This window comes from Paraburkholderia sp. (assembly GCF_028283785.1).
Classification (GTDB): Bacteria; Pseudomonadota; Gammaproteobacteria; order Burkholderiales; family Burkholderiaceae; genus Paraburkholderia.
Window position 1 is genome coordinate 1 of record NZ_JAPWKB010000005.1, and the last position, 115,343, is coordinate 115,343.

General features: G+C 62.1%; 96 protein-coding genes and 4 pseudogenes (1 of these 100 running past the window's edge). 32 read left to right on the forward strand and 68 right to left on the reverse strand.

Going from position 1 to position 115,343, the window contains the following annotated elements:
- The 4 genes and pseudogenes from PW947_RS04100 to PW947_RS04115 all read right to left on the reverse strand — a co-directional run.
- A partial coding sequence (locus PW947_RS04100; protein ID WP_299630568.1) for an FAD-dependent oxidoreductase occupies positions 1–166 on the reverse strand: 166 nt, incomplete at its 3' end.
- A complete protein-coding gene (locus PW947_RS04105) occupies positions 163–462 on the reverse strand; it encodes a 2Fe-2S iron-sulfur cluster-binding protein (protein ID WP_299629802.1) in 300 nt (99 codons plus the stop codon). The genes PW947_RS04105 and PW947_RS04100, both read right to left, overlap by 4 nt.
- 30 nt (positions 463–492) lie before the next feature.
- Positions 493–1,604: pseudogene (locus tag PW947_RS04110) on the reverse strand (FAD-binding oxidoreductase).
- 16 nt (positions 1,605–1,620) lie between these two features.
- Positions 1,621–2,580, reverse strand: coding sequence for a 4-hydroxyproline epimerase (locus PW947_RS04115; protein ID WP_299629803.1), 960 nt, complete (start codon positions 2,578–2,580; stop codon positions 1,621–1,623).
- Positions 2,581–2,778: 198 nt separating this feature from the next.
- Here PW947_RS04115 and PW947_RS04120 point away from each other — a divergent pair, with 198 nt between their 5' ends.
- Positions 2,779–3,684, forward strand: coding sequence for a dihydrodipicolinate synthase family protein (locus PW947_RS04120; RefSeq protein WP_299629804.1), 906 nt, complete (start codon positions 2,779–2,781; stop codon positions 3,682–3,684).
- A 123-nt stretch (positions 3,685–3,807) separates the two neighbouring features.
- On the opposite strand, the gene PW947_RS04125 is transcribed toward PW947_RS04120, so the two are convergent.
- Positions 3,808–4,536, reverse strand: a complete 729-nt coding sequence (locus tag PW947_RS04125) for a response regulator transcription factor (protein WP_299629805.1) — start codon at positions 4,534–4,536, stop codon at positions 3,808–3,810.
- Between the two features lie 435 nt (positions 4,537–4,971).
- Between PW947_RS04125 and PW947_RS04130 the strand changes: the two genes are divergently transcribed.
- Both PW947_RS04130 and PW947_RS04135 read left to right on the forward strand, forming a co-directional pair.
- Positions 4,972–6,270, forward strand: coding sequence for an MFS transporter (locus tag PW947_RS04130; RefSeq protein WP_299629806.1), 1,299 nt, complete (start codon positions 4,972–4,974; stop codon positions 6,268–6,270).
- A 159-nt stretch (positions 6,271–6,429) separates the two neighbouring features.
- Positions 6,430–7,944, forward strand: coding sequence for an MFS transporter (locus PW947_RS04135; RefSeq protein WP_299629807.1), 1,515 nt, complete (start codon positions 6,430–6,432; stop codon positions 7,942–7,944).
- 89 nt (positions 7,945–8,033) lie between these two features.
- On the opposite strand, the gene PW947_RS04140 is transcribed toward PW947_RS04135, so the two are convergent.
- From PW947_RS04140 to PW947_RS04160, 5 genes and pseudogenes are all read right to left on the reverse strand, one after another.
- Complete coding sequence (locus tag PW947_RS04140; RefSeq protein WP_299629808.1) at positions 8,034–8,306, reverse strand: hypothetical protein; 273 nt, start codon at positions 8,304–8,306, stop codon at positions 8,034–8,036.
- A gap of 126 nt (positions 8,307–8,432) precedes the next feature.
- A complete protein-coding gene (locus PW947_RS04145; RefSeq protein WP_299629809.1) occupies positions 8,433–8,864 on the reverse strand; it encodes a DoxX family protein in 432 nt (143 codons plus the stop codon).
- A 118-nt stretch (positions 8,865–8,982) separates the two neighbouring features.
- On the reverse strand, positions 8,983–9,261 hold the full coding sequence (locus PW947_RS04150; protein WP_299629810.1) for a hypothetical protein: 279 nt from the start codon (positions 9,259–9,261) through the stop codon (positions 8,983–8,985).
- A 61-nt stretch (positions 9,262–9,322) separates the two neighbouring features.
- Positions 9,323–9,541: pseudogene (locus PW947_RS04155) on the reverse strand (nuclear transport factor 2 family protein); the annotation flags it as partial.
- Between the two features lie 205 nt (positions 9,542–9,746).
- Positions 9,747–9,986: a hypothetical protein gene (locus PW947_RS04160; RefSeq protein ID WP_299629811.1), complete on the reverse strand. Its 240-nt coding sequence runs from the start codon at positions 9,984–9,986 to the stop codon at positions 9,747–9,749.
- Positions 9,987–10,230: 244 nt separating this feature from the next.
- Between PW947_RS04160 and PW947_RS04165 the strand changes: the two genes are divergently transcribed.
- The 3 genes from PW947_RS04165 (at position 10,231) to flhC (ending at position 12,772) form a co-directional block, all read left to right on the forward strand.
- Positions 10,231–11,085, forward strand: coding sequence for a helix-turn-helix transcriptional regulator (locus tag PW947_RS04165; protein ID WP_299629812.1), 855 nt, complete (start codon positions 10,231–10,233; stop codon positions 11,083–11,085).
- A gap of 770 nt (positions 11,086–11,855) precedes the next feature.
- Positions 11,856–12,176: a flagellar transcriptional regulator FlhD gene (gene flhD / locus PW947_RS04170; protein WP_299629229.1), complete on the forward strand. Its 321-nt coding sequence runs from the start codon at positions 11,856–11,858 to the stop codon at positions 12,174–12,176.
- Positions 12,177–12,193: 17 nt separating this feature from the next.
- Positions 12,194–12,772 (forward strand): flagellar transcriptional regulator FlhC, encoded by a 579-nt coding sequence (flhC, locus tag PW947_RS04175; RefSeq protein ID WP_299629813.1) that lies wholly within the window; start codon positions 12,194–12,196, stop codon positions 12,770–12,772.
- Between the two features lie 150 nt (positions 12,773–12,922).
- Here flhC and PW947_RS04180 read toward each other — a convergent pair whose 3' ends face one another.
- From PW947_RS04180 to PW947_RS04205, 6 genes and pseudogenes are all read right to left on the reverse strand, one after another.
- On the reverse strand, positions 12,923–14,251 hold the full coding sequence (locus tag PW947_RS04180) for an Nramp family divalent metal transporter (RefSeq protein WP_299629814.1): 1,329 nt from the start codon (positions 14,249–14,251) through the stop codon (positions 12,923–12,925).
- 54 nt (positions 14,252–14,305) lie between these two features.
- Positions 14,306–15,533, reverse strand: a pseudogene (locus PW947_RS04185) (acyl-CoA dehydrogenase family protein).
- A 267-nt stretch (positions 15,534–15,800) separates the two neighbouring features.
- Positions 15,801–17,303 (reverse strand): efflux transporter outer membrane subunit, encoded by a 1,503-nt coding sequence (locus tag PW947_RS04190; RefSeq protein ID WP_299629815.1) that lies wholly within the window; start codon positions 17,301–17,303, stop codon positions 15,801–15,803.
- Positions 17,304–17,312: 9 nt separating this feature from the next.
- Positions 17,313–20,498 (reverse strand): efflux RND transporter permease subunit, encoded by a 3,186-nt coding sequence (locus tag PW947_RS04195; RefSeq protein WP_299629816.1) that lies wholly within the window; start codon positions 20,496–20,498, stop codon positions 17,313–17,315.
- Between the two features lie 67 nt (positions 20,499–20,565).
- Positions 20,566–21,843: an efflux RND transporter periplasmic adaptor subunit gene (locus PW947_RS04200; RefSeq protein WP_299629817.1), complete on the reverse strand. Its 1,278-nt coding sequence runs from the start codon at positions 21,841–21,843 to the stop codon at positions 20,566–20,568.
- A gap of 176 nt (positions 21,844–22,019) precedes the next feature.
- A complete protein-coding gene (locus tag PW947_RS04205) occupies positions 22,020–22,958 on the reverse strand; it encodes an alpha/beta hydrolase (protein ID WP_299629818.1) in 939 nt (312 codons plus the stop codon).
- A gap of 209 nt (positions 22,959–23,167) precedes the next feature.
- Between PW947_RS04205 and PW947_RS04210 the strand changes: the two genes are divergently transcribed.
- Together PW947_RS04210 and PW947_RS04215 are read left to right on the forward strand one after the other, a co-directional pair.
- A complete protein-coding gene (locus PW947_RS04210) occupies positions 23,168–24,172 on the forward strand; it encodes a LysR family transcriptional regulator (protein ID WP_299629819.1) in 1,005 nt (334 codons plus the stop codon).
- A gap of 201 nt (positions 24,173–24,373) precedes the next feature.
- On the forward strand, positions 24,374–24,673 hold the full coding sequence (locus PW947_RS04215) for a DUF4148 domain-containing protein (protein ID WP_299629820.1): 300 nt from the start codon (positions 24,374–24,376) through the stop codon (positions 24,671–24,673).
- A 261-nt stretch (positions 24,674–24,934) separates the two neighbouring features.
- Here PW947_RS04215 and PW947_RS04220 read toward each other — a convergent pair whose 3' ends face one another.
- From PW947_RS04220 to PW947_RS04240, 5 genes are all read right to left on the reverse strand, one after another.
- A complete protein-coding gene (locus PW947_RS04220) occupies positions 24,935–25,849 on the reverse strand; it encodes a cation transporter (RefSeq protein ID WP_299629821.1) in 915 nt (304 codons plus the stop codon).
- Positions 25,850–25,905: 56 nt separating this feature from the next.
- Complete coding sequence (gene selD, locus PW947_RS04225) at positions 25,906–27,015, reverse strand: selenide, water dikinase SelD (protein WP_299629822.1); 1,110 nt, start codon at positions 27,013–27,015, stop codon at positions 25,906–25,908.
- A 172-nt stretch (positions 27,016–27,187) separates the two neighbouring features.
- Positions 27,188–32,038 carry an NAD-glutamate dehydrogenase gene (locus tag PW947_RS04230; protein WP_299629823.1) on the reverse strand — a complete coding sequence of 1,617 codons (4,851 nt, stop codon included), beginning with the start codon at positions 32,036–32,038 and terminating at the stop codon, positions 27,188–27,190.
- Between the two features lie 81 nt (positions 32,039–32,119).
- The gene (locus PW947_RS04235; protein WP_299629824.1) at positions 32,120–32,884 is read right to left on the reverse strand and encodes an alpha/beta hydrolase; all 765 of its coding nucleotides are present in this window, start codon (positions 32,882–32,884) and stop codon (positions 32,120–32,122) included.
- Complete coding sequence (locus tag PW947_RS04240) at positions 32,881–33,909, reverse strand: M14 family zinc carboxypeptidase (RefSeq protein ID WP_299629825.1); 1,029 nt, start codon at positions 33,907–33,909, stop codon at positions 32,881–32,883. The genes PW947_RS04235 and PW947_RS04240 overlap by 4 nt, the downstream gene beginning before the upstream one ends.
- A gap of 332 nt (positions 33,910–34,241) precedes the next feature.
- Between PW947_RS04240 and PW947_RS04245 the strand changes: the two genes are divergently transcribed.
- Positions 34,242–35,078, forward strand: coding sequence for a DMT family transporter (locus PW947_RS04245; RefSeq protein ID WP_299629826.1), 837 nt, complete (start codon positions 34,242–34,244; stop codon positions 35,076–35,078).
- Here the strand turns inward: PW947_RS04245 and PW947_RS04250 are convergent.
- On the reverse strand, positions 35,075–36,613 hold the full coding sequence (locus PW947_RS04250; RefSeq protein ID WP_299629827.1) for a PLP-dependent aminotransferase family protein: 1,539 nt from the start codon (positions 36,611–36,613) through the stop codon (positions 35,075–35,077). The two genes, PW947_RS04245 and PW947_RS04250, sit on opposite strands and share 4 nt — an antisense overlap.
- A 127-nt stretch (positions 36,614–36,740) precedes the next feature.
- Here PW947_RS04250 and PW947_RS04255 point away from each other — a divergent pair, with 127 nt between their 5' ends.
- The 4 genes from PW947_RS04255 (at position 36,741) to PW947_RS04270 (ending at position 40,271) form a co-directional block, all read left to right on the forward strand.
- On the forward strand, positions 36,741–38,027 hold the full coding sequence (locus tag PW947_RS04255; RefSeq protein ID WP_299629828.1) for a 4-aminobutyrate--2-oxoglutarate transaminase: 1,287 nt from the start codon (positions 36,741–36,743) through the stop codon (positions 38,025–38,027).
- Between the two features lie 48 nt (positions 38,028–38,075).
- Positions 38,076–39,530 carry an NAD-dependent succinate-semialdehyde dehydrogenase gene (locus tag PW947_RS04260; RefSeq protein WP_299629829.1) on the forward strand — a complete coding sequence of 485 codons (1,455 nt, stop codon included), beginning with the start codon at positions 38,076–38,078 and terminating at the stop codon, positions 39,528–39,530.
- A gap of 89 nt (positions 39,531–39,619) precedes the next feature.
- Positions 39,620–39,982, forward strand: coding sequence for a toxin (locus tag PW947_RS04265; protein WP_299629830.1), 363 nt, complete (start codon positions 39,620–39,622; stop codon positions 39,980–39,982).
- Positions 39,960–40,271: a helix-turn-helix domain-containing protein gene (locus PW947_RS04270; protein ID WP_299629831.1), complete on the forward strand. Its 312-nt coding sequence runs from the start codon at positions 39,960–39,962 to the stop codon at positions 40,269–40,271. The genes PW947_RS04265 and PW947_RS04270 overlap by 23 nt, the downstream gene beginning before the upstream one ends.
- Before the next feature lie 352 nt (positions 40,272–40,623).
- On the opposite strand, the pseudogene pcaF reads toward PW947_RS04270, so the two are convergent.
- From pcaF to otnI, 3 genes and pseudogenes are all read right to left on the reverse strand, one after another.
- Positions 40,624–41,827 (reverse strand): annotated as a pseudogene (gene pcaF, locus PW947_RS04275) (3-oxoadipyl-CoA thiolase).
- Between the two features lie 241 nt (positions 41,828–42,068).
- Entirely contained in the window at positions 42,069–43,040 is a 972-nt protein-coding gene (gene denD, locus PW947_RS04280; RefSeq protein ID WP_299629832.1) for a D-erythronate dehydrogenase, read from the reverse strand.
- A gap of 53 nt (positions 43,041–43,093) precedes the next feature.
- On the reverse strand, positions 43,094–43,879 hold the full coding sequence (gene otnI / locus PW947_RS04285; RefSeq protein WP_299629833.1) for a 2-oxo-tetronate isomerase: 786 nt from the start codon (positions 43,877–43,879) through the stop codon (positions 43,094–43,096).
- 310 nt (positions 43,880–44,189) lie between these two features.
- Here otnI and PW947_RS04290 point away from each other — a divergent pair, with 310 nt between their 5' ends.
- From PW947_RS04290 to PW947_RS04300, 3 genes are all read left to right on the forward strand, one after another.
- A complete protein-coding gene (locus PW947_RS04290) occupies positions 44,190–45,023 on the forward strand; it encodes an IclR family transcriptional regulator (protein ID WP_299629834.1) in 834 nt (277 codons plus the stop codon).
- A gap of 254 nt (positions 45,024–45,277) precedes the next feature.
- Positions 45,278–46,060, forward strand: a complete 783-nt coding sequence (locus tag PW947_RS04295) for an ABC transporter substrate-binding protein (protein WP_299629835.1) — start codon at positions 45,278–45,280, stop codon at positions 46,058–46,060.
- 237 nt (positions 46,061–46,297) lie between these two features.
- The gene (locus tag PW947_RS04300; RefSeq protein ID WP_299629836.1) at positions 46,298–47,413 is read left to right on the forward strand and encodes a succinylglutamate desuccinylase/aspartoacylase family protein; all 1,116 of its coding nucleotides are present in this window, start codon (positions 46,298–46,300) and stop codon (positions 47,411–47,413) included.
- Between the two features lie 75 nt (positions 47,414–47,488).
- On the opposite strand, the gene PW947_RS04305 is transcribed toward PW947_RS04300, so the two are convergent.
- A complete protein-coding gene (locus tag PW947_RS04305) occupies positions 47,489–48,301 on the reverse strand; it encodes a MetQ/NlpA family lipoprotein (RefSeq protein ID WP_299629837.1) in 813 nt (270 codons plus the stop codon).
- A gap of 290 nt (positions 48,302–48,591) precedes the next feature.
- Here PW947_RS04305 and PW947_RS04310 point away from each other — a divergent pair, with 290 nt between their 5' ends.
- Entirely contained in the window at positions 48,592–49,791 is a 1,200-nt protein-coding gene (locus PW947_RS04310; protein WP_299629838.1) for a porin, read from the forward strand.
- A gap of 65 nt (positions 49,792–49,856) precedes the next feature.
- On the opposite strand, the gene PW947_RS04315 is transcribed toward PW947_RS04310, so the two are convergent.
- Both PW947_RS04315 and PW947_RS04320 read right to left on the reverse strand, forming a co-directional pair.
- Positions 49,857–50,762, reverse strand: coding sequence for a LysR family transcriptional regulator (locus PW947_RS04315; protein ID WP_299629839.1), 906 nt, complete (start codon positions 50,760–50,762; stop codon positions 49,857–49,859).
- 61 nt (positions 50,763–50,823) lie between these two features.
- The gene (locus PW947_RS04320) at positions 50,824–51,777 is read right to left on the reverse strand and encodes a 2-hydroxyacid dehydrogenase (RefSeq protein WP_299629840.1); all 954 of its coding nucleotides are present in this window, start codon (positions 51,775–51,777) and stop codon (positions 50,824–50,826) included.
- 599 nt (positions 51,778–52,376) lie between these two features.
- Between PW947_RS04320 and PW947_RS04325 the strand changes: the two genes are divergently transcribed.
- The 3 genes from PW947_RS04325 (at position 52,377) to PW947_RS04335 (ending at position 55,872) form a co-directional block, all read left to right on the forward strand.
- A complete protein-coding gene (locus PW947_RS04325) occupies positions 52,377–53,786 on the forward strand; it encodes an MFS transporter (protein ID WP_299629841.1) in 1,410 nt (469 codons plus the stop codon).
- Between the two features lie 203 nt (positions 53,787–53,989).
- On the forward strand, positions 53,990–54,424 hold the full coding sequence (locus PW947_RS04330; protein ID WP_299629842.1) for a DUF6232 family protein: 435 nt from the start codon (positions 53,990–53,992) through the stop codon (positions 54,422–54,424).
- A gap of 332 nt (positions 54,425–54,756) precedes the next feature.
- The gene (locus PW947_RS04335) at positions 54,757–55,872 is read left to right on the forward strand and encodes a hypothetical protein (RefSeq protein WP_299629843.1); all 1,116 of its coding nucleotides are present in this window, start codon (positions 54,757–54,759) and stop codon (positions 55,870–55,872) included.
- 120 nt (positions 55,873–55,992) lie between these two features.
- Here PW947_RS04335 and PW947_RS04340 read toward each other — a convergent pair whose 3' ends face one another.
- Positions 55,993–58,446: a glycogen/starch/alpha-glucan phosphorylase gene (locus PW947_RS04340; protein WP_299629844.1), complete on the reverse strand. Its 2,454-nt coding sequence runs from the start codon at positions 58,444–58,446 to the stop codon at positions 55,993–55,995.
- Between the two features lie 633 nt (positions 58,447–59,079).
- On the opposite strand from PW947_RS04340, the gene PW947_RS04345 reads away from it, so the two are divergent.
- A complete protein-coding gene (locus tag PW947_RS04345) occupies positions 59,080–60,447 on the forward strand; it encodes an MFS transporter (protein WP_299629845.1) in 1,368 nt (455 codons plus the stop codon).
- 99 nt (positions 60,448–60,546) lie between these two features.
- On the opposite strand, the gene ltaE is transcribed toward PW947_RS04345, so the two are convergent.
- The 3 genes from ltaE to PW947_RS04360 all read right to left on the reverse strand — a co-directional run bounded on the left by ltaE (position 60,547) and on the right by PW947_RS04360 (position 62,837).
- Positions 60,547–61,554: a low-specificity L-threonine aldolase gene (gene ltaE, locus PW947_RS04350; RefSeq protein WP_299629846.1), complete on the reverse strand. Its 1,008-nt coding sequence runs from the start codon at positions 61,552–61,554 to the stop codon at positions 60,547–60,549.
- A gap of 138 nt (positions 61,555–61,692) precedes the next feature.
- Positions 61,693–62,397 carry a peptidoglycan DD-metalloendopeptidase family protein gene (locus PW947_RS04355; protein WP_299629847.1) on the reverse strand — a complete coding sequence of 235 codons (705 nt, stop codon included), beginning with the start codon at positions 62,395–62,397 and terminating at the stop codon, positions 61,693–61,695.
- Positions 62,398–62,525: 128 nt separating this feature from the next.
- A complete protein-coding gene (locus tag PW947_RS04360) occupies positions 62,526–62,837 on the reverse strand; it encodes a cupin domain-containing protein (RefSeq protein ID WP_299630569.1) in 312 nt (103 codons plus the stop codon).
- Between the two features lie 402 nt (positions 62,838–63,239).
- Between PW947_RS04360 and PW947_RS04365 the strand changes: the two genes are divergently transcribed.
- Positions 63,240–63,560: a hypothetical protein gene (locus PW947_RS04365; RefSeq protein ID WP_299629848.1), complete on the forward strand. Its 321-nt coding sequence runs from the start codon at positions 63,240–63,242 to the stop codon at positions 63,558–63,560.
- A 137-nt stretch (positions 63,561–63,697) separates the two neighbouring features.
- Positions 63,698–64,522 carry a DUF2968 domain-containing protein gene (locus PW947_RS04370; protein WP_299629849.1) on the forward strand — a complete coding sequence of 275 codons (825 nt, stop codon included), beginning with the start codon at positions 63,698–63,700 and terminating at the stop codon, positions 64,520–64,522.
- Between the two features lie 174 nt (positions 64,523–64,696).
- Here the strand turns inward: PW947_RS04370 and PW947_RS04375 are convergent, their stop codons facing one another.
- The 6 genes from PW947_RS04375 to PW947_RS04400 form a co-directional block, all read right to left on the reverse strand.
- Positions 64,697–65,014 (reverse strand): DUF4148 domain-containing protein, encoded by a 318-nt coding sequence (locus PW947_RS04375; protein ID WP_299629850.1) that lies wholly within the window; start codon positions 65,012–65,014, stop codon positions 64,697–64,699.
- 322 nt (positions 65,015–65,336) lie between these two features.
- Positions 65,337–66,746, reverse strand: coding sequence for an NADP-dependent phosphogluconate dehydrogenase (gndA, locus tag PW947_RS04380; protein ID WP_299629851.1), 1,410 nt, complete (start codon positions 66,744–66,746; stop codon positions 65,337–65,339).
- Between the two features lie 211 nt (positions 66,747–66,957).
- The gene (locus PW947_RS04385; RefSeq protein ID WP_299629852.1) at positions 66,958–67,590 is read right to left on the reverse strand and encodes a DUF938 domain-containing protein; all 633 of its coding nucleotides are present in this window, start codon (positions 67,588–67,590) and stop codon (positions 66,958–66,960) included.
- 142 nt (positions 67,591–67,732) lie between these two features.
- Positions 67,733–68,590, reverse strand: coding sequence for an NAD-dependent protein deacetylase (locus PW947_RS04390; protein ID WP_299629853.1), 858 nt, complete (start codon positions 68,588–68,590; stop codon positions 67,733–67,735).
- Between the two features lie 12 nt (positions 68,591–68,602).
- Positions 68,603–68,812, reverse strand: coding sequence for an oxidoreductase-like domain-containing protein (locus PW947_RS04395; protein WP_299629854.1), 210 nt, complete (start codon positions 68,810–68,812; stop codon positions 68,603–68,605).
- A gap of 5 nt (positions 68,813–68,817) precedes the next feature.
- The gene (locus tag PW947_RS04400) at positions 68,818–69,576 is read right to left on the reverse strand and encodes an SDR family oxidoreductase (protein ID WP_299629855.1); all 759 of its coding nucleotides are present in this window, start codon (positions 69,574–69,576) and stop codon (positions 68,818–68,820) included.
- Positions 69,577–69,744: 168 nt separating this feature from the next.
- On the opposite strand from PW947_RS04400, the gene PW947_RS04405 reads away from it, so the two are divergent.
- A complete protein-coding gene (locus PW947_RS04405; protein ID WP_299629856.1) occupies positions 69,745–70,602 on the forward strand; it encodes a polysaccharide deacetylase family protein in 858 nt (285 codons plus the stop codon).
- 62 nt (positions 70,603–70,664) lie between these two features.
- On the opposite strand, the gene PW947_RS04410 is transcribed toward PW947_RS04405, so the two are convergent.
- On the reverse strand, positions 70,665–72,074 hold the full coding sequence (locus tag PW947_RS04410; protein WP_299629857.1) for a DUF2252 domain-containing protein: 1,410 nt from the start codon (positions 72,072–72,074) through the stop codon (positions 70,665–70,667).
- 233 nt (positions 72,075–72,307) lie between these two features.
- Positions 72,308–73,678, reverse strand: coding sequence for a M23 family metallopeptidase (locus PW947_RS04415; RefSeq protein WP_299629858.1), 1,371 nt, complete (start codon positions 73,676–73,678; stop codon positions 72,308–72,310).
- A 532-nt stretch (positions 73,679–74,210) separates the two neighbouring features.
- On the opposite strand from PW947_RS04415, the gene PW947_RS04420 reads away from it, so the two are divergent.
- Positions 74,211–74,756, forward strand: coding sequence for a hypothetical protein (locus tag PW947_RS04420; protein WP_299629859.1), 546 nt, complete (start codon positions 74,211–74,213; stop codon positions 74,754–74,756).
- Positions 74,757–74,804: 48 nt separating this feature from the next.
- Here the strand turns inward: PW947_RS04420 and PW947_RS04425 are convergent, their stop codons facing one another.
- The 14 genes from PW947_RS04425 to oxlT form a co-directional block, all read right to left on the reverse strand.
- Complete coding sequence (locus tag PW947_RS04425; RefSeq protein ID WP_299629860.1) at positions 74,805–75,077, reverse strand: DapH/DapD/GlmU-related protein; 273 nt, start codon at positions 75,075–75,077, stop codon at positions 74,805–74,807.
- Positions 75,078–75,285: 208 nt separating this feature from the next.
- Positions 75,286–76,485, reverse strand: a complete 1,200-nt coding sequence (locus tag PW947_RS04430; RefSeq protein WP_299629861.1) for an oligosaccharide repeat unit polymerase — start codon at positions 76,483–76,485, stop codon at positions 75,286–75,288.
- 22 nt (positions 76,486–76,507) lie between these two features.
- Complete coding sequence (locus tag PW947_RS04435) at positions 76,508–77,068, reverse strand: WecB/TagA/CpsF family glycosyltransferase (protein WP_299629862.1); 561 nt, start codon at positions 77,066–77,068, stop codon at positions 76,508–76,510.
- A 212-nt stretch (positions 77,069–77,280) separates the two neighbouring features.
- Positions 77,281–78,063 carry a heparin lyase I family protein gene (locus tag PW947_RS04440; protein WP_299629863.1) on the reverse strand — a complete coding sequence of 261 codons (783 nt, stop codon included), beginning with the start codon at positions 78,061–78,063 and terminating at the stop codon, positions 77,281–77,283.
- Between the two features lie 25 nt (positions 78,064–78,088).
- Complete coding sequence (locus tag PW947_RS04445) at positions 78,089–79,246, reverse strand: glycosyltransferase family 4 protein (protein WP_299629864.1); 1,158 nt, start codon at positions 79,244–79,246, stop codon at positions 78,089–78,091.
- 66 nt (positions 79,247–79,312) lie between these two features.
- Positions 79,313–80,596 carry a flippase gene (locus tag PW947_RS04450; protein ID WP_299629865.1) on the reverse strand — a complete coding sequence of 428 codons (1,284 nt, stop codon included), beginning with the start codon at positions 80,594–80,596 and terminating at the stop codon, positions 79,313–79,315.
- Positions 80,589–81,833 (reverse strand): UDP-N-acetyl-D-mannosamine dehydrogenase, encoded by a 1,245-nt coding sequence (gene wecC, locus PW947_RS04455; protein WP_299629866.1) that lies wholly within the window; start codon positions 81,831–81,833, stop codon positions 80,589–80,591. The genes PW947_RS04450 and wecC overlap by 8 nt, the downstream gene beginning before the upstream one ends.
- A gap of 47 nt (positions 81,834–81,880) precedes the next feature.
- Entirely contained in the window at positions 81,881–83,005 is a 1,125-nt protein-coding gene (gene wecB, locus PW947_RS04460; RefSeq protein ID WP_299629867.1) for a UDP-N-acetylglucosamine 2-epimerase (non-hydrolyzing), read from the reverse strand.
- A 14-nt stretch (positions 83,006–83,019) separates the two neighbouring features.
- A complete protein-coding gene (locus PW947_RS04465) occupies positions 83,020–85,221 on the reverse strand; it encodes a polysaccharide biosynthesis tyrosine autokinase (RefSeq protein ID WP_299629868.1) in 2,202 nt (733 codons plus the stop codon).
- A 2-nt stretch (positions 85,222–85,223) separates the two neighbouring features.
- A complete protein-coding gene (locus PW947_RS04470) occupies positions 85,224–85,664 on the reverse strand; it encodes a low molecular weight phosphotyrosine protein phosphatase (protein WP_299629869.1) in 441 nt (146 codons plus the stop codon).
- Complete coding sequence (locus tag PW947_RS04475; protein WP_299629870.1) at positions 85,661–86,710, reverse strand: polysaccharide biosynthesis/export family protein; 1,050 nt, start codon at positions 86,708–86,710, stop codon at positions 85,661–85,663. Before PW947_RS04475 ends, PW947_RS04470 begins: the two co-directional genes overlap by 4 nt.
- 223 nt (positions 86,711–86,933) lie before the next feature.
- Complete coding sequence (locus PW947_RS04480; RefSeq protein ID WP_299629871.1) at positions 86,934–88,346, reverse strand: undecaprenyl-phosphate glucose phosphotransferase; 1,413 nt, start codon at positions 88,344–88,346, stop codon at positions 86,934–86,936.
- A 465-nt stretch (positions 88,347–88,811) separates the two neighbouring features.
- On the reverse strand, positions 88,812–89,780 hold the full coding sequence (locus PW947_RS04485) for a LysR family transcriptional regulator (protein ID WP_299629872.1): 969 nt from the start codon (positions 89,778–89,780) through the stop codon (positions 88,812–88,814).
- Between the two features lie 87 nt (positions 89,781–89,867).
- Positions 89,868–91,175, reverse strand: coding sequence for an oxalate/formate MFS antiporter (gene oxlT, locus PW947_RS04490; RefSeq protein ID WP_299629873.1), 1,308 nt, complete (start codon positions 91,173–91,175; stop codon positions 89,868–89,870).
- Between the two features lie 316 nt (positions 91,176–91,491).
- On the opposite strand from oxlT, the gene PW947_RS04495 reads away from it, so the two are divergent.
- Together PW947_RS04495 and PW947_RS04500 are read left to right on the forward strand one after the other, a co-directional pair.
- Positions 91,492–92,439: a LysR family transcriptional regulator gene (locus PW947_RS04495; RefSeq protein WP_299630571.1), complete on the forward strand. Its 948-nt coding sequence runs from the start codon at positions 91,492–91,494 to the stop codon at positions 92,437–92,439.
- Between the two features lie 96 nt (positions 92,440–92,535).
- A complete protein-coding gene (locus PW947_RS04500; RefSeq protein ID WP_299629874.1) occupies positions 92,536–92,826 on the forward strand; it encodes a hypothetical protein in 291 nt (96 codons plus the stop codon).
- 75 nt (positions 92,827–92,901) lie between these two features.
- Here the strand turns inward: PW947_RS04500 and PW947_RS04505 are convergent, their stop codons facing one another.
- The 5 genes from PW947_RS04505 to PW947_RS04525 form a co-directional block, all read right to left on the reverse strand.
- On the reverse strand, positions 92,902–93,789 hold the full coding sequence (locus tag PW947_RS04505) for an NAD(P)(+) transhydrogenase (Re/Si-specific) subunit beta (protein ID WP_299629875.1): 888 nt from the start codon (positions 93,787–93,789) through the stop codon (positions 92,902–92,904).
- A 35-nt stretch (positions 93,790–93,824) separates the two neighbouring features.
- Entirely contained in the window at positions 93,825–94,643 is an 819-nt protein-coding gene (locus PW947_RS04510; protein WP_299629876.1) for a fumarylacetoacetate hydrolase family protein, read from the reverse strand.
- Between the two features lie 26 nt (positions 94,644–94,669).
- Positions 94,670–95,917, reverse strand: a complete 1,248-nt coding sequence (gene frc, locus PW947_RS04515) for a formyl-CoA transferase (protein WP_299629877.1) — start codon at positions 95,915–95,917, stop codon at positions 94,670–94,672.
- 347 nt (positions 95,918–96,264) lie between these two features.
- Positions 96,265–96,984 carry a GntR family transcriptional regulator gene (locus PW947_RS04520; RefSeq protein ID WP_299629878.1) on the reverse strand — a complete coding sequence of 240 codons (720 nt, stop codon included), beginning with the start codon at positions 96,982–96,984 and terminating at the stop codon, positions 96,265–96,267.
- A complete protein-coding gene (locus PW947_RS04525; RefSeq protein ID WP_299629879.1) occupies positions 96,962–97,183 on the reverse strand; it encodes a hypothetical protein in 222 nt (73 codons plus the stop codon). Before PW947_RS04525 ends, PW947_RS04520 begins: the two co-directional genes overlap by 23 nt.
- 421 nt (positions 97,184–97,604) lie before the next feature.
- Between PW947_RS04525 and PW947_RS04530 the strand changes: the two genes are divergently transcribed.
- Both PW947_RS04530 and PW947_RS04535 read left to right on the forward strand, forming a co-directional pair.
- The gene (locus PW947_RS04530; protein WP_299629880.1) at positions 97,605–99,008 is read left to right on the forward strand and encodes an OFA family MFS transporter; all 1,404 of its coding nucleotides are present in this window, start codon (positions 97,605–97,607) and stop codon (positions 99,006–99,008) included.
- Positions 99,009–99,018: 10 nt separating this feature from the next.
- On the forward strand, positions 99,019–99,147 hold the full coding sequence (locus PW947_RS04535) for an oxalate:formate antiporter (RefSeq protein WP_299629881.1): 129 nt from the start codon (positions 99,019–99,021) through the stop codon (positions 99,145–99,147).
- Positions 99,148–99,254: 107 nt separating this feature from the next.
- On the opposite strand, the gene PW947_RS04540 is transcribed toward PW947_RS04535, so the two are convergent.
- Positions 99,255–101,717 (reverse strand): YadA-like family protein, encoded by a 2,463-nt coding sequence (locus PW947_RS04540; protein WP_299629882.1) that lies wholly within the window; start codon positions 101,715–101,717, stop codon positions 99,255–99,257.
- Between the two features lie 630 nt (positions 101,718–102,347).
- Between PW947_RS04540 and PW947_RS04545 the strand changes: the two genes are divergently transcribed.
- Complete coding sequence (locus tag PW947_RS04545) at positions 102,348–103,016, forward strand: DUF2278 family protein (protein WP_299629883.1); 669 nt, start codon at positions 102,348–102,350, stop codon at positions 103,014–103,016.
- Between the two features lie 114 nt (positions 103,017–103,130).
- Here the strand turns inward: PW947_RS04545 and PW947_RS04550 are convergent, their stop codons facing one another.
- The 5 genes from PW947_RS04550 to PW947_RS04570 form a co-directional block, all read right to left on the reverse strand.
- On the reverse strand, positions 103,131–104,816 hold the full coding sequence (locus PW947_RS04550) for a metallophosphoesterase family protein (RefSeq protein WP_299629884.1): 1,686 nt from the start codon (positions 104,814–104,816) through the stop codon (positions 103,131–103,133).
- Between the two features lie 196 nt (positions 104,817–105,012).
- Positions 105,013–106,242, reverse strand: a complete 1,230-nt coding sequence (locus PW947_RS04555) for a sensor histidine kinase (RefSeq protein ID WP_299629885.1) — start codon at positions 106,240–106,242, stop codon at positions 105,013–105,015.
- Positions 106,243–106,440: 198 nt separating this feature from the next.
- Positions 106,441–107,202 (reverse strand): ABC transporter permease, encoded by a 762-nt coding sequence (locus tag PW947_RS04560; RefSeq protein WP_299629886.1) that lies wholly within the window; start codon positions 107,200–107,202, stop codon positions 106,441–106,443.
- Positions 107,203–107,205: 3 nt separating this feature from the next.
- Positions 107,206–108,183, reverse strand: a complete 978-nt coding sequence (locus PW947_RS04565; protein WP_299629887.1) for an ABC transporter ATP-binding protein — start codon at positions 108,181–108,183, stop codon at positions 107,206–107,208.
- A gap of 213 nt (positions 108,184–108,396) precedes the next feature.
- Positions 108,397–109,482 (reverse strand): asparaginase, encoded by a 1,086-nt coding sequence (locus PW947_RS04570; protein ID WP_299629888.1) that lies wholly within the window; start codon positions 109,480–109,482, stop codon positions 108,397–108,399.
- 190 nt (positions 109,483–109,672) lie between these two features.
- Here PW947_RS04570 and PW947_RS04575 point away from each other — a divergent pair, with 190 nt between their 5' ends.
- Positions 109,673–112,195, forward strand: a complete 2,523-nt coding sequence (locus PW947_RS04575) for an ATP-binding protein (protein WP_299629889.1) — start codon at positions 109,673–109,675, stop codon at positions 112,193–112,195.
- Positions 112,196–112,207: 12 nt separating this feature from the next.
- Positions 112,208–112,645 carry a response regulator gene (locus PW947_RS04580; RefSeq protein ID WP_299629890.1) on the forward strand — a complete coding sequence of 146 codons (438 nt, stop codon included), beginning with the start codon at positions 112,208–112,210 and terminating at the stop codon, positions 112,643–112,645.
- A gap of 77 nt (positions 112,646–112,722) precedes the next feature.
- Here PW947_RS04580 and PW947_RS04585 read toward each other — a convergent pair whose 3' ends face one another.
- From PW947_RS04585 to PW947_RS04595, 3 genes are all read right to left on the reverse strand, one after another.
- The gene (locus tag PW947_RS04585) at positions 112,723–114,369 is read right to left on the reverse strand and encodes a PAS domain-containing sensor histidine kinase (RefSeq protein ID WP_299629891.1); all 1,647 of its coding nucleotides are present in this window, start codon (positions 114,367–114,369) and stop codon (positions 112,723–112,725) included.
- 43 nt (positions 114,370–114,412) lie between these two features.
- Positions 114,413–115,075, reverse strand: a complete 663-nt coding sequence (locus PW947_RS04590) for a biliverdin-producing heme oxygenase (protein ID WP_299629892.1) — start codon at positions 115,073–115,075, stop codon at positions 114,413–114,415.
- A gap of 152 nt (positions 115,076–115,227) precedes the next feature.
- Positions 115,228–115,343 carry the 3' end of a response regulator gene (locus tag PW947_RS04595; protein WP_299629893.1) on the reverse strand. The gene runs 235 nt beyond the window's last position, so 116 of the gene's 351 nt are visible here — the last part of the coding sequence; the start codon falls outside the window, past its right edge — the gene reads right to left on this strand; the stop codon is at positions 115,228–115,230.

Here is a 115,343-nt window from a genome sequence, read left to right on the forward strand (position 1 = left end):
ACGCGTTCGACGGTGGATGCGCGGGACCGTGCCGCCAGATCTGGCCGCCTGCGCGCGGATTGTCGTCGAGAATCGCGACGCGAGCGCCGTGTCGCGCGGCCGCCCACGCCGCGTGCAAACCCGCCGGACCTGCGCCGATCACGACGACGTCGTAGCGATAGATCATCGCGGCCCCGTGGTTTCTACCGACTGGCCGTCGCGACAGAGTGTCTGACAGGCCAGCACATGCCGACGTCCGTCGATCGTCACGCGACACTCCTGACACACGCCCATCCCGCACAACGCGGCGCGTGGCATCCCGCTGACGGACGTGCGGGTCGCGCGCAATTTACTTGCGTCCGCCTGCGCACTCGCGGCCAGCGCGCCCGCGACGGTCGTGCCCGGCGTCACGGCCACACGCGTGCCGTCGATGGTCAGGTGAAGGAGATGGGGATTCACATTGTCGGCGGAAGGTCGTTGCATGATCGTTGAATGGGAAGACGGCGCACGCGCTCACCGGAAGCGCTGCGGCAAATACGGCGCGATATCGAGTAACGGCGTCTCGCCGACAATCTGCGCCGCCAGCAATTTCGCGGTCGCGAGCGAAGTCGTCACGCCGAGTCCTTCGTGTCCGGCGGCAATCCACACTGGATGCGTCGCGTCGTCCGCGGGACCGATCAACGGCATGCCGTCAGGCGACGCCGCGCGAAATCCGGTCCATGCGCGAATCGCGTTCAACGACGGCAACGCGGGCAGATAACGCGCCGCGCGCTGCAACATCTGCGCGAGCACCGGCATATCGACGGCCGGATCAGTGGTATCGAATTGCCGCGACGAGCCGATCAGCAATTGCCCGGTCGGACGCGGCTGCGCATTGAACGCGACCGAGGTGCCCGTCGCGTGGTGCGCGCTCTTGATATAGCCCAACTCCAGCAACTGATGACGGATCAGCCCCGGATAACGATCGGTGATCAACAGGTGGCCTTTCTTCGGCCGCAGCGGCAGCCAGGGCACCAGCGTCTGCGCGTCCAGTCCGTTCGCGACGATCACGTGTGCCGCATCGACCCGCGTGCCGTTCGACAGCCGCACGCCGTGCGCATCGATCGCGACCACGCGCGCGCCGTGTTGCACGTGGATTCGCGCAGCATGCGGCGAGTGGCGCAACAGCCATTCGGCGGCCGCGGGCGCGTAGACGATGCTGTCGTGTTCGACGCGCAAGCCGCCCGCCATCGACGGCGCGAGCATCGGTTCGCATTCCCGCAACGCGGACGCATCGAGCCATTCCGACGCGATATCCTGCGCGGCGAAACCTTGCTGCATCGCGCGGGCGGCCGCACATTCTTCGTCGTCGGTGGCGATCCAGAGCGTGCCGCAACGCACGAACGCGTCGCGCGCGCGAAGTTGCGGCGCGAGTTCGAGCCACAACGCGCGCGAGTAGCGGCTCAACGCAAGCTCGGCCGGCGAGTCGTTCATCACGACGATATGACCCATGCCCGCGGCGGTCGCGCCGCCGCCGATGCCGCCTGCGCGTCGAGCACCGCGACCCGCATTCCGCGCGCCGCCAGTTCCGCCGCGCACGCTGCACCGACGATGCCCGCGCCGACGATCAACGCGTCGCTATTCATGCGCTCATACCGTGGCTCATACCGTGCGGATGCCCCACGCGAACGGATCGCTGTCGTCGAAGCACAAGCGCGCTTCGGCCATGATGTGCGCGCGGCCCGTGATGGTCGGAATCACGCTGTCGACGGACTGCGCCGCGCCTTCGCCGCGACGGTAACTCGCTTCGAACACGCTGCCGATGATGCTTTCCTGTCGCCAGATCGCGCCTTCCGCGAGTTTGCCGTCGGCGGCGAGGCACGCGACCTTCGCGCTGGTACCGGTGCCACACGGCGAGCGGTCGTACGCGCTGCCGGGACATAGCACGAAGTTGCGCGAGTCGATGCCGTCGCGCGGGCTGGGCGCGAACAGTTCGATGTGATCGATCAGCGCGCCGTCCGCGCCGGTGATGTGCTGCGAGATCAACGCGTCGCGGATCGCGTCGGCAAACGCGGTCAGATCGGCGATATGCGACGGTTCGAGCGCACGGCCGTGTTCCGCGACGAGGAAAAACCAGTTGCCGCCATAGCCGATATCGCCGGTCAGCGCGCCGTATCCGGGCACGTCCACGGTCACGTCTTTACGGTAGCGACAGGCGGGCACGTTTTGCACCGACACGCTGCCGTCGTCGTTCAGCGTGGCTTCGACGATGCCGACCGGCGTGTCGATCCGATGACGTCCCACGCCGATCCGCCCCAGGTGCGCGAGCGACACGATCAGTCCGATCGTGCCGTGACCGCACATGCCGAGGTAGCCGACGTTATTGAAGAAGATCACGCCGGCCGCGCAGTCCGGCTGATCCGGCTCGCACAACAGCGCACCGACCACGACGTCCGAGCCGCGCGGTTCGGTGACGATGCCCGCGCGCCACGCGTCGAAGTGGTCGCGGAACGCGTCGCGCCGTTGCGCGAGCGTGCCGCCGCCGAGATCCGGGCCGCCGGAGATCACGAGGCGGGTCGGTTCACCGCCGGTGTGCGAGTCGATCACAGTGAGGGTTTTCATGCCCTCATGGTAGAAACGGCGCGCCCGCGAGTCTTGACGGCGTTCAGCGCCGATTACGACGATTTCAGCATAGTGCGGGGTGATTCGCGCGACCGCGCATTGTGCCGAAATCGTCGCGGTTGATGTTCGATTCGCGCAAGACGGATGATTTTCCGCTACGTAGACTGTGCTCGATCATCACTATCAGGAGAGCCAAGCGTGGCACATATCTGGGAAGGCGTATTGCCGGCGGTCACGACCAAGTTCAATGCGGATTTCAGCATAGACCGGGCGTCCACGAAACAGAATATCGACGCGCAAATCGACGCGGGCGTGGACGGCATCATCGTCTGCGGCTCGCTCGGCGAAGCATCGACGTTGTCGCTCGACGAAAAACTCGACGTGCTCGATATCGCCGTCGACGCGTCGAACGGCCGCGTGCCGGTGTTGCTGACGATCGCGGAAAACAGCACGCTCGACGCCTGCCGTCAGGTCGAAGCCGCGGCGAAACGCGGCGCGGCTGGCTACATGGTGTTGCCGGGTTTGCGTTATCTGTCGGACCGTCGCGAAACGCTGCATCACTTCCGCATGGTGGCCGGTGCCAGCCCGTTGCCGCTGATGATCTACAACAATCCGCTCGCGTATGGCGTGGACATGACGCCGGACATGTTCGCGGAAATCGCCGACGAACCGAAGATCGTCGCGATCAAGGAATCGTGCGGCGACGTGCGGCGCGTCACCGACCTGATCAACGCGGTCGGCGACCGCTTCGCGATCCTGTGCGGTGTGGACAATCTGGCGATGGAAGCGATCCTGATGGGCGCGCACGGCTGGGTGGCGGGTCTGGTCTGCGCGTTCCCGAAGGAAACCGTGGCGATCTACCGGCTGCTGAAAGCGGGACGGCTCGAAGAAGCGCGCGCGATCTACCGCTGGTTCGCGCCGTTGCTCGCGCTCGACGTGTCGCCGAAGCTGGTGCAGAACATCAAGCTGGCCGAAGCGATGGTCGGGCTCGGCACCGAACCGGTTCGGCCGCCGCGCCTTCCGCTGGCCGGCGACGAACGCAAATCGGTCGAAGCGCTGATCCGCCGCGCACTGGAAACGCGTCCGGTATTGCCATCGGTTTGAGGGCGTGACCGCGACATCGCGATGTCGCGGCCGGAAAAACAGAAAGGGCCTTGAGCGGAAGCATCCGGCTCAAAGCCCTTTTTTCGATTCACCGCCTACGCGGGCGGTACGTCGACGACAGCGTTACGCGACCGCCGCCAGTAACCGGCGCGCGTCGGTCTCGCGCTTGCTCAGTTCGAGCAGCCGATAGCCGCTCTTGTACACCGGCTGCAAACGGAAGCCGTTGTCGGCATCGATGTCGAGCAGCAGACGCAGACGCGACACGTGACTGTCGATGGTGCGCGTGAACTCGCGGAACTCGCGGCCCCAAACCATCGCGAAGATATGATCGCGCGACAACACCCGCCCGATATTGGAAAAGAACAGCGACGCCAGCCGGTACTGCGTACCCGAAAGTTGGACCGGTTCGCCGCGCAGCATCACGAGCTGACGCTGCGAATCGAAATGGTACGGACCGACGTCGAAACTGCCCATGCCGTGCCGGTCCGGATACGCGCGGCGCAACAACGCCGACACACGTTCGCGGAATTCAACCGGGCGCACAGGCAGGTTCACGTAGTCGTCGGCGCCGCCCGTGAACGCGCGCACCGCGCTTTCTTCCGAACTGTCTTCGGACGCGAACAACACCGGCATCTGGTCGCCGGCCACCGCGCGGATCGACTTCAGCACGTCGTAACCGGACAGGCGCATGCCGTACCAGTCGAGCACGAGCATGTCCACCGTCGAGCGGGCGAGCGCCTTCGACATGGTGAGGCCGTCGTCGTATGTGAGGCAGCTATGACCGGCTTGCGACAGGATCAACTCGATCAACTGACGCTGGACCGGGTCCCGCTGAAGAATGGCAATACGCATGGAGAAATACTCTCAAACAGATGGTTCGGACCGAATTCTGTGAGGCGCCCCGGTTGCGGCACATAGGAACAGTCCTAATTTGCCTCACTTGCATTCAGTCCTATTGACCATCTCTCTCATTCCTGCGCCGATGCTCTTTTTTCCTACGTCGCACATCGATAAATCCGCATGGTTTTGCGGCAATCGCCCGCGCCTCCTACAGCCAGATCTTCGCCCCGAATTTGCCAACTTACTCAATCGAATTAAGCACTTCCGGGGAAGTCGGCTTTCGATCCTGTAAAATGGCGGGTTGGTCCCAGTCGTCATCACGCGCGCCTTATCCCGGCGGGCGTGCTCGTGTTCCGTGCTCTACCCGGCGCTTCCCACACTTCTCGCAGACGACCGCCGCATTCCGCGCCCTCGCGCGCGGCTTAATCATCAAACTGAACAGCACCAATGCAAGCTACAAATCTGGGTGGAGCAACGGCTGTCACCCCGCGTCCATTGGGACGCAGCGACTACAAAACCCTCGGCCTGGCCGCGCTCGGCGGCGCGCTGGAGTTCTACGACTTCATCATCTTCGTGTTTTTTGCGCCGGTGATCGGCCAGCTGTTCTTCCCGGCCGCGATTCCCGACTGGCTGCGCCAGTTGCAGACTTTCGGCATCTTCGCGGCAGGCTACCTGGCGCGCCCGCTCGGCGGCATCATCATGGCGCACTTCGGCGACCTGCTCGGCCGCAAGCGCATGTTCACGCTGAGCGTGCTGCTGATGTCCGTCCCGACGCTGATGATGGGCCTGCTGCCCACCTACGCGACCATCGGCATGCTCGCGCCGGTGCTGTTGCTGCTGTTCCGCGTGCTGCAAGGCGCGGCGGTCGGCGGTGAAGTGCCGGGCGCGTGGGTATTCGTGTCGGAACACGTACCGCAGCGTCACGTCGGTTATGCATGCGGCACGCTGACGGCGGGTCTGACGGCCGGCATTCTGCTCGGCTCGCTGATCGCGTCGGCGGTGAATCATCATTTCCCGGCTTCGGACATCGCTGCTTACGCGTGGCGCATCCCGTTCCTGCTCGGCGGCGTATTCGGGCTGTTTTCGGTGTATCTGCGCCGCTGGCTGCATGAAACGCCGGTGTTCGCCGAACTGAAGCAGCGCAAGTCGCTGGCCGCGGAAATTCCGCTGAAGGCCGTGCTGCGCGATCACGGCGGCGCCGTCGTGGTGTCGATGCTGCTGACGTGGATGCTGTCGGCGGCAATCGTCGTGGTGATCCTGATGACGCCCACGCTGCTGCAGAAGCAGTTCCACATTGCACCGGCTACCGCGCTGCTGGCGAACTGCGTCGCGACGCTGTGCCTGACCATCGGTTGCGTGATTTCGGGCGCGGTCGCGGGCCGGATCGGCGCGAAGCCGACCATCATCGTCGGCGCGCTGGCGCTGGCCGTGTCGTACTACGCGATGTTCACCGAACTCGCCGCCGATCCCTCGACGCTGGTGCCGATGTACGCGCTGGCCGGTTTCTTCGTCGGCGTGATCGGCGCGGTGCCGTTCGTGATGGTCAACGCGTTCCCGGCGGTCGTGCGTTTCTCGGGCATCTCGTTCTCGTACAACGTCGCCTACGCGATATTCGGCGGCCTCACGCCGATCGTCGTGTCGCTGATGATGAAGTCGCAACCGGCCGCGCCTTCGCTGTACGTGGCCGCGCTGTGCGTAGTCGGCGCGGTGACGGCGCTGTTCATCAAGAACAAGCCGACGCGCTGATGCGCTGATCGTCCGCGCCATCGCCTTTGAACGGCGGCCTGTCCTGACGGACACGCCGCCGTTTTTCATGGTGACGCCGCATCCCATTGCCGCGCGTAACATCGACACTTCACGGATGCCCGAACCATCGGACGCGCACAACGCCGTACGCTGTCTTCCATGAAAACCGTCGACACCTCTCCTTCGGCCGCTTCGACCGTCGCCTTCACGCCCGCGCTCGCGCGGATCGTCGCGACGGTCAGCGTCGGCTTCGTCGTCACGCAACTCGACGTGACCATCGTCAATATCGCGCTCGCCCGGATCGGCGCGGATCTGCACGCGAACGTCGCGGGTCTGCAATGGATCGTCGACGCGTACACGCTCGCGTTCGCCGTGCTGATGCTGTCGGCGGGCGTGCTCGGCGACCGCTTCGGCGCGCGGCGGATGTTTATCGCAGGCATCGGGCTGTTCGCGCTCGCGTCGCTCGGCTGCGGCCTTGCGAACGACGCCGCCACGCTCGTGACCGGACGCGCGGTGCAAGGCGTCGGCGCGGCCGCGATGCTGCCCAATTCGCTCGCGCTGCTCAATCGCGCGAGCGGACACGATCCGAAGCTGCGTGCGCGCGCGGTCGGGTTGTGGACAGCGGCGGGCGCGGTATCGATCGCGGCGGGTCCGGTGATCGGCGGCGTACTGATCGCGGCCTTCGGCTGGCGCAGCATCTTCTGGGTCAACCTGCCGATCTGCATCGCCGGTCTGATCGCGACCTTCGCGTGGGTACCGGCGTCGGCGTCGTCAGCGTCTTCGCCGGCAACGGCGGCAACGGCGACGAAAGCGCCCGCCTCCGCACCCGCCGCCCGGCAACGCGGCCTCGACCTGCCCGGCCAATTGCTTGCCATCGTCGCGTTGACCGCGTTCACCGGCGCGGTGATCGAAGGCCGTCCGCGCGGGATCGGCGATCCGCTGGTCGCGGGCGGCCTGATCGTCGCGGCGCTGGCCGCGATGGCGTTCATTGCGGTCGAATCGCGCGTCGCAACGCCGATGCTGCCGCTGTCGCTGTTCGGCAAGCGCACCTTCAGCGCCGCCGTGCTGTTCGGCATCTGCGTGAACCTGAGTTACTACGGCATGGTGTTCGTGCTGAGTCTTTATCTGCAACACGTTCGCGGCTACACGCCGTTGCAGGCCGGTCTCGCGTTTCTGCCGTTGACGGGCGGCTTCCTCGTGTCGAACGTCGCGAGTGGCTGGGTGGTCGGGCGCTTCGGCGCGCGTGTGCCGATGATCGTCGGCGCGGTTATCGGCGGGATCGGTTATACGGCGCTCGCGTTCGTGGACCGCGCGACGCCGTTGCCCGCGTTGCTGTTGCCGTTCCTGCTGATTCCGTCGGGCATGGGCCTCGCCGTCCCCGCGATGACGACCGCGATTCTTGCGTCCGTCGAGCCGCAACGTGCGGGCACGGCGTCAGCGGTGCTGAACACCGCGCGCCAGGCCGGTGGCGCGGTCGGCGTGGCCGTGTTCGGCGCGCTCGTCAGCCGCCCGGAAAGCGCGCAAGTCGTCGCCGGTCTACATATCGCGGCAATGGTCTCGGCGACACTGCTCGCGACGGGCGTGGTGCTCGGCGCGCTGGTGCATCCCGACGCGCATCGCCGCGAATCCCGGCCTGCGCCCGACGCGGATAAAACAACGCCCACGATGCGTTGAGCATCGCGGGCGCGTGGGCTTCGTGAGCGTCGTTAAAGATCGCGAATGGCGCGCGTTCGCCACAGTCCCGCGACGCGCCGCGAAACCGCCTACAACGACGTTTCCTGGATCGCGCCGGTATCCAGCGCGCGTTCGATCAGACCTTCGCTCTGCGCTTTACGGATCGCGTCCGACAGCAGCTTGTCCGGCTCTTCGATCTCGGCCTTGATCGTGCTGATCAGTCCCGATGCATCGAGGATCACGAGCGTCTCGGCGGAATCGGCGCGGCTGATGATCACGCGATGCGGCGTCGGCCCCTCGCCGATGCTCGCGCAAAACTCCATCGCGTTGCCGCCGATGGTCTGCTTGAAACTCTCAATCATCGTTCGCTCCCTTCGATAGTGTCCCGTTCGCCGTTGTGCCAACGGCGCATGGCGACGGATTGCGGGTCATGAAAGGCACCAGCAAGCTGCGGGCCCGGCCCGGACGACCGTCCCGCGTTTCGCCGCTCAAAGACCGAGGCCGCTTCGCGGCGCCCGTGCGCCGTCGATACTGATACGGCCCGCGCCCGTCACGAACAGCAGCAGAAAACCGCCGGCAATACCAACGTTTTTCCAGAAATGGATGACCATATCGCGCTGCAGGCTCGCATCGGTGACATTCCAGAAATCGTGGCCGAGCACGGCGGTCGCGATCGTGTACACGGCCATCAACAAAGCCAGCGGGCGGATCTGGAAGCCGAGAATCAGGAACAGTCCGCCCAGCGTTTCGATGGCGGCGGCCACCGGTGCCGCGACCTGCACGAACGGCACGCCCTTCGACTGAAGATAGCCGACGAAACCCGCGTAGCCCAGCAGTTTCATCACGCCGCCCCACAGGAACAGCACGGCAAGCGCGATACGTGCAATGAGAATAACGCCGGAATCGACGGGACGCGTCATGGATAAGCTCCTGTATTACGAATAAGCAGCAGACCGGGCTGCGTGGCTGCAGTTCCCGGTTGCCGATCGACAGGATAGATTTATTACCGATCCGGTTGCTATTCTTTTACCAACCGTTTCAGATGCGACGCGCGCACCGCGACGCACGCCGCTTGCCGGCACACAGCCAGCGAAGCCACCCGGCGAACCCCAGCAGCACGAGTCCGGCACCGCCGAGCACCGGCTCGCGGAGCGTCAGCAGCGCGACGAACGTGAACCCGCGCGCGCCCGACAGCAATGCGAAGCCCGCGATCATCGCCGTGAGCGTGGCGAGGCGCGCGCCGGCTGCATCGCGCGGTCGTTTCAGCGCCGTTCTGAACGCGTGCGTCAGCGACTGTACCGGTTCGAAGCTGTCCATGTTGTGCTCCTCGAATGCGTCGTGGCAAGCGCGGTCACGCAGCGTGGGCTGCGTCGTCGACGAAGCCGGTCACCGTGCGGCGAAAGACGTGATGCGGGAAACGTTCGTGGACCACGCGGATCATCGCGTCGATGCCGTCGTGGCCATCGCCCGCCAGCAGCGGATCGAAATAAACGGCGTTCGCCGTCGACGTTGCCGCGATCAGCGCGCGACGACGCGCCGCGTCGGTTTCATTCCACGCGTCGAAGTAGCGGTCGATCGGTTCGGTATGCGTATTCATCGTTGACTCCTTGCACGGGGTGCACGGGCGCGACGCATTGCAAACACGGCGTTTGCTGCGGGCCTGGAGTCAAGATTCGAAGATTCGGCGATGCACGTCGATTACGTGCGAGGTAAAACCCCGCGCGCGGATCGACGGATCGGTGTGAATCGATACGACTGGCGACGCGATGCGCGAAAGCGCAGCACGCGTGATGCTTTAAGCGTTACGCGTGACCTTGCGCGTGCCACGCGTCGATGTCGGTGCGTGCTCGATGTTCGAGCGCACTCAACGCCATCAACGGGTCGATCTTCGCGCGCGGAATCAGCAATTCGACGGCCTCGGGCGCGCCTTTTTCGATGTCGCCATCCGTACGCTCGATCGCGGCACGGCACAGCCACTGAACGCCAAGATCGTCCGCGACGACATCGGCGGTAACACGAAAATTACGATGATCGAAAGTCATACAACCCTCCAGAAACATTACATATCAAGGTCCCCGAAAGGTTTAAGCGGGGACTTCAAAAAGCGTATCACGGGTGTCCGTTCGCCTGCTTCGAGCCGGGCATTTTCTGTAACGCGCGGTATCAAACCGCTTAGTGATCCGTGCGGTGTTGGCGGTTGTCAGAACGGCGCTCGGCGCGTGGCGGCGGGCGGATATTGACCTGTGAGGTAATGGTTTTGCCCACGCGGTTGGCTATCATCGTTTCATGAGCACACTGTCATCTCCGATCCGTCCCGGCGCGCCGCAGATGCCACCGGCCAGCCGCAGCGTCGGCGATCTGCTGCGCGAGTGGCGTCAGCGAAGGCGGATGAGCCAACTCCTGCTCGCTGCCGAAGCCGATATTTCGACGCGTCATCTGAGCTTCGTCGAATCGGGCCGCGCGCTGCCGAGCCGGGAAATGGTGATGCATCTCGCCGAACGTCTCGACGTGCCGCTGCGGGAACGCAACACGTTGCTGGTCGCGGCCGGTTACGCACCGCTTTTTCGCGAGCGCCCGCTGACCGATCCGCAACTCGCCGCCGCGCGCGATGCGGTGAACCTCGTGTTGAAAGGGCACGAACCGTATCCGGCACTCGCGATCGACCGTCACTGGAATATTGTCGCGACGAATGGCGCGTTGGGCGTGCTGACCGCGGGCGTCAGCGGCGCGCTGCTCGAAGCGCCGGTCAACGCGTTGCGGCTGAGTCTGCATCCGGACGGCGTCGCGCCGTCGATCGTCAACTGGCACGCGTGGCGCGCGCATGTGCTCAACCGGCTGCAACGTCAGATCGACGTCAGCGGCGACCCGGTGCTCGCCGCCTTGCGCGACGAACTGGCCGGCTATCCCGCGCCGCCAGGCGCCGCCACCGCCGACGACACCGTCGCGCAGATCGCCGAGCAGGTTGCCGTTCCGCTGCGGGTGCGAACGTCGTCGGGCGTGCTGTCGTTCTTCAGTACGACGACGGTATTCGGCACGCCGGTCGACGTCACGCTGTCGGAACTGGCGATTGAAGCGTTCTTCCCCGCCGACGCCGCGACCGCCGCCGCACTGCGACAGGCCGCCGATGCGCTTCGTCTGTAACACCAACGGGCATTACAAACGCGGGTTTTAATTAGCGGTTCTAGCGACTGGCGTTTTTTACAAAACTCACGGGCCGTTGTGGATGATTGCTGCCTGCAACCGTGACCGACGGTGAACCGATGCCCGTCGGCGCGCCCATCGGTTCGCCTATCGCGATTTTCGGGTTTTGTAATATTCGCCGGCTCGCCCACTTCCCGCCGTCCGTGAGGACCTCAATTCGTTACAAATGCACGGTACTTTTTGCCGGATTTGTCACAATTATCTTTCCATTTGTAACTCGACTTCGTTACAAACATGCCGATCCGTTAGCGCCCCTGTTTTCATTTCATATAAGTACTAATTACCTCATCTGTTTTGCTCACCGGTTTTAAATTGAAGGACGGTCGTCCTAATTGAATATTGTCGGAAGATTTACTAATATCTCCATATCAATTCTTAAAACCCTTTGCAGACAATGCTTTACGGTAATTAACAGAATTCTTCATACAACGGATACAGGGTTTTCTCGAAGTCAAATCAGAGAAGGAAAACATTACCGATTTCGACTGTTGCTTTTTGATAAATTTTTTTGAGAAAGGCATTGCATTCCGATTCTGGTGTTCATACAATTCGCTCCAAGGTGTTACGAGATGTAACGCACTGTAGCAAGTAGTAAGTCACTGCCTTGACCCGGTCGTGACCTGTCGCCGAAGAAGTGAAGCGTCGGCGAGGCATAACAGATAAACGGCACAAAGCCGACATGTAATTCGGGGCTTCGGAATTCTTTAGAAATGGACCGTAGCAGCGAGACGCTGGATTCAATCCGCGAAATCAATCTGTCGTACATCATGCTCGCGCAGCGCATGCTGCGTGAGGACAAGCCGGTCGGGATGTTCCGTCTGGGTTTGTCGCTGGAACTGGCTGACCTGCTGGCGGGGCTGTCGCTCGCGCAGATCGTCAAGCTCGCAGCCTCCGATCAGCTGTTGTGCTTCTTCCGCTTTAACGATCACGCGATGCTGTCCGCGTTGACCCAAAGCGCCAAGAATGCAGATGTGGCGCCGACCCACGCCGCCATCCTGCTTGCCGGCCAGCCGGCCGAGCAGTTCGCCTGACGCGCCCGGAGATGACCATGCTCAAACGCAGCCTCACCGAAGACGCGCAGGAAGTGTTTCGCGCAATCGCACTGATCGAACTCGGCGCACGCATGCAGGTGCTCGAAAGCGAGCTGACGCTGTCGCGCGACCGGATGATCCGGCTGTATCGCGAAGTGAAGGGCAATTCGCCGCCCAAGGGCATGCTGCCGTTTTCGGCGGACTGGTACATGACGTGGCTCGCGAACATCCACGCATCGCTGTTCTACAACACGTACCTGTTTCTGAAGAACGAAGCGAAGTGCTCGCATCTGGACGCGCTGACCAAGGGCTACCGGCTGTATCTGGAGCACTGCCGTCACAGCGACACCGAACCGGTGCTCGACCTGACGCGTGCATGGACGCTGGTGCGTTTCTTCGACGCCAACATCCTTCAGATGACGAAATGCTGCCGCTGCACGGGCAAGTTCGTCGCGCACAAGCATGATCTGCAGCACAACGTGGTGTGTGGCGCGTGCCAGCCGCCGTCGCGTGCGGGCAAGACCAAGAAGGCTGCGGCCGCTGCGAAGCAGCAGGAACTGAACGCCGCCGCAGAAGCGATGCCGAAAGCCGCTTAACCCACGCATCACAGTCGTACGCGCAACGCATCGCGCCGGCCCGTCCGGGTCCACGCGAAAAAAAAGCGGAAGGTCGGTCACCTCCCGCTTCGCATCCCAGGTTTCACATCACACGTTTCACTTCCGAAGTCCGCAGCCTGACCCGTCCTGTCAGGCTGCTCCCCCAAACGTCTGCACCACCAGCCACAGGTTCGCCACGCTGATCAGCACGAACAGCGTCCACGCGAGCATCCGCGTCGGCACGCGGTTGACGAATTGCCCCATCAGCTTGCGGTCGTTGGTCATACGGATCAGCGGATACAGCGCGAACGGCAATTGCAGGCTCAACACCACCTGACTCGCCACGAGCAGTTTTCCGACCGCGCCGTTGCCGAGCATCTGCACGCCAATCAACGCGGGAATCAACGCCAGCGCACGCGTGATAAAGCGCCGCTGCCAGCACGGAATCTTCAGTTTCAGGAAGCCTTCCATGATCACCTGCCCCGCCACCGTTCCGGTGAAAGTCGAGCTTTGCCCCGACGCCAGAAGCGTGACCGCGAACAGTACCGCGGCAAAACCGGTGCCGACGATCGGCGCGAGCAACTGATACGCGTGTTCGATGTCGGTGACTTCGTGATGACCGGTTGCATGGAACGCAGCGGCCGCAAGCATCAGGATGGCCGCGTTGATCAGCAGCGCGAGCACCAGCGACACGATCGTATCGATCCGCGAATAACCGATTGCCTGCGCGATGCTCGCCGGATCGCGCTTGACCGCGCGCGTCTGCACGATCGACGAATGCAGATACAGGTTATGCGGCATCACGGTCGCGCCGAGAATGCCGATCGCGAGGTACATCGGTTCGCGCGAACTCAAGGTTTCCCACGACGGAATCAGCCCTTGCACGACCGACGGCCAGTGCGGCTTCACCATCGCCAGTTCGATGATGTACCCAACGCCGATGGTCGCGATCAACGCGAGAATGATCGCTTCGAGATCGCGGAAATTCTTGCCCTTCAGGCCGAGCACGATCAGCGTATCGAACGCGGTCAGGATCACGCCGACCGTCAGCGAACACTTGAAGAGCAAATGAAACGCGAGCGCGCCGCCCAGCACTTCGGCGAGATCGCAGGCAATGATCGACAGTTCGGCGAGCAGCCACTGCCCTTTCGCGACCAGCGGCGAGTAGCGCTGCCGCGACAACTGCGCGAGATCCTGATTCGTGACGATGCCAAGCCGCATGCTCAGGCATTGCAGCGCCATCGCCGCGAGACTCGACAGCACGACGACGAACAGCAGACTATAGCCGTAGCGCGAGCCGGCTTCGATATCGGTCGCCCAGTTGCCCGGGTCCATATAACCGATCGAAATCAGCAGTCCCGGACCCGCGAATTGCAGGATTTTTTTCCAGAACGAAACGCCTTGCGGCACGGCGACCGAGCCCTGTACTTCGGACGGGCAGAACGGCGCTGTGGCAGTGGTGGGTAATTTGAACGGCAAGCGTGAAGCCCCTGAGATCGATGAACATGCGGCGACCGCGCGCCGCAAACGGCCTCAAGTGTACAAAGAAAACTCCGGCAGTGTCCCGTTCAGCGCGTAGCGCCCGACGTCGCGAATCCGGTAGTCGAGCGGGTCGTGCAGCGTATGCACGCGCGCATTGCGCCAGAAGCGGTCGAGCGCGAGCGGTGCGTGCGTGGCACGCGCGCCGCACGCATCGAACAGTTTCTCGCCGATATCGAGCGCCGCGCGATGCGGCAAGAATCTTCGCCTCCGACACCGCCAGCGCGACATGCGCGCGTTCGTCGCCGGTCACGGCCGCGCCGCGCCGCCATGCGTCGTCGAGCATCCGCGCGGCGCGGTCGGCGAGCGCTTCGGCGGCGATCGTCTGCACCCGCATCTCGCCGAAACGCGCGAGCAGATACGGGTCGTCGGTGGCTTTTTCGACGCCGGAACTGATCCACGGCCGACCATACTTCGTCACGTATTCGCGTGCTTCGGCCAGCGCACCCTGCGCAATTCCGACGAACAGATTGGTCAGCACCAGTTGCGATACCAGCGTGCGCAACGTCGCATGCGGCGTCGGCGGCACTTCCGAACGATGCAGCACTTCGTCCGCCATCACGATCACATTGTTGAACGACACGCTGCCGCTATCGGTTTGCCGTTGACCGATCGGGTCCCAGTCTTCGTTGACGGTAATGCCTTCGCGCGACGTCGGCACGACCGCGACAACCGGTTTGCCCGTCGCCGGGTCCAGCGCGGACAGCGTCATCATCGTCGAGCCGCGCGTGCCCGAGCAAAAGCCCTTTACGCCGCTGATCCGGTAGCCGCCGGCAGCGTCGCCGCTTTCGGCCGTGGCAGTCGCGATCAGACGCGTATCGAGCGGATTCACCGCATTGCCCCACCACCAGTTGCGCTCGACGGTGCCGCGCAGATACCGTTCGCGTTGCGCCTGATTGCCCCACACATCTACGCTGACGATCTGCAAACACTGAAAGCCCAACAGATGCGCAAGCGCGCTGTCCACGCTCGCAATCTGACGGATCGTCTCGTAGACGACCGGCCACGGCGCGCCCTGTCCGCCGAATTCTTGCGGGACGGCAATCGTCAGCAGACCGGCATCGGCGATCCATTGTTTCTCCTGCGACGCATGCCCGCCGTCCCGGTCGCGCTGCGCGGCGCTCGCGCGCAATGCGCCGAGCAAGCCCGACAGATCGCGCGAAGGTGAAGGGGAAGGTGACGACTGCGACGAAGGTAAAGCGACATCATGCTGCGGGTTCATGCGTGCTCCGTGTGGGCGCCTGACGGGACGGACCGCGATAGTATGCGCGAAATCGGCCCGACGGCCCGCCCGATCATAGAAGCGCGATCACGTCGGAGCCACCAACGGATTATCGGAAGCAAATCGCAAATCGCGATATATCCGACGCGTTCCGCTTCGATCATGCCTTCCGGAAATGCAAACGGGGCGCAAGAAAACCGCTTGCGCCCCGCCTGTCTACTACCTGCTCATCAAACGTCGATCACACGTTTACAGCCTGTTTCAAGGCTATTTCTGTGCAATCTGCGCCGGTGTGCCGGTTGCTTTCATGTCGCCCCAACCGCCGCCGAGCGCGCGAATCAGATTGACCGTCGATACCGCCTGCGTGCCCGCCAGATGACTCGCCTGCAATTGCGTCAGCAGCACCGAACGCTCGCTGTCGATCACATCCAGATAGCTGACCTGCCCTTCCTTGTACTGCGTTTGCGACAGATGCGACGCGCGTTGCGATGCGACCACCGCATCGTTCTGCTCGCGCATCTGATCGTCGAGCAGACGCAGATCGGCCAGGTTGTCCTCGACTTCGCGGAACGCCACCAGCACCTGCTGACGATACTGCGCGACATCCTCGTCGTACTTGCCGCGCGCTTGCGCAAGACCCGCCTTACGACGACCACCGTCGAAAATCGGCATCGTCAGTGCGGTACCGGCCAGCGGCCCGAGCAGGAACGTACGGCTCGACCACATGAACAGATCGGCCAGCGTCGCCGATTCGAAGCCGAGTCCGCCGGTAATGTCGAGCTTAGGGAAAAACGCCGACTTCGCGACACCGACCCGCGCATTCGCCGCCGCCATCGCACGTTCCGCCGCCGCGACATCCGGACGACGTTCGAGCAATGCCGAAGGCAAACCCGCCGGTACACGCACCGTCATTTGCGCGAGCGGCGTTTCCGGGAACGAGAAGTCCGCCGGCGGCTTGCCGAGCAAAATAGCGAGGCTATGCTCGGACGCCGCGCGTTGACGCGCCACGCCGACCGCATCGGCACGCGCGCTCGACAGCTCATTGCGCGCCCGCGACACATCCAGCTCGCTGATATCGCCTTCCTTGAAACGCTGTTCGACCAGCTTCAGCGTATCTTCGCGCAGCGTCACGGTACGGCGATACAATTCCTGATCCGTATCGAGCTCGCGCAACTGGAAGTAGTTCTGCGCCACGTCCGCCTGCAACGACAACTGCACCGAACGGAACAGCGCTTCGCTCTGCTGCTCGTCGGCCTTCGCCGCGTTGACCGTCGTGCTGACCCGCCCGAACAGATCCGCCTCGTACGACACGGCGCCCTGCGCGCGCCACAGCGTCTGATTGACGCCGCTCGCGCTGTCCGGCAGGAATTGCGACGCCGGCGACGCCCTTTCGCGAGTCGGGCCGAAGCCCGCATCGATCTGCGGGAACCACGCCGAACGTGCGCTCTGCTGAACCGCCCGCGCCTGCTGCACGCGTGCGGCGGCGGCCTTCAGATCCTGATTCGCATCGGCGGCCTGTTTCTCCAGACCGTCCAGCGTGGTGTCACCGAACACCGTCCACCATTCGCCGCGCAATGCGTCGTCGGACGGTTCGGCGGCTTTCCACGTGCCCGCGTCCTGCGTCGACAACGGCGCTTCCTTGAATGCGGCAGGCGTAGCGACCTCGGCACGCTGATAGGTCGGCTCGACCGAACACGCGGCGAGCAGCGCAACCAGCAATCCGCTCGCAGCGGCACGGCCCCAACCGCTTAAAGAACTCATCTGTTTCATCATTCCTCCTTAAGCGTCCGACGCCGGCAACGCGTAGTGCCCCGCGTCCTTCTGCGACACATGAATCTTGCCGCCCGCCAACGTGCGCAACACGACATAGAACACCGGCGTCAACATCAAGCCGAACAGCGTGACCCCGAGCATCCCGAAGAACACCGCGATACCCATCGCGTGACGCATTTCCGAACCCGCGCCGCTCGACAGCACCAGCGGCACCACGCCCATGATGAAAGCGATCGACGTCATCAGGATCGGGCGCAACCGCATCCGGCTCGCTTCGATCGCCGCCGACAGCGGCGAATGACCGTCATGCTCCAGCTCGCGCGCAAACTCGACGATCAGGATCGCGTTCTTCGCGGACAGCCCCACCAGCACCATCAAACCGATCTGCGTGAAGATGTTGTTGTCGCCCTGCGTGAGCCACACGCCCGTCAGCGCCGACAGCACGCTCATCGGCACGATCAGGATCACCGCGAGCGGCAGCGTCAGGCTTTCATACAGCGCAGCCAGCACCAGGAACACCAGCAGCACACTGATCGGGAACACCCACATGCCGGCGTTGCCCGCCAGAATCTGCTGATACGTGAGGTCGGTCCATTCTGCCTTCACGCCGCGCGGCAAGGTCTGCGCCGCGATGCGCTCGATTGCCGCCTGCGCCTGACCCGACGAATAACCCGGCGCCGGTCCACCGTTGATATCGGCGGCGGTGTAGCCGTTGTAGCGCACCACCATTTCCGGACCGTAAGTCGGCGTCACCGTCACCAGCGACGACAGCGGCACCATTTCGCCCGATGCGTTACGCGTCTTCAGTTGCAGGATGTCGTCCGCACGTTGACGGAACGGCGCATCCGCCTGCACGCGCACCTGATACACACGGCCGAAGCGGTTGAAGTCGTTCACGTACAGCGAGCCGAGGTAAATCTGCATCGTGTTGAACACGTCCGTGACCGGCACACCGAGCTGCTTCGCCTTCACGCGGTCCAGATCGACGTTCAGTTGCGGCACGTTGATCTGATAGCTGGAGAAGGTCGGCCCGAGTTCCGGCGCGGTCGATGCCTGCTTGATAAACGCCTGCGTCGCATTGTTCAGCGCGGCATAACCGACCGCACCGTGATCTTCCAGCTGGATCTTGAAACCGCCGAGCGTGCCGAGACCCAACACCGGCGGCGGCGGGAACACCGCGACGAACGAATCCTTGAGCGCACCGAATTTCTGGTTCAGCGCACCGGCAATCGCACCGGCGGACAAGCTCTTGCCACGGCGATCGTGGAACGGCTTCAACGTGACGAACACGATGCCCGCGCTCGAACTGTTGGTGAAACCATTCACCGACAATCCCGGAAACGCGACCGCGCTTTCCACGCCCGGCTCTTTCAGTGCAATCGCGCTCATGTCGCGAATCACTTTTTCCGTGCGGTCCAGCGACGCGCCGTTCGGCAGCTGCGCAAACGCGATCAGATACTCCTTGTCCTGCGCGGGCACGAAGCCGCCCGGCACGATATGCGCGACACCGAAGGTCGCGGCGAGCAGCACCGCATACACGGCCAGCATCGCGCCCTTGCGGCGCAGCACGCCCGTCACGCCCTTGCCGTACGACGTCGAGCCGCGATGGAACACCTTGTTGAAGCCCTTGAAAAAGCGGCCCAATACGCGGTTCATCGCACGCGTCAGCCAGTCTTCCTTCGCGCCATGACCTCGCAACAGCAACGCGGACAACGCCGGCGACAGCGTCAACGAATTGAACGCGGAGATCACCGTCGAGATCGCGATTGTCATCGCGAACTGCTTGTAGAACTGGCCCGTCAGACCGCTCATGAACGCGAGCGGCACGAACACCGCCACCAGCGTCAGCGCAATGGCGATGATCGGCCCGCTCACTTCCTGCATGGCCTTGTAGGTCGCATCGCGCGCACTCAAGCCGCTTTCGATATTGCGCTCGACGTTTTCGACCACCACGATCGCATCGTCGACCACGATCCCGATCGCCAGCACCATCCCGAACAGCGACAACGCGTTGATCGAGAAGCCGAATGCCAGCAGCAGCGAGAACGTACCGACGATCGACACCGGCACCGCGATCAGCGGAATGATCGACGCACGCCACGTTTGCAGGAACACGATCACCACGATCACGACCAGCGCAATCGCTTCGAGCAGCGTGTGCACGACCGCTTCGATACTCGAACGCACGAACTGTGTCGGGTCGTAGACGATCTTGTACTGGACGCCTGCGGGCATGTCCTGCGCGAGTTCCTTCATGGTCGCGCGCACTTCGTCGGAAATCGCCAGCGAGTTCGCGCCCGGCGCCTGGTTGATCGCCATCGCGACGGCCGGCTTGTTGTCGAGCAACGAACGCAGACCGTATTCCGATGCCGCCAGTTCGATCCGCGAGATGTCCTTCAGATAGGTGACCGCGCCATCCGGCGCCGTCTTCACGACGATATCGCCGAATTCGCCTTCGGTTTTCAGGCGGCCGCGCGCATTCACCGACAACTGCAGCGGCGTGCCCTGCACCGACGGCGATGCACCGATCACGCCCGCCGCAACCTGCACGTTCTGCTCGCGAATCGCGTTGACCACCTCCGTCGCGGTCAAACCGCGTTGCGCGACTTTCTGCGGATCGAGCCACACGCGCATCGCGTAATCGCCCGCACCCCACAACTGCACCTGACCGACGCCCTGGATCCGTTCGAGGCGATCCTTCACGTTCAGCAGCGCGTAGTTGCGCAGATACGTCATGTCATAGCGGTCGTTCGGCGAGATCAGATGGACCACCATCGTCAGCGTCGGCGAGCTTTTGATCGTCGTCACGCCGAGCCGTTGCACGTCTTCCGGCAAACGGGGCAGCGCCTGATTCACGCGGTTCTGCACGAGTTGCGTCGCGAGATCGGGATTGGTGCCGAGCTTGAACGTGACGGTCAGCGTGAGATTGCCGTCGCTGTTCGCTTGCGACTGCATGTACAGCATGCCTTCGACGCCGTTGATCTGCTCTTCGAGCGGCGATGCGACCGCTTCCGCGATCACCTTCGGGTTCGCGCCCGGATACTGCGCGTGGACCACCACCGACGGCGGCACGACTTCCGGATACTCGGAGATCGGCAGCTTGAACAGGGAAATAATCCCCGCCAGCAGGATCACCACCGAAAGCACGCCCGCAAAGATCGGGCGGTCGATGAAGAATTTGGATATGTTCATGGGAAGCTCTTGAGGTTGGAGCGCGCGAGCGTCGCGCGCGAATCTGGGGCGCGGGCTCGCATGCGACTCACGAATTCTTCTGCGTCTTCACGGCTTGCGGCTTGCCGTCCTGCGCGATCGGTGCGGCGGTTGCGCTGGCTGCATCCGGTGCTTTGGCTGCATTGGCGACATCGGTGCCGTCCGGATTCGCGTCGCCGTTCATCGGCACCATGTGCGCGCGGATCGCGTCGCCGGGGCGCACACGCTGCGTGCCGTTGACGACGATCCGGTCGCCGCTCTTGAGACCGCCCTTCACGACGCGCAGGTTGCCCTGCATCGAACCCGGCACGATCTCGCGATACGCGACGTGGTTGTCCTTGTCGACCACCAGCACGAACTTCTTGTCCTGGTCGGTGCCGACCGCCGCGTCGTCGATCAGCAGCGCCGGATGCGGAACGCTGCCGCCCACTTTCACGCGTGCATACAGACCCGGAATCAGCGCGCCGTCCTGATTGTCGAAGCGCGCGCGCACGCGGATCGTGCCCGACGACGTATCGAGCCGGTTATCCACCGATTCGATCGTGCCTTCGCGCGAGTAGCCGGTTTCGTCCGCGAGACCCAGTTGCACCGGCACCTTGCCGCCGTCCTTCACGCGGCTGATGTATTGCAGGTACGTCTGTTCGTCCGCGTCGAACGACGCGTAGATCGGCGACACCGATACCAGCGTCGTCAACGGCGTCGAACTCGCGCCCGCCGACACCACGTTGCCCACGGTGATCTCCGCACGCGATACGCGGCCCGCCACGGGCGCGACGATCTTCGTGTAACCCAGATTGATGCGCGCGGTTTCGACGGCCGCCTGAGCCGCCTTCAAGTTCGCGCTGGCTTCACGCGCGGCGTTCTGCTTCTCGTCGTAGTCGCGCTTCGCAATCGCGTTGTCGGCGATCAGCCGTTGCGCGCGCTCCCAGTCGCTCTGCGTGTAGCCGGTGCGCGCCTGCGCGGCGGCCAGTTGCGCTTCGGCGCGATCGACTTCGGCGGCGTACGGGCGCGGATCGATCACGAACAGCGTGTCGCCCTTCTTCACCAGCGCGCCGTCCCGGAAGTTGACCGAGACGATCGTTCCCGGCACCTGGGAACGGACATCGACCTTTTCGACGGCTTCGAGTCGCCCCGAATAACTTTGCCAGTCGGTGATCGTGCGATCGATCACGGTGGCGACATCCACTTCGGGGACGACGGTCGGCGCGGCCTGCTCGGACGCGTGTGCATCGACATGAATCGCGCCGAACGTGCCGAGACCGGCAATCACGACGACGGCGAATACCGCGACGGCAAGTCGCGTACGGGTTAGCGGGAAGAGTGACATTGTTGGCTCCAGTCGGTTATCAGCAGGTTTTTAGGGTTGTTGGAATGCAGTAATCCGCGCGCTGCGCCGACGGCGCATCGCGTTGGATGAATTCGGGACTTCTGGACCGGCGGCGCCTACGCCGCCGTTGCGCTCACGCGCGCTACATGGATGGACTCATCGCGGCTCCGTCCGGCTCAACGTGACGCCGCGCGCGCCGCTGAAAAGCGGCACTGAAAAAATCGCACTGCTTCCTGCAATGCGTCCGGATGCCCGGCGAGCGCGGCGTGCGACACGCTCGGATAGCGCACCACCTGCGTCATCACGCCGGCATTGATCAGACTCGTCGCATAGTTTTCGGCCTCGACGTGCAGCACGTCGTTCTGCGCAGTCAGGATCAGCGTGGCGGGCAATCCCGCGAGCCGCGACGATTCGAGCGGCGCCGCATACGGGTGCATCCGCTGCGACGCTTGCGGCAGATACGCGCGGTAACAGGCGGCGCATTCCTTCGCGGTGATGTCCGACGAGAGACGGCGCTCGTCGCCCAGACGCGTCAGGCTCGGATCGAGCATCGGACCGAACAGCGCCTGCGCGTCGATTCGCACGTCACCGCGATCCCGCCCAATGAACGCGAGGCAATTCGCGAGCTGGCCGCCCGCATCGTGTCCGGCGACGCCCAGCCGTTTCGTATTGCCGCCGAACGCGCGCGCCCGCGTCTGCACCCACAATGCCGCGCGATGCGCATCTTCGGGCGCGGCCGGAAACGGAAACTGCGGCGCGAGCGAATACCCGACCGACACCACGAGTGCCGGTAAGTGTTCAGCGAAATAGCGCGCGGCAGGCTCTGCGTCGTCGATAGAACCGCGCACGAAACCGCCGCCGTGAAAATAAAGCAGCACCGGCAGCCCGCTCTTGCCGGCCGGACGCGTCAGCCGCAGCGTGATCTGCTGCGCGTGGCCCTCGATCTGCACGTCGGTGACCTCGAGCGACCCGCCCGCTGCGGCGGGCGCCGCAGGCGCGGCCGCCGCCACCGCAGGCGCCGGCCCCGCCGCGCCGTGCGTGCGTGCGGCGCCCTTGGTGCTGTCGGGCGGCACGAACGAAAACGGCGGGATATACGGGGGTTTTAACGCATCCATGTCTGACGGGCGCAATGCGCATAGAAATTCAATGCTGCGAATTGTGGCGTCGGCAGAGTCCTAAATAAATGCCTATAATCCGGCAACACAATTCGGTGCCTCTGAACAATCGACCGGCCTCTGCCCGGTTCGCAGGGTGATCGGAGCGAACGCTGTTCCTATCCGCTTCGTCCCCTTCAGTGGGCGCTCCGCCTTTTTCGGAGGTAGTCATGGACCGGCTTCAGGCCATGCAGGTGTTCACGCGTGTCGTCGACACCAACAGCTTTACCCGCGCTGCCGAAACGCTGGATCTCCCGCGCGCGTCGGTCACCACGATCATCCAGAACCTGGAGTCGTTTCTCGGCACCCGCCTGATGCACCGGACCACCCGCCGTCTTTCGCTGACGCCCGACGGCGCCGCGTATTACGAGCGTTGCGTGCGGATTCTGGCCGACGTCGAAGAAACCGAAGCGAGTTTCCAGAGCGGCAACAAGAAGCCGCACGGCAAATTGCGCGTGGACATGCCCGGCTCGCTCGGGCGGCTGATCGTGATTCCCGCGCTGCGCGAATTCCACATGCGCTACCCGGATATCGACCTCCAACTCGGCTTGAGCGATCGTCCGGTCGATTTGCTGCAGGAAGGCGTCGATTGCGTGCTGCGGGTGGGTGCGTTGCAGGATTCGTCGCTGGTCGCGCGGCGGATCGGACTATTCGAAGGCGTTACCTGCGCCGCGCCCGTCTACCTGGAGCGCTACGGCAAGCCGCAGTCGATCGACGATCTGCAGGAACACAAGGCCGTCAATTATTTTTCGAGCCGCACGGGTCGCATCCTCGACTGGACCTTCCTTGTCGATAACAAGGAAACCGAAGTGAAGATGAAAAGCATGGTGTCGGTGAACGACGCCGATGCGTACGTGAATTGCGGGCTCGAAGGCTTCGGGCTGATCCAGCCGGCGCTGTTCATGGTGTTGCCGCATCTGCGCTCGGGCAAGCTCGTCGAAGTGATGCCCGACCTCAAACCGCTTCCCATGCCCATTTCGGCCGTGTATCCGCACAGCCGTCATCTGTCGCCGAAAGTGCGCGTGTTCGTCGACTGGATGGCTGAAGTGTTCGATCGTTGCCCGTTGCTGAGCGGCCGCGGCGGCCTCGATCAAACCTGCTCGAAGCGCACGTTCGAAGAGAAAGAAAGCGCGCCTTCTCTCGATACGCCGGTTATTTCGGAGTACGTCGCCTGAGCGGCGAAATGCAGTAAAACGCCGTTGCAGCAGACGTAAAAACGCGGCTCATGCGCAATGCATGAGCCGCGTTTTTTTGATTGTTCTGAATTCATGACAATTCATTTCACCAAACCGCGATTTATCCGCGGCGCCGTGAAGCCTACATTTCATCCTGTCGCGACGCTCAACGGCGCCGCTCCCGAATCGACAGGAGTGAACATGCAACGCCCTCTCTACACCTCTATCGCAGGACTCGTTCTCTCAGTGGCTGCCAGCAACGCCGCTTACGCCGACGGCGGCATCGGCCACGCCGGTACGTACCAAAGCGCGGCAACGGCGGGTGCAAGCCAGAAGACCCGTGCCGAAGTGCGCGCTGAACTGATCGCCGCATATCGCAGCGGCAGCCTGCCTTCGATGAACCGCCAGGCGTATCCGGGTGTCGGCCTTCAAGGCGAAACCCAGGCCGCTCGCCTCGCGATCCAGGAAGGCACGGAAACCACACGTATCGCGCACGACTGATCGCGCGCAGCGTCGCGTGAAGACGCGACCTGTACCGCGTTCTAGCCGCATTCAGCCATTGAAGGAGTCAGCCATGAATCCGTCCGAACTCGACAACTGGGACACGACTGCGCCGGTGTGGACACCGTTCCGCGCGCAAGCGGAGCATGAGAGTCACGAGTAAACACCATGCGGCAACGCGTGGTGCCGAAGTAAAAAACGCGTCGTTGCGCACTCTGGCAGAGTGCGCAACGACGCGTTGATGCGTGTCGAATGCGGTGTTCAGTCGCCGCTTGCGCGCGGCACGTCCGGTTCGAAAAACACCCAGCGTACTTGCGGAAACGTTTCCTGCAGATCGGCTTCGATGATGTTGATGGCATCGACCATCGCGCGGCCGCTCGGATAGTCGATCATCTCGGCCTGCACCGCGACGACGACTTCCTTGCCCCACTGCAACGTGATCATATTCATGATGCTGCGGATTTCAGGCCGCGCGCGCAGATGCGCTTCGATACCGCGACGCACTTCCGGGCTCGCCGATTCACCGACGATCATCGACTTCACTTCACGCGCGACCAGCGTCGCAATCACCATCAGCAGCACGCCCACGCCGATCGATCCGAGCGCATCGTAGACCGGGTTACCGGTCAGCATCGTCGCGAGCACGGCGACAAATGCCATCGCGAGACCCGCGAGTGCCGCGATGTCTTCACCGGCCACCACCAGCAGATCCGATTCGCGCGTTTCGCGAAACCATCGCCACATCGTGTGGTCCGCATGGGTTTTACGGATCTCGCGCACCGCGCCCATCAGCGACAAGGTTTCGAGCACCACCGATACGCCGAGCACACCCAGCGCGACATACGCATTCGACAGCGGCTCGCGATGAAACAGCCGATGCACGCCCTCGTACACCGAGAACGCCCCACCGACAAAAAACAGCAGCAACGCGACCAGCAGCGAGTAGTAATTGATCGCGCGACCGGTGCCCATCGGATGCAACGGGCTGACCGGTTTTCGCGCTTGCCGCAACCCAAACAGCAGCAGCAACTGGTTGCCGCAATCGGCGGTCGAGTGGATGGCTTCGGCAAACATCGCGCCGGAACCGGAATACGCAGCGGCCGCGAACTTGAATATGGCGATGCCCAGGTTAGCTCCGAGGGCATAGAAAATGGCTTTCGGCGATTCTTCTTTCATCGGCAAGGAATAGTTGAAACTGCAAGGATAGTGACATGCGTCACTCGAAAAGCGGCTTAAACGACTTCGACGCGCCCCGCACTGTCGTGCGCGCCATCGCGCATCTCGCCGATCACACAGGCGCGATCGAAGCCGTCGGCGCGGAAGATTGCGAGTACATCATCGACCGCTTCGGCTGCGCACGATACCAGCAAACCGCCTGACGTCTGCGGATCGGTGAGCAGGGTTTGCGCAATCCCGGGCAACGTGGCGGCCAGTTGAATCCGCTCGCCATACGACGCCCAGTTGCGTCCGGATGCGCCGGTGAATACACCGTCCGCCGCGAACGCTTCGACGCCCGACAACCACGGCAACGCGTCGTATCGCAACCGCGCGCACAAGCCCGACGCACGCGCGATTTCCAGCGTGTGACCGAGCAGACCGAAGCCGGTCACGTCGGTCAATGCATGCACGCCGGACAGCGCGGCAAGCGCGGTGCCGGGCCGGTTGAGTTGCGTGGTGGCCGCAAGCATTTCCGCGTATCCGGCGTCGCCGAGGCGGTTCTTCTTCAGCGCCGCCGATAGCACGCCGACGCCCAGCGGCTTGCCGAGCACCAGCACGTCGCCCGCACGCGCACCCGCATTGCGCTTGACGCGCTGCGGATGGACGACGCCGATCGCCGCGAGCCCGTAGATCGGTTCGACCGAGTCGATCGAGTGGCCGCCCGCGACTGGAATGCCCGCCTGTGCGCAGACATCTTCGCCGCCGCGCAATATGGCCGCGATCACGTCGTGCGGCAATACGTTGATCGGCATGCCGACCAGCGCGAGCGCCAGAATCGGTTTGCCGCCCATCGCGTACACGTCGGACAGCGCATTGGTTGCGGCAATCCGGCCGAAATCGTACGGATCGTCGACGATCGGCATAAAGAAATCGGTGGTCGCGACGATCGCCTGTTCGTCGTTCAGACGATACACGGCGGCATCGTCCGAGGTCTCGTTGCCGACGAGAAGATCCGCGAACATCGGCAACGGCGCAGCGCGTTTGAGCAGATCGGACAGGACGCCGGGCGCGATCTTGCAACCGCATCCGCCGCCGTGAGACAGGCTGGTCAGACGCGGCGTCGATGCGGTTTCGGCAATATGGCCGATCGGTTGGGACGATGGTTGAACGGCAGTCTCGGTCATGGCGGATCGGAAAGCGCAGTGGCGATAGTTCGTATTATGAGCAATCCGGCCAGCCGACATGCGCTTTAACGTCAACGCGCGGGTCTTGCGTCGAGTCTGGCGGCGGCGTCACCTCCCGTGGCCGCTGGTCGCGGGCTCGATCGTCATGCTCCGCCGTGCGTGACAGCACCGCTCATGCCCGCTCCAGCGACGCCATTTCCCGAACGATCACCAGCAACATCGACAGGCTGGCGCCGCCCGACGCCCGCAAATCCGCCAGCAGACGCCCATAGCGTTCCAGCGAAGCGGCGCGCTTCGCTAGCCACGCTTCGACAAGCGCGTCGGCGCCGGCGCTGCCGTCCGCATCGGCCAGCACGCTGGTCGTCAGTGCGCGCTTGAGTCGCGCGAACTCGGCCAGCGCCGCCGCGCGCGCGAGCATGTCCCAATGCGTGGGTGTCGGCAACGCCATCGCGCGTTCGCCGATCCAGCCGTAATTGAGTTGCGTGCCGAGCGCGAAATACACGCCCGCCACGAGTTCGAGGCTGCGCTCGCAGGTCGCCGCGACTTCCGCGATATCCAGCAACGACGCCGAAATCTCGCCGCTCGCGATTCGCACCGCGAGATCGCTATCCACGCCCGCATCGACCAGCACGCGCTGCCGTTCGGACAGCGCTTCGAGATCGGCGGTGGGCAGCAACGCGGGCCATTGCGGTGCGAGACGCGTCGCGGCATCGCGGCAACGCGCCAGCAACGCGTCAACCGCGTCGCTGTGCGCGTCGCCGAGCACGCCCGTTTGCAACTGCCGCAAGAACCACAACGCCGCACGTTCGACGAGGCGCGCCACTTCGACGAACATGCTCGCCTGCACATCGTCGGCGACCCGATTGTCGAGCGCGTCGATGCTGCGCCACACGTGGTCGAGATCGAACACGTCGCGCGCCATGATGCACGCGCGGACGATCTCGCCGGGCTCCGCGTTGGTCTCTTCCATCAAGCGGTGCACGAATTCGCAGCCCACCCGGTTCACCAGCGCGTTGGTCAAATGCGTCGCGAGAATTTCGCGGCGCAACGGATGGCGCTGCATGGTGTCGCTGAAACGCTGACGCAGCGGCTTCGGGAAATATTCGATCAGCATGTCGGCGACGAGCGGATCTTCCGGCATGCCCGATTCCAGCAGCGCGTCGTACAGCCACATCTTGCTGTACGCCAGCAGCACCGCGCGCTCGGGCGTGGTCAGCCCTTGCCGGTTCGCTTGCCGTTCTGCGATGTCTTCGTCGGTCGGCAAAAATTCGATCACCCGATTCAACCGTCCGGCGCGTTCGAGCCAACGCATCATGCGCGTTTCCGCGTCGAGCAGTTCGACACCGTAGCGTCCGGCGATCGACAGCGCCTGGGTCTGATAGTAGTTGTCCTGCAACACCAGCAGCCCGACTTCATCGGTCATTTCCGCGAGCAACGTGTTGCGCTGTTTGCCCGTCATCTCGCCGTCGGTGACGACGAGGCCGAGCAGGATCTTGATATTGACTTCGTGATCCGAACAATCGACCCCTGCCGAGTTATCGATTGCATCCGTGTTGATCCGGCCGCCGCGCTGCGCGAATTCGATCCGGCCCAGATGCGTCAGTCCGAGATTGCCGCCTTCGGCCACCACTTTCACGCGCAGATCCGCACCGTTGACGCGCACGCCGTCGTTCGCGCGGTCGCCGACTTGCAGGTTCGATTCGCGGGCCGCTTTCACATACGTACCGATCCCGCCGTTGTACAGCAGGTCGGCAGGCGCTTGCAGAATCGCGCGAATCAACTCGGTCGGCGCGAGCGCCGCCGCGCTGATGCCGAGCACGTTCTGCACGGCAGGCGACAGCGCGATCGTCTTTGCGGTGCGCGGAAAAATGCCGCCGCCCGCCGAAATCGCGGCCGGATCGTAATCGGCCCAGCTCGATCGATCCAGCGCGAAAAGGCGCTGACGTTCGGCGAAACTCGTGGCGGCGTCCGCGTTCGGATCGAGAAAGATATGCCGGTGATCGAATGCGGCGACGAGACGGATATGCTCCGACAGCAACATACCGTTGCCGAACACGTCGCCCGACATATCGCCGACGCCGACCACGGTGAAGTCCGTCGTTTGCGTATCGACGCCCATTTCACGGAAGTGCCGCTTGACCGATTCCCACGCGCCGCGCGCGGTAATCGCCATTTTCTTGTGGTCATATCCGACCGACCCGCCCGACGCGAACGCATCGTCGAGCCAGAAACCGTACTCTTGCGAAATCGCGTTCGCATAGTCGGAGAACGTGGCCGTGCCCTTGTCCGCCGCGACCACCAGATAAGGATCGTCGGCATCGTGACGCACCACGTCGGGCGGCGGCACCAGCGCATCGCCGACACGGTTATCGGTCAGATCGAGCAAGCCGCGCAGGAACGTCTGATAGCACGCGATCCCTTCTTTCATCCACGCTTCGCGGTCGGTGATGGGCGGCGGGTTCTTCACGACGAAACCGCCCTTCGAGCCGACCGGCACGATCACGACGTTCTTTACCATCTGCGCTTTCATCAGCCCGAGCACTTCGGTGCGGAAATCCTCGCGCCGGTCGGACCAGCGCAAACCGCCGCGCGCGACGCGTCCGCCACGCAGATGCACGCCTTCGACGCGCGGCGAATACACCCAAATTTCGAACATCGGTTTCGGTTCGGGCAAGCCAGGCACGTTGGCCGGATTGAACTTGAACGACAGATACGGTTTCGAGCGGCCGTTCGCGTCGAGCCGATAGTAATTGGTACGCTCGGTGGCCTTGATGACACCGAGAAACTGCCGCAGGATGCGGTCTTCGTCGAGATTGGGGACGTTGTCGAGCGCGGCATCGATCGCACCCAGCAGATGCTCGACGCGCACGTTGCGCGCGTCGCCCATCATCGGATCGAAACGCGCGACGAACAGTTCGACCAGTTGCCGTGCGATAGCAGGATTGCAGGTGACCGCGCGCTCGATATACGCGTCGCTGAAAGTGGAGCCGACTTGCCGCAAATACTTCGCATACGCGCGCAGGATCGTCACTTCGCGCGCGCCGAGTTGTGCACGCAACACGAGCCGATTGAAGTCGTCGCTTTCGATCTCGCCGGTCCACACTTGCGCGAACGCATCTTCGAACAGATTCTTGACGCGCTCGATATCGAACTCGGTATCGTCCGCGAGTTCGAGGCCGAAATCGTGAATCCATGCGGGCGTCGCATGCGGCGCTTCGATCAGATACGGGCGCTCTTCATCGACGCGCACGCCGAGATGTTCGAGCATCGGCAAACTGCGCGACAACGCGATCGGTTCTCCGGCGCGGTACACCTTGAAGCGAAATGCGCGCGGTCCCGCTTCGATCGGCCGGTACAGATTCATCGCGAGTTTTTCGCTGCCCTGCACGCGCTCGATCAGTTCGATATCGCGTACTGCCGTGCGCGCCGGATAGTCGTCGCGATAGCCGGCCGGAAAAGAATCCGCGTAGTGCTGCAACAGCCGGTTGCCCTGTTCTTCGCCGAACGCATCGAGCAACGCATCGGCGAGATCGTCTTGCCAGCGTCGGGTGACCTGCACGAGACGCGCTTCGAGTTCGCGCGTGTCCACGTCGAGCATATGACCCGGTTCGGCATGCACGACGAAGTGAATCCGCGCGAGTGTCGACTCCGACAGCAAGGGCGTGAATTCGACGCTGGTGCCGTTGAAGGCTTCCATCAACAGACGCGCAATGCGTCGCCGTAAATCGGTGTTGTACTTTTCGCGCGGGACGAAAACGAGGCACGATACGAAGCGGTCGAAGCGGTCGCGGCGTACGAACAGCCGGGTGCGTTGATGCTCCTGCAAACGCAGCACGCCGAGCGCGATATCGTAAAGCTGGTCTTCTTCCGCCTGAAACAGTTCGTCACGCGGATAGGTTTCGAGTACCGTCACGAGCGACTTCGCGAGATGGCCTTTGGGCAGAAACCCCGCGCGCCGGACGATGTTCGCGCACTTGCGGCGCACGATCGGAATCTCGGACGCAGACACCAGATAAGCCGTGGACGTATACAGCCCGATAAACCGCCGCTCGCCCGTTACCTTGCCGTCCGCGCCGATCAGCTTGACGCCCACATAGTCCAGATAGCCCGGCCGATGCACCGTCGCGCGCGAGTTGGCCTTGGTCAGAAAAATTGGCGATGCGCCAGCGAGTATCTGCGATGCGGCCGCCGGCAATGGCGTGACGTCGGGCATCCCGGCAAGCTGACGCGCTTCGCGCAGAATGCCGAGGCCCGAACCGGGCACAGCCCGCAAACCGAGTCCGCCGTCGTGCGACACCAGTTGATAGTCACGCTGACCGAGAAACGTGAAATGATCCGCGACCATCCATTCGATGAACGCACGCGCTTCCGACGCTTCCGGACCGGCTTCGCGCGCGGTCAGCTCTTTTGCCGTCGCACGCGCGAGTTCCGCGATGGTCGCCCAGTCTTCGACGGCGGCCCGCACATCGCCGAGCACGCTGGCAATATCCGCGCGCAATGCATCGAGCCGTGCCGCGTCGCCGCAACGGTCCACTTCGAAATGGATAAACGACGCGAGTTGCGATTGCGTATCCGACGCATCCTGTGCGCCTTGACCGACTCGCACGATGCTGCCGTCCGCGCCGCGCCAGATGCGAAACACCGGATGCACGACCGAATGCAGCGCGAGCCCGAGCCGGTTCACCGCCATCGACACCGAATCGACCAGGAACGGCATGTCGTCGTTGACGATCTCGATGACCGTATGGTCCGAGTGCCAGCCGTGCTGTTCGAGAATCGGGTTATAGACGCGCAGTCTTTCGCTGCCGGGCACGAAGCGTTGCGCGGTTTGCCAGTGCGCAAGCGCCGCGCCGTAGAGATCCGCGATGGAGCGGCTTTGGAGATCGTCGGCATCGACGAAGTCGTAGTAGTGACGCAGGAAGGGTTCGACGATCGCGAAGGCCGGTTCGGGCAGACGCCCGCGCGCGAATTCGACCAGATCGTTCAATAGATGAGCTACGGCGTCTTCGTTCTTCGCTTGCATGATCTCCTCCACGTTGGGCGGCAATCGACTGCATCGTCAGAACGGATTATGCACCCGAACAATGACAGCTTAACGCAGCGCTTATGTGCAATCGCACATCGCGCGAATGGTCTCGGCGGTCCATGACGGATCGTCGTGCGGCAGATCGTGACCGGCCCACGGATGCTCGCGAAGCGGCACTTTCCATGCTGCGGCAAGCGCGGCCGAACAACGCGGATTCACGAGCCGATCGGCCCGCGACGACAGAACGAGACTCGCGCACGACGGCGCACCGGACGCCGCACGAAAGCACGCCGCCGCCCACAGTTGACGCAGCGCATTCGCTCGCGTGACCGGCGCGCTGCGGCGGATTTCCCGCCAGAGAGCGAGGTCGGCGGTAAGCGTGTCGCGCGCATTGCAGGTCAGACGATGGATCGTCGCTTCCGCCGCCGCGGCGTTTTCATCGTCGTCGCGCCAGTGGCGCGCGATGTCCAGCAAGCCCGGCCACGCGCCCGGCCGCAAACGTTCGACGGCGGAACTGAACGGCCGCATGCTGGTATTGATCAGCACGAGTTGCGCGAGTTCCGCTGGATAGCGTTGCGCCCACGCGGTCGCCACCATGCCGCCCAACGACATCGCGACGACCCGGTACGGACCGCGTTCGCCGCGTTGCGACGCGGCGCGACGCACCGCATCGACCATCGCCGCGACCGTAGACGGCGCTCGGGCGTGCGACAGCGTGCCGTTGCCAGGCAAGTCGATCCGCAACACGCGAGAGCCGGGCATCGCGGCTTGCAATGCCGCCGGAAATTTGCCCCAGTGACGCGATTCGCGCGTGAGTCCCCGCAACAGGATCCACGCGCTCATGCAACCGCCGCGCGATACCAATGCGCTGTTGCGCGCTCCAGCAACTGCTGCCGGCTCGCGCCTTGCGGCAACCAGCGCTGCGACGCGAATGCGGCGCGCGTCAGGAAATCCATCAGGTTCGCGTGACGGCGCAACACGCGTGCGGTCCGATGTGCCTTCACCGGATTGAACATGCCTTGCCGCGAAAACAGCTGGCGCGGATTCTTCTTGATCCACAACCACGAACCGAGTTCGAGCGTCATCGGCAGGAAAACATTGGGTGCGGGCGTGCGATCGTACGCGCAATCCCATAGATCGCCATGCAGCAGATATTGATGACTTTGCGGTTCGAACGCGTAACCGTGATGAGGATGCGCGCGCTCGAACATGGTTTTCAACGCGTACATTTCCGGCAGATGCGGCATCATCGAACGCGTGCGCGCATACGGAAACCAGATGCTGTCGCTCCATCCGTAACCCGAGTGACAGTCCAGCGCGAGACTCAGCGGACGCGACGCGAGTTCCGTTTCGACGACATCGAGCAACGCGGCCGCTTCGATTTCCATCGGTGCGCCGCGCGCGCCGCGATACCACGGCAACCATGCGCCGACGCGTTGTCCGCCAGCCAGCGGCGGCACGCGCTCATCGGCGCTTTGCGGGCCGTTGCGCATCAGATCGACGCCGTTCGGATTGGCGCGCGTCGCGGCCCACATGCCGCCCGGATTGACGATCGGCATAAAGATCAGTCGCACCGATTGCAACTGGCGCACCAGCAGTTCATCCCATTCGAGCCGGGCGAGCAGTGCACGCATATAGTCGAGCACGAGTTGCGTGCCGATCCGTTCGAGCCCGTGAATGCCCGCGAAAAAACCGATCGCGGGTGCGTGCGGATCGCTCGACCCGATGCTTGCCGTATGCACGTCGAACGTGCGACCGCGAATCGCCGGTGTGCATACCGTGCGAATCTCGAAGTTCGCACTGCCCTGATCGAGGATCGTTTTCAGCTCGTCGTACTCGGCAAAACTGTCGGGAAGGAAGCTGGTCATAACGCAATAGAGTGTCTTTTCATGGATCGCGGATTCCCGTCGAACATCGTTATTCAACTATTTATCAGTGCCGCTTCCACGACGCGTCAGTGCAGCAATATATCGTGTCTTCCTCACAGATTGATTGCGGCTGCACGCAGATCCAATGAAGCGTCACGCCAGCGTCATCGCGCTGTCATACGCGCGTGGCCGGACGCGCATGCGGTCCGCGTGCGTGTGCATGGTTATGCGTGGTTGTGCGAAACGGTGACCTGAGCTGAGGGATAATCGCGGGTTCGCGGCAGCAGGATGACAGACTGCCGCGCTGTCTCCACCCTCTTTCCGCGCTTTCGATGCCAACCTTCGTCGTCCTGCTGGTCCTGTTTTCCGCGTTGTTGCATGCAAGCTGGAACGCGTCGTTGCATCTGTCCGAAGACCGCATCTGGTTGCTCGGCATGATGGCGATTCCGTATGTGATCGTGGGCGCGGTGGGCGCCATCCTGCTGCCGTTGCCCACCCGCGAAAGCTGGCCGTATATCGGCGCGTCGGTGCTGCTGGAATTCGGCTACATGCTGGCGCTGATCCGCGCGTACCGCAGCGGCGAGTTCGGACAGATCTATCCGATCGCACGCGGTCTGTCGCCGATGCTGGTCTTCGTCGGTGCGCTGGTGTTCGCGCACGAGGCGCTCAAGCCGCTGGCGGCGGTCGGCGTCGGGCTGGTGTCGGTCGGGATCATGTCGCTGGCGTTCCGGCGCGGCATGCGGTTTTCCGGCGAGAGCGTGCCCTTCGCGCTGCTGACGGGCCTGTTCATTGCCACGTATTCGGTCGTCGATGGGATCGGCGCGCGCGTCGCGGGTAACAGCATGAGTTACATCATGTGGGTCTATCTGCTGTGGAACGTGCCGCAACTCGCGCTCGCGTGGCGCTGGCGCGGCGGCTACAGCGGCCTGTTCATCGGTCGCGACAAGGTCATCAAGGGAATGATGTCGGGGGTGCTCGCGCTCGGCGCGTATTGCCTGATCATCGAGGCGTACCGCTTCCTGCCGATCGCGATGGTGTCCGCGTTGCGCGAACTCAGCTCGATCTTCGCGGTGCTGATCGGCTGGCTGTTCATGAAGGAGAAGCTGACCGCACGCCGGATCGTCGCGTGCGGCCTCGTCACACTCGGTGCAGTGCTGATCCGCGTTTAAGACCCGGACCGGAACACGGTTTCCTCGACGGCCTGCGCGAGCGCGTCGAAAGCCGGTTCGATCTCTTCGTCGGGCACGCACGCGTAGCCGATCAGCAAGCCGGAACCGGCGCGTTCGGGCTGCGCATAGTAGCCCGACAACCCACGCACGACGATATTGCGTTCGATCGCCGCATCGACCACGTCGCGGTCGTTCGTGCCGTCGGGCAGACGCATCACCAGGTGCAGACCCGCATCGCCGCCGATCGCCGGCAACGCATCGCCGAAACGCGCGGCGGCCGCATCGAGCAGCGTCTGTCTGCGCTGGCCGTACAACGTTCGCATCTTGCGGATATGCGACGTGAAATGCCCTTCGGCGATGAACTCCGCGAGCACCGCCTGCTGCAGCAACTGCCCCTCGCGATACAACTCCGCGCTGGCGGTCGCGAAGCTGTCCGCGAGCCCCTCCGGCACGACCAGATAGCCGACGCGCAGCCCCGGAAACAAGGTCTTTCCGAAACTGCCGACATAGATCACCTGCCCCGCCGTATCCAGCCCTTGCAGCGACGCGAGCGGCCGGCTGCCATAGCGGAACTCGCTGTCGTAATCGTCCTCGATGATCCAGCAGCGATGCTGACGCGCGTATTCGAGCAGCATCCGGCGACGCGCGAGACTCATCACCATGCCGAGCGGATATTGATGCGACGGCGTGACCAGCATCAGCTTCGGCGGATGCGCGAGATCGTCGGCGGATGGCGCGATGCCTTCTTCGTCGACGGGAATCGGGCGCGGCTGCAGGCCCGAGACCTGTAACACGCTGCGCACGCCCCAATAGCACGGGTCTTCGGTCCAGATCACGTCGCCGGGATCGGACAATAGCCGCACGGCCAGATCGATCGACTGATGGATGCCGGTCGTGATGATGATTTGTCCCGGCGTGCAGCGCACCGAGCGCGACGTGCGCAAATAGTCCGCGAGCACGTTGCGCAACTGCGGCAAGCCGCCGCCCGGCGCGTAGGTCAGCAGATCGGCGCGTGGACGTCGCCAGTATTTGTTGTGCAACCGGCTCCACACGCGCGTCGGAAACTTCGACACGTCCGGCACGCCCGGCATGAATGCGCCCAGTTGACGCTTCGACACGCCCGCGCCCGCGATCAGCCGCGCGCCGCGCGTGGACAGCGCGCGCGGTTCCGGCATCGCGCCGTCCGGATCGTGCGGGCGATCCGCACCAGCGCCGGCCGACGGATCCAGCGCCGTCGGCGATCCCGGTGCGCCGACGATCTCGTCCGGCGCGCTGTCCGCGACGAACGTGCCGCGCCCCGTCGATGAATTCACATAGCCTTCGAGCACCAGTTGCTCATAGACCTGCGTGACGGTATTGCGGGCGATCCCCAGTTCGGCGGCCAGCAGCCGCGACGACGGTACCTTGCTGCCCGCCGGCAACTCGCGTGACAGGATCGCCTGCTGCAACAGGCGATGCAGTTGACGGTAGACCGGCTGGCCGTTGTCGCGGTCGATCCGTTGCGCCAGCCAGTCCGACAGCACGCTCGCGCGCATAGTGGCTCCTACATTTTTATCGAAATGGCTCTGAAGTTAAGAGCCAAATCTCATTATAGTCGTAGCCTCTGCTGCGCCCTTCCGCGCTGCCCGACCCACACGACCCCAAAACCCAGCCATTGGAGCGATGAAAGTGAAAAATGCCGACCTGAAGAGCCGCAAGGATGCCGCCACCCCGCGCGGCGTGGGCGTGATGTGCGATTTCTACGCAGAGAAGGCCGAGAACGCGGAGCTTTGGGACGTCGAAGGCCGTCGCTTCATCGACTTCGGCGCGGGCATTGCCGTGACCAATACCGGCCACCGTCATCCGAAGATCGTCGCGGCGATCCGCGAGCAACTCGACCATTTCACGCACACCGCGTATCAGATCGTGCCGTACGCGTCGTATGTCGAGCTCGCGGAGAAGATCAACGAACGCGCGCCCGGCGATCATCCGAAGAAAACCGCGTTCTTCACGACCGGCGCCGAAGCCGTCGAAAACGCGATCAAGATTGCCCGCGCGGCGACCGGCCGTCCGGGCGTGATTGCATTCGCCGGCGGCTTCCACGGCCGCACGATGATGGGCATGGCGCTGACCGGCAAGGTCGCGCCGTACAAGATCGGCTTCGGACCGTTCCCGTCCGACGTATTCCATGCGCCGTATCCGAACGCGCTGCACGGCGTGAGCGTCGCCGATTCGCTGAAGGCGATCGACATGCTGTTCAAGGCCGACGTCGATCCGAAGCGCGTCGCCGCGATCATCTTCGAACCGGTTCAGGGCGAAGGCGGCTTTTATCAGGCGCCGCTGGAATTCGTCCGCGCGCTGCGCAAGCTGTGCAACGAACACGGCATCCTGCTGATCGCCGACGAAGTGCAGACCGGCTTCGCGCGCACCGGCAAGCTGTTCGCGATGAACCACTACGACGTGCTGCCCGATCTGATGACGATCGCCAAGAGCCTGGCTGGCGGCATGCCGCTGTCGGGCGTCGTGGGTCGTGCCGAAGTGATGGACGCGGCCGCACCCGGCGGTCTGGGCGGCACCTACGCGGGCAATCCGCTGGCCGTGGCGGCCTCGCACGCGGTGCTCGACATCATCGACACCGAACAGTTGTGCGACCGCGCCACGGTCCTTGGCGAGCGTCTGAAGGCGCGTCTGAACGCGCTGAAAAAAGACCTGCCGCAGATCGCCGACGTGCGCGGCGTGGGCGGCATGTGCGCGGTCGAATTCTTCGATGCAGCCGGCACGCCGGACGCCGCATTCACGAAGCAGGTCCAGACCCGCGCGCTCGAACGCGGTCTGTTGCTGCTGTCGTGCGGCGTGTATTCGAACGTGATCCGCTTCCTGTTCCCGCTGACGATTCAGGACGCGGTGTTCGACGAAGGTCTTGGCATTCTCGAAGACGTGCTGAAGGAAACGGTCGGCGTCAGCGCCTGAACCTGAACCTGAATCTGTTCATTGCCTGACTGCCTCGGGAACCAATCCATGTTGAATCTGAAAGACCCCGCGTTGCTGAAGACCCGCGCTTACGTGGCCGGCGAATGGCGCAACGCGGATAGCGAAAAGACCTTCGAAGTCCGCAATCCCGCGACCGGCGATCTGGTCGCGAAAGTACCGTTGATGGGCGCGGACGAAACCCGCGCGGCCATCGACGCGGCGAATGCGGCGTGGCCCGCATGGCGCGCGAAAACCGCGAAACAGCGCGCCGATGTGCTGCGTGCATGGCACGGCCTGATGCTCGACCACGCCGACGATCTCGCGCAGATCCTGACCGCCGAACAGGGCAAGCCGCTCGCCGAAGCGAAGGGCGAAATCCAGTACGCGGCGTCGTTTCTGGAGTGGTTCGCGGAAGAAGCGAAGCGCGTCAACGGCGACACCTTGCAGTCGCCCGCCGCCGACCGCCGTCTGATGGTCGTGAAGGAACCGATCGGCGTGTGCGCGGCGATTACACCGTGGAATTTTCCCGCGGCGATGATTACGCGCAAAGTCGGTCCGGCGCTGGCGGCGGGTTGCCCGATCATTGTCAAACCGGCTGAAGCGACGCCGTTGTCGGCGTTCGCGCTCGCGGTTCTGGCCGAACGTGCAGGCGTGCCCGCCGGCATTTTCAACGTGATTACCGGCGACCCGAAAGCGATCGGCGGCGAGATGACGTCGAATCCGGTGGTGCGCAAACTGTCGTTCACCGGCTCGACCAACGTCGGCCGTCTGCTGATGGCGCAATGCGCGCCGACGGTCAAGAAAGTGTCGCTCGAACTCGGCGGCAATGCGCCGTTCATCGTGTTCGACGATGCCGATCTCGACGCGGCGGTCGCGGGCGCGATTGCATCGAAGTATCGCAACAGCGGACAGACCTGCGTTTGCACGAACCGTTTCTACGTGCATGAGCGCGTGTACGACGCGTTTGCCGCGAAGCTCGCGGAAGCGGTCGCGCAATTGAAGGTGGGCCTCGGCACCGAAGCGGGTGTCACGCAAGGTCCGTTGATCAACGAAGCGGCCGTGCAGAAGGTCGAGTCGCATATCGAGGATGCGCTGTCGAAAGGCGCGCGCGTGATTGCAGGTGGCAAGCGTCATGCGCTGGGTCACGGCTTCTTCGAGCCGACCGTACTCGCCGACGTCACGTCCGACATGAAGGTGGCGCGCGACGAAACCTTCGGACCGCTCGCGCCGCTGTTCCGTTTCTCGTCGGACGAAGAAGTGATCCGCCTCGCGAACGATACGGAATTCGGACTGGCTTCGTACTTTTACAGCCGCGATATCGGACGCGTGTGGCGGGTAGCCGAAGCGCTCGAATACGGGATGGTGGGCATCAACACCGGCCTGATTTCGAACGAAGTCGCGCCGTTCGGCGGCGTCAAGCAATCGGGTTTGGGACGCGAAGGCTCGCAGTACGGTATCGACGATTACGTGGTGATCAAGTATCTGTGTATGGGCGGGATGTAAGGTCCGAGTGGCGGCGATTGGGTTGGGGGCTTGCGCTAAGGGCACAACGCACAGTTGCAATCTATACGCACGCAGCGTATGATTGATCGATGCAAGCGACCTTCGTCGAACTCCCTCCCTTCGAGAAATATCGTGCGAATTATCTATCGGACGATGAATATCGCTTGCTGCAGGAACAGATGCTCCTCAAGCCGGATGCGGGGGACGTTATCAAGGGAACCGGCGGCCTGAGAAAGCTCAGGTTTGGGGACAAGCGTCGCAACAAGGGGAAACGGAGCGGCTTGCGCGTCATCTATTATTATTGGATCGAAGGCACCCAATTCTGGATGTTTTCCGTCTATGACAAAGATGAGATGGACGATCTGTCGTCTGATGAGCGGAAGGCATTTGCTGCCCTGCTTGCATCGGAAATTCGGATAAGGAGCACGTATGAAAAGGAATCTGTTCGCTGAACTCAAAGAGGGAATGAATGCACTGGCCGAGGAGAGAGAAGGCAAGGTGACCCTTCGGAAGGTTCGCGTCGAAGTCCCAGACACAGTGCAAGTCTCGCCTGATGAGATCAAGGCGGTCCGGGAATCGACGAATTCTTCTCAGGCGGTGATGGCTCGCCGCCTTCGTGTGAACGAGCGCACCTACCAGAACTGGGAACAAGGGCGGGTCAAACCCAATGCTCAGGCGGCTATCCTCATCAAACTGGTAGAAAAACATCCTGAAACGATGCAGATGCTGGAAACCCTCTAGGTTCGCCGCCGCGTCGAATCAAGCCCGGTCGTAGACTGGGCTTTTTCTTTTCTACCTCATCGCAAACTGCTCACTACCCGGCGTCGCACCGACCTGAATCAGTCCGGCCAGGTCGTCCCCATTAAATCGCTGCTTGTTGCGAATCAACTGGCAGGCCAACTCCGCGCACGGCGGCTTTTCTTCATGAAATACACACCTCCGAAGCCGGAAGATTTCCGCCAACTTAAAGCCGCTCCCGGAACCGCCCGCCACATAAAAAAAGCCCCATCCGATCAACCCGGATGGGGCTTTTTCCTTACCGCGCGCCGCCGATCATCAGCAGCATCGACGCGTCATCGTCATCGAACCCGCATCAAACGCGTTCGATTGCGATCGCGATGCCTTGACCGACGCCGATACACATCGTGCACAGCGCAAAACGGCCCTGGGTGCGTTGCAGCTGATACATCGCGGTCGTCACCAGACGCGCGCCGCTCATGCCGAGCGGGTGGCCCAGTGCAATCGCGCCGCCGTTCGGGTTCACGCGGGCATCGTCATCCGCAACGCCGAGCGCGCGCAACACGGCAATACCTTGCGATGCAAACGCTTCGTTCAGTTCGATCACGTCGAACTGATCGATCGTCATGTTCAGACGCGCCAGCAGCTTTTGCGTCGCCGGTGCCGGGCCGATGCCCATCACGCGCGGTGCAACGCCGGCCGTCGCCATGCCGAGCACGCGCGCACGCGGCGTCAGGCCCATAGCGCTTCGCGGTTTCTTCGTTCGCGAGCAGCAACGCCGCCGCGCCGTCGTTCACGCCCGACGCATTGCCCGCCGTCACCGTGCCGTCCGGACGCACCACGCCCTTGAGTTTCGCGAGCGTTTCGAGGCTCGTTTCGCGCGGATGCTCATCCTGCGTCACCAGCAACGGATCGCCCTTCTTTTGCGCGACCGATACCCCGACGATTTCCTGCGCCAGCGTACCGTCGCGTTGCGCACGCGCGGCTTTTTGCTGGCTGCGCAGCGCGAACGCGTCCTGATCGGCGCGGCTGATGTTGTAGTCCGTTGCGACGTTTTCGCCGGTTTCCGGCATCGAATCGACACCGTACATCTTCTTCATCAGCGGATTCACGAAACGCCAGCCGATCGTCGTGTCGTAGATGTCGGCCTGACGCGAAAACGCGCTGGTGGCCTTGCCCATCACGAACGGCGCGCGGCTCATGCTTTCGACACCGCCCGCCAGCATCAAACCGGCTTCACCCGATTTGATCGCGCGCGCCGCAATGCCGACTGCGTCCATGCCCGAACCGCACAGACGGTTGACCGTCGAGCCCGGCAGTTCCAGCGGCAAACCGGCCAGCAACAGCGACATGCGCGCCACGTTGCGGTTGTCTTCGCCGGCCTGGTTGGCGCAGCCGTAGATCACGTCGGCGACCGCCTGCCAGTCGACGTCGCGGTTGCGTTCCATCAGCGCCTTCAGCGGCACAGCGCCCAGGTCGTCGGCACGAACCGACGACAACGCGCCGCCGTAACGGCCGATCGGGGTACGAATCGCGTCGCACAGGAATGCTTCAGTCATGAATGTCTCCAGTTGGGTGCTTTGGTGCACGCGATCCGGTGGGTCGCCTCAAGTGCACACAGTCACGGTGAGCAGCAGACAATCCGGCGTGTCTGGAACGCCGGATTCGATCAAATTTGTTCTATATACGAACACATGGTCATGTAACGAACAATCGGGCAATAATAGGCGCGCGGCGGAAAACGTGTCAAGGGCGTGAAGCCTCGCGCGACGGCTTCGCAAGCTGAACTCGCAGCTCACGCTATGGCGTGATTTCGTCCCGATACGCGCGAATCACGTCGGCGAAGCTGCGGTCGCCGCTGAGTCCGAGCCGCTCGGCGCGCAACGTGTCCCAATGTCCCGGCCAGCTTCCGACAATCCGTTCGATACGCGGATCGGGCTGCCAGTCGATCAGCGAGGCCGCCGCGTCGCCGGCCACGTCCCGCAACGCCTCGACCATTTGCGCGACGCTGACCGACAGGCCGGGCAGGTTCAGCGTGCGCCGCTCGCCCAGCGCGGCGGTGTCGAGTTCGAGCCCGGCGATCAGACAGTCGATCGCCTTGTGCGGCGACAACAACCAGATACGTGTTTCAGGCGCCACCGGACAGATTGCGCGAACGCCGTTCAGCGGTTCGCGGATGATGCCGCTCGCAAACGACGACGCCGCCGCGTTCGGCGCGCCGGGCCGCACGCTGATGGTCGGCAGGCGCAATACGCGGCCATCGACGAAGCCGCGTCGCGTGTAATCGCTCAACAGCAATTCGGCGATCGCCTTTTGCGCGCCATAGGACGACTGCGGATTGAGCGCGGTGTCGTCGAGGACGACATCGGAGAGCGTGCCGCCATACACCGCAACCGAACTGGTAAACACCACACGCGGCCGATGTCCGCGCGCGCGGCACACGTCGAGCACCAGCCGCGATGCGTCGAGATTGATACGCATGCCAAGATCGAAATCCGCTTCGGCCTGGCCGCTGACGATCGCGGCGAGATGGAAGATCGCGGCCGTGTCCGCGTCGATCACGCGGTCGAGCACGCTGCGCACGGAGATATCGCCGGTTTCGATCTGTACGCGCGGATCGTCGAAATCCGGCGCGGCAACGACGTCGAGCAGCACGAGTCTGGTGATCGGTTCGAGCGTGCCGCTTGCGCTTTTCAGCACACTGCGGGCGAGCAGTTCGCGCGCGAGCCGTTGACCGAGAAAACCCGCTGCGCCAGTGATGAGCACTTTCATTTGCGTCTGTCTCCGTGATCGTTTTTATCGTCGCACGCGTGCGTGCGCCTGCACTACTGGTACGGCTTCATCCATCCAAGCCCGGCCGACGTACCCGCGCGCGGCCGGTATTCGCAACCGATCCAGCCGTCGTAGCCGAGCGCATCGATCTGCGCGAACAGATACGGATAGTTCAGTTCGCCCGCGTCGGGCTCGTGACGGTCTGGCACGCCCGCAATCTGGATATGGCCGATACGCGCGAAATCGCGTTTGAGCTTTACAGTCAGATCGCCTTCGACAATCTGGCAGTGATAGCAGTCGAACTGCACCTTCAGGTTCGGCGCACCGACTTCCGCGCAGATTGCCTGCGCATCGTCCTGACGGTTCAGGAAAAAGCCAGGGATATCCCGCGTATTGATCGGCTCGATCAACACGGTGATGCCTTCTGCTTGCGCCGCTTTGGCTGCATCGCCGAGGTTGCGCAGATAAACGTCGCGATGACGCGCATGGACGTCGGGCGTCGAGCCGGGCGCGATCAGACCTGCCATCACATGCAGCTTGCGGTTTCCGGTCACGCGCGCGTAGTCGAGTGCGGTATCGATGCTGCGCCGGAATTCATCCTCGCGACCCGGCAACGAAGCGATGCCCCGTTCACCGGCGGCCCAGTCGCCGGGCGGCGCATTGAACAGCGCCTGCACCAGCCCGTTGTCGTCGAGTCGCGACTTGAGTTCGGCGGCCGGAAACTCATACGGAAACAGGAATTCCACCGCTTTGAAACCGTCGCGCGCCGCAGCGGCGTAACGGTCGAGGAAATCGTGCTCGGTGTACATCATCGTCAGGTTGGCCGCGAAGCGTGGCATCGGGAAAGCTCCTTCAAATGGGCAGTATCGTCAGACGTGATCGCGGCATTCGCGACACGCATGCGTTCATCAGCAATGCGAGGCTTCCGGATGCGCTGGACGCATGCATGCGTCCAGCGCATGCAATCAGACACTATACAATCGCGTCCCGCGACATGGGTTCGACGTCGCCGGATGGTCTGTGCCGGCACTTTTTTCCGGCCTGCCAGGCGCGTGACTTAGAATCTGTGCTCATCAGTGGCGATCCGAGACGTCGCACTGGCCAAAGACAATACGCTGCTCCACCGTACACAGCCTTCCCAACAGCCTTATGAGCAAAGCTTCTGAAGCGTCAACCGCCGCACCGGCCAACGCCGTGCAAGCCCAGGACGCACCGGACAAGCCGGGCGATTCCTACGTGCAGTCTTTTGCGCGAGGGCTTGCGGTGATCCGCGCGTTCGACGCACAGCATCCCGAGCAAACCCTGACCGATGTGGCCGCGGCAACCGGCCTCACGCGCGCGGGCGCGCGCCGCATCCTGTTGACCTTGCAGACCTTGGGCTATGTCGAAACCGAGGGCCGGCTGTTTCGTTTGACACCGAAGATCCTCGATCTCGGCTTCGCCTATCTGACGTCGATGCCGTTCTGGAATCTCGCGGAACCGGTGATGGAAGAGTTGTCGGCACGCGTGCATGAGAGCTGTTCGGCAGCCGTGCTGGATCGCACGGAAATCGTGTACGTGCTGCGCGTGCCGACGCACAAGATCATGACGATCAACCTGTCGATCGGCAGCCGCCTGCCCGCCTATTGCACGTCGATGGGCCGCGTCCTGCTGTCGTCGCTCGACGACGCGACGCTGGACGCAACCCTCGACGCATCGCCGATCCGCGCACACACCGCGCGCACGATCACCGATCGCGGCGAACTGAAGCGCGCGATCGCGCAGGCAGGCGCGCAAGGCTGGGCCATCGTGGATCAGGAACTGGAAGGCGGATTGATTTCGCTGTCGGCACCGATTCGCAACCGGCAAGGCCGCGTGATTGCCGCGATGAACATCAGCGGCAATGCGCAACGCAACTCCGCGAGACAGATGGTGAAAACGTTTCTGGAGCCGTTGCAGCAAGCCTCGCAACGGGTCTCGGAAATGGTCGCGCGAAGAGGCTGAAGCGGCGTCGCGAGGCCAATTGTCGGCAAGTTGAAAGCCGGCGGAAACACGAAGCAAACTTAGAGCCGATCCTCTTGCGCTATCCGGTGTTTCACTAGCTACGCAATCTTTTTGACCTGATAATCTTGGCGCGCGCTGCTGGCCACCCGGCCGGCAGCTTCGTAAGAGGCCTGGGCTTCACCGGCTCCGGGCGCTGTCTTGCAGCGGCAACACCGTATGCGGACGTACTTGAACCACTCCGAGGAGTTATAACAGTGAAGAAACTGCTAGCGGCTTTGACGGTTGCTCTGATTGCTACCGTCTCGATTAGCGCACACGCAAAAGAATGGTCGACTATCCGCTTTGGCGTTGACGCAAGCTATCCGCCGTTCGAATCGAAGGGCTCGGATGGCAAGCTGGTCGGCTTCGACATCGACCTCGGCAACGAAATCTGCGCACGCCTGAAGGCTAAGTGCGTCTGGGTCGAAAACGACTTCGACGGCATGATTCCGGCACTGAAGGCGAAGAAGTTCGACGGCGTGCTGTCGTCGATGTCCATGACGCCGCAACGCGCTGAGCAGATCGCTTTCTCGAACAAGCTGTTCAACACGCCGACGCGTCTGGTCGCGAAGAAGGGTTCGGGCATCCTGCCGACCGCCGATTCGCTGAAGGGCAAGTCGGTTGGCGTCGAGCAAGGCACGATCCAGGAAACGTACGCAAAGACCTACTGGGAGCCGAAGGGCGCCAAGGTCGTGCCGTATCAGAACCAGGATCAGGTCTACGCAGACTTGCTGTCGGGTCGTCTTGACGCAGCGTTGCAAGACGCCGTGCAAGCTGAAATCGGCTTCCTGAAGACGCCGCGCGGCGCTGGCTTCGACTTCGTCGGCAAGGATCTGGTCGATGAAAAGATCCTCGGCAACGGTGCCGGCATCGGCATGCGTAAGGACGACGCAGACCTGAAGGTCAAGGTCGACAAGGCGATCGCCGAGATCATCAAGGACGGCACGTACAAGAAGCTCGAGAAGAAGTACTTCGACTTCGACGTGTACGGCGGCTAATCCTGTAGGCGCGGCTTGCCGCGCCACCGGGAATCGCGCTGAACAGAAGGCTCCGCCATGTGCGGAGCCTTTTTCGTTGGGGTGTCCGTGAAATCGCCGTACACCGCATGTGGCCTTATGCGGCATTTTTTGCGGCACGCGCCAGATCGGCTAAGATCGCAGGATCAGGCATCATGCTGTCTCAACCGGTCATCAACCTAAAGCGTGGGCAGCGTTCGAACCCGCGCATCAGAAACCATGCAAACCCAAACCCATCCGCTGATTTCTCCGACACTCGGCACCGCGCGCAGTCTGACGAGTTTCCACTACGGTCCCGGCGGCGGGCAGAAGATTTACATCCAGTCGTCGCTGCACGCGGACGAGTTGCCCGGCATGCTGGTGTCGTGGGCGCTGCGCCGCAAGCTCGCGGCGCTCGAATCCGCCGGCAAGCTGCGCGGCGAAGTCGTGATCGTGCCGGTGCCGAATCCGATCGGGCTGAACCAGCATCTGCTCGGTCATATGAACGGCCGCTTCGAAACCAATAGCGCGCAGAATTTCAACCGCAATTTCCACGATCTTTCCGCGTTGATCCAGCCGGTGATCGAAGCGCGTCTGGGCGCCGATATCGACCAGAATCGCGTCGCAGTGCGCGCCGCGATGCGCGAAGCGCTCGACGCGCAAAAGCCGGAAACGGAACTGGAATCGCAACGTCTCGCGCTGCAAAAACTGTCGTACGACGCCGACGTCGTGCTCGATCTGCATTGCGACTGGGAAGCCGCGATGCATCTGTACACGAACCCGGATCTGTGGACCGAAGTCGAACCGCTCGCCCGTTATCTCGACGCGAAAGCATCGCTGCTCGCGCTGAATTCGGTCGGCAATCCGTTCGACGAAATCCACAGCTTCTGCTGGTCGGATCTGCGTGCCCGTTTCGCCGACCGCTTCCCGATTCCGAACGGCTCGATCTCGGTGACGATCGAATTGCGCGGCCAGCGCGATGTGTCGTACGAGTTCGCCGAACGGGACGCGCAAGGGATCATCGAATACCTGACGCAACGCGGCGTGATCGACGGTGAAGCCGCGCCGATGCCGCCGCTCGAATTCGCCGCCACGCCGCTGGCGGGCGCCGAACCGATCGTCGCGCCGATCAGCGGCGTGCTGGTGTTCCATGCACAAGTGGGCCGCTGGATCGATGTCGGCGACAGGATCGCGGATATCGTCGATCCGCTGACCGACCAGGTCGTCGCATTGAACGCGACGGTCGCCGGGGTGATGTACGCGCGTCATCTGACGCGTTTCGCAACGGCCGGTCTGGAGATCGCGCGCGTCGCGGGCGCGAAGGCTTTCCGCTCCGGATCGCTGCTGTCGAACTAAGTCTCGCACGACGCGTTTCGTCGTCGCTTCAAACAGAAAAGCCCGCTAGATGCGGGCTTTTCTGCATCTGGCCTGTCAGAACGCAGGCACGATCGCGCCTTTGAATTGCGTGTCGATGTAATGCCGCACATCCGGCGATTCGTAGGCCGCAACCAGTTTTTTCACCCACGGCTGGTTCTTGTCCTGCGCGCGAACCGCGATCAGGTTCGCATACGGACCCTTCAGATCTTCGATCGCAATCGCATCTTTGGTGGGTTGCAGGTTCGCCTTGACCGCGTAATCCGTGTTGATCGACGCGGCGTCGAGGTCGTCGAGCGCACGCGGCAATTGCGCGGCATCAAGTTCGACGATCCGGATTTTCTTCGGATTGTCCACGACGTCGAGCGGCGTCGCGTTGACGCCGTTACTGCCGACGCCCGCCTTCAGCTTGATCACGCCATACTTCTGCAGCAACAGCAACGCACGATTGCCGTTCGACGGATCGTTCTGGATGCCGACCTTCGCGCCTTCCGGCAAGTCCTTCAGCGACTTGTACTTTTTCGAGTAGAAGCCCATCGGCGACGTGTACGTCAGCCCGACGTTGACGATTTTGTAACCGCGCTGGCGAATCTGGCTGTCGAGAAACGGCTGATGCTGAAAGCCGTTCGCGTTGAGGTCGCCGGCATCGAGTGCCGCGTTCGGCTGCACGTAATCGTTGAACTCGATCACCTTCAGTTGCAGCCCCTCGCGCGCCGCGACCTTGCTGACCACGCTCCAGATCTGCGCGTCCGGACCGCTCATCGTGCCGATCTTCAACACGGTATCGTCGGCGCGCGCGAACGGCGCTGTCAGCGCCGCGCCCGCGGCGGCAAAGGCAATCAGGGTTTTGACGACTGTTCTGCGCGACATGCTGTTCCCGGTTCGGTTCTGAGTGGATGGGGATCGTCGCATGCAGGCGGAGCGCGGCTAACCAAGGATTTCTCATACTCACTTTCCGCGCCCGCAGATAAGCGTATGCGTACGCGTGCGGTTGAAATTTCCGACCGTTCACATCATGTGTCGTATTCATACGACAGATTGGCAAATATGTCCGACTGTCACAAAACATTACTCGTCACTCACTTAAATTGCGTCCGTCGCACGACCCAGCCCTCAAGAGCCAGGCGTGTCGCACGCCAAATTTTTAACCGGAGAGTGACTTGAACAAGAAAGTATTGGCCACCGCTATTCTCGCTGCGTTCGCAGGCGCCGCTCATGCACAAAGCAGCGTGTCGTTGTACGGGGTGATCGACGCGGGTATCAGCTACGTCAACAATTCGAAGACGTCGACGGGACATGACAACCTCGTCAAGTTCGACGACGGCGTCGCGCAAGGCAGCCGTTGGGGCATGAAGGGCGCTGAAGACCTCGGTGGCGGTCTGAAGGCAATCTTCACGTTGGAAAGCGGCTTTAACGTCGGTACGGGCGCGATGGGTCAAAGCTCGACGCTGTTCGGCCGCCAGGCATTCGTCGGCGTGTCGCAAAACGGCGTTGGCTCGTTCACGATGGGTCGTCAGTATTCGTTCTCGACCGACTTCCTGGGCGGCGCTTACTCGACCGGTGGCAACACGGTTGCAGGCAACTACGCTTACCACATCAACGACGTCGATCAGCTGACGTCGAGCCGTATCAACAACTCGGTCAAGTTCACGAGCGCGAACTTCTCGGGTCTGACGTTCGGTGCGTTGTACGGCTTCTCGAACGCGGCAGGCGCATTCGGTGGCGCGCCGGTGACGGGCACGACGGCTTCGCCGGTTGCAGGTTCGTCGCGCGCATACAGCTTCGGCCTGAACTACGCGAACGGCCCGTTCGCAGTCGGCGCGGCTTACACGGACATCAAGTACCCGGGTCAGATTTCCCCGCAATCGATGTCGACCAACCTCGCCAACGTGACGTTCGCGAACACGGCGCCGGGTTCGGCAGCCGGCACGAGCCAGATCCGCGATCTGCGCACGTTCGGTGTCGGTGGCCGCTACAACATCGCAGCAGCGACGCTGTGGGCATTGTTCACGGACACGCGTCTGGAACCGCAAGGCGGCTCGTCGACGACGTTCACCGCGTATGAAGCAGGCGGCAAATACGCGTTCACGTCGGCTTTGACGGCTGGCCTGGGCTACACGTACATGCACATGTCCGGCTTCAACACGGGCCACTGGAACCAGGTGGACGCGAGCGTCGACTACGCGCTGAGCAAGCGTACCGACGTGTACGTGCTGGGCGTGTATCAAGGTGCAGCCGGCAACAACCGTGGCACGGAACTGCAAGCGCAGATCGGTTCGAGCACGAGCTACTTCAACACGTCGGGCGCGGGTTCGGACAGCCAGGTCGCATTCCGCGTGGGTCTGCGTCACAAGTTCTGATGGTTCGAACGTGATGCGAAAAAAACGCCCTTCGGGGCGTTTTTTTTATTGGATGTCCGCACCGTCTAACGCCGCGCCGCGCGCTTCTTCGCGAAGTAATCGGCGGCCATCAGCCGGAATGCCGTGACGGCGGGATTATCCTGATCGGGACGCCAGGCCATGCTCATCTCGGCCTGCAAGGTCGTGTCGGCGATCATCCGGAACTCGACGTTGTCGTAATGAAATCGTTGCGCCGACGCCGGCAGAATGCCGACGCCCAATCCGGCACGAACCAGCGACAGAATGGTCGGCGTCTGGTCGATGTACTGCGCGACGTTCAGGCTCACGCCCTGGGCGGTGAGCATGCTCATGATCCGGTCGTGGAAGTACTTGCCTTGCGTGGGCGAATGCATGATGAACGGCTGACGATCCAGCTGCGCGAGCTCGATCCGCTCGTGCTGGCACAGCACATGGCCTTTCGGCAACGCGACGATCAGCGGCTCTTCATCGACCAGCAAAAACTCGAGCGTCTGCCTCGACGGCAACGGCCGCAGAAAACCGAGATCGATCGTATTCGCGGAAAACGCTTCGACCTGCGCCACCGAGATCAATTCGAGCAACACGACATCGATCTCCGGCAGCACATCCGATGCCGCCACCAGCAACTCCGGTATCAACTCGTAACCGGCCGCGCCGGTGAAACCGATCCGCACGCGGCCGGTTTTCCCCTTTGCCGCGCGACGCACCGTGCTCTCCGCCTGCTCCGCGAGATTGAGCAGCCGCGTGGCATCCGCGAGAAACACACGGCCTTCGGTCGTCAACTTCACCGCGCGGCCCACGCGTTCGAACAGCTTGACGCCGAGCGTGTCTTCCAGCAAATGAATCTGCCGGCTCAACGGCGGCTGCGTCATATGAAGCAGCGTCGCCGCACGTCTGAAATTCAGTTCGGTCGCGGCAACGACGAAGCAACGCACTTGTCCGAGATCCAGCATTCTTTATCGACAGGATGGTGATAGTCGATGTTCATTATAGGTGCGGTGCTTCGTGCGGCGGTTACGTCGTCAGACTGCCTTCCGGTCGTTGCCCGGCGAGCGCCTGCGCAAGGCTCGCCATCACCATCTCGCCCATCGCGGTGCGCGATTCGACCGTTGCGCTGGCCCGATGCGCCTGCACCACCACGCGATCCATATCGAACAGCGCAGTTGGGACATTCGGCTCATCGACGAATACGTCCAGCCCCGCGCCCGCAATCACGCCATGCGCGAGCGCCGCGACCAGATCGCTTTCCACGACCAGCTTTCCGCGCGCGACGTTGATCAGATAACCGTCCTTGCCCAACGCATCGAGCACCGCCGCGTCGATGATGCCCTGCGCCTTGTCGGCCGCGGCCGCCAGCACGAGGATGTCGGCGCCGCGCGCGAGCGACAGCAGATCGCCGACGAACCGGTGCGGCACGTCGTCCATCTGCTTCAGATCCGTATACGAAACCGGGCAGCCGAATGCGGCGGCGCGTTGCGCAATCGCGCGCCCGACCTTGCCCATTCCGACGATCCCGACACGCTTGCCGCTAAAGCGGCGCGACAGCGGTAGCGCGCCCGGATGCGGGTTCTTCTGCCAGTTGCCGGTCTTCACGAATTCATTGCCCGGACAGATTTCGCGGCACACCGCGAGGATCAGTCCGATTGCGAGGTCGGCGACGTCTTCGGTCAATGCACCGAACGTCGCGGTGACGGGAATGCCGCGTTCGCGCGCGAAGTTCAGATCGACCGCATCCGTGCCGACGCCGTTGACGGCGATCACTTCGAGCGCCGGAAGCCTTTCGATCAGATCATTCGAAATTCCCGTATGACCGCCGGTAATCACGCCACGGATCGATTCGCCATGCTCGCGAATGTACGCATCCTTGTCGCTCTGCTCGAACAGGCGGCGCATCGTATAGCGTTCGCCCAACGCGTCGTTGATCGCGGGCACGAGGATCGGGTTCAGTTGCAAGATGCTCGGTTTCAATTCAGGTGCTCCTTTTGACCGATGATTCGTGGAGAGGCTGCGCACAGCGTGTAGCACACCGATGCGGTCGCAATGTGGCCGGATCATCGGCTGTTTCGGGGGCCGGGTCCAATCCCAAAACGCTATCAATTGATCCACGAAACGACCGCGCGTCGTCACATGCGGCATCGATTCAATCCGGGGATCAGGTAATAGCAATAAAGGATTGGACGGGCCAGGACCGGATCGCCACAATTTTTAGCATCGGAAGACGCATCCGCGCAGTCGACGAAAACGATAAGAACGGCCTCCGTGCCCGACTGCCGACGCTGCGACCGGCGAACAGAACAACATAAAAAAGCCTTTGCAATTCAATCGGAGACAACAGCATGAAAGCGCAACGCCTTATCGCCCCGTCCCACGCAAGGCCCTGTCGTTCGGGCAATCCCTCATTCCTTCCGGCTACGAAACGCGGCTGGCCGCGTTAAGCGGCGCCACGCGAGTCGTCATCGCCGCGCGAGCGCCGCGCGGCCTGTTCCTGTAGCCAGGCTCGAACACCGGAGACGGCATCGGGCGTCGGGCGATGCGTCGCCTGCGCCGATGCTTCGGGAGGAATTCACATGAGTAATGCCGACACCGTCGTCACATCCGCCGACGCAAAACCCATCACGGACAAACGCACGAGTCACCGCTGGGTCGTGATGGGCCTGATCTTCTGCATCTGGGCGATTGCCTGCGCCGACCGCGCCAACTTCGGTATCGCGCTGCCGTTTCTGAAGAAGGAGTACGGCATCACCAATACCCAGGCCGGCCTGATCGTCAGCCTGTTCTCGTTCGCGTACGGCTTCGTGCAGATTCCGGTCGGCCTCCTCTACAAACGGCTCAGCGAAAAGACGGCCGGCATGCTGTTCTCGGTGTTCATGATCCTGACGTCGATCTTCACCGGGCTGATGGGCACGACGTCGTCGGTGTTTCTGTTGCAGGCGTATCGCGTGGGTCTCGGCTTATCGGAAGGACCGCTGGGAATCGGGTGTACCAACGTGATCAACCGCTGGTTTCCCGCGCGCGAAAAAGGCACCGCAACCGGACTGTGGATCGCGGCCTCCAAGCTCGGACCGTTGATCGTGCCGACCGTGTGCATCGCCGTGATCCAGTTGTGGGGATGGCGCGAGATCTTCTTCGTGTTCGCGATTCCCGGCGTTCTGTTCGCGATCCTGTGGATGATGCTGGTCACGAATTCGCCCGGCGAAAACCGGTTTTGCTCGCCTGCGGAACAACGCTATATCGTCGACGAAGGATCGCGTCAGCATGGCGATCTGCAGTCGAAGCGCGCCGGTCAGGCCGCGCCCGTCAAACGCATCCCCTATCTCGACGCGATCAATCGCACGGGACGTCTGACGCAACTGGAAACGCTGCGTCAGGTATTCGGCTCGTGGAATATTCTCGGCGTCGCGCTCGGCTACGGCTGCATGATCGGCATCAGCAATATCTTCATGTCGTGGATACCGACCTATCTGGTGACGGTCAAGGGCTTCGCGTCGCTGAAGATGGGCTTTTTCGCATCCGCGCCGTTCGTCGGCGCCGTGGCGGGCAACATGCTCGGCGGACTGATCTCGGACCGGCTGCTGAACGGCCGGCGCAAGCCGATGATGATGCTGGGCGCGCTCGGCACGGTCATCATGATGGTGTTGCTGATCGATGCACCGGATAGTCCCGTTTATCTCGGCGTCACGCTCGTGATGTCGGGGCTCATGCTCGGGATCGGCTTCGCGGGATACTCCGCGTATCCGATGGCGCTCACCACCAAATCGACCTATCCGACCGCGTTTGGCATCGTCAATTGCGTGGGACAGATCGGCGGCGCCTGTGCACCGCTCGCGGTCGGCATCCTGCTCGACCGGTTCAGCTGGACCAGCGTGTTTCTGTATATGGTCGGCACGGCCCTGCTCTGTCTGCTGCTGCTCGTCACCGTGGCCGAACCGCTGGCGCTGCAGCCGGACAGTGAATCGCCGGAACGCGGCGTGCCGTGATCGTCGGGCATCGGGCATCCGGATGTAAGAATGGCGAAGAAATAACCAGGGTGAATCGGGCATAAAATCCGGTGACCGATATTTTTAGTCGACCGGCTACAAAAACCTGAAGCGGCAGGCGTTACGGGCTCCCCAAAAACCCGTTTCGCCAGTCGTTTGAAGTCTGGTACGCTGCGACCTTTCTCACCCTGGCATTTGAATCGATGGACACCCCTTTTAACGAACGTGGCGTCTCGGTGACGCGTAATGCGCTGTCGGCCGCCGGCCAGGTTTTTCCGTTGCGCGAAATTCAAAGCGTGCGCATCGTCACCGTACAGAAGAACCGCATCTTGCCCGTCAGCATTTCGGTGATCGGCGTGATCGTTGCGATTATCGGCGGCGTGACGCGATCGTCGGCCGGTCTCGTCTGCGGCGCGATGCTGGCCGTGGTCGGCTGGCTCACGTGGGCGACGCAGGACGTCACGCATCGCCTACACGTGACGACCGCCACCGGCGAACGTGAAGCGCTGCTCAGCACCGACCTCGAATTCGTCCAGCGCGTCGAACAGTACGTCAACGACGCGCTTGCGGCAGCGGCCACGGCGGCGGCATCCGCAGCCGCAGCCGCTGCGGCGCCGACCGGCACGCCGGACGCCTGAACCCAACCCGCGACGCACGACGGCTTCGTCCGAAGCCCAGTCGTGCGATCACGATCAGGATCGCGACCACGACGCCCGATGTCGCGCTCACGAATGTAGCGCGCAATTACGCGGCATCAAAAATCCACACAGTTTTTCAATTCGATATAACGACGCGGTTACAGTCAGCGCTCCCTTGATCCGCGTTCCCTCCTGCAGGCTACGAAAGTGTCGCGGCTCCGCCCGCTGAAGCCCTCGTCTGGCCGCTCGGTGCCGCTGCCGCCTCTTTTCGCCGCCGCACTTCCGATGCACCGCCTCCCGCAGGGACACGCCTTTTTTCGAAGTGTGCGCTGATGTTTTCGTCGTTCTTCCACTCGCGGTCCCATCCGGTATCCGCTTTCTTTTCCGTCGCCATTCCTGGCCTGCGCGAAGGCCGCACGCGGCTCGCCGCCGCTGCGATCGCAGGCGTCGTGTCGTTGAGCGGCTGCGCGGTCAGCTTCCCCGTGCCGACGCCGCCCGCCACCGAAGCGAAGCTGATCAACAACGGCAACGACGGCGTGATGATTCCGCTGCACGTCGAGCGCGCGGACCAGGATCACGCGCGGCTAGGCTTGCCCGTGCAACTCGACGGCAAGTCCGTGTATGTCGCGCTCGACACCGGCACGCAGGGCGTGCGCGTGCTGTCGTCGGTGTTGCCCCGCCAGGGTGATGCGTCGGCGGGATCGAACAGCACGCTGGTGTTCGCCAACAACGCGCAGGTGTCCGGACCGTCGGTCAGCGTGCCGGTTAGCCTGATCGGCACGAAAAGCGTCGATCTGACCGTGCAGGCCGTCAACGACGTGCACTGCCTGTCGATCGACAAGAAATGCGTCGCCATCGACGGCTACACGGGTGAATTCGGCTGGGCGTTCTCGGGTCTGTACGGCGTCGGTTTACAGCAGCCGGACGACAGCTGCTGCACGCAACCGCTGCGCGCGCTGCCGGGCAATCTCGGTCAACGCTATTTCGTGCGGTCCAGCTTCGACAATCCGTTTCTGCTGCTGAGCCCCTCCGACACGCTGACGAAAAGCTTCACGATGGCGCCGATGTCCGTATCGAAAGACGGCGAGCCGCAGTGGCCGGTCGGCTGCGTGCAGGTTGCGGACAAGATGCGCTACTGCGCGCCGGTCGTATTTTCGACGGGCAGCACCGGGATGGTCCGGATCGAAACCGACACCGTACCGAACTGGGTAGACGACGCCGGCGACCACGCGGTGATGAAGCAAGGCAACTTCGACGTGGCGCTCGGTATCGGCAAGTGGACGCATCGCTACGACAGTGCGCAAGTCACTATCGTGAAGAAGCCCGCGGGCATCAACCGGATCGTGATCGGACTGATGGCCATGCAGAAAATCGACGTGCTGATCGATTTCCCGCACCGGCAGGTCGGCTTGCGCGCGTCGGTCGAGAACGAGCGTTTCGCGCCCTGACGTTCTCGCGCGTAAATCAACGCTAACAACGCCATAAAAAAGGCCGCGCAACGATGCGCGGCCTTTTGGTTTTCAGCGGCAACCTGCAACCGCGCTCACGTCCATCGCGTCAAACGGTCGTCATTCGATACTCACCGGCTTCACGTGCCAGATATCGCGCGCGTACTCGGCGATGGTCCGGTCGGACGAAAACTGCCCCATGCCGGCCACGTTCGCAATCGCGCTCGACGTCCACGCATCGGTATCGACGAACCGCTGATCGACTTCGTCCTGCGCTTTCGCGAACGCGGCAAAGTCGGCGAGCACCATGTAGTGATCGCCCCAATCCACCAGCGTATGGAAGATGTCCGAGAAGCGCAACGGATCGTCCGGCGAGAAGAAACCAGTGCGAATCTGATCGAGCGCGAGTCGCAGTTCCGGATTTTCCTCATACAACTGACGCGGCCGATATCCCTTCGCACGCAGTTCGTCCACTTCGTCGGCGTCGTGACCGAAGATAAAGATGTTCTCGCGGCCCACCGCATCGCAGATCTCGATGTTCGCGCCGTCGAGCGTGCCGATCGTCAACGCGCCGTTCAACGCAAGCTTCATGTTGCCGGTGCCCGATGCCTCGGTTCCTGCCATCGAAATCTGTTCGGAGAGATCGGCGGCCGGAATGATCAGTTCCGCGACGCTCACGCCGTAGTTCGGCACGAAAACCACTTTCAGCCGGTCGCCGATCAACGGATCGTGATTGACCTTTTCGCCGACATCGCCGATCAGCTTGATGATCGTCTTCGCCATCCGGTATGCAGACGCGGCCTTGCCCGCGAACATCACGACACGCGGCACCCAATCGGCCTCCGGATTCTCGCGAATCTGGTTGTAGCGGACGATCACGTGCAGCACGTTCAGCAACTGACGTTTGTATTCGTGAATCCGTTTGACCTGCAGATCGAACAGCGCATCCGGATTGAACGGCATCTTCGTGTAGTGCGCGAGTCGTTGCACCAGTCGCATCTTGTTCTGTCGCTTCGCCTCGCGAAATGCATCGGTAAACGCGGAGTCGTTGCGTAGATCGGCAAGTTTCGACAACTGGAACAGATCGCGCCGCCAGCCGTCGCCGATCGTCGAATCGATCAACGACGACAACGGTTGACTGGCCTGCGCCAGCCATCGACGCGGCGTGATGCCGTTCGTCACGTTGGTGAATCGCTCCGGATACAGCCGCGCGAAATCCGCGAAGATATCGCGCGTCATCAGTTGCGAATGCAACTTCGACACGCCGTTCACCTTGTGACTGGCGACGATCGCCAGATACGCCATCCGCACGCGGCGTTGGCCGTATTCATCCACCAGCGAAATGCGGCGGATCATCTCCGCATCGTGATTGGACCGTTCGCTGACGTGCTTCAAAAACTGCGCATTGATCTCGAAGATGATCTCGAGATGTCGCGGCAACAGACGCGCGAGCATTTCGACATCCCAGGTTTCGAGCGCTTCGGGCATCAGCGTGTGATTCGTGTACGAGAACATCTTCTCGACGTGATGCCATGCCGTTTCCCACGGCAGATGATGGATATCCACCAGCAAGCGCATCAGCTCGGGAATCGCCAGCACCGGATGGGTGTCGTTCAGATGCACCGCGACCTTGTCCGAGAAGCGGCCGAACGTGCTGTGCGTGCGCTGATAACGCCGGATCAGATCCTGCATCGTCGCCGATACGAAGAAGTACTCCTGACGCAGACGCAACTCGCGCCCGGCCGGCGTCGAGTCGTCCGGATACAGCAGACGGGAGACGTTTTCCGACATGTTCTTCGCATCGACCGCACTGCGATAGTCGCCACGGTTGAATGCGGAGAGATCGAGTTCTTCGGTCGCGCGCGCGGACCATAGCCGCAGCGTGTTGGTCGCGGTCGTCGCGTAGCCGGGGATCACCGTGTCGTAGGCCATCGCATTGACGTGCTGCGTGTCGATCCATTCGACGTGTTCGCCACGCTGCACGGTGCGTCCGCCGAAGTGCACGAGGTACTGGATTTCGGCGCGCGGAAATTCCCACGGATTCCCGACACGCAGCCAGTAATCCGGCGCTTCGACCTGCTCGCCGTTGACGATCTGCTGACGGAACATCCCGTATTCGTAGCGGATGCCGTAACCAAAGCCCGGAATGCCGAGCGTCGCCATCGAATCGAGGAAACAGGCGGCGAGCCGTCCCAGGCCGCCGTTGCCGAGCGCGGCGTCCGGTTCCATGTCGGTGAGCGCGTCCATATCGACGCCGAGACTGGCGAGCGCCTCGCGCATCTGATCGTAGATGCCGAGCGCGAGCAGCGCGTTGGTGAACGTGCGCCCGATCAGAAACTCCATCGAAAGGTAGTAGACGCGCTTCACATCCTGCTCGTATTGCAGGCGCGTGGTTTTCATCCAGCGGGCGACCAGCCGGTCGCGGACGGCGAGCGCTGCAGCATGTAGCCAGTCATGCGGACGGGCCGTCACGGCGTCCTTGCCGACGCCGTACATCATGCGGTTCGAAATTGAGCGCCGTAGCGCGTCGACGGTACTGTTGAGCTGGTCGAACTCCAGGTCCACGGCTGTCATCGATGCCTCCGGTTAGGCGACGCGGCACGCGCGAACCGCACGAGGATCGGACGGGGGCGAGGCCGGTCTGAACGGGTAAATATGCAGAGTAGGACATTTGCGACGTCCCGTCAGCGGGGCGTGCGAAGTTCGGCCACGCACAACCCATGCCCACGGAATCATCGTGGTTCGGCGGCGGACGGCGCCGATCGCGCGCCAACGTGGTGCGGGTACGGATGCGAAACGTGCGTCGGCGCGGGTGCGCGGGCCGGGAACGGGCGCGGCTGGACGACAGTTTCTCCAGGGAATTTAGGGGATACAACCTCTGATCGATGGCGTCATCGGTTACAAAACGGACTGAATATTTTGCGAAGCTTGTCTTATGAATACCGGGAAAATGCGACGGCTCCGATGCACGAGGACGCGTACCGGGCTGACAGTTAGTTGCCTCCGATACATCCTTTCAGCACGCTGACGACGGATGGGTTGCGCAGCGCAATTCGCACGCTTCTGCAACAATCGCTACATTCGCCGCGTGCAGTCGTCGCCTGCCACGCCACGTCGACCCTCCCAACGAACGCCGTGTCCGACAACAACACCTCCTCTGCTTCCGCTGCGCCTCGCGCTGTTCCCCGCTTACCCGACGACGCGCCCATGTCCGCGAGCCAGCGCCGCGCGATGGCGGCCGTGATGCTCGCCGTCGCGCTCGCGACGCTCGATACCGCGATCGCCAACACCGCATTGCCGACCATCGCCGCCGACCTGAACGCCGCGCCCGCGGCATCGGTGTGGATCATCAACGCGTATCAGCTGGCGATGGTCGCGACGTTGCTGCCGCTCGCCACGCTCGGCGATCTGGTCGGCCACCGGCGCATTTATATCGGCGGAATCGCGCTGTTCACGGTGGCGTCGCTCGGCTGCGCCCTCGCCTCCACGCTGCCGATGCTGACCGCCGCACGCATCGTCCAGGGACTCGGTGCGAGCGCGATCATGAGCGTCAACACGGCGCTGATCCGTTATCTGTTTCCGCCGCATCGACTGGGACGCGGGCTCGGGCTGAATGCGCTGATCGTCGGCGTATCGTTTGCCGTCGGGCCGACCGTGGCGTCGCTGATTCTGTCGGTGGCGTCGTGGCCGTGGCTGTTCGCGGTCAACGTGCCGCTCGGCGTGATCGCGCTTGCGTTCGCGATGCCGGCGTTGCCGCATACATCGCGCGGCGCCTATCGCTTCGACGCGATCGCCGCAGTGCTGAACGTGATTACGTTTTCCGCGCTGATCCTCGCGCTCGGCGAAGCGGCGCAACGGGCGTCGATCGAGATCGTGCTGGGCGCCGCCGCGGTCACGTTGATCTTCGGCGCGTTGCTGATGCGCCGCGAAGCGGGTCATCCCGCGCCGATGTTGCCGGTGGATCTGTTCAGGCGGCCGGTGTTCGCGCTATCGGCGCTGACCGCCGTGTGTTCGTTCGCCGCGCAGGGGCTGGCGTTCGTGTCGCTGCCGTTCTACTTCGAATATGTGCTGCATCGCAGTCAGGTGGACACGGGTTTCCTGATGACGCCGTGGCCCGTCGTGGTGGCGCTGGCCGCGCCGTTCGCCGGGCGTCTGTCGGACCGTTATCCGCCGGGCTTGCTCGGCGCGATCGGGCTGGCGGTGCTGGCGGCGGGAATGGCGTCGCTCGCGATGCTGCCCGCGCAGCCGCACGTGCTCGATATCGCGATCCGGATGGCGGTGTGTGGCGCAGGCTTCGGCTTCTTCCAGTCGCCGAATCTGAAGGCCTTGATGGCAAGCGCGCCGCCCGAGCGCAGCGGTGGTGCGAGCGGCATTGTCGCGACCGCGCGTCTGATCGGTCAGGCGACCGGCGCGGCGTTGGTGGCGTTGAGCTTCAGTATCGCGGGACGGCATGGGCCGACCTTGGCGCTGGCCACCGGCGCGGTCTTCGCGGGTGCGGCGAGTGTCGCAAGCGGCTTGAGACTGTTCGCGCCGTCGCATCGCTCGCCGGACAGCGGGCGCGCTGCCGCGAAGTAGTTCGCATGAGCGCCGCGCATGCGAGAAAAACTCGCATGCGCCAGACGCATGCATGCGCTGGCGTCATGCGTGTTCATGCATGCATGACGCATGCATGCATCAGTGCGATGCGAAGTACTGTTTGACAGCCGCAACGAAGGTATCGATATCTGCGCGCGATACGTCCAGATGCGTGACGAAACGCGACGCGTACAACGCCTGAATCAGGATGCCGCGCTCCTTGAGCCACGCTTCGAGCGGTGCGCAATGCTGCTGCGGAAACTGCGCGAACACCATGTTGGTGGCGTGGCCTTGCACTTTCACCTGATCGACACCGGCCAGCGATTCCGCGAGATGGGCGGCATTCGCGTGATCGTCGGCGAGGCGTTCGACGTTGTGATCCAGCGCGTACAGACACGCGGCCGCCAGCAAGCCCGACTGACGCATACCGCCGCCCAGCACCTTGCGCCACCGATGCGCGCTCGTCAGCAACGCGTTGCTGCCGACCAGCACCGAACCGACCGGCGTGCCCAGCCCCTTCGAAAAACAGATCGACACGGAATCGAACGGTGCGCACAGCGCATCGAGCGGCTTGCCCGACGCGACCGCTGCGTTGAACACGCGTGCGCCGTCGAGATGCGTGGCCAGCCCATGCTTGCGCGCAAGCTGCACCGCTTCATCGACGTAGCCCGCCGGAAGCACCTTGCCGCCGATCGTATTTTCCAGCGCGAGCAAACGCGTACGGGCGAAGTGATCGTCGAGCGGCTTGATCGCAGCGGCGATCTTTTCGAGCGGCAACGAACCATCGGCGGCATTTTCGAGCGGTTGCGGCTGTATGCTGCCCAGCACCGCTGCGCCGCCGCCTTCGTACTTGTACGTGTGCGCCAGTTGTCCCACGATGTATTCGTCGCCGCGGCCGCAATGCGCCATCAAAGCCGCGAGATTGCTCTGCGTGCCGCTCGGGAAAAACAGCCCGGCTTCCTTGCCGGCGCGTTCCGCTGCCGTTGCCTGCAAGCGCAATACCGTCGGGTCGTCGCCCCAGACATCATCGCCCGTTTCGGCGGACATCATGGCCGTGAGCATGGCCTGACTCGGCCGGGTGACGGTATCGCTGCGCAAATCGATCATGAGACTTTCCTGAGTAAGAAGAAAACATGGAACGTGTGCTTCGGCCGCGAAGGCCGGACAACCATCGAGTGTATGTCAACTGGACGCTTGCTGGAACGCACGCGTGGCCCACTACGGCATGTCAGCGCGCCGTAGCGTTCATCGCGGCAGCCACGGCAACGGATCGACCGGATGACCGTCCTTGCGCACCTCGAACTGGATCGAGCCGCCACCCTGGCCGTCGTTGCCGACTTCGCCGATCGCCTGGCCTTGCGTCACCGCATCGCCTTCGCGCACGAGCACCGTGCCGTTCTGTCCGTAAGCGGTGATCAGCGAGTCGTCATGCTTGATGATGATCAGCGGCCCGTAGGCTTCGATGCCGGTGCCCGCATACACGACGCGCCCGGCGGCCGCCGCCTTCACCAGATCGCCGGGTTTGCCGGCAATCACGATGCCCTTGGTCTTGCCTGGCACGAACGGTTTCAGCACTGCGCCGCGCAACGGCCACATCAGCACGCCCGATTGCACCGCGCCGCTGCCGCTTGCGACGCCGCTCGCCAGCGGCGCGACGCGCAACACCTGTCCGGCGACGATCGGCGTGCCCGGCGCGAGCCCGTTCCAGAGCGCGATATCCTGCGGACGCTGCGCGAACGCAGTCGCGATGCTGGCAAGGGTGTCACCTGGATTCGCGCGGTAATAACCGGCGGGCACCTGACGCGAACCGCTTGTCGACGTGGCAGGTGCGGCGCTCCGGTACGTGCTATCGCCGCTATCCCAGGACGGTCCCGCGCAGGCGCCCAGCAGCATTGCGACGCCCACAGCAATGCCCGGTGTGATTGCCCCGTGACGCTGTTTCAGCCTCATCCAGCCTCCCCGACAGATAAACCCGGAACCTTCGCACAAGCCCGTTTCGTCCCGAGCAACAGTACAAAAAACAAAGACCGCCGAGCCGTTGCGATACTTCGCATTCCGGAGCGATACTCAAACGACGTTCAGACACTGCCCGCTGTTTCGACCACCAGGATACGTGCTTCGCCAATCGGGAACGCGACGTGCTCAGTCCCGACCGACGCGTAGAAAACATCACCGGTTTCGAGAATCGCCGATTGCTCCTGCCCCGCTTCACGGTAGCGCATCTCCACACGGCCATCGAGCACCGCGAACACTTCTTCGCCGTCGTTGACGTGCCATTTGTATGGCTGATCCGTCCAGTGCAGGCGCGTGGTGATACCGCGCATGTTTGCAATGTCGAGTGCGCCCCACGGGCGTGTCGCGGTAAACGTCTTGCTGCGGATGATCTTCATGTTGAGGAGGAATCGACCGATGAAATTACCTCGCAAGTCGCCCACCGCAACTCGCGTGCCTCGTCTGGAAAACGCGGGTACTCGCGCTGTTTCGATGCTCACAGGTTCGCGTTTCCAGTCGCCCATTATAGGGCGCATACGGTCCGTACCCATGCACGGGATGACGCAAAGCGGTGCACCGGATGCAATGTGCACCGCCAGCGCTGCGTGTACCGATCCACGGTCGTACACCCTGTTTTACCGGCCCGAACCCGGATTTATCGGATCATTGAAACCATTCGACGCTCGCCTATACTGGTTCTTGCCGCCGCACAGCCTTACGCGCGCCCATCGCATCGGCGCCCGGCCATATCAACCAAGGCGACACGTTCGCCGCGCTGTCTTTTCCGGCAGGAGCACGGCATGAACAAAGCGACATTTCTCGCCTTGCAATTGAGCGTCGAAGACGTGGCGGCGACACCTGGTCTGGTCGAATTGCTGAATATGCATCTGGTGTTCGCCACCGACGTCGCCGAGGCCGCCGACGCGCTCGTGCAACTTGCCAGCGTCGCGGGTTTGTCGAGCGGCGTCGAAGCCAGCGTCGAAATTCCGGCTATCGCACTCGAACGCCTGCGCGAAGCACTCGACAACCTGAGCGGCTACGACGAATCCTGGTTGCTTGCGCTTGAGCCGAGCGAAGCGCTCTTCGACGACATCGCCCGCCGTCACCGAACCTTGCATTGAGCCTCACCGCGAAACGCGGGCGTGTTCCGGCGCCCGCGCGCGCCGCTTTCGCTTATCGCGAGGCGGGTCGCGCCGGCCGTCCGGCCTGATCGACGGCGCGGCGTTGCCTGTCTGGCGAGTCACCCTGAGGAACTGCCGTGAAAAGCCTTCTGAACCGTCGCAGCGCATTTTCCGCCACTGGCCCTTCCCACCTCGTGCAAGTCGCCCACGGCGGCGGTGCGACCGGTACGCTGACTCATTCGACGCAGCAAGACACGCGCTCACGACAGGACCGCGACGATCCCACCGGCGATCACGCGACCGGCCACGCAATGCAATCGTCAGGATCGGGCGACCAGGGCGGCATCGGACCGGCGAATGCGGGCGCGGTCGAACAGGCGCGTCAGCAGGTCACCACGTTGCGCCCCGTCCCGGTCGTGCCGTCGCATTCGAACGGACGCGCGGTGCAACTCGCCGAGACGATGGAAGTGGAATGGCTCGCGGAAGAAGAAGCGTTGAAACCGTTCCGTGTGTTTCGCACCTTCGACTATTCGGTGAGTCTGCTGTTTCACTCGAAAGAGATGACGTATTACGTCGCGATGTATCAGGCGAGCACGCTTTGGCGCGCGCTGAAAGCGGTCGACCTCGACGCCGCCGAAGTCGCGTTTCGTCACTTCGAGGAACAGGCGACCCGACTGTCGGAAGGCGAGACGCGTCGCGCGCAACTGGAGGCGCAAAACGAGCAACTGGCGCGGATGATCGCGCAATCGGAAGCGCAGGCGGAACGCCTGCGCAACAACCTGCAACGCGGCGCAGTACAAGAACAGGCCGTCACCAGCCGGCAACACGAAGTGCGCAAGGAAGTCGCGCAACTCGAAGCGCAGCGCGTGGCGGCGCAGGCGCTGCTGAACAAGGCGCACCGGCAGATTCATCAACTGAACCTGACCAATAACGAAGCCGTGCCGCATCTGCCGTCGCGCTGAGATCCGGCGCGAATGCGCGCGCAATAATCAAAAAGCCGCCGATCTCGCGATCAGCGGCTTTTCTTTGCAACAACCTCAGACTAACGACGCGTGGAGTCGTCGTTTGCCCTACCCGGCCTGCCTCTGCCGCACCGTCCGTCGCGCTGCGTATTCGCGCCGTCGATGCACGCCAGATCAGTTGCCGAAGTAGACCGAGCCCGGACCGCGGCCGATGTTCGGGTGGCCGGCTTGCGACGTGCCTGCGGCCGGTGAGCCGTAACCGCTCGTTTGTGCCTGCGCGGTGCCGTTTTCGGTGGAGACGCGCTTTTCTGCGGCCTGGATCTCGACCGGATACGTTGCATGGTCAGCCCCCGGGTTGTAGCCGGCCTGTTCGAGCTGGGCCAGTTCCGCGCGAACTTGCGCGCGGGTCACCGGCTGGTTCGATTGGGCAAACGATGCGACCGGAACAGCAAACAGGGCAGCAACTGCAACTGCGGAAATGAGCGATTTCATGACGACCTCCGAACTTGTTGTGTGGTTCGCTTCGAACGCGTTGTTCGTCAGCGATTGATGACAAGTCTAGGCGCGCCGAGCCCTAGGGCAAACCCCTAATTACAAGATATTCTCTTTCTAAAATCGAAATAATTCCCGACGCAAAGGCTATCGACCCGATAGATTGCTGCAAAAATTACAAGGCTATTACGCCTCGGAACCGATTTTTGCCAAGCAGTCAAGTGCCGACAAAAAACCGTGCGAACGCCGGTTGAACCCCCAAAACACAAGCGGCGACGCCGTGCGACCGGGTTGCGTACGCAAACCCGGTCTCGTGCAGCGCTTATGCCCAGTTCGCGTGGAAGCTGCCCGGCTTGTCGAGACGCTCGAACGTGTGCGCACCGAAGAAATCGCGCTGCGCCTGGATCAGGTTGGCCGGCAGACGTTCCGAGCGATAGCTGTCGAAGTACGCCACCGCCGACGCGAACGCCGGAACCGGCACGCCCGCATTCACGGCCGCGATCAGCACGTCGCGCAGCGCCTGCTGGTAGTTCTTCGCGATGTCGTGGAAGTACGGATCGAGCAGCAGGTTGGCGAGCGCGTGGTCCTTCGCGTACGCGTCCGTGATCTTCTGCAGGAAGCGCGCACGGATGATGCAGCCGGCCCGGAAAATCTTCGCGATGGTGCCGAAGTCCAGATCCCATTTGTACTCTTCCGATGCCGCGCGCAACTGCGCGAAACCTTGTGCGTACGAGATCACCTTGCTGAAGTACAAAGCACGGCGCACCGCCTCGATAAACGCTGTGCGATCGCCACTAAAGGCCTTCGGCGACGGTCCTTCGAGCACCTTGCTCGCCTTCACGCGCTGGTCTTTCAACGACGACAGCACGCGCGCGAACACCGATTCCGTGATCAGCGGCAGCGGCACGCCGAGATCGAGCGCGTTCTGGCTGGTCCACTTGCCCGTGCCCTTTTGCGCGGCGCGATCGAGAATCACATCGACCAGATCCTTACCGGTTTCGTCGTCTTTCTTGCCGAAAATCTTCGACGTGATTTCGATCAGGTAGCTGTCGAGCTCGCCTTCGTTCCATTCGGTGTAGACCTTGCCGAGTTCTTCGTTCGACAGACCGACCACCTGCTTGAGCACCGAATAGCTTTCGGCGATCAACTGCATGTCGCCGTATTCGATGCCGTTGTGCACCATCTTCACGAAGTGACCCGCGCCGTCCGGACCCATGTACGCCACGCACGGCTCGCCGTCCGGCGCCTTCGCGGCGATTTCGGTGAGGATCGGGGCGACCAGGTCGTACGCGTCGCGTTGACCGCCCGGCATGATCGACGGACCTTTCAATGCGCCTTCTTCGCCACCCGACACGCCCGTGCCGATGAAATGCAGACCGGCCTTCGCCAGTTCCTGATTACGGCGGATGGTGTCCGTGAAGTGCGTATTGCCGCCGTCGATCAGAATGTCGCCCTTGTCCAGCAGGGGTTTCAGTGATTCGATGGTGGCGTCGGTCGGCTCGCCTGCCTTGACCATCAGCAGAATGCGTCGCGGCTTTTCCAGCGATTCCACGAATTCTTCCAGCGTGAAAGCCGGCACGAGTTTGCGGTCGGGGAACTCTGCGATCAGCTCGTCGGCTTTCTCGCGGCTGCGATTGAACACCGACACCGCGTGGCCGCGGCTTTCGATGTTGAGTGCCAGATTGCGGCCCATGACCGCCAAGCCCACCACGCCGATTGCCTGTTTGCCCATGTGAGTTCTCCAGATTTCAAAGTGTGAGGTGATGCCACGCCGGAATTTGCATCGGCGGGCGTCGAGGGTGAAAGAATAAAAGAAATGCCCATATGCCGCTTGCTGGCAGGCCAGGCCCGATCGATGCCACGCCTGCGCGCGGCTCGCCGTTTGCCTTTTTCCGCCAGCCGCGTCCGCCATCGGACGCGCCGGCGTTTCGCCGGGTCTTCTATCAGACCGGCTTCGCTCGCGAGCGTTTCATCATCACGAGCATGAAATTATTGGCGGGCATCGCCACCGGTGCATCGCAGGTCAGACCGCGCGCGTCGGCCAGCGCCGTCACCGCTTCCATATCGCGGATGCCCCATGCGGGATTGCGGCTGCGCAACTGCTGATCGAACGCTTCGTTGCTCGGTGCAGTATGCGCGCCGTCACGCCGGTAAGGACCGTAGGTGACGAGCACGCCACCATCGTCGAGCAGCCGGGCCGCATTATCGAACAAGGCTACGGTCGCGGTCCACGGCGAGATGTGAATCATGTTGATACAGACGATCGCCGCAGCGGATTCGATGGGCCAGGACGTGCTTTCGACATCGAGCGCGAGCGGGTCACGGATGTTGGCGAGGCCCGTATGCGCGATCCATCCGGCCACCGATGCACGTGCGTCGGCGTCGGGATCGCTGGGTTGCCAGTCGAGCGCGGGGAGTGCCGCGGCGAAGTGCGTCACGTGCTGACCGGTACCGCTGGCGATTTCGAGCACGAGGCCGCTGGCCGGCAACACGCGTCGAAGCACGTCGAGGATCGGCTCGCGATTACGTTCGGCGGATGGTGAGCGTTGACGCAGCGCGGAAGACGGAAGGGTCATCGAGAACGGTCGGGATCAGATGCGGAAGCCGCCATTATCGATGATCGACGGCGGGTTTGGCATGCATGCGCGATACGCATGCATCGATTCTCGCATGCGTATCGCGCATGCGAACGGTCGTCGCGCCGGCGCGAGCGCCTTTTCAGTCCAGCGCGAGGCGCGCGGCGAGGGCCGTCAACGTATCGGCGCAAGGCGCGGCCACTTTCAACGCCAGCAACGGATCGGCGCGCGTGCGACCCAGATTGATCGCGGCGATCGGCTTGCCGAGTTTGCCGGCCCACACGCAGAACCGGTAGCCGGAATAGACCATCAGCGACGAGCCGACCACCAGCATCGCATCGGCGGCATCGAGTGCATGGCTGGCTGCTTCGACGCGCGCGGGCGGCACGCCTTCCCCGAAAAACACCACGGCGGGTTTCAGCAGGCCGCCGCAATTCGGACATGCCGGAATGCGGAACGTATGCACCGCGTCCCACTCCAGATGCGCATCGCCGTCGGCCGCGGGTTCCGCGGTCGCGTCGAGCAACGCGGGGTTGTCGGCTTCGAGCGTGCGCTGGATCGCCGCGCGCGTGTGTTCCGTATGGCAATCGAGGCAGGTCACGCCGCCGATGCTGCCGTGCAACTCGATCACTTCGCTGCTGCCCGCACGCTGATGCAGGCCGTCGACGTTCTGCGTCACCAGCGTCGGCACATGCTGCGCGGCTTCGAGCCGCGCGAGCGCGCGATGCGCGGGGTTCGGCTGTGCGTCCGCGACGACCGGCCAGCCGATCATGCTGCGCGCCCAGTAGCGTTGCCGCGACGCGACCGAGCCGAGAAACTCCTGCAACGTGATCGGCGGTGAACGCTTCCAGTCGCCGTTGTCGTCGCGATAGCCGGGAATGCCGGAATCCGTGCTGATGCCCGCCCCGGTCAGCACGAACAGACGGGGATAGCGCTGAACGAATGCGTGCAGCGCATCGTGCATCGGCGAGTCGGTCGGCGTGAGCTGAAGGTCGGTCATGGTCGGCGTGGCTCAGGTTGACTTGCTATGCGAATCCGCATGACGTGCCTGCCATTCCGCGAGCTTCTCGCGATAGCGGGCGAGGTCGGCATCGTACAGATCGAAGATGCACGGCTCGCACCCGCTGCGGCAACAATCGTTCAGATCCGGTTGATCCGGTGGCACCGGCGGCGGATCGTCGGCCGCCACAGCGGGTTTTTGGGGTGTATTGCGACTTTCCACGCGCGTTATCCGCGTCCGACGAACGGCATTTTCGTCGCCATGATCGTCATGAACTGCACGTTGGTCGCGAGCGGCAGATCGGCCATGTGCAGCACGGCGTCGGCTACGTGCCCGACATCCATCAGCGGCTCGACGGCAACCTGTCCGTTAGCCTGCTTGATGCCTCTCGCCATGCGCTCGGCCATTTCGGTCGCTGCATTGCCGATGTCGATCTGTCCGCAGACGATATCGTACGGCCGCCCGTCGAGCGACACCGCTTTCGTCAAACCGGTGATCGCATGCTTGGTCGCGGTGTACGCGATGCTGTTCGGGCGTGGCGCATGCGCGGAGATCGAGCCGTTGTTGATGATGCGGCCACCGCGCGGCGTCTGCGTTTTCATCAGACCGAAAGCGGCGCGCGTGCACAGGAACACGCCGGTCAGATTGATATCGACCACCGAGCGCCATTCGTCGATATCCAGTTGATCGATCTCGACCGGCGAACCATTGCGGCCCGCGTTGTTGAACAGCACGTCGAGCCGGCCATAGTGTGTGCGAATCGCGTCGAACAGTGCGTCGACACTCGCCGCGTCCGATACGTCGCACGCCACCGCGAGCGCCTCGCCGCCACTCTGGCGAGCTTCTTCGACAAGCGCGTCAAGCGGCGCCTGACGACGCCCGGCGAGCACCACGCGATAACCATGCGCGATCAGCTTGCGCGCGCAAGCCCGTCCGATTCCGCTTCCCGCCCCCGTCACCAGCGCCACTTTTGCGTGTTCCGCCACAGCCCGTTCTCCTGTTATTGATCGTGATTGATGGTGATCGCGGCCCGACGCAACCCGCGCGCCAGGCCCGCTTCGGCTCATATTATCCCGTTAATGGTATCGTGCATCGTTGCGCGCTGCGCGTTGATAAAGCCTTCCCAGGACGGAGGAAGGCGCACTGAAAGCCCGATGAACGAATTCTTTCCGCCTGGCCGGCACACGCCCAAAGCGACCGTCGCCGACACGCGACGCTGGCCTTACAGCCCCTATCCGCTGATGCTGACTGCCACGTACGTGTGGCACGTCGCGATGCTTGCCGCCGTGATTGCGAAGCCGTCTGCGTGGCCGTGGTGGCTCGCCGGCATCATGATCAATCATGCGATCTTTACGATCGCCGGACTGTGGCCGCGTTCGACGCTGCTCGGTCCGAACTGGACCCGCCTGCCCGTCAACGACCGCACCGCGGACGCGATTGCCCTCACCATCGACGATGGGCCCGACCCGATCGTCACGCCGCAAGTGCTCGATCTGCTGGATGCGCATCGGGTACGCGCGACGTTTTTTTGTATTGGCGCGAATGCGCAGCGTTATCCGGCTGTCGTGCGTGAGATCGTCGCGCGAGGGCATGCCGTCGAAAATCACTCGCAAGTGCATGTGCATACGTTTTCGGTGACGCTGCCCGGCGCGCTGCAACGCGAAATCGACGCCGCGCAGCATACGTTGGCCGAACTGAGCGGCGAACGTCCGATGTTTTTCCGCGCACCGGCCGGTTTGCGAAACCTGTTTCTCGAACCCGTGCTGCGCAAGCTCGATCTACGGCTGGCCGCCTGGACCCGGCGCGGTTTCGACACCCGCGAACGAAACGCCGATGTCGTTGCCCGGCGCCTGCTGACCGGCCTCGCGCCGCGTGACATTCTGCTGCTGCACGACGGCAACGCCGCGATCGCCGATACCGGCGCGCCGATGGTGATCGCGGTCTTGCCCGCGATCATCGAAGCCGCGCGCGCTCAGGGATTGCGATTCGTGACGCTGCGCGAAGCCGCTTAATGCATGCATGCGTGCCGCGCATGCGAACGTATGCGCGGCACGCATGGATGACGCGACGCCGCCTAGATCCGAAAATCCGCCGCCATATCTTCGTCGGTCCGGGCTTCCAGCTCGCCGCTGCGGCACGCCTTCAGAAAGACGTCGTAATCGCGTTCGACCTGATCCGCATACGCCGACGCGTAGTCCGTCAGCGATTCCGCGAACATGTCGTTGCGACCGATATACGCACTCACCTCGATTGCCTGGCCGCTGGCCTTCGCATGCGCGCGTGCCATGATCCAGCCGCATAGTCGCGCATAGCCTTCGAGCGTGTCGCTATCGAACAGCTCGATATTCGCCGACAGCTTCATGTCGCGCAACTGACGCAGATAGTAGTGACGCCCGGAAGGTCCGGTCGCCCAGCCGAGAAAGATGTCGCTGGCCGCCTGCAACATCCGCTGTCCTTCGACGACACGCGCGCCTTCATGCTTCGGCGACGGCGACGCGTAGTACTGCGCAATCACCGACGGCCGCGCTTCCTTGATCTGCAAAAACAGCGGCTTGTCCATGTGATCGGTGCTGAGCAGAACCAGACAGCGTGTGCCCACACTGCCGACGCCGACCACCTTGAACACGAGGTCCTGCGCGGTGAAATGCGACAGCAGTTCGCGTCGATCGTGGCTGAGCGTCTTCAGATAATCGGCGTAGACATGGGCGATCAGCTTGCGCCACCGGTCGATCCGGAAACCGTCGTCCTCGGGACTGAACAGCGTGTTCGCGCCGTCGACGTGAAACAGCGCCGGCGGCGCATCGCGAATCATCCATCGGTCATCCACACGGCTTGCCATCTTTTCCAGCATGCTTTCATGCGTCCGCGACGCGGCCTTCTCCATCCCACGACGCACCGTGCGACGCCGCTCCGGCGTCAATGCAGTCTCCGCCATCCGGTCGAAGGTGATGCGGTCGTACCAGAGTTCGAGCGCGCCGCATTGCGCATACTGCGCAATCCGGTCACGGTATTCGGTGACGGCCGTCATCACGAGATCCGACGCGGTACCACGACTCAGGCGCATATGACGCGCGGCCACCACGAGACTTGCGGCAAGCCGTTTCAGATCCCATTCGAAGGGGGCGCGCGCGGTTTCGTCGAAGTCGTTCAGGTCGAAAATCAGTTGGCGTTCCGGTGTGGCAAAGCCGCCGAAGTTCATCAGGTGGGCATCGCCGCAGATCGGCATCACGAGGCCGGTGTCGGCGCTACGGCACAAGTCATGTGCCTGAAGAATCGCGCTGCCGCGAAAGAAACTGAAAGGCGAAGCAGCCATCCGGCCATACCGCAGCGGCACCAGCTTTTCGATCCGCCCTTCGCTGCTTTGACGCAGCAGATCGATCGGGTTGCGATGCGGTTCGGCGAAACTGCGATGACTCGAACGTTTCGACTGTTCGCGTGCGGCGCGACCGCGTGCTTCCCTTTGCGCGATGCTGCTTGCTTCCATACGCTTCTCCGTGGTGGTGTTTCGTCATGCGTCGATCCAGTGTCGTCAGGATTTAGACCCGAACGACGTGATACGTGAGCGAAAACTGCGTGAAGATTGCGTGACAGCGCGCGGCGCTTTCATGCGGAATGCGAAGGGTATTAAATCGTGTGAGGAGTGACGGCGCAAGTGCAGCGCGTGCTGCGTGGCCGTTGTGCGCCGCATCAACGAGTGTGATGCGGCGAGGTCGTGAACTATGCGTGGGCGGCTGCGGCCCGGGTTGGAATCGCTGCCGTGCGCGTCGCGCTACGGTCGGACACGATGCCGTCCAGTTGCGCCATTGCATTGCTTGCAACCACATCGAACAGATGCCGTTGCGCGCCGGCAAGCGGCAACGCGCCGATCCTGCTGGTGAGCCGAAGCGGATCGGTAGGAACGCGATTCAGGCGCACTTCGAAATGCAGATGCGGACCGGTCGAGCTTCCGGTACTCCCGACTGCGCCGAGCCGCTGCCCCTGCGTCACGCGATCTCCGATATGCAGACCCGATGCAAACCCCGACAGATGCGCGTAGTACGTCGTGTAACCCTGCGCGTGGCGAATCACGACATGGTTGCCGTACCCGCCGTCAGCGCCGATAAACGCCACGATACCCGGCGCCGCCGCGACGACCGGCGTGCCCGACGGCGCGGCCAGATCGACGCCGGTATGCATCAGCCGCTCGCCGGAAATGGGATGCGTGCGATACCCGAACGCCGAACTGATGCGACGGAAATTGACCGGCGTGGAAAATGGCTGTGCGGTGATGCGGCGTGCGTCGAACGAGTAATAGTCGCCGGTTGCGCGGCCCGGGGCGACGAACCACACGGCCCGATATGCAACGCCGCCGAGCCGGATGTCCACGGCCTTCACGCGTGCATTGTCCGACGACGAGCCGCTCGCGCCAGCGGCTTCGTAGACGATCCGGTAGGTGTCGCCGTCGCGTGCCTTCGCGCGCGTATCGAGGCGTCCGGCGAAGATACGTTGTAGTTGCGCGGGAATGTCGGCGGCGAGTCCGTCGCGTCGCAAGGTGTCGCGCAAGTTGCCCGCGATGGATCCTGCGTGTTCGCCGGTGTCGGGCACGTCAATGTTGAACGGAGCGGAACCGGCGAGGCTGCCGCCTTGCGATGAAGGCGATGCCGAGGCTTCCGTGAAGGTCATCGACGCGCCCTCGAGCCGGGTCGAGCCGGTGACGCGTCCATACCATGCGTGACGACCCGTCCAGACCGTTTGCGCCGCATCCGTAAGCGCTGAGGCAATGCAAATATCCGGCGTCTCACGGCATAGCGAAACCAGCACAGGTTCAGCCGTCAAATCCGGCACGACCGGCACGACCGGACCCAACTGGGAAGACGCGGTAATGGATTGAAACGGCGCTACCGGCTGCCCACCGACCACAGCCTTTACGATAGAGGCAATCGTTGCTGTCGATGCCGCATTCGAACCGGCATCGGTCGGCGCCGGCCGATGCTCGAACCTGGATGCGTCGTCGCCGGACGGTGCGGCTTCCGCTGGTGCAACGGCAACGACAGGCGCAGTGAAGGCCGCCGTGCGCACCGCCGCCAGCGCGGCAGGCGCACCCAACATCGCAGCCGTCCCGCAAAGCAAGGCCGCCCCTGCCGCGGTTCGTTGCGGGCTGTTGAAACTAAACGGAACCGCAGTGAGCAGGTCAGCGGATAGCGCGTGTTCACACGCAGAACTGGTAAGGAGGTTGAACCACATCACGTTGAAATCTCGCAGTCGAAAAAGAGAGCTGCGGGCATGAGTGGCAGTGTCGGAAACACGGCGCCGATGCGCGCGCGGTCATCCATGAAAAACAGAGGGTGGACACTAAATGGATGCCGGACGCATGGCCCTACAGCAAAGATTCAGTGTATGGACGGCGCTTTAGCACATCTATAGGAAAAATCTCATCGTTGGCATTTTTGTTAAATTGAGGCGCAGCCGCTCACATGTGTTCATAATCCGCGTTGCGCTTTCATTCATCCCGCGTGGCCTACTGACGATTTACCGACCGAAGATGCAGCATGCCGACCCAAGCGTCCGTTTCTCCCGCACAATTCGAGCTTCCTCGCAGCATGTCACCGTACTTCGTGCAACACCGCCCGGGCGCCCTCACGTGAAATCCACCTATTTCGTCAGATGCGGGCTTGCCGTTGCGATCGCTCTGCTGTCTGGCTGCTCGCTGTTTCACTTTCACCGTTCGCCGCATCCGGCAGCCCATGTCACCGGTAACGTCAGCGTCGCGCCGGTCAGCGACTTCGTCTACCTTCCCGCAGTGAAGGGCCACGTGTCGGAGAACCGGATCGCCAATACCGCGGTGAGCGGCATCGTGATGAAGAGCAACATCAACGCGGCCGTGCATCAGGCGGTGCTGCGCGATCTGAACGGTGTGGGCGTACATACCGGCAGCGAGAAACGCGTATTGAGCGCAACAATCGTCACGTTCGTGGTCGACGACATTCACGCGCCGGCAATCTGGACGCTGAAAATGCGGTACGTGGTGACGGATGTGCCGTCGCAGCAAGTGATCTACGAATCGACGCGAACCGTCGAGCGTGAAGCGGCAAAGTTCACCAACACCACGCTCGCGCTCGATGACATCGTGAAACTGAGCATCAACGAACTCGTCGCCGATTCCGCCTTCATCAAGGCGATCAATTGACGTGATCCACTACGGCACGTCGCACGCGTGCCGTCTTCCGGTCCGGTTCTAGCAGACCACGGCGTCATCGCGCGTAGCGACACGCGCCGGCACACCCACCATCGTTGCACCGGCTAGCACGTCGGTCAGCACGACTGCATTCGCGCCGATCCGCGCGCCCTTGCCGATCTTCACCGGCCCGAGAATGCATGCACCCGCGCCAATCAATACATCGTCTTCGATGACAGGCGCACCCGGCCGGCCGCGTCCACCGATCACCACATTCGGCGCAATCACGATATTGCTGCCCAACACCGCCTGTCTGTGTACGACGATGCCCAAGCCTTGATATCCGAAAGTGACGTTGCGCCCTACTACGACAGACGGCGGAAGCGCTACGGAAAATAAAACGCGGTTCAATACCTTCAACAGCCACGGAAACAGCGGCACCTTGAGGCGATAAAGAATGTTTGAAATGCGAAAGATATAAATCATGGATAACTCTTTGATGTGACGGCAACGACTGAAATTCAGCGCACGCGCAACCGGTTCAGCAACGCACGCCGCCCAGCTTCTTCAGGTAGTCGAATGTCCAGACTGCGCCCAGGAATAGCAGGAAAAAGATGAAGTTGACGTCCCAGTAACCGGAGTGAATCGACATCAGCAGCAGGGTCATCAGATAGCAAAAGCTGAACTTCGCGATGACGCCGTTCCTGAGCGAAAACGCATGCAGGCGTGCAATTCCGAATGCGATGACGAAGAACCCGGCGAACACACCGGCATGGCCGAAATCGACATAGAGCGCGCCTTGCAAGGTCGGCGTGATGCTCATTGGATGCCCGTCTACCCACCGTGCGCCGACAATGTCGCCGATGATGTTTCGCGCGCCCCAGTGCCGTCCGGGCAGAAACGTTTTGTAGTTGCTTAGCAGCAGTTCACCATACTTGTGGTCATGCAAAGCGGCGCCAATGGTCGCGATCGTGTTCTGGCTATAGTCGAACATCGACAGAGCGGGCGCGAACGGCAACAGGTATCGGTGATCCGCGATGAAGCGAAAGTCGATATTGGTGAAGAAGCGATCTACGTCGTAAGTTTGCGCGACCCGAAAAAACGCTAGCGCAGCGGAGAATCCGATCAGCAATGCGCCGGCGAGTACGCTCACCATCAATGCTTTCCGACCTGTCAGAAGGAACATCATCAGGTACACGAAATAGACCGCGACGAACGCCAGAACCGGTGAGCGATAGCCGAGCAACAGAATACCGGCTACATACAGAACGGGCTGCACGGGGCTGACACGGCGACCGTTTTCTTTGTCGGAGATGGTTCGAACCAGTAACCAGAAACCGTAGAGCGGCGCAAGATTCGACACCAATGCCGAATTGCCAAAACGCGCTTCGCCCATCAACAACGGAATGCCGCCGTTAGTCACGACCGTGATGCCGATACATCCGGCAAACAACGCAGCAAACACCATCGATAACTGTCGCGAGGTTCTTTCCGGAAACGCTTTCTCGACGTGCGCATACGTGCGATTTCCAAACAGGAGCCAGCCCAGCGCAAAGCCGGACGCCCCGCTAACGAACAGTTCCCAGCACAAGGCTTTGTCATACGCACCGGACATACTCCAGGGCATATCGAGCAAGCCGAGCAGGTTGTACCCCGCGTACACGGCGAAGAACAACAGATGCGGTCCGATGCGTCGCGTTCCGGCAACGGCATTCTTCGCGACCGACTCACGCGCTGACATGATCCACTCCATTGCGTCACGCTTAACCGCGACGCGGGGCGAACCACGCCCGTCCAAGCATCCATGCGAAATGCGTGTTAGTCGACAGATAGCGTTTCCACATGCGCCGCGGTTCCTGAACGACACGGAAGAGCCATTCCATTCCGCACTTTTGCATCCACACCGGCGCGCGCTTGACCTTGCCCGCAATGACATCGAACGTTCCGCCGACGCCCATTACAAAGTCGACGCCAAGATCCGCCTTCCAGCGATTGATAAAATTCTCTTTCTTTGGTGACGTAATCGCGACGAACAAAAGACGCGCACCCGACAAACGGATCTTGTCGACGATCGCGCGCTCGTCGGCCCAAAAATATCCGTGGTGATAGCCCGCCACTTGCAGACCGGGATGGAGACTGCTACAGCGCGCAACCGTGTTCGCTACGACTTGTTCTGTCGCGCCGAGTAGAAATACCGGGAAGCCTTTTTCGGCCGCATCGGCTAAGAGACGATCGAACAGATCGACGCCCGCGACGCGCTCCGGCACGGCATGGCCCAACAGGCGTGCGCCCCAGACCACACCCATTCCGTCGATATTGATCACGTCGCAAGCACGCACCGATTCCGCCAGCAGCGGGTCCGATTGCATGTTGACCAGCTTCGCGACATTGACGACCACGTGCTGACTAAACGACCGCGCGGCGATGCGCGAAGAAATCCAGTCTACGGTTTCATCCATCGTGGCGATATCGAGCGGGCAACCGAAAAATTCAATACGTTCCATCTTGTTTCTCTCTACACACATCAAACCGCGACTCAGCGTACTGAAACCCGCACGGGGCCAAACAACACCGTGCTACGAGATACATCGGATGCTTTCGACATCCAGTCCGGCTTGTAAAGACCAATCTTCAGATAAGCATTCTGAACATCCGGATAAGCATTTGCGGCGTCGCGATTGGCGAAAATCGACACGCCGTCTTTGTACAACTCGGTCAGCGCGTGTTGTGCGCTGTCATCTGGAACATAGTGCAAGCTCCAGTTCACCCAATGTCCACGGTCGGCATCTGCGCAACACAGCCACTTCCCCGCCGAGACATCGGTGTGGTTCTCGCCGCCATGCATCGAGATCGCATAGCGACTGCCCTGAATCGCTAAAGCGATAGTCGGACCGCCCACCCATTCGCCTTGGTGAACCTGCGTCATGATCGTCAATTGCTGGTTATCGAATTCGAAATCGGCAGGAAGAAAAGTACTCCAGCGAATCAGATAGTCATGCTGTTGAGCGAATCGAACCGGAGCGGGAAAAAGGAGTTCTGCGCGCGGCACGCCGTTGGCGACGCCCGAATAGTCCTGGCTTCGATCGATGGTTGCACGGATTACCTTGCGTTGAGGATTTAAAGGATCGTCGACAATCGCGATGCCCGCTCCATTCGATTGAACACCGATCCGTTGATCGATCCCGGCCGTCCAGTCCGACTCATACAGCGATTGATACGTCGCCGCCAACGCAACCATTCCCGGATCGTGCTTCCACTGCACCGATACATCTTGTGCTTGCGCATTGCAGATGCAAGTCACAAGCAACGCAGCGAACACGCATCGCATTGCCACCGTAGCCCGCCTAGACACGACTCACCTCCTGACCGTCCATCACCGCGCGATAGCACTGGATGTACCGGCAAACCACGGCTTCTGCCGAAAAATTCGCTTGCGCTCGCGCGAGCCCCGCATCCCCAACCGCACGCGCCAGCACCGGATCGTCGATCAAACGACGCAGGCACGCGGCCAATGCAACCGGCGCCGTGGGTCGAACCAGATAGCCGGTCACGCCCGATTCGACGAGGTCCAGAAATCCGCCCACGCGCGTACCGACAACCGGAACACCGGCGAACATTGCCTCGAGCGTCGCAATGCCGAACGACTCATAGTGGCTAGGCATGCAAAACACACGCGCGCTCCGGTAAAACGCAATTTTTTCGTTACCGCCCAGCCATCCCATGAATACGACACGATCATCGATTCCATAGATGCGAGCGCGTTCTTCCCAGTGCAGTACGTTGCCATCTCCTGCCAGGCGCAATTCGACGCGACAGGCTTGTTGCTTAAGTAACGAAACGGCCTGAAGCAGATCGTCAATCCCTTTCGCTTCGGCCAACCGCCCTGCAAAGGCGATATACGGAACGCTCGCTTCACGCTTCGCGCTCATGACAGGCTTTCCGACCGCCTTTTCTGCATCAACCGCCGTGTTAGCGATCACGTGCAACCGTCTGCTTTCCGCGCCGAGAGATTGCAGTTCCCGGCCGGTCGTTGACGACACGGCGACCACCGCATCCGAACCCTTCACGAACCATGAAACGAAGCGGCGTGACATCGATCCGGCACTCGCTTCGAACTGTCGAAAATTGCCCGCATGAAGGTGAAAAACCGTTTTCTTTCTCGCGACACGTGCCAACACACAAAGCATTGCTTTTCGGTAGAAAGAGCCGCGCACCGATACGTGGAAATGCACGATATCGACCCCTCTCAACAGCGAAATTGCGAAGCGCGGGACGTCGGCGAACACGAAAGCCGCGCAGTCTTTGGCTCGCTGAAAACCGTGAGTCTCGAAGAACGAAAACGAGACACCGTCTTCCTGAAATCGCCCTTGTTGTGACTGGAGTTCTTCCAGCACTGAAGCAATCCCGCCACGCTGTCCCCAACCGGGACCGACGTGTAGAACACGCAACGCTTTTGAGCTTAGGGCATCGCCGGAAACTGAAGCACTGTTACTTTCAAACATGATTTACACAACCGCAAATTCGAACTGCATTGATACATTTAAAGACTTCGACATCGATCTTTTCCGTCAGCGACTCAATGCGACCTGAAAATAACGCCGGCCGCGATCCGCACAAGCGATCGACACGAGATATGCCGCCAAAACGATGGCTTCAGCGATCAGAAGCGACACCGCTGCACCCATCGCGCCAAAGCGGGGCACGAGGATCAACGCCATGCCGACATTGAAGCAACCCGCGCCCAACATCACCAGCGAACGCTTCCGGCTTTCACCGAACGGCACGAGAACTTGCAAGCCAAGGAAATAAGCGAGGTTTCCGAACAGCGTCGAACAACACAGCACGACGAGCACCTTCGATGCGCCGCCATACTGCGTTCCAAGCACGATCCTGATTGCGATGTCCGAGAACATGGAAATACACCCAACGCCGGCAATGGATATCAACAGCGTCACGGTCGCGCCAATCAGCGTGAGTCTTGCTGCCGCCTTCGGATCAGTCTTCAACGTGCTGGTAATTCGCGGATACAACACAGCCGCTAGCTGTGCCGGCACCATGTTTCCGACCGTCCGGATCTTGTCCGCCGCAGCATAAAGACCCACCTGATAGGTGCCCGAAAACGACGCGAGAATGACCGTATTCGCAACCCCGAACAGACTCACCGACGCAGTCGAAACGAACATATCGGCGCCATCTTTCAGACGCTGCACGACCGCGCGTACGGAGACTGCCGGCCAGCGCAACACGCCGAACCGCAGCGCTATCGCGACGGAAAACAATGCGGCCACCAGCGGCCCCGCGGATTGAATTGCGGCGGCGATGGCGACATCGCCCGGACCGTGAACGAACAGAAAGGTCAACGGCAATGTCACGACACGATTCACGATGACCATTGCGGCGATCAGATGAAACCGCTCCATGCCTTGAAACAGCCAGTACAACGTGAACACGTTCGCCACGACACCAAGCCACGACCAGAACATGACCGACGCAGATGCGGCGATGTGTTTGTCAAAGCTAATCAGCACGGCCAGCGCGACGAACGAAATGGCACAGAGACATGCCTTGGCGCCCGCGATCGACCGGATCAATGCATTGATCGATCGCGCATCGCCTTTGCATTCGACGACTGCTTTAGGTCCGCCAAGATTGAAACCCCATTCGGTCAACAAGGTTGCATAGGTCGCCATTGCCATTGCGTAGGCGAGCATGCCGAATTGATCGGGTCCGAGTACGCGCGTCAGATACGGAAACGTCGCGAACGAAGCGAGGTAATTTCCGGCGAAAGTCATCACCATGATGATCACGTTTCGCCCGACACGCGAACGCGGAGCCTGGCCTTCTTCAAGCATTCGACAGCATGCCTCGTGTATCGATCACGACCTTCGCCTGCATCCGCACCGGATCGATGCGCTTGAACTGCGCATGATCGACGAGAACCACGATCACGTCTGCTTGCGCAAGCGCTTCGTTAAGCTCGCATAACTGGACGACACCATCCAGCGACGGCGGCAACATCCGGATGTTCGGCTCAACCGCAAGCACCTGACCGGCAAAACGCTCGCCGAGTTGATGTGCAATTTCCATTGCGGGACTTTCGCGCAGGTCATCGATATTCGCCTTGAACGCAAGACCCAGACACGCGATCACCGGCTCCTTGAAGCGCTTCGCCGCACGTTCGACACGGTCGATCACGTAACGCGGTTTGTCGTCGTTGACAGTCCGCGCGACGCGAATCAGACGTGCCTGCTCGGGCGCGGAATCGACGATGAACCACGGATCGACTGCAATGCAATGACCACCCACACCGGGGCCCGGTTGCAAGATGCTGACGCGCGGATGCCGGTTGGCAAGTCGGATCAACTCCCACACATTGATATCGAGGCGATCGCAAATGACCGACAGTTCGTTAGCGAATGCAATGTTCACGTCACGGAACGAGTTCTCGGTCAGCTTGCACATCTCTGCCGTGCGCGCGTCGGTCAGAATGCAATCGCAGCGCACGAAGTTCTGATAAAGCGTGCGCGCATGCTCGCCACACAACGGGGTCATGCCGCCGATAATCCGGTCGTTCTCTACAAGCTCGCGAATCACGTGCCCGGGCAACACGCGTTCAGGACAATGCGCGACACGAATATCGGAACCTTCGCCCATCTGCTGCGGGAAGCTTAGATCGGGTCTGAGTTCGGCCATCCACGCGGCCATCTGCTCCGTCGCACCCACCGGCGATGTCGATTCGAGGACGACCAGGTTGCCCTTCTTCAGCACAGGTGCAATTGCGCGGGCGGCGGCTTCGATGTAACTCAGATCGGGACGGAAGCCTTCGACAAATGGAGTCGGGACTGCAATCAGAAACGCGTCGGCTGCTTCGGGCGTCATCGTCGCGCGCAGATAACCTTGCGTGACCGCTGCATGGACGAGCATGTCCAACTCAGGCTCGACAATATGAATCTCGCCCTTGTTGATGGTATCGACCGCGTACTGATTGACGTCCACCCCAATCACGCTCTTACGTCGCGCGGCAAATGCCGCTGCTGTCGGCAAACCGATATAGCCGAGCCCAATTACTGAAATTACATCGAAGTCCATCTTGCCTACCTTTACCTTTACTTGACTCAAGCCGGGACGCGCCCGGATCAACCTTTAACCAGCGCACCGACGATGCGATCACACGCATGTCCGTCGCCATAGGGGTTCTCGCCTCGACTCATCGCCTGATAGGCAAGGTCGTCACACATCAATTCCGCGACGCCATCGACGATACGATCCACGTCGGTTCCCACCAGCTTCACGACGCCCGCCTCAACTGCTTCCTGCCGCTCGGTCGTGGACCGCATCACGAGCACCGGTTTTCCCAGTGACGGCGCCTCTTCCTGTACGCCACCCGAGTCGGTCAGAATCAGATACGCGCGGTCCATCAGACGAACGAACGGCAGATAGTCGAGCGGCTCGATCAGATGAATATTGTCGATACCCGTCAGCAGTCTGTTCACAGGTTCACGAACGCTTGGATTCAGGTGCACCGGATAAACGATGTCCGCGTCTGGATATGTCCGGGCAATCTGAACGAGCGCGGTACACATACTTTCGAAGCCCGCGCCAAAGCTCTCACGTCGATGTCCGGTGACGAGAATGATCCGGCGCCCTTCGAGCAGCGTCGGCAAGCGCTCGTCAATGCGTCGGCACAGTGCGTGATCGCTTGCGAGCCGTGCGCGCACGTCGAGCAACGCATCGATCACGGTGTTGCCCGTCACGATGATTCGCGCGTCTTGAACGTTCTCTGCCAGCAGGTTTTGACGGGCGCGTTCAGTCGGTGCGAAATGCAGATCGGCAAGTACGCCAGTCAGTTTCCGGTTTGCCTCTTCAGGCCACGGCGAAAGGAGATCGCCCGTCCGCAAACCGGCTTCGACGTGCGCGACAGGGACACGTTGATAGAACGCTGCCAGACTCGCGGCCATGGTCGTCGTTGTGTCGCCGTGAACGAGAATCCGGTCCGGCTTGCACTCGCTGACGACATCGCGCATGCCATGCATGATCGACGTCGTCACGTCGTAGAGATCCTGACCGCGCTTCATGATGTTCAGGTCGAAGTCAGGGCGGATCTCGAACAGGTCGAGCACCTGATCGAGCATCTCGCGGTGTTGTCCCGTCACGCACACGCGACAGTCGACACCTTCGGTCTCTTTCAGCGTATTCACGAGCGGCGCCATCTTGATCGCTTCCGGGCGAGTGCCGAAGGTCAGCAAAATCGTTTGAGTCATTTCATTTCTTCCAGTCATTCCGGAGCACTGTGGTAAGCGGAAAACGCGCCATAAGCGGAGGCGCGCTGCGGCGCGTCGCTTAGCACGACTCCGTGGATCGTGACATTCGCGCCGCCGAGCAGGCGCGTCGTTTCACGCAATTCCGCAACCGGATGACGACCGTGACGTACGACGAGCAAAGTGGTCCCCGCGTGCTTTCCAATCAGCGCGGAGTCGGTCACTGCAAGTACTGGCGGCGTATCGAGGATCACCACGTCGTAAGCGCCGGAGAAGCCCGCAATCACCGCTTTCACGCGGTCGCCCGTCAACATTTCAGCGGGCATCGACGAACTCGACCCACGCGTCAGCAGATCCAGGTTCTCGAATACCTGACGACGCACCGCACCCTCGAACGGCATGCCCGAAATCACGTCCTGCAAACCGGCGACGCGTTGCAAGCCAAAATGCTCATGAAGGTTGCCGCGCCGCATATCCGCATCGACCAGCAACACGCGCTTGCCGACTGCAGCGAGAACCGCCGCCAGGTTGACGGACAGAAAAGATTTGCCCACGCCGGGTCGCGGGCCGGTGATCATCACGACATTATTCGACGCAGCAGACAGCCTGAATTCCAGTGCCGTGCGAAGGCTGCGAATGCCTTCAATGGCGATATCGTCAGGCGCTGCCGATGCGAGCACGTGTGGACCCGCTTCGCCTCTACGCGCGGATCGTTGCAATCGCAACTGGCGCTCGCTGTGCGAAATCACCGCATAGACGGGCACGCCCGACGCATCTTCGATATCGAGCGTGGTTTCGAGTCCACCGTGGAACGAGCGACGAACGAACGCCGCCACACAACCACAGAGCAAGCCAAATAGCGTTGCCGCGCCAACCACCAACGCCTTCTTCGGCTTGACCGGCTCTTCGGTCGCTACCGCGTAATCGACGACGCGCACGTTACCCAGTTGCCCCGCACGCAACACCCGCAATTGCTGCGCGCTGTCCATCAGGCTCGTATAGAGCCCAGTATTCACTTTGACGTCACGCATCAGACGCAACGCGTCCTGCTCGACGTTGGGAAGCTTCGACACTTTCGCGGACAGGGTCTGTTGCTGATGTTGCAGTTCGCCGATCTGCGCATCGAGCGATGCAACGGACGGATGACCCGACGCGAAACGCTGCAACAATTCCGTGCGCTGCTGCTGCAAGGCGAGCAGACGCGTCTTGCTATCGACAATAGACTGCAACAACAGGCGACTTTCTTCGCCCATATCGATCGTGCCGCTTTTCGTGCGAAACGCGTTGTAGCGCGACTCCGCACCATCGAGATCGCTACGCAATTGCGGCAACTGATTGCCCAGAAACGCAAGCATCTGCTCGGCTTGCGCCGACTTCCAACCCACATTGCGTTGTACGTAACCCCGCACGATTGCGTTGACCGTTTCCGCCGTGCGTGCACTGTCGGGGCCATCCAGCTGGATCGAAATCACGCCAGACTGACGCGTCTTTTCGCTCACGCGAAGTGCTTTCTGAAGCATCTCCGTCGTCTGCTGGGTCGAGGCCCGTGCGAGCGTAAACTCTTCGCCGTCTCGTGCAAGCAACGCGCTCACGGTCAGATTGACGGGACCATACTGCGTGTTGCCCACACCCGGCTCGCCAGCGCGGCCACGGATCACGACATCGCCGCTCGGGTCCATCAGTTCATAGGTATTGCCAACGCCCGCTTTCAACGTGAACGTCGAATCGCGAAGCTGGACCGGCACATCGAACTGCGCCACGTCGAGGTGTTCGCCGCCCCATGCAAATCGCCCCAATCCCCAAACCTGATTTGCCGGACGCTCAGCCGACGAACGACGCGCAACCCATGCACCGATCAATGGGAAATAGTGCGGACGTACATCGATATCGAGGTGCAAACGGCGCACCGTGTCTTCGATCAACTCGCGTGACCGGATCAACTCGATCTCTGCATCGGCCGTCGCCTTACCATCGAATAGCGCGGCGAGATCGCCGAGTTTGTCGTTCACCGCATTGCTGCTCGTATCGACCTGCACCATTGCGTCGGCGCGAAACACGGGTTTTGCCACGAACGCATAGCCCACGCCGATACTCAACGCGATCGCGGTAAGCGCCGCGATCAGGCGTCGGTCCTCGGACAGAATGCCGACCACTTGAGGCAGATTGATTTCATCTCTGACGCCGTTAGACGCGCCGGAGGATTGAGAGTAGAGGCTCATAATCAGTAAGACAGTCGAGCAATTGGGTCCAGCCAGCGGGAGATGCCCTGCTCGATCTGAATCATCGCGAGTTCAAAAATGAAACGGCCATGTCGAAACGGGTCGACGATGTCGATCCCTTCGTGCTCGCCGAGACGGTGTACCTTCCCTTGCGAGAACGGAAATCGTGCGTGTACCGCGTTACGCTGGTCGCGTGTCATCGTGAGAATCAGGCGGCTGCGTCTCACGCGATCCTCGTCGATCAAGGTCGAAACATGTGTCCGTAAATCGAGTCCGCGCGCTTCGATCAATTGCATCGCAAGTGGATCCGCCGCGCGCCCGCCACTCGTATGCGTGCCGGCCGACTGCACATTCAAGCTGGGCATTGCATGCGCAAGCAATGCCATGCCCATCGGGCTGCGACATAGATTGCCTTCGCAAACCATCAGCACGCCGACCTTCATTTCGCCACCACCGCTGCCGTCAGGCCCGCGTTCACAGCCGGCAACAAGTGCATCAGCACGCGGCTGAAACGCGCCAATCCTGTGCTGTCGACGTAGACGATGTCTTTCGGCTGCAACTCGAACTGATTGGCGAGCACCATCGCCACGGGCGAACTTCCGTCGAGGCGATAAACCTGTGCGCCGCTCGCATCACCGCCGCGAATCACATACATCTGCGAAGGGTTGGCCGTTCCCGTATTCACGCTACCCGCTTGCGACAGCGCATCGCTTAGCGTCAGCTTGCCGTTCTTCAACGGGATCGCCGTCGTCGGCTTATTGATTTCACCCATCACAAAGACGCCGTTTTCGTCACGCGATGCAATGCGCAGCATGTCACCATCCTTAAGAATCAACTTCGACGGATCGCTCTTCTTTTCGATCATCTCCGGCAGATTCACCGGATACGCGACGTTGTCACGAACAAGTTGCATGCGAGCCTGATCGGCCGCCGCGGTGAAGCCGCCAGCGCGTGTGACAGCCTCGTAGAGCGTCATCGGAATATCGTTGATGGGCTGCGCACCGGGAGCGTGGACTTCGCCGTCGATATACACCTTCTTTGCACGGAACGACGTCACGCGCACCGTGATTTGTGGATCGCGAAACACCTTCGCCAGACGTTGACCCAGTTGCGACTGCACTTCATCCGTGCGAAGCCCAACGACGTGAAGTCGGCCCGCATAAGGGAAGGTCAGATCGCCCGACTGATCGACGACGAAGCCCGGAGGCGCGTCGGAAGCACGAACCTGCGACTGCGACTGGTTAGCCAGCGAAACACCCAACTCCGGGTGATCCCACACCGTCACTTGCACGACATCGCCGACGCCAAGCGTGTATTGCGCAGGCACGCCAAAGAGACTGGGATCGACCGCTGCGTTTTGCAGTGCGGCTTGCGCGCGCAGTGTCTGAAGCAGACTGACATCCATATCGGTGATCTTCACCGGCAGCGACTCTGGCGTCTGATCTCCCGCGTGACTGACCGGAAGTGATGCCGCGCTGTCCATTTTCATTCCCGGCGCAACCGCACATGCAGAAAGAAGCACTGAAACCACCGCCACCAATGACCCTGTGCGACCACGGGTCCGAATACGATTCACCACTGACATGCTAAAAATCCAAGTTCTCGTGCGTCAACCCGTTCGCTTGCTACGCGATGTGGCTAGCGGAAGGTTCCGCCTACTGCACAGTTGTTCCCTTTCTTCGCACCTTGTCCGGACCGATGCGCGCGAGGCTTTAGTACGCGTTCCTGTGAAAAAAGCCTTTCATTACCGTCGCAATCACAATTCGCATGTCGAGACGGAAAGACCAGTTTCTCAAGTAGTACAGGTCACACTCCACACGCCCTTGCATCTTCTCGATCCGATCGGCTTCTCCTCGAAACCCATTGACCTGAGCCCACCCTGTAATGCCAGGTTTGATCCGGTAGCGATGGATATAACCGTCGACGATTTCCTGATAGTGGTTGTCGTGTTCGATCGCATGAGGACGCGGACCCACAACCGACATTTCGCCACGCAATACGTTAAGAAACTGCGGCAGTTCATCAAGACTGGTACGTCTCAGGAATGCACCGACTCGTGTAATACGTGGATCGCCACGTGTCGCCTGTTCGACGATGCCCACTTTGGCGGTGTGCGCACGCATACTGCGGAACTTGTAGATCCTGAAGACCTTACCGTCCGCACCGCGCCGCTTCTGCGTGAAAAGAACCGGACCGTTAGACGACAACTTGACGGCAACCGCCACAGCCGCAAGAACTGGTGACATCGCGAGTAACGCTATGGCCGCAAACAGCCGGTCGAAGATCGCCTTCTTCAACATCGCACTCGACGACATGGGCGACGCCATCAGATTGATCGCCGGCGCACCGAACAACTCGACCACATCGCCGTCGAACATCATCAGACTGCGTACGTCGGGAATGAAGCGAAGATTGACGAGATCACTACTGAACTGCGCGACAAGCTTTAACGCGAAACTCTCTTCAGACATCGACAGTGCAAGCCAGACTTCATCGACTTCCTTTTCGCGTACCCATTTCACGAATGGTTCGACCGCGACGAACTTCCTCATACCGGCTTCGTCGGAATGCAACGTCTCCTGCGTATTCAACATGCCGATTGCGCGAAATCCGGATGCCGTCTCACTCTCGATTCGCGACAGCACCGAATCGAAGTGCTGTCCCGCGCCGACGACTGCAACGGTCCGCAAATCTTTTCCATTGCGGCGCACATAGCCAAGCGCGGCATGCGCAATCAATCGCCACGCGATCAAACCGAAACAGGTCAAGAGTGTCCACATGCCAAACCACAGTCGCGACACGTGTGCGGTCTTGTGCAATGCGAACATCAAGCCTAAGCCGAACGCCTGAACCAGTAACCACGCAAATGCGACGGTCACGGCAAGACGCCATTTCGAACGACCACGCCATGATTTATACAAACCGAAACATGGAAACGTCAGCACACCGAGCCCGACACCGAAACCCACAAATGCGCCTTCGATCGGCGGATGTCCGATTTCCGTGGTGACGGTGAACGACGCCAACGTCGCGCCTAGCGCGATCAACACAATGTCGAGAACGCGCGCCACGACATCTTCGAATTCCACTGCATCGCGCCCAAACGATTTCCGATTCATCGACATAGCACTACGGCTGACTGGGCACCGCTCCTTTGATCAATCACGGCGCCTGCTACGTGCCTGCTTGCTGCGGAAATCGTTAATTTGAGTCGCATAGCGTCCTACTGAATTGCATTTTTTCCTGAGATTTGCCACGTAATTTTCCAAACGGTTCGTCACGTGTCAGAGAGGCCATTGTCCTCTCGCAAATGCGCCGAACGCACCAGGACAATTCTCAAACTGCCCTAGGAATCATCGATCCACAGATTGGCAAACCATTCGGCGAATGCCGCGCCGATGCAGGCGAGACATCACCAGAACAGGCTCAGGATTTGGGGAAATCGCGTTTCCAGACTTGGGATTCGCAGCGAACGTGCGAAAGCGACAATGTCACGAACCGTCAGAGATCAAGGTCTCGACGGGTGACGTAAAAGATGGGAGATGTGTGCAAGTGGGGCGAGGCCGCAAGCCTCGCAAACAACTCGTCAATTACGACGGCCGCAGCGCGGGCTCGTCGAGTGTTTCCGGCATCGAATGACGCGGATTCATTTCGTCGTTAGCCACGCATCCATTCACAGTCGCGGCGAATTGGGCCCATGCCGCCGCCGCATTCGGCCGCAGCGACCTGTTCTTGCGTCGGATCAGCATCGTCATCAGACGCACCTCGGGCACCAGCGGTCTCGCGACGAGGCCATCGGGAAGCGACGGCCAATGTGCGTCCACCGGCAAGACGCCGATTCCCAATCCGACTTCGACCAGCCGTAACACCGCTGCAGCGTGCCCGAGTCGTTGAACCGGACGTCGTTCCAGACCATGCTTTGCCAACGCGGAGTCGAACGGCGAACGCGTGCCCGAGTCTTCATTCAACGTGACCAGCGTCACGTCGTCGAGTGCTGTCCACGACAGCGAACCGGACCACGATAGACGATGTGTCGAAGGCATAACCGCGCATAGCGACGTCGAGAACAGCAGTTGCGCGTGCAACGACTCCGGATTAACCGGTTGTGCAATCGACACCACACCGAAATCCACTTCGCCGCGCTCGACTGCTTCGAGTACTGCGGCTTGCGGCTGATCCTTCATGCAAACGGTCAGATGCGGAAAGGTCGCAGCACATCGCGCGAGACAATCCGGAATCCAGCTCGTCGACAACACCGGATTGCTTGCGACCATTACCACGCCGCTATGTCCTTCATGCCCGGTGCGTTCCTCGTGCAGCGTCAGATCGATTTCATCGAGCAATCTGCCGATTCTGCATTCGAGACTCGCCCCCGCATGCGTCAGTTCGACATGACGCGTCGTGCGGTCGAATAGCTTGATTTCGAGTGCATCTTCGAGTTCCCGAATGCACCGACTCACCGCCGACTGCGTCAACTCGAACTCGCGTGCCGCGCGTGTGAAACTGCGCTCACGCGCAACGGCCACGAATACCTTCAACTGATGGAGCGATACGTTCATGGCGCGCACACACTCACGACTATGTGCGCATTGCCGGATGAAGCATCCGCCACGCGATGACTCGATTTATTCACCTGTCCGCTCCGGTCATTGACTCATATGCGACGTACTGGTGGGATTGAGTGCCGGTTGATCGCGTTGATTGATCCAGCGCGAACGCATGGGCGCGAGGATGAACTTGGCGGACACGCCCGCAGCGATCGTGACGACTGCCGACACGATAAACACCAGGTTCCATCCGCCCGTCGCCGACAGGACGGACGCGACTGGCACGAGCAGAGACGCCGTTCCCTTCGCCGTGTACAACGTGCCCGCGTTGGCTGCCGCGTATTTGCTGCCGAAGGTATCGGCGCAGATGGCCGGAAAGATCGAGAAGATCTCGCCCCAGAACAGAAAGATCAGCGCCGCGAAGGTCATGAACGCGTAAGGGTTCGTGCCGTACTCCATCAAGCCGAGCAACGCGAGACCTTCACCGATAAAAATCGCGAACATCGTATTTTCACGGCCGATCTTGTCGGAGATAAAGCCGCAAAACGGACGCGTAAAGCCGTTGCAGATATTGTCGATCGACAGCGTCGCGGTAAGCAGCGGCAATGTCATGCCGAACATCGTCATCGGGATGCGTGCGAGTCCCCAATCCTTAGCGATCGGGCCGATTTGCGCGGTGGCCATCAAGCCGCCCGCTGCGACCGCGACGAACGACACATAGATCACCCAGAACACCGGCGTCTTGATCATCTGGCCAGGCGTGTAATCCACCTTGGTGACGGCGAACCGCTTGTTCGCGACTGCGGCGCGCTTCATGTCGGGCTTCTTCAGCAGCAACGCAAGCACGAAGATGAATACGCCTTGCAGAATGCCAAAGAACAGGAAGGTGTGTTCATAGCCGGTACGCGTGATCATATTTGCAATCGGGATGACCGTAACGGCAGCACCGGCGCCGAAGCCCGCAGCCGTTAAGCCGGCTGCCAGCCCGCGTCGGTCTGGAAACCATTTGAGCGCGTTACCCACGCAGGTTCCGTACACGCCGCCAGCGCCGATCCCGGCTATGACCGAACCGACATAAAGCTCCGTCAAAGTCGTTGCATGGGAGAACAATACCCACGCGACACCCGCGCACAAAGCGCCAACCGCCACCACGGGACGCGGACCGAAGCGGTCCACAAGCCATCCCTCGACAGGCACTAGCCACGTTTCGGTCAGGATGAAGATTGCGAACGCGAGCTGGATCGAAGCTTGTCCCCAGTGATGTCGCGCGTCCATCGGCGCGACGAACAGCGTCCATGCGTATTGAAGGTTCGCAACCAGCGCCATGCATAGCATGCCGATAACCAGCTGACACCACCGGTTCGACCAAAAGGCGCGACTGGGACCTTGTTGACTAGTAACGTTCATGTGCCTTGTCTCCACTATGTATCTGGATCAGCCGGCATATTTGCCGTGCTGCATATGTTCCAACTTATAGTTATGAGCCGTTGAAGCGGCATCCGGCACTACCGGATTTGCGTGGTCCGAATTTCGCTAGCCGAACCTCGTTAAAAGTACTCAAGCACGCTAAGGTTTACCCGCGAAAACGAACGCTAAACGTTTCTTTTGTACGCGGAACCTGACTTCTTTGATGAGCTTCTGTTGTTTATCCTAGGGTCATTGCTGAATTACTGATAATTAAAGTTTGTTAGTATGTCGATTCATATTCGCTTATACACCGGCCATCATGATGCGCAACGCGACACTGCGGCAGTTGAAGGTCTTCGAGACGGTTGCCCGGCATTTGAGCTTCTCGCGCGCCGCTGAAGAACTGCATCTGACGCAACCCGCTGTCTCCACACAAGTGCGTCAACTCGAAGAACACGCGGGCTTGCCGCTGTTCGAACAACTCGGCAAAAAGATTTATCTGACGCCCGCGGGCACCGAGATGCTTCACTACAGTCGCGCGATCATTCAGCAATTCCACGAAGTCGACGAAGCGATGAGCCAGCTCAAGGGCGTCTCCGGCGGCAAGCTGAACGTTGCAGTGATCAGTGCCGGCGACTACTTCTTTCCGCGTGTGCTCGCCGAATTCACACGTCGCTATAGCGGCGTGGTGCTGAACCTCGCGGTCCACAACCGGGAGGAACTGCTCCATCAACTCGCGTCGAATCAAACCGATCTCGCGGTAATGGTTCGTCCGCCGCATGAAACCGACGCCACCAACGAGGCGTTTGCTCCGCATCCATACGTGATCGTCGCCGCACCCACGCACCCGTTGGCCCGCAAACGCAACATCAAGCTGAGCCAGCTTGCGGGCGAAGCGTTCATCGTGCGTGAGCGTGGTTCCGACACGTGGAACTCGATGGAAGAAGGCTTTGCCGGCAGACTCACCAATCTCAAGATCGCGATGGAGATCAAGAGCACCGAAACCATCAAGCAGGCCGTCATTGCCGGAATGGGCATTGCGTTTCTGTCCGCCCATACCATCAGCCTCGAACTGCAACTCGGCCACCTCGTCGTACTCGATGTCGAGAGCTTTCCGGTGATGCTTAACTGGTACGTCGTCCATCGCAAGAACAAACGCTTGCCGCCTGTTGCCGTCGCATTCAAACGCTTCCTGATGGAAGAAGGCGCGAACCTGATCGAGAAGATCACGCGAGTCCGCGAATTGAGCGTTTATAAGCAATAGGCTATAGATACGCGGTAAAACTTTAACTGTTGCGAATCTTCGTCGCGCTCTATGCTGCAATCGAGTCGTTTCACTCGTTCGCCACGGAGCCCGGTCATGAATCCAGCATCGATTGAGTCGCAACACAGCACGCGCGGCGCGCGGGTGTCGATGCACACCGCCGACGACGCGCAGCTCGTCGCGTTCAATGCAGCTTTTAGCGATCTCGGCCTGCGCTTTCGTTGGGACAAAGAGACCCTCGACGCGCTCAACGCGTTCGATTGCGATGCGAGCCGCGTGACCGCCTATATCGAACGGCACCACGCGCATCTGCTTAAGGCCTATGACGCCGAATTTCTCGCGCAACTTATTCTCCATAAGAAAAGCGAGTACTACAGCCAGTTCTAACGCGGGTTAGACCGTCACTCAAGGTGGCGTGTCGCTTGCAACGTGTCGGCGCGCACGCTGAATTGCATTGAAGATTTAGCGCGACTCTCTTTCTTTTCGTCCCGGCAACGATGCTGCCCGAGCCTCGCGATGTACGCGACGCACACTGCGCCATTGCCTGCCGTCGCGGAACGCATTCCACCGCATCTCCTGCGGGAGACAATGGCTCCACGACCGCCACTCGATAAATTCGTCGATGACGACCGCTTCGGTCTTCTGCTTCTTCAAACCCAATGATTTTCCGCACTTGCGCACGCCGCGACTGGTTCGTCCTCTCTGATGCGTCGTCATTGTCAAATGAGCGCCCAACGCTGCGGCGAGGCCACTCATCGACAGCAATGCGCTCATCCCGAACGGCTGCATATCACGGGTCACAAAATCGTAACCGAGCCACACACATAAAATAACGGCACCCAGATTGACCAGCGAATAGCCGGGACGTCGTGCATCACGTAAATCCAGCGCACCACGCCATTTCCCGAAAGCCACCGCCGATCCGGCGAACATCAACGCGCCGAAAAAGACCGCGATATACATCTCGGCGCGCTGGATACTTTCCCATGCGTCCGACGTCTGATACCTGAACAAGCCGCATGAAACGGCGGCGAGTCCAATGCCACTTCCCAACAGCGCGATCGTTGCCGGCCGGCGCGTCATATCACGACGGCGCGCGAGCCACGCGCCAAGCGCCGCACCGACGATTGCAGCAACGACCACGTTAGCGTTGGCGCCCGCCCCAGCTGCCAGCCAGCCCGCAATGACGACACTCCCGGGACCCGCATACGAAGCGACTGCGGGCGACTTCACCGAACTGGTTGCAGATGCAACTGTCAATTGAGTGACGCCTGACACGACGCCAGCCAGCACCACCGACAGTAAAAATCCGCTGATCATCCAGACGGTATTCCCCGCTAACTCCGGCATGCGCGTCCCCTTTGGGCATCTAGAGAGCGAGTGCGTCAGGCAACGCTTGCACTCGCTGCGGCGGCGACGTCAGTTGCGAGGTGCTCCGTCGTTCCGAGGCGATTGCTCAACACGCCAATTCCTTCGATCGATACCGAAACGGTCGCGCCATCTTTAATCGATCCGACGCCGAGCGACGTACCGCACGCAATCACATCGCCGGGTTCGAGCGTCAAGTCTTGCGAGATCAGACTCACCTGTTCGGCGGGCGTAAACACCATGTCGTCGAGCGGATAGTTCTGGCGTTCGACGCCGTCGAGCGTCGTCACGACACGCGCGCTACGCCAATCGAATCCCGACACGATCGACGGCCCGAGGCAGCAAAACGTATCGAAGCCTTTAGCGCGACACCACTGCGGAAAATGCGGATTCTCGTTGAGGAGTTCGGCGGCGGTGACGTCGTTGACGATCGTGTATCCGAAGATCGCAGCGGCCGCTTCTTCGACGCTGACGTTGCGACAGCGTCGTCCGATCACAATGCCCAACTCACCTTCATATGCGATTTTCCCGGCATACGCAGCCGGTCTTTCGATCGTTGCGCCCGCACCGATCACGGAGCCGGCCGGCTTCAGCAGAAACAGCGGATGAGTCGGTACGGGCTTTTCGAGCTTCAATGCCAGCGCGTGAAAGTTATTCCATAGCGCGACGACTTTGCCAGGCGCGCACGGCGCAAGCGGCGTCAATGCACGCATAGACAGTACGGCACCCGTCGGTACCCGGTTATCGAGTCCCGCGTATTCATGCAGATAAGCGCCTTCGACACGACCGAACACCACCGTGCCCTCGCTCGACATAAATCTCATCCATGTATCCACGACCTACTCCTTCACTCTGTTCAGATTCAGATCGCGCCGGCCGCGCGCAACGCGCTGACCTGTTCCGGCGAATAACCGATTTCCGCCATCACTTCGTCGGTGTGTTCGCCGAGCAGCGGCGAGCGCGTAACGTCGGTCGGACTGTCGGACAGCTTGATCGGATTGCCCACCGTCAGATACTTGCCGCGCACCGGATGATCGACTTCGACGATCGTCCCCGTCTTGCGCAGCGACGGCTCTTCCGCGATCTCTTTCATCGACAGGATCGGTCCGCACGGTATGTCGTATTTATTGAGGATTTCCATCGCCTCGAACTTGGTCTTCGTCATCGTCCAGCGTTCGATTTCCGCGAAGATGTCCTTAAGATGCGGCAGTCGTGCGGCGGGCGTCGCGTAGTCGGGATGGGTCGCCCATTCTTCCTTGCCGATCACGTTGCAGATCTTCGTCCACACCGGCGCCTGCGTGATGAAGTAGATGTACGCGTTCGGGTCGTGCTCCCAGCCCTTGCACTTCAGGATCCAGCCCGGCTGACCGCCGCCCGACGCGTTGCCCGCGCGCGGCACCGCTTCGCCGAACGTGCCGTTCGGATGCTGCGGATATTCGCGCATCACGCCGGTCCGTTCGAGCCGCTGCTGGTCGCGCAGTTTCACGCGGCACAGGTTCAGCACGCCGTCCTGCATCGCCGCCAGCACCTTCTGGCCACGGCCCGTGTGGGTGCGCTGATACAGCGCCGTGACGATGCCCAGCGCCAGATGCAGCCCGGTGCCGCTGTCGCCGATCTGCGCGCCCGTCACGACCGGCGGGCCGTCGTCGAAACCCGTGGTGGACGCCGCGCCGCCGACGCATTGCGCGACGTTCTCGTAGACCTTGCAATCCTCGTACGGTCCCGGTCCAAAGCCCTTCACCGACGCGACGATCATCTTCGGATTCAGCTCCTGAATCCGCTCCCACGTAAAACCCATCCGGTCCAGCGCGCCCGGCGCGAAGTTTTCGACCAGCACGTCGCAGGTCTGGATCAGCGCTTCGAGCACGAGCTTGCCTTCGGGATTTTTCGTGTCGATCGTCACCGAACGCTTGTTGTGATTGAGCATCGTGAAATACAGGCTGTCGGCCTCGGGAATGTCACGCAACTGCTCGCGCGTGATGTCCCCGGCGCCGGCGCGCTCCACCTTGATCACGTCGGCGCCGAACCATGCGAGCAACTGCGTGCACGTCGGTCCCGACTGCACGTGCGTGAAGTCGAGAATGCGAACTCCGTCGAGTGCTTTGCCCATCTGTGTCTCCTCCACCGCAAGTTCGTCGGACCCTCAGGATCCCGCTGCGTGTCATTACATCTTGAACCATACGGTATGTGATATATCACATTCAAGCAAGCGCATTTTCGAGACCGCAAAACGCTGAAGATTGCCGTGAGATCCTTGTTTGACGCGGGGTTACAGCGAATAAAGCGACGCCGACGCGGAGGGGCGACGAGGGAAAACACCGAGCGCCGCGTCGATCCCAAGCGGGATTATTTGAGAAAAATCACGCAGATCGCAGACGCAAAAAAAGCCAGCGGCTCAAACATCTCCGCTGGCTTTTCGCTACAGACAATCACAATGGCGCGGTGCGCGCCGCCGTCTCAATCCAGAAAGTCGCAATTCGCTTCGACGAACGCGGCCAGATCCAGCGAGTGCTGACGCACCAGCCGTTCGGCAAGCTCGGTATCGCGCTGTTCGAGCGCCTCGATGATGCGCAGGTGATCGACGATAGACCGGGACGCGCGATCGCTTTGCGAAATGGTCAGACGCCGGATCGCACGCACATGGATAAAGATGTTCTTGATCGTGTCGAGGATGATCCGCGACTGCGATAACTCGACGATTGCCTGATGAAACGCGATGTTCGCGTCGGAGTATTCATCGATATGTTCGGCGGGCGTCGAATCACGAAAGTTGTCGAACATATGACGCAAACCGGCGATTTGCTCGTCCGATGCGTTCTGGGTGGCTAGACGCGCGGCCATGCTTTCCAGCGCGGCCCACATCTGGATCATTTCGACGATCTCGCGCTTGCTCTTGCGCACGATGTAAATGCCACGACGCGGCACCATCCGCAGAAAGCCTTCCTGCTCGAGCAGCGTCATCGCCTCGCGCACCGGCGTCCGGCTCACGCCGAGCGATTCGCTCAACACGCGCTCGTCGAGCCGGATTTCCTCACGCGACTGATAGATGTCTGCGTCGGCGATTGCCTGGCGCAGCATTGCATAAGCCTGGTCGCGCAAGCTCACGCTTGCGCCGATAGGCTGTAACGTCAATGTCAACGGTGTAGCCACAGATTCAGTTTGAAGTTCTGACGACATTCATCGCCTCTTTTTGAACAGACTTACGGAACGGCGCCGATGCAGCCATCGTGCCCTCGCCGCCCAACCCAAAGAACCGGCCATTGCCCGACGCGCGTTGCGCGACCGGCAGCGTGATGCCTTGAGCCAGAATAACAGTTGCCGAGGCGCCCAGCGCGACGAATGCAAGGGCGAGCAGTGCAAGAGAAACAAATTCCATTTGTAGCTCCGAAAGATTGAGTGATTCGATGACTCAATCATATGCTGCGTCGCCGCAAAAATCAATATCTTGTATGTGGTATATCAGAGATTGTTGTTTTTTAGCGTCTATCCGTGACCGTATCACGGTCCGCGTGCAGGGCTCGGCACCGTGCACGATTTGGTTTTTTTTCCGCTCGCCCTTGTCCCGTAAGCCTTCCGCAAAAACGCCTGCTATATGCAGACGTATCTCCTATTGCCAGCGCAAACAGTCCCACCTATCGTTCTCATAAGGTGTCGTTTATGAGGGTCGGGTTTGCTCTATATGAATCACAACTGCATATATCCGACTACTAATGACACGCGATCATAGGTAGGACGAATATTAAAGAATTGTAATTTTCAGCCGATAACAGACGCTTGAACGTCAACGGAGACCGACCATGAGCAGCATTACCGGGCCGGGCGGCAGCCCCGGCTCCGCCCCCTTCTTCTCGAAACAGGCCACCGTCGCGCAACCCGGCTTTTCACGCTGGATGGTGCCGCCCGCAGCGCTCGCCGTGCACCTTTGCATCGGCCAGGCTTATGCGTTTTCGGTATTCAATGGTCCGTTGACGAAAGTGATCGGCATCACGCAATCGTCGCCTGACGACTGGACGCTGACCACGCTCGGCTGGATCTTCTCGCTGGCGATCGTTTTCCTCGGCCTGTCGGCTGCGTTTGCCGGTAAGTGGCTCGAAAAAGTCGGCCCGCGTCGCACGATGTTTACCGCGGCGTGCTGCTTCGGCGGCGGCTTCCTCGTGTCGGCGCTCGGCGTCTGGACGCACCAGATCGCGCTGTTGTATCTCGGATATGGCGTGATCGGCGGGATCGGACTGGGGCTCGGTTATGTGTCGCCGGTATCGACGTTGATCCGCTGGTTCCCGGACCGTCGCGGCATGGCGACCGGCATGGCGATCATGGGTTTCGGCGGCGGCGCGATGATCGCGGCTCCGCTGTCGGTCGCATTGATGAACCACTTCCGCAGCGACACCAGCGTCGGCGTCGCGGAAACCTTCGTCGTGCTCGGCATTGCGTACTTCATCTCGATGTCGATCGGCGCACTCACGATCCGCGTGCCGGCGAAAGACTGGAAACCGGCCGGCTGGACGCCGCCTGCCAACTCGCAGAACAAGATGATCACGCGTAATCACGTGCACATCGACCAGGCGCTGAAGACGCCGCAGTTCTACCTGATCTGGCTGGTGCTGTTCCTGAACGTGACGGCCGGCATCGGCATTCTCGGCCAGGCGTCGGTGATGATTCAGGAAAGCTTCAAGAACACCGTAACGGCCGCTGCTGCCGCCGGTTTCGTCGGCTTGCTGTCGCTGTTCAACATGGGCGGCCGTTTCGTGTGGGCGTCCGCGTCGGACTGGCTGGGCCGCAAGAACACCTATTTCATCTTCTTCGCGCTGGGCGCCGTGCTGTACTACTTCGTGCCGACTTTCGCGGCATCCGGTCAGATCGCGCTGTTCGTGCTGGCCTATTGCGTGATCCTGACGATGTACGGCGGCGGCTTCGCCACGGTTCCCGCGTATCTCGCGGACATGTTCGGCACGGCGTTCGTCGGCGGGATTCACGGTCGTCTGCTGACGGCGTGGGCCGCAGCCGGCGTCGCCGGTCCGGTGCTGGTCAACTACATCCGCGCCTATCAGGTGGCGCACGGCGTCGCAAAGGCCGATGCGTACACGATGACGGTTCACATCATGGCTGTGCTGCTGGTGGTGGGTTTCATCTGCAACCTGCTGGTCAAGCGCGTGGACGACAAGCACCACATGACCGATGCGCAACTCGCCAGCGGCCAATAAGGAGACTTCGATGAGCACACAACAATCCGTCACGAAGACCCATCCGGCCAAGCTCGCGCTCTTCTGGCTGTATGTGATCGCGCCGCTGACCTGGGGCGTGGTGAACACGCTGCTGCAAGCGATGAAGCTGTTCCACTGAAACGGGCAACGTTCGCTGAACCGCAGTTCGAAGCGCGCCGGGAGGCGCGCTTTTTTATTGCACGATCGACCCGCGCACCACGCAGCACCGGCACGGCAAACCCACGCTTACCACTGATACATCGCGCCTCCGCCAACCGATGTCGCCGCCGAACTCACGCCTGCGCCGACCCGCACCTTCAGACTCTGCGTAATGCGCCCGGATACGCCGACCGCGACCGCCTGATAGCCCTTGTAGCCCGCCGTCCCGACGCCGATTCCGAAGTTCTTGTTCGCGTCGAGGTCGGGAATCATCGTCATGGCCATCGCCGATGCCGCGCCGCTGTACGCGTTGCGCGCCACGTCGCGCATGCCGCCCTGGAACTGCTGCATATTGACGGCGTCGGTGGGTGCGCTGCCCGGCGCGACGTTGACGATGCGCCGCTCGCTGCCCTGCGCGCCGACCGACACCGTGTTCGCCTGATCCGCGATCGCTCCGTCGCCGAGCGCAACCGAATTCGCAGCCAGCGCCTGCGCGCCGCCGCCGAGCGCCACCGACCGCTGTCCCGACGCCTGCGCCGCCGCACCGCCACTATTGACGCCGACAAACGTGCTGTCGTTTACCTGATAGTTGCGCACGCCCTGATTGAGATCGGCGATCTGCTGGTTGGTCGTCCACAATTGCGCGCCCGTCACCGCGTCGTGACTGGTGGCGGACAGTTCGCCGTCTTTCAGATTGGTCAGCGTGACGCTCGCGCCTGACGTTTGCTGGCCGTTCGCGTCCGTGGAAGTGCCGAGCGTGACCTTGTCGTGCGCGGAACTGTCGTACTGGACGGTGTTTGCAACGGCGCTGCCGATCAAGCCGACCGAACCCTTCAAACTGGCGATATCGTCGGTATTGCGGGTCACGCGCCCATCCAGATTGCCGATCGCGCTGCCGACGTTATTCACCACCCCGCCGCCGACCGAGTACGCCGGTGCGCCGATCGTGCCGTCGCCCTGAACCGTCGCGCCGCCGCCGAGGGCGGACGCGATGCTCGCGGCGTTTGCGTACAACTGGCCGCCGTTGACCGCGTCGACACTTCGGGCGTTCACGGCGCCCGCTGTAACGCCGGTCATGACCCGGTTGCCCGACAATCCCGCGATATTGATGGACGACCCGTCCGTCGCACTGCCGATGTTGATGATTCGCGTCGTCGCGTCTTGCGTGACGATACCGATCCCGCCCGCCGCGATATCGCGCTGCAATGTGGTCAAGCCCGAATCCAGCGAACCGAGCGCATCGCCGACCGTGGTCTGCGTACCGCCCTGCACATGATAGGCAGGCGCGACGATCGTGCCGTCGTCCTGGATCTGCGCGCCGCCGCCGAGCGCCGATACCACCGGACGCACCTGTCCGAGATTGACGGCCGAGCGTTCGGTCGTCCCGGCCGCCACGTCGAGCAGTTCGCGCGCGCCGCCTACGCCCGCGAAACTCACGTGCGCGCCGTACATGTCTTTTCCGACGTACAGATCGCGACTTGCCGCGTCCTGTCTGACCACGCCGGACGTGCCGCCGCTGAGCTTCGCGACGCTCGCGCCGAGGTCGGTCAGCGAGCCTTCCGCCGTGCTCACGCGCGTGTCGAGCGCGCCGATCTGCGTGCCGTTCGACGTGATGCGCGTGTCGAACGATTTCGCGCGCTGGTCGAGGTTCGCAATCTCCGACGCGTTCTGGCTGACGGCCTGACCGGTCGCATACAGTTGCGCGCCGTTGACGGCGTCGGTGCTGGTCTCGCTCAGCGCGGCCGCTTTCACGTTCCGGATCTGCACCGGCGTTCCGGTCTTGCCGAGCGCGACGCTGTCGTGCGCTTTCGTGTCGTAGCTGAGCGCGTCGGCGGCGGATGTCGTGACGGCAGCCGCCAGCGCCGCGCCGACGTCGTTGTAGGTGTTGCCGCCAATCGTGTAGGTGGGCTTCGTGACCATACCGTCCGCGCCGACGGCCGCGCCGCCGCCCAACGCGTTCGTCACGCCGCCCAGCTGGGTGACGTTGACCGCATCGCCGCTGCTCGTGCCGGGCGCGACGTTGATGATCTGCCGCTTCAACGCGCTGCTGCCCACCGACACCGCATTCTCGCGATCGCCGATGGAACCGTCCCCGAGTGCCACCGAGCGGGATTCCAGCGCGCGAGCGTTGAAGCCGAGCGCGGTCGCGCCCGTTGCCGAGAAACCGGCCAGCGCGCCGCCGCCGACCGCGACCGTGGATGCGCCTTCCGCCGCGCTCAACGCGCCCAGCGACACGCCATCCGCGCCGCCCGCGTGGGCCGCGAAACCGACCGCGACGCCGCGCTCGCTGTTGTAGCCGATGGACGCCAGCGAACCGATTGCGGTCGCCCGTTCGCTGTTCGACCACGCGCCCGCGCCGATCACCGTGTCATCCGCGGCCGCCGAAGTAGCCTGCGCGCCGATCGTCACCGAACTCGCGCCGCCCGCATGCGCCAGCAGCCCGATGGCCATCGCGTCCACCGCGTTTGCATCGACCGTGGCCGGCCCATTCCGCACGCCTTTCGTGTTGATCGCGAGGTAATCGGCGGCGGGCAGCGGAACCAGTCGCAACGTGCTCCGTGTGTTGTCGCACGTTTGCGCTTCAGGATCGCATTCGACCGCGCGCGCAGACGACGCCAATGCAAATGCGCTTAATACACCTGCGCCGGCGATTATTAACGCGCTTTTCGCCGACCTCCGCCGAACAGTCTCATAACGTGATAAGGCCAAATAAGATTTCTGCAAAATCGACTCCATAATTCTTATTAAAACTTGAGACCATTAAGAAACCTCCATATAGCTGGAGTACCAAAAGCATTACCTCCACGCGTTGCCGGATTCAATTGACTGGTTTTGATATGCGGCCGCGCGGCGCGTCGCCCGTAAAATCGACACGCCTTGTTTTTACGTCGATAACGGATGACGGCAAATACGTAAATTCCTAAATGCGCTAAAAATATCTTTTCAGGTTAATACCTGCGCAAGCCGTTTTTCGATTAGGACGATGGTCGAGCGGGGTTTTTAAAACGGGAAGATTTGAAACCAGTCTATTGATCGGGAGTCGAAAAAACACCCTGGCCGAATGGCCGATGCCGGATTCAGCGCGAAGCTGTCACACTCGTGAATCACGCAGCACCGACAATCGGACCGGGCGTCTGCCATATATCTGCCTGTTTGCCGTTTATCCGCACGGAGGTTTCATTGAGTCTTGCTTACGGCTTTGTCAAATCGAAGGTCAAACGCGTCGCGGGACTCAAGTCCGCGGGCCACGGCCACGAAATCCAGTATCACGTTCACGTGACGCTGGCGGTGCCCGGCGGCGACTGGGACGTCGCGATCAACGTCGGCACCAACGACTCCGACGACCTGCTCCAATACAAGCTCGTCTACGACTTCGCGCATCCCGTCACGCAAACGCTCGCGAACGCGTCCGAGGGCTATCACTCGCTGACAGACCAGCACGCGTTGCCCGCGCTCGACTTCATGCGCAGCGATGTGCTGGACAACACCGGCACGTGGCGCGCCAGCGACGTGATGGACGGCACCGAAAACGCCGAGCCGATTCCGTCGGTGCTACGGCTCGTGAACGCCGCGCAGCAAAAGGGTTTGGACCTGTACGTGTTCGGCCGCGAATACTCGGAAGGCAACGGCATTCACGACACGCATATGAACCAGGGATCGAGCGGCTCGTTCCTGCATCGCCAGGGCGACGACAGTAACGACCACAACGACATCTGGCAGGACGGCGCGCTGATGGTCGATCTGGCCGGCGCGCAATGGGCGGCGTATTTCGCCGCGTTCGAGCGGCAAGCCGTTCCGACCGACGCACTCGGCAATCCGCTTCCCGACGCCGGTCCGATCACACGCTGACGCGATGCGGCGATGCGGCGATACGGCGATACAGCGACACCGCACACGCATCGCCGACGAACCCCGGCACAGCGGCAACCGCACCGCCGCGCCGGGATCGCATGCTGCAAAAAATCAGCCGCGCCGGTCTTTCGACAGGACGATCGTTTCGAATAGCTCGTAATTCGCGGTCGGCGTCTGGTCGGCGCCGGGCGCGTGGTAGTAGCGCATCGTGATCGTGGTCTTGCCGCCCGGCTTGCCCGGCTCATGGTCGAACACGGCGATGCCATAGCCGGTTCCGGTATCGCGTTGCGCTGACCAGATTGCATCTTCGACGGCGTCGGCCGTGTGGCGCACGAAGGTGCCGGCGCTCGGGCCCGGCACCGGACGGTTCGGCCGCGTGAACACCTGCGCCTGCGGGTTGCCTGTGCCCGTGTCGAGGCCGTACACGTCGAGCGGCGCACTGGTGCCGCCGCCGCCGAGAATCAGATGGATCGTGCCGTGACTCGTATCGAACGTCCCGTCGACCGAATGCGAGGTCGTCACCGGACGCGGCTGCAACGTATCGACGCGCGCGCCGGTCGTCGTATCGGTGCCGGCGTGATGATTGCAGCCGCGAACCGGATAGCTGCGCTCGTAGTCGTGATCGTGGCCGCACAGCACGAGATCGACCCCATACCGGTCGAACAGCGGCAGCCATGCCTCGCGGATGCCTTTATCCGAGCCGTTGCCGGTCTTTGACGAACTCAGCGCGTCCTGATGCATCTGCACGACGATCCAGTCGATATCCGGATCGTCGTTGGCATGACGCAAGGTCTTTTCCAGCCAGCGCGTCTGCTCGCCGTTGCTGTAACCGCGAATGTAAAACGACGTGCCGGGCGGGATCGGCGCATTGCCGGTGCTGGCGGCCGGCACCAGCGGGCTCGGACCCGCGACGAACGCGGCGGCATCCTGATAAACCACGTCGTCCGCATCCAGCGACACGAACAGCACCGAACTCACGCGGAAGCTGTACCAGCGGCCCGGAAACCGCGTGCCGTTGTCGGGCAGCGTGTAGCGCGTCAGATACGACGTCAGCCCTTGCACGCCGTTGTGAAACTCGACCTCGTGGTTGCCCGGACACGGCATCCACGGACGGTTGCTCGACGACGTCTGATTGTTGTTGCCGAAGTCGCGCCACACGTCCGGCTGATGCGCCGGGTTCAGGTTCGCGTAGCAAAGATCGCCGTTCAGCAAATGGAACAGCGGCTGGAAGCGCTCGACCGCCTGCACGGCGAAACGGCTCTGCGGCGACGACAACACCCAGCCGGTATTGGGCGTCGCGAGGTCGCCGTAGCTGGTCCAGCGGAATGGCGTGCGACCGCGCGGCGCAGTATCGAAACTCGCGGAGAACGGGCTCGCGGCGTTGCTGTCGTTGTCGGCGGTGACGTCGTATTGGTAGCGCGTCGCGGCATGCAGATCGCGCAGATGCGCGTGGTACGTACAGACGATCTCGCCGTTCAGACCGTCGGTGTAGGTGCGCAACACGCCGTGCACGGTCGTCTTCGTGCCGTTCGGCCCGCTCACCACGACGCGCGGATTGCTCGCCTGCGCGAGCGAGGCCCAGGAGACCACCACTTCCGACGCAGGATCCGCGCCCCAGGTCAAGTGGACCTGCTCAGGCGTGCCGTCGGGTGTCGCCGTCGCGGATCGTGCGGGTCCGGCGATCGTGCCGGCGGCGGTCGCGAATCCGGACGCGCCCGCGAGTTTGAGGAAGCCGCGGCGAGACACCGTCGCGTTCGGCTCGGTCGTCGACACATCGGAAACAGGCTTGTTGGACATGGTTTGTTCTCGTGCGGGGAAGAGCCGGGCATCGTCTTCGAACGGGACGATCGTTACGACCACATTATTCGCACGCGTATGACCCGCCGATGACAGCCGCAGCCGGCGGATCGCGCTGGACAACCAGGGAGGACACGGAAAAGCGCCGGAGAGAACGGCAACGCACGATACGGCGCATCATCGCGCCGCGCATGCGTCATCCGGTGGTGTCGAGCCGCACCGGAAACACGATATCGAACGCGGTGCCTTCGCCTTCGCGCGACACGAAACGGATCTCGCCGTCCAGCACACGGCTCAATTCCTTGACGATCGCGAGACCGAGCCCCGCGCCCGGCACATCGGGCGATGCGGCTCGTTCGAACTCGCGAAACACGCGCTCGCGATCCGCCGCGCGAATGCCGACGCCCGTATCCGCGACGTGCAGCCGCCAGTGGTCGTCGCCGTCGGCAAACATTGCGAAGCCGATTTCGCCCGCCCGGGTGTATTTCGACGCGTTGGTCAGCAGGTTCAGCGCGACCTGCTTGAGCTTGAGCCGGTTGCTGTCGATCTCGCTCAACGCCGGGTCGAACGATGCGACGAGTGCGAGGCCTTTGCCTTCGATGGCGGGTTTGCAGCTTGCGACCAGTTCATCGAACAGTTCGCGCAGATCGAAACGCTCGATGGCAACCGGGTTCGCGTCGCCGAGCACGATCGAATATTCGACCAGTTCATCGACCAGCGTCTTCATGTCGGCGGCCTGGCGCGTCGCCAGCGCCAACGCGGCATCGAGCTTGGCGGGCGCGCGCGACATCAGTTGCAGCGCCATCGAAAACACATTCAGGAAATTGCGCAGATCGTGCACGACGCTGCGCGTGATCTGCATTCTGGATTCGTGGAGATCGGAGACGAGGCGCTGCTTGAGCTTCAGCTCGGCGTTCGCGCGTTCCAGACGGCCGGTGTATTCGTCGATCTTGCGGTCACGCTCGGTGACGACCTCGCGGATCGACGTCAGCGTGACGAAGCTGACGGCTTCATCGATCAACTGCCGTGCGCGTTCCTCGTGACGCCGCGTGAAACCCGCCCGCGACTCGCTGAACTCGACGATCGCGCCCGCGAGCATTTGCCGGAACAGGTCGAGTTCGCGCACCAGTTCATCGATCCGGTAACCCTGCCGCCAACGCAATTTGCCGTGCTGGCGCGCATCGCGTTCGATCGCGGGCTCGACCTGGTCGAAGTCCTGGTCCTGCAACGCGACGCAGATTTCTTCGAGAATATTGGGGATGTGATCGGCAAGCTGTTCGTAAGTCAGCCGGTCCGAGTCGGTCAACTCGGCATCGTGAAAGACCGCGCGCATCCAGCGTTCGGTCAGTTCGACACGGTGCTGCCTGAGATGCTCGGCGAATATGTGAAGCGCGCCAGTCGGCTTGTCCGGCAAAGGCATGACCATGAGCTCGACACCTGCCGCCGCGAACGGCGGGAAACGACTGCATTGGCTGAATGCGAAAGCGACTGCCCGCTTGCCGGCACGCCCGGAACCGCGTGGAAACCGGCAAGCGTTGTGTTTGAGTATGCGCGCTTTTCCCGGCGGAAATCTGTCCGGTGAGCGCGAGCGGCGCGCGGCTTTCTTCGGACCAAACGCCGTATTTCAGCTCTTCAGACGGTAGCCGGTCCGGAAAATCCACGCGACGATGCCGAGGAATACCGCGAGGAACAGCGCGGTCATGCCGAGACTGACCGCGACGTTCACGTCGGCCATACCGTAGAACGCCCAGCGAAACCCGCTGACCAGATAGACGATCGGATTGAACAGCGTGACCACTCTCCAGAACGGCGACAGCATATCGACCGAATAGAAACTGCCGCCGAGAAACGTCAACGGTGTGATGATCAACAGCGGCACCAGTTGCAGTTTCTCGAAGCTGTCGGCCCATATGCCGATAATGAAACCGAACAGGCTGAACGTGACCGCCGTCAGCACCAGAAACAGAATCATCCAGAACGGATGCAGGATTTGCAGCGGCACGAACAGGCCGGCAGTGGCAAGAATGATCAGGCCCAGCAGGATGGACTTCGTCGCGGCCGCCCCGACGTAGCTGACGACAATCTCAAGATACGAGACCGGCGCGGACAGCAATTCGTAGATCGTGCCGGTAAAACGCGGAAAGTAGATGCCGAACGACGCGTTCGAAATGCTCTGCGACAACAGCGACAGCATGATCAGACCCGGCACGATAAACGCACCGTAGCTGATCCCGTTGACTTCCTTGATGCGCGAGCCGATGGCCGCGCCGAACACGACGAAATACAACGAGGTGGAGATGACCGGCGCGATGATGCTCTGCATCAGCGTGCGCCACGTGCGCGCCATTTCGAAGCGGTAGATCGCGCGGATTGCGTACAGATTCATGGTTCAGCTCCGGGTTGCGCGTTGTGCTTCGACCTGTTCGGCGGTGGACTTGCCGCCGTTTTCGCCATGCAGCAGGCCAACGAAAATATCCTCCAGCGAGCTTTGCGTGGTGTGCAGATCCTTGAACGGAATGCCCGCGTCGTCGAGTGCCTTGAGCAGCGTGGCGATGCTTGCGCGGTCGCCTTCGGCGTCGTAGGTGTAGATCAGTTCGCCGCCGTCTTTCGACAGTTCGACGTTATAGGCAGCCAACGCGGGCGGCACGCTTTGCAGCGGATTGTCCAGTTGCAAGGTCAACTGCTTCTTGCCGAGCTTGCGCATCAGTTCGGTCTTGTCTTCGACCAGCATGATCTCCCCGCCGTTGATCACGCCGATCCGGTCGGCCATTTCTTCCGCTTCCTCGATGTAGTGCGTGGTCAGGATAATGGTCACGCCGTTGTCCTTCAGCGAACGCACGAGGTTCCACATGTCGCGTCGCAATTCGACGTCCACGCCCGCCGTGGGTTCGTCGAGGAACAGCACACGCGGTTCGTGCGACAGCGCCTTCGCAATCAGCACGCGCCGCTTCATCCCGCCCGAAAGCGTGATGATCTTGTTGTTCCGCTTGTCCCACAGCGCGAGGTCTTTCAGCACCTTCTCGATGTAGGCCGGGTTCTTCGGTTTGCCGAACAGACCGCGGCTGAACGAAACGGTCGCCCAGACGGTTTCGAACGAATCCGTGGTCAGTTCCTGCGGCACCAGTCCGATCATTTCGCGTGCGGCGCGGTAGTCGGTGAGGATGTTGCGGCCATCGACCATCACCGTGCCGCCGGTCGGATTGACGATCCCGCAGATGATGCTGATCAACGTGGTCTTGCCCGCGCCGTTCGGGCCGAGCAACGCGAAGATTTCGCCGCGGCGAATCTCCAGATTGATGTTCTTCAGCGCCTTGAAGCCGGTGCCGTAGGTTTTTGAAAGCTGTGAGACGGAGACGATCGGTGGCATGGACGCGACAGTTGGATTGCGGATTCCCGCACGCATCGACGGTCGGAGCCGACGCGCGGCGGGTCGAGCCCCACGCACGATACGGCGTCGGGGCGGTCAGGCCTCCCGCAATGTAATCGATACGGACGAAGCCTGCAGGCGGTGAAGGCCCGGGACGGTTGCGTGCTCACCGGTCGGCGGGGGCGAAAACCGGCCGCCGACCGGTTCGCGCAATCAGCCCAGCGCCGGAGCGGCCATCTCGATCCGTACTTCGAGCCGCCCCGTATCGACGCCCATCGTATTGCGCTGCGACGGCGCGCGAAATTCGTCGAGCGCGTCGCGTTGTGTCTGCGTGCCGATATCGAGAAACGCGAGCAGTTCCGCGACCACCGCATACAGCACGCCGATATTGCCGTCCTCCACCTTGACCGCGATACCCAGGCCGCGATGCACGCCGTCCGCGCCCAGCCGTTCGGTATGCGCCGACGGCCGCACGCCGATCGCATAACTGCCGTCGGCGCCGACCTTGCCGATCAGCGCGCCGTCGAACGCCTGCATCAGCAACGTGCAGAAGCGCCCTTCGCCGCCCACCATGTCCGGATACGACGACATCGCGCGATAGATCCGGCCCAGCGCGAGCGTGCGTGGATTGTCGGCATTGACGGCGTCGGGCGCCGCCGCCGCGGCGATTCGCGCGTACATCCGCGCAAGGCGGTCCAGCGGGAATGCCGGCGTCGGCAGATTGCAGCCGTCGATGGCCCATTCGACGTCGTCTTCCGGCAACTCGCACAGGCTGGCCACGGTTTCGCGCACGCGCACCTGCAACGGATGATCCGGGAAATGATAGTTGCGGATCGCTGCGCCGATCGCCTGCGCGCCGGCCAGCATGCCGGCGTGCTTGCCCGAACAGTTGCTGCACACGCCGCCGGGCACGAAGTCGCGCCGGATCCAGTCGCGCCAGACTTCATCCGACAGCGGCGCATGGCCGCCGCAACGCAGATCGTCCTCGCCCGCCTGCGCCTTCGCGAGCATCTGGCGCGTGCGTTCGATATGACGCGGCTCGCTGCTGTGCGAGCCGCACATCAATGCGAGATCAGCTTCGTCGAAACCGAAACGCTCCAGCGCGCCGGTTTCGAGCACGGCCAGCGCCTGCGCAGGTTTTGCCGCCGAGCGCGCGAGTGTCATCCGCGTGGCATCGTCCGCGGCGAACAGCAAACGGCCGTCTGCATCGACGACCGCGACATGCACACGATGCGTATTTTCAATCGATTCGCCGCGATACATCGTGGCGGCAACGGCTAGTGAGCGAAGCGTCGTCATGGCGGCAGGCAAAGCGTCGTGGAGATGCGGCGATTCTACGGGCTGATGCCGCGCCGGTCGATCAGCCGGAAGACATAGGCGCGCATACCGTTCGGCGGCTGCCATCGACCGGATGGCCAACGCTTGGGCTATCGACGGACCCGGCCGGCGGGCCTATGCGAAAATGGGTCATCCCGACCGTGGAGCGATTATGGCAGCCTCACCCCCGTCCGGTTCCTCTGACGCCGCAGCATCCGCAGCACCCGCAACACCTGTCCTGTCTCCGCTCTCCAGCACCGCAGCAAGCGCCGCCGCCGATTGCGCGCGCGAACCGATCCACATCCCGGGCGGCATTCAACCGCACGGTTACCTGTTCAGCATCGCCGCCGACGGCACGATCCTGCAAGCCAGCGAAAACGCAGTCGACCTGCTTGCCGACGACGCGCACGCCGCGACGCGGATCGATCCGGCCACGCTGGCCGGACAGGCGCTCGCGGACCTGATCGGCGAAAGCTGGGCGCGCCAGGCCATCGACGCGCTCGCCGGTCTCGAACAGGAAGGCATACCGCTTTATATCGGCGCATTCGACGCGCTTCGCCGGTCGCATGCCGCGCAGGACGCAAGCCAAGCCACGCCGTTCGCGCTGGTCGTGCATCGTCACGAAGGCGCCGCGTTCGTCGAACTCGAACCGGCACGCGGCACGACCGACGCGTTTTCGTCGATGTATCCGCTGGTGCGTACCTTCATCAATCGTCTCGAAGACGTACAAACCGTCGAAGACCTTGCCGAACTCGCCGTCGACGAAGTGTCGCGGATCACCGGCTACGGCCGCACGATGGTCTATAACTTCGACGCCGACGGCAACGGCCACGTGATCGCCGAACGGTTGCTGCCGGGCTACGCGTCATACCTCGGCCAGCGCTTTCCGGGTTCCGACATTCCGGCGCAAGCGCGCGCGCTGTACGTGCGCAACCGCATCCGGCTGATCGCCGACGCCAACTACCAGCCCGCCCGGCTCGTGCCGCCGCTCGATCCGTCCACCGGCCGCCCGACCGATCTCACGCACGCGTCGTTGCGCAGCGTGTCGCCGGTGCATGTGCAGTACATGAAGAACATGGGCACGCTGTCGTCGATGTCGATGTCGATCGTGGTGCGGGGCAAGCTGTGGGGATTGATCTCGTGTCATCACGACAGCGCCCGTCTGCCGCCGTTCGAAGTACGCATCGCCTGCGAGCACGTCGCGCAAGTGTTGTCGCTACAGATCGAGGCCAAGGAAGACCGCGCCGAAGCCGCGTACCGGCTCGATTTGCGACGCACGCTCGCGCGTCTGCTCGCGACCATGGCGAACACCGACAGCTTCGTCGACTCGCTCGCGAACGATCCCAAAGACCTGCTGGAATTGACCGGCTCGACCGGCGCGGCGATCGTGTTCGACGGCCGCATCGTGCTGATCGGCGCAACGCCCGACGAAGCGCAGGTTGCGAAGCTGGTCGAATGGCTCGATACGCGCGACGATATTTTTTCATCGGACAACCTCGCGCAAGCGTGTCCCGTGCTGTCGCGCAATCCTGAATTCGCAGGGCTTCTCGCCGTTTCCATTTCGAGGCTATTTCGCAACTACGTGCTGTGGTTTCGCGTCGAAGTGGTGCGCACGGTGCAATGGGCGGGAGATCCGCGCGCGAAGTTGTCGGGACTGTCGGCGTCGCTGTCGCCGCGCGAGAGCTTCGACGTGTGGACCGATACGGTCCGCGATCGCTCGCTGCCGTGGCGTCCGGCCGAACTCGAAATCGCGGTGGAATTTCGCACGGCGCTGCTCGGCATCGTGCTCGGCCGTGCCGAAGAACTGGCGCAGCTCGCGCTCGAACTCGGCCGCGCGAACAAAGAGCTGGAGGGTTTCTCGTACACCGTGTCGCACGACCTGCGCGCGCCGTTGCGGCACATCGTCGGCTTTGCCGATCTACTCGCGGAAATGGAAGGTCCGCGGCTGTCCGATCGCGGCAAGCACTTCGTCAGCCGCATCGCTGCGTCCGCGCGGTTCGGCGGCAAGCTCGTCGATGATCTGCTGGCTTTTTCGCAGATGGGACGCGCCGCGCTCAGACCGCAATCGGTCGATCTTCGCGCGATGGTCGATACGCTGATCGCCGACGAAGTCCGCGATGCGCCCGGCCGCGAAATCGACTGGCAGATCGGCGCGTTGCCGCGCGTCACCGCGGACGCCGTTTTACTGCACGTCGTGCTGCGAAACCTGATCGAGAACGCGGTAAAATTCACGGGCACTCGCGATACGGCATCGATCGGGATCGGTTGCCGTCCGCCCGCCGAAAACGAAAGCGAACTGGCCGGCCAGGACGTGTTTTTCGTCCGCGACAATGGCGTCGGTTTCGACATGCGTTATGTCGAAAAGCTGTTCGGCGTGTTCCAGCGCCTGCACCGCTTCGAAGATTTCGAAGGCACGGGCATTGGGCTTGCGGGCGTCAAACGGATCGTCGAGCGTCACGGCGGCAAAACCTGGGCGCAAGGCAAACCGGAACACGGCGCAACCCTGTATTTTTCGCTGCCGCGCGTATTCTCGCCGGAGAACACCAGTCAGGGCGACGAATCCGCTGCCGCAGCGGTCGCGCGTTTGACTTCGGTGTCGCCGGGTAAGCGTTTCAAGCCGGTGCCCAAGGATAAAAGCGACGAGCCTGCAACCGGGGCGCGTCGCACCGGACACCATCAAAGCAAGCTGAAGTAGAGGATATCTAGCGTGTTAAGACCCATCCTGCTGGTTGAAGACAATCCGAACGACGTCGAACTGACCTTGATCGCGCTCGAAAAAACCCGCATCGCCAATCCGGTGGTGTCGGTGCGCGACGGCGAGGAAGCGTTGCAATATCTGCGTCGCGAAGGTCCATGGGCCGACCGCCCGGATGAAAATCCGGCGGTGATCCTGCTGGACAAGAAACTGCCGAAAGTAGACGGCCACGAAGTGCTGAAAGCCGTGCGCGGCGCGGATTCGCTCAAGCGCATTCCGGTCGTGATGCTGACGTCGTCGCGTGAGGAAAAAGATCTGCTGAAGAGCTACGACCTCGGCGTGAATGCGTATGTCGTGAAGCCGGTCGAATTCGACGACTTCATGGCCGCCATCAACGATCTCGGCATGTTCTGGGCGGTGCTGAACGAACCGCCGCCGTATGTGCCTTGAATGGGTGTTTTGAATCGCCATGCGCATGTTCAACGAATGAACGACATGCGCACGGCGTCAGGCACACGCCGAAAGCCTCAGCGATAAACCGGCACGCGCACGACAAAGGTCGCACCCTGTCCGGGCCCGTCGCTCCGGGCTGAAATCTGTCCGCGGTGCAGATCCACCAGGTTCTTCACGAGCCACAATCCGAGGCCGAGTCCGGCAACGCGTCCGGAACCGTCTTCGTTGACCTGCTCGAAGCGTTCGAAAATACGCCCGAGCGATTCCGCGTCGATACCGCGACCGGTATCGCGCACCGCCAGCTCCACCATCCCGTCGCGCTCTCTCACCGAGAGTTCGACGGTGCCTTCCGGGCTGAACTTCACCGCGTTCGACAGCAGGTTCCAGACGATCTGCTTCATCCGGTTTTCATCGGCCATCACGATCGAAGAAGCAAGGTCGTCGGCGATCAGTTTCAGCCCTTTCGCCTCCGCGTTCATCCGGATATCTTCGGCGACATGGCCCGCCAGCGCGCCGATATCCACCGGCTGCAAATGCACCGACAGCTTGCCCGTGACGATGGCGCCGCTGTCGAGCAGATCGTCGACCATATGCGACAACTGCCGTGCATTGCGCTGAATCACGCCGGTGGCGCGCGCGAGATGCTGCGGATCGCCGGCGCGCTGCAACAGGTCGGTCCATAGCAGGATCGCATTGAGCGGCGAGCGCAGTTCGTGGCTGACGGTCGTGACGAAGTGATCCATCGCGGTGGCGAGATGTTCGCTGTGCTCGCGCGCCCGCTTTTCATTTTCGGCGATGGCTTGCTGTTCGAGTTCGGCTTCCTTGCGCACGGTGATGTCGAGCGTAAAGCCGAGAATCATCGCCAGCGAGCCGTCTTCCCGATAGCGGCCCACGCCGCGCACCAGAATCCAGCGGGCCGGACCGTCGGTCCAACCGGTCCGGTAGTCCACCTCGAAATGCTCGCGCCGGTCGAGCGCGGCACCCATTGCCGCACGCAGACGCGGACGGTCGTCGGGATGCACGATCTCGTCGAACAGCCGGCCTTCGGTCAGCACATCGGACGTCGAGAGCCCGAGGTTGCGCTTGCATTGGTCCGTGCATTCGATCATGCCGGTTGCCGGATCGAGCTCCCACGCGCCGAGTTGCGAGAACGTCATCGCAATCTGAAAGCGTTCCTGATGCTCGCGCAATTGCGCGCGCGCTTCGTCGGCCAGCACTTGCCGAAGCTGCGCCTGCGAGCGCAGTTTCGCGCGCTCGCGCTGTTCGCGTTCGAGTTCTTCGACGCGGTCGGTTTCTTCGCTGACGCGCACCGCGATATAGCCGCCGTGCCCTGCCGGACCGCCGCGCGCAGGAAGCAGACTGGCCTTGATTTTCCAGTAGCGCGTGATGGTTTTGCCGCCGTCGCTTTCGCGGCGGCCGGGCATTTCGTAGCGCAGCAGCGGCGACCAGTCGGACTCGCCGTTCGTCACCTGACGCAGCGCCGTTTCGAGCAGCGAGCGTCGTGCCTCGCGTTGCGTCGCGGAGCCGAACTGGTTGATGTCGTGAACCGGACGGCCACGGATATCGCTCATCGACTGGCCGACGAGGTCGAGATAACGGGCGTTCGCCAGCACGACTTCGTGGCGTCGGTTCAGGATCAGATAAGCGTCGGGCAGACACTCGAATGCAGCAGCGGCATCGAGCGTCGGCGCTTCGGACGGATCGTATTGTCGGCTGTCCATCTGGGGATCGGGGTGCGCGTAGGAATTCACGTGACGCAACGACTCAGACGCGATCGGCGGATGCCGGTTCGGCTTGCCGCGCGAGTGCGATCAGCGCGTCGAACGCATCGGACGCGCCTTGCAAGGCGTCGGCGACGCCACGGTCCGGTTCGCCGTTCGAGCTGTCGTGCGATGCCGCCTGAACCTGGCTGCGCAACGCTTTCATCACCGCCGACCAGCGCGCGCCCGCCTGCTCGCGACCGGCCTGCAGATAACCGAGCGGATGCGGCGCGAGCCGCTGGTTCAAGCGTGCGTAGAGCACCGAGCCGCCAAGCTGCGAGCCTTCGACGACGTAGCTGATGCCCCATCGGTACGCCGCGCTGCGCGCGCCTTCCCAGCGCGTGACAGCGGGTGTCGTGGCATCGTCGCGGCGCGACGCCGCCGGCACGCTGGCATGCGCGAAGTCGGCGTCGATCAACGCGATCCGGTGCGCGTCGGGCAGTGCCGGATGCGCTTGCGGACCGTCGTCGAAACCGGCGAGCCAGGCGTCGAGCGGCACCAGCCACGCGCGCAGCAACCCAAGGTGATCGAGGTAGTCGTCAATCGTGTCGGTATCCACCGACAACGGCATGATCCGGTGCAGCAACGCGTGCTGCTCGGCGGTTGCGTTGCGCAGAACGGCGAGCGCATCCGGCGCGGCGCCGGGCGTATGCGGTTGCGTGTGCATCGTCGTTGCGTTTGCGCGTGGCTCGCGCGTCTCATCGTGGTAGTCGTTCAATCGTGTCAATTGCAACATGAACAGATGGGGTTCGATTATAAAGTCGACGGCGCTGCGTGTGCTGCGCGCCAGCTCAAGCTGCGGACTCCGCGCGGCGTCCGTCACGTCAGCAGACGGTCGAACATTTTCAGCAGCACATCGAGCGACAACGGTTTCCGGCAATATTCGATCACCGGATTCGGTTGGCGCGGAATGTCGGCGGCGGCGCTGCACAGGA

Coding starts and splice junctions, on each gene's coding strand:
- PW947_RS04105 (WP_299629802.1), bottom strand. CDS start 462: ATGCAACGACCTTCCGCCGACAATGTGAATCCCCATCTCCTTCACCTG.
- PW947_RS04115 (WP_299629803.1), bottom strand. CDS start 2,580: ATGAAAACCCTCACTGTGATCGACTCGCACACCGGCGGTGAACCGACC.
- PW947_RS04125 (WP_299629805.1), bottom strand. CDS start 4,536: ATGCGTATTGCCATTCTTCAGCGGGACCCGGTCCAGCGTCAGTTGATC.
- PW947_RS04130 (WP_299629806.1), top strand. CDS start 4,972: ATGCAAGCTACAAATCTGGGTGGAGCAACGGCTGTCACCCCGCGTCCA.
- PW947_RS04135 (WP_299629807.1), top strand. CDS start 6,430: ATGAAAACCGTCGACACCTCTCCTTCGGCCGCTTCGACCGTCGCCTTC.
- PW947_RS04140 (WP_299629808.1), bottom strand. CDS start 8,306: ATGATTGAGAGTTTCAAGCAGACCATCGGCGGCAACGCGATGGAGTTT.
- PW947_RS04145 (WP_299629809.1), bottom strand. CDS start 8,864: ATGACGCGTCCCGTCGATTCCGGCGTTATTCTCATTGCACGTATCGCG.
- PW947_RS04150 (WP_299629810.1), bottom strand. CDS start 9,261: ATGGACAGCTTCGAACCGGTACAGTCGCTGACGCACGCGTTCAGAACG.
- PW947_RS04160 (WP_299629811.1), bottom strand. CDS start 9,986: ATGACTTTCGATCATCGTAATTTTCGTGTTACCGCCGATGTCGTCGCG.
- PW947_RS04165 (WP_299629812.1), top strand. CDS start 10,231: ATGAGCACACTGTCATCTCCGATCCGTCCCGGCGCGCCGCAGATGCCA.
- flhD (WP_299629229.1), top strand. CDS start 11,856: ATGGACCGTAGCAGCGAGACGCTGGATTCAATCCGCGAAATCAATCTG.
- flhC (WP_299629813.1), top strand. CDS start 12,194: ATGCTCAAACGCAGCCTCACCGAAGACGCGCAGGAAGTGTTTCGCGCA.
- PW947_RS04190 (WP_299629815.1), bottom strand. CDS start 17,303: ATGAAACAGATGAGTTCTTTAAGCGGTTGGGGCCGTGCCGCTGCGAGC.
- PW947_RS04195 (WP_299629816.1), bottom strand. CDS start 20,498: ATGAACATATCCAAATTCTTCATCGACCGCCCGATCTTTGCGGGCGTG.
- PW947_RS04200 (WP_299629817.1), bottom strand. CDS start 21,843: ATGTCACTCTTCCCGCTAACCCGTACGCGACTTGCCGTCGCGGTATTC.
- PW947_RS04205 (WP_299629818.1), bottom strand. CDS start 22,958: ATGGATGCGTTAAAACCCCCGTATATCCCGCCGTTTTCGTTCGTGCCG.
- PW947_RS04210 (WP_299629819.1), top strand. CDS start 23,168: ATGGACCGGCTTCAGGCCATGCAGGTGTTCACGCGTGTCGTCGACACC.
- PW947_RS04215 (WP_299629820.1), top strand. CDS start 24,374: ATGCAACGCCCTCTCTACACCTCTATCGCAGGACTCGTTCTCTCAGTG.
- PW947_RS04220 (WP_299629821.1), bottom strand. CDS start 25,849: ATGAAAGAAGAATCGCCGAAAGCCATTTTCTATGCCCTCGGAGCTAAC.
- selD (WP_299629822.1), bottom strand. CDS start 27,015: ATGACCGAGACTGCCGTTCAACCATCGTCCCAACCGATCGGCCATATT.
- PW947_RS04230 (WP_299629823.1), bottom strand. CDS start 32,038: ATGCAAGCGAAGAACGAAGACGCCGTAGCTCATCTATTGAACGATCTG.
- PW947_RS04235 (WP_299629824.1), bottom strand. CDS start 32,884: ATGAGCGCGTGGATCCTGTTGCGGGGACTCACGCGCGAATCGCGTCAC.
- PW947_RS04240 (WP_299629825.1), bottom strand. CDS start 33,909: ATGACCAGCTTCCTTCCCGACAGTTTTGCCGAGTACGACGAGCTGAAA.
- PW947_RS04245 (WP_299629826.1), top strand. CDS start 34,242: ATGCCAACCTTCGTCGTCCTGCTGGTCCTGTTTTCCGCGTTGTTGCAT.
- PW947_RS04250 (WP_299629827.1), bottom strand. CDS start 36,613: ATGCGCGCGAGCGTGCTGTCGGACTGGCTGGCGCAACGGATCGACCGC.
- PW947_RS04255 (WP_299629828.1), top strand. CDS start 36,741: ATGAAAGTGAAAAATGCCGACCTGAAGAGCCGCAAGGATGCCGCCACC.
- PW947_RS04260 (WP_299629829.1), top strand. CDS start 38,076: ATGTTGAATCTGAAAGACCCCGCGTTGCTGAAGACCCGCGCTTACGTG.
- PW947_RS04265 (WP_299629830.1), top strand. CDS start 39,620: ATGCAAGCGACCTTCGTCGAACTCCCTCCCTTCGAGAAATATCGTGCG.
- PW947_RS04270 (WP_299629831.1), top strand. CDS start 39,960: ATGAAAAGGAATCTGTTCGCTGAACTCAAAGAGGGAATGAATGCACTG.
- denD (WP_299629832.1), bottom strand. CDS start 43,040: ATGAAAGTGCTCATCACTGGCGCAGCGGGTTTTCTCGGTCAACGGCTC.
- otnI (WP_299629833.1), bottom strand. CDS start 43,879: ATGCCACGCTTCGCGGCCAACCTGACGATGATGTACACCGAGCACGAT.
- PW947_RS04290 (WP_299629834.1), top strand. CDS start 44,190: ATGAGCAAAGCTTCTGAAGCGTCAACCGCCGCACCGGCCAACGCCGTG.
- PW947_RS04300 (WP_299629836.1), top strand. CDS start 46,298: ATGCAAACCCAAACCCATCCGCTGATTTCTCCGACACTCGGCACCGCG.
- PW947_RS04305 (WP_299629837.1), bottom strand. CDS start 48,301: ATGTCGCGCAGAACAGTCGTCAAAACCCTGATTGCCTTTGCCGCCGCG.
- PW947_RS04315 (WP_299629839.1), bottom strand. CDS start 50,762: ATGCTGGATCTCGGACAAGTGCGTTGCTTCGTCGTTGCCGCGACCGAA.
- PW947_RS04325 (WP_299629841.1), top strand. CDS start 52,377: ATGAGTAATGCCGACACCGTCGTCACATCCGCCGACGCAAAACCCATC.
- PW947_RS04330 (WP_299629842.1), top strand. CDS start 53,990: ATGGACACCCCTTTTAACGAACGTGGCGTCTCGGTGACGCGTAATGCG.
- PW947_RS04335 (WP_299629843.1), top strand. CDS start 54,757: ATGTTTTCGTCGTTCTTCCACTCGCGGTCCCATCCGGTATCCGCTTTC.
- PW947_RS04340 (WP_299629844.1), bottom strand. CDS start 58,446: ATGACAGCCGTGGACCTGGAGTTCGACCAGCTCAACAGTACCGTCGAC.
- PW947_RS04345 (WP_299629845.1), top strand. CDS start 59,080: ATGTCCGCGAGCCAGCGCCGCGCGATGGCGGCCGTGATGCTCGCCGTC.
- ltaE (WP_299629846.1), bottom strand. CDS start 61,554: ATGATCGATTTGCGCAGCGATACCGTCACCCGGCCGAGTCAGGCCATG.
- PW947_RS04355 (WP_299629847.1), bottom strand. CDS start 62,397: ATGAGGCTGAAACAGCGTCACGGGGCAATCACACCGGGCATTGCTGTG.
- PW947_RS04360 (WP_299630569.1), bottom strand. CDS start 62,837: ATGAAGATCATCCGCAGCAAGACGTTTACCGCGACACGCCCGTGGGGC.
- PW947_RS04365 (WP_299629848.1), top strand. CDS start 63,240: ATGAACAAAGCGACATTTCTCGCCTTGCAATTGAGCGTCGAAGACGTG.
- PW947_RS04375 (WP_299629850.1), bottom strand. CDS start 65,014: ATGAAATCGCTCATTTCCGCAGTTGCAGTTGCTGCCCTGTTTGCTGTT.
- gndA (WP_299629851.1), bottom strand. CDS start 66,746: ATGGGCAAACAGGCAATCGGCGTGGTGGGCTTGGCGGTCATGGGCCGC.
- PW947_RS04385 (WP_299629852.1), bottom strand. CDS start 67,590: ATGACCCTTCCGTCTTCCGCGCTGCGTCAACGCTCACCATCCGCCGAA.
- PW947_RS04390 (WP_299629853.1), bottom strand. CDS start 68,590: ATGACCGACCTTCAGCTCACGCCGACCGACTCGCCGATGCACGATGCG.
- PW947_RS04405 (WP_299629856.1), top strand. CDS start 69,745: ATGAACGAATTCTTTCCGCCTGGCCGGCACACGCCCAAAGCGACCGTC.
- PW947_RS04410 (WP_299629857.1), bottom strand. CDS start 72,074: ATGGAAGCAAGCAGCATCGCGCAAAGGGAAGCACGCGGTCGCGCCGCA.
- PW947_RS04415 (WP_299629858.1), bottom strand. CDS start 73,678: ATGTTGGGTGCGCCTGCCGCGCTGGCGGCGGTGCGCACGGCGGCCTTC.
- PW947_RS04430 (WP_299629861.1), bottom strand. CDS start 76,485: ATGTCAGCGCGTGAGTCGGTCGCGAAGAATGCCGTTGCCGGAACGCGA.
- PW947_RS04445 (WP_299629864.1), bottom strand. CDS start 79,246: ATGTTTGAAAGTAACAGTGCTTCAGTTTCCGGCGATGCCCTAAGCTCA.
- PW947_RS04450 (WP_299629865.1), bottom strand. CDS start 80,596: ATGCTTGAAGAAGGCCAGGCTCCGCGTTCGCGTGTCGGGCGAAACGTG.
- wecC (WP_299629866.1), bottom strand. CDS start 81,833: ATGGACTTCGATGTAATTTCAGTAATTGGGCTCGGCTATATCGGTTTG.
- wecB (WP_299629867.1), bottom strand. CDS start 83,005: ATGACTCAAACGATTTTGCTGACCTTCGGCACTCGCCCGGAAGCGATC.
- PW947_RS04465 (WP_299629868.1), bottom strand. CDS start 85,221: ATGAGCCTCTACTCTCAATCCTCCGGCGCGTCTAACGGCGTCAGAGAT.
- PW947_RS04470 (WP_299629869.1), bottom strand. CDS start 85,664: ATGAAGGTCGGCGTGCTGATGGTTTGCGAAGGCAATCTATGTCGCAGC.
- PW947_RS04475 (WP_299629870.1), bottom strand. CDS start 86,710: ATGAAAATGGACAGCGCGGCATCACTTCCGGTCAGTCACGCGGGAGAT.
- PW947_RS04480 (WP_299629871.1), bottom strand. CDS start 88,346: ATGTCGATGAATCGGAAATCGTTTGGGCGCGATGCAGTGGAATTCGAA.
- PW947_RS04485 (WP_299629872.1), bottom strand. CDS start 89,780: ATGAACGTATCGCTCCATCAGTTGAAGGTATTCGTGGCCGTTGCGCGT.
- oxlT (WP_299629873.1), bottom strand. CDS start 91,175: ATGAACGTTACTAGTCAACAAGGTCCCAGTCGCGCCTTTTGGTCGAAC.
- PW947_RS04500 (WP_299629874.1), top strand. CDS start 92,536: ATGAATCCAGCATCGATTGAGTCGCAACACAGCACGCGCGGCGCGCGG.
- PW947_RS04505 (WP_299629875.1), bottom strand. CDS start 93,789: ATGCCGGAGTTAGCGGGGAATACCGTCTGGATGATCAGCGGATTTTTA.
- frc (WP_299629877.1), bottom strand. CDS start 95,917: ATGGGCAAAGCACTCGACGGAGTTCGCATTCTCGACTTCACGCACGTG.
- PW947_RS04520 (WP_299629878.1), bottom strand. CDS start 96,984: ATGTCGTCAGAACTTCAAACTGAATCTGTGGCTACACCGTTGACATTG.
- PW947_RS04525 (WP_299629879.1), bottom strand. CDS start 97,183: ATGGAATTTGTTTCTCTTGCACTGCTCGCCCTTGCATTCGTCGCGCTG.
- PW947_RS04530 (WP_299629880.1), top strand. CDS start 97,605: ATGAGCAGCATTACCGGGCCGGGCGGCAGCCCCGGCTCCGCCCCCTTC.
- PW947_RS04535 (WP_299629881.1), top strand. CDS start 99,019: ATGAGCACACAACAATCCGTCACGAAGACCCATCCGGCCAAGCTCGCG.
- PW947_RS04550 (WP_299629884.1), bottom strand. CDS start 104,816: ATGTCCAACAAGCCTGTTTCCGATGTGTCGACGACCGAGCCGAACGCG.
- PW947_RS04555 (WP_299629885.1), bottom strand. CDS start 106,242: ATGGTCATGCCTTTGCCGGACAAGCCGACTGGCGCGCTTCACATATTC.
- PW947_RS04560 (WP_299629886.1), bottom strand. CDS start 107,202: ATGAATCTGTACGCAATCCGCGCGATCTACCGCTTCGAAATGGCGCGC.
- PW947_RS04565 (WP_299629887.1), bottom strand. CDS start 108,183: ATGCCACCGATCGTCTCCGTCTCACAGCTTTCAAAAACCTACGGCACC.
- PW947_RS04570 (WP_299629888.1), bottom strand. CDS start 109,482: ATGACGACGCTTCGCTCACTAGCCGTTGCCGCCACGATGTATCGCGGC.
- PW947_RS04575 (WP_299629889.1), top strand. CDS start 109,673: ATGGCAGCCTCACCCCCGTCCGGTTCCTCTGACGCCGCAGCATCCGCA.
- PW947_RS04585 (WP_299629891.1), bottom strand. CDS start 114,369: ATGGACAGCCGACAATACGATCCGTCCGAAGCGCCGACGCTCGATGCC.
- PW947_RS04590 (WP_299629892.1), bottom strand. CDS start 115,075: ATGCACACGCAACCGCATACGCCCGGCGCCGCGCCGGATGCGCTCGCC.